Origin of the sequence: Pseudoduganella sp. RAF19, from assembly GCF_052114165.1 — a bacterium.
GTDB lineage: Bacteria > Pseudomonadota > Gammaproteobacteria > Burkholderiales > Burkholderiaceae_D > Rugamonas.
The window spans coordinates 396,813-486,309 of sequence record NZ_JBFREF010000006.1 but is presented as its reverse complement, the minus strand read 5'-3'; the positions used below and the strand labels follow the sequence as shown (position 1 = coordinate 486,309).

The 89,497-nt window shown below is 60.3% G+C and carries 98 protein-coding genes and 1 tRNA gene (1 of these 99 running past the window's edge); 33 read left to right on the top strand and 66 right to left on the bottom strand.

From position 1 onward, the window contains the following. Positions 1-264: 264 nt before the first annotated feature. A complete protein-coding gene (locus AB4Z19_RS19160; protein WP_442035791.1) occupies positions 265-1,041 on the bottom strand; it encodes an enoyl-CoA hydratase in 777 nt (258 codons plus the stop codon). Positions 1,042-1,118: 77 nt separating this feature from the next. Between AB4Z19_RS19160 and AB4Z19_RS19155 the strand changes: the two genes are divergently transcribed. Together AB4Z19_RS19155 and AB4Z19_RS19150 are read left to right on the top strand one after the other, a co-directional pair. Further along, entirely contained in the window at positions 1,119-2,393 is a 1,275-nt protein-coding gene (locus AB4Z19_RS19155) for an MFS transporter (protein WP_442026392.1), read from the top strand. 49 nt (positions 2,394-2,442) lie between these two features. Then, positions 2,443-2,880: a universal stress protein gene (locus AB4Z19_RS19150; protein WP_442026391.1), complete on the top strand. Its 438-nt coding sequence runs from the start codon at positions 2,443-2,445 to the stop codon at positions 2,878-2,880. Here AB4Z19_RS19150 and mltA read toward each other — a convergent pair. Next, entirely contained in the window at positions 2,877-4,112 is a 1,236-nt protein-coding gene (mltA, locus tag AB4Z19_RS19145) for a murein transglycosylase A (protein ID WP_442026390.1), read from the bottom strand. The genes AB4Z19_RS19150 and mltA overlap by 4 nt on opposite strands. Positions 4,113-4,218: 106 nt before the next feature. Beyond that, positions 4,219-4,593 (bottom strand): Co2+/Mg2+ efflux protein ApaG, encoded by a 375-nt coding sequence (gene apaG, locus AB4Z19_RS19140; RefSeq protein ID WP_442026389.1) that lies wholly within the window; start codon positions 4,591-4,593, stop codon positions 4,219-4,221. A 131-nt stretch (positions 4,594-4,724) separates the two neighbouring features. On the opposite strand from apaG, the gene rpe reads away from it, so the two are divergent. From rpe to trpC, 7 genes are all read left to right on the top strand, one after another. Beyond that, on the top strand, positions 4,725-5,393 hold the full coding sequence (gene rpe, locus AB4Z19_RS19135) for a ribulose-phosphate 3-epimerase (protein WP_442026388.1): 669 nt from the start codon (positions 4,725-4,727) through the stop codon (positions 5,391-5,393). 2 nt (positions 5,394-5,395) lie between these two features. Further along, entirely contained in the window at positions 5,396-6,091 is a 696-nt protein-coding gene (locus AB4Z19_RS19130; protein WP_442026387.1) for a phosphoglycolate phosphatase, read from the top strand. Between the two features lie 188 nt (positions 6,092-6,279). Then, complete coding sequence (trpE, locus tag AB4Z19_RS19125; RefSeq protein WP_442035790.1) at positions 6,280-7,776, top strand: anthranilate synthase component I; 1,497 nt, start codon at positions 6,280-6,282, stop codon at positions 7,774-7,776. A 2-nt stretch (positions 7,777-7,778) separates the two neighbouring features. Further along, positions 7,779-8,342 (top strand): anthranilate synthase component II, encoded by a 564-nt coding sequence (locus AB4Z19_RS19120; RefSeq protein WP_442035789.1) that lies wholly within the window; start codon positions 7,779-7,781, stop codon positions 8,340-8,342. 15 nt (positions 8,343-8,357) lie between these two features. Beyond that, the gene (gene trpD / locus AB4Z19_RS19115) at positions 8,358-9,389 is read left to right on the top strand and encodes an anthranilate phosphoribosyltransferase (protein ID WP_442035788.1); all 1,032 of its coding nucleotides are present in this window, start codon (positions 8,358-8,360) and stop codon (positions 9,387-9,389) included. 2 nt (positions 9,390-9,391) lie between these two features. Continuing rightward, on the top strand, positions 9,392-10,096 hold the full coding sequence (locus AB4Z19_RS19110; protein ID WP_442029294.1) for a LysE family translocator: 705 nt from the start codon (positions 9,392-9,394) through the stop codon (positions 10,094-10,096). Positions 10,097-10,104: 8 nt separating this feature from the next. Then, the gene (gene trpC / locus AB4Z19_RS19105) at positions 10,105-10,905 is read left to right on the top strand and encodes an indole-3-glycerol phosphate synthase TrpC (protein WP_442029295.1); all 801 of its coding nucleotides are present in this window, start codon (positions 10,105-10,107) and stop codon (positions 10,903-10,905) included. Positions 10,906-10,960: 55 nt separating this feature from the next. Here the strand turns inward: trpC and AB4Z19_RS19100 are convergent, their stop codons facing one another. The 8 genes from AB4Z19_RS19100 to dkgB form a co-directional block, all read right to left on the bottom strand. Further along, positions 10,961-12,118, bottom strand: coding sequence for a GGDEF domain-containing protein (locus AB4Z19_RS19100; RefSeq protein WP_442035787.1), 1,158 nt, complete (start codon positions 12,116-12,118; stop codon positions 10,961-10,963). A 9-nt stretch (positions 12,119-12,127) separates the two neighbouring features. Continuing rightward, on the bottom strand, positions 12,128-13,912 hold the full coding sequence (locus AB4Z19_RS19095; RefSeq protein WP_442025448.1) for a M61 family metallopeptidase: 1,785 nt from the start codon (positions 13,910-13,912) through the stop codon (positions 12,128-12,130). After that, positions 13,909-14,496: a nucleotidyltransferase family protein gene (locus AB4Z19_RS19090; RefSeq protein ID WP_442025449.1), complete on the bottom strand. Its 588-nt coding sequence runs from the start codon at positions 14,494-14,496 to the stop codon at positions 13,909-13,911. The genes AB4Z19_RS19095 and AB4Z19_RS19090 overlap by 4 nt, the downstream gene beginning before the upstream one ends. Positions 14,497-14,499: 3 nt before the next feature. Beyond that, positions 14,500-16,710: a molybdopterin cofactor-binding domain-containing protein gene (locus tag AB4Z19_RS19085; RefSeq protein ID WP_442025450.1), complete on the bottom strand. Its 2,211-nt coding sequence runs from the start codon at positions 16,708-16,710 to the stop codon at positions 14,500-14,502. An 11-nt stretch (positions 16,711-16,721) separates the two neighbouring features. Beyond that, positions 16,722-17,180 (bottom strand): (2Fe-2S)-binding protein, encoded by a 459-nt coding sequence (locus tag AB4Z19_RS19080; protein WP_442025451.1) that lies wholly within the window; start codon positions 17,178-17,180, stop codon positions 16,722-16,724. Between the two features lie 82 nt (positions 17,181-17,262). Beyond that, positions 17,263-17,988: a DsbC family protein gene (locus tag AB4Z19_RS19075; protein ID WP_442025452.1), complete on the bottom strand. Its 726-nt coding sequence runs from the start codon at positions 17,986-17,988 to the stop codon at positions 17,263-17,265. A 21-nt stretch (positions 17,989-18,009) separates the two neighbouring features. After that, positions 18,010-19,236 (bottom strand): UbiH/UbiF family hydroxylase, encoded by a 1,227-nt coding sequence (locus tag AB4Z19_RS19070; protein ID WP_442025453.1) that lies wholly within the window; start codon positions 19,234-19,236, stop codon positions 18,010-18,012. 45 nt (positions 19,237-19,281) lie between these two features. Next, positions 19,282-20,085 carry a 2,5-didehydrogluconate reductase DkgB gene (gene dkgB / locus AB4Z19_RS19065; protein ID WP_442025454.1) on the bottom strand — a complete coding sequence of 268 codons (804 nt, stop codon included), beginning with the start codon at positions 20,083-20,085 and terminating at the stop codon, positions 19,282-19,284. Positions 20,086-20,241: 156 nt separating this feature from the next. Here dkgB and AB4Z19_RS19060 point away from each other — a divergent pair. Continuing rightward, a tRNA-Phe gene (locus tag AB4Z19_RS19060) sits at positions 20,242-20,317 on the top strand. 121 nt (positions 20,318-20,438) lie between these two features. On the opposite strand, the gene AB4Z19_RS19055 is transcribed toward AB4Z19_RS19060, so the two are convergent. Continuing rightward, on the bottom strand, positions 20,439-20,936 hold the full coding sequence (locus AB4Z19_RS19055) for a hypothetical protein (RefSeq protein WP_442025455.1): 498 nt from the start codon (positions 20,934-20,936) through the stop codon (positions 20,439-20,441). A gap of 619 nt (positions 20,937-21,555) precedes the next feature. Between AB4Z19_RS19055 and AB4Z19_RS19050 the strand changes: the two genes are divergently transcribed. Further along, positions 21,556-21,978, top strand: coding sequence for a hypothetical protein (locus AB4Z19_RS19050; RefSeq protein WP_442035786.1), 423 nt, complete (start codon positions 21,556-21,558; stop codon positions 21,976-21,978). A gap of 149 nt (positions 21,979-22,127) precedes the next feature. Here the strand turns inward: AB4Z19_RS19050 and AB4Z19_RS19045 are convergent, their stop codons facing one another. The 39 genes from AB4Z19_RS19045 to AB4Z19_RS18855 all read right to left on the bottom strand — a co-directional run bounded on the left by AB4Z19_RS19045 (position 22,128) and on the right by AB4Z19_RS18855 (position 54,569). Then, entirely contained in the window at positions 22,128-22,280 is a 153-nt protein-coding gene (locus AB4Z19_RS19045; RefSeq protein ID WP_442023097.1) for a hypothetical protein, read from the bottom strand. Continuing rightward, positions 22,280-24,478 (bottom strand): hypothetical protein, encoded by a 2,199-nt coding sequence (locus AB4Z19_RS19040; protein WP_442035785.1) that lies wholly within the window; start codon positions 24,476-24,478, stop codon positions 22,280-22,282. Before AB4Z19_RS19040 ends, AB4Z19_RS19045 begins: the two co-directional genes overlap by 1 nt. Further along, positions 24,475-25,320 carry a hypothetical protein gene (locus AB4Z19_RS19035; RefSeq protein WP_442023095.1) on the bottom strand — a complete coding sequence of 282 codons (846 nt, stop codon included), beginning with the start codon at positions 25,318-25,320 and terminating at the stop codon, positions 24,475-24,477. Before AB4Z19_RS19035 ends, AB4Z19_RS19040 begins: the two co-directional genes overlap by 4 nt. Before the next feature lie 14 nt (positions 25,321-25,334). After that, the gene (locus tag AB4Z19_RS19030) at positions 25,335-26,864 is read right to left on the bottom strand and encodes a hypothetical protein (protein WP_442023094.1); all 1,530 of its coding nucleotides are present in this window, start codon (positions 26,862-26,864) and stop codon (positions 25,335-25,337) included. Next, complete coding sequence (locus AB4Z19_RS19025) at positions 26,865-32,012, bottom strand: phage tail length tape measure family protein (protein WP_442023093.1); 5,148 nt, start codon at positions 32,010-32,012, stop codon at positions 26,865-26,867. Between the two features lie 2 nt (positions 32,013-32,014). Next, positions 32,015-32,335: a DUF1799 domain-containing protein gene (locus AB4Z19_RS19020; protein ID WP_442023092.1), complete on the bottom strand. Its 321-nt coding sequence runs from the start codon at positions 32,333-32,335 to the stop codon at positions 32,015-32,017. A 35-nt stretch (positions 32,336-32,370) separates the two neighbouring features. Further along, positions 32,371-32,733, bottom strand: a complete 363-nt coding sequence (locus tag AB4Z19_RS19015) for a phage tail assembly chaperone (protein ID WP_442023091.1) — start codon at positions 32,731-32,733, stop codon at positions 32,371-32,373. A gap of 60 nt (positions 32,734-32,793) precedes the next feature. Further along, the gene (locus AB4Z19_RS19010) at positions 32,794-33,741 is read right to left on the bottom strand and encodes a phage tail tube protein (RefSeq protein ID WP_442023090.1); all 948 of its coding nucleotides are present in this window, start codon (positions 33,739-33,741) and stop codon (positions 32,794-32,796) included. 2 nt (positions 33,742-33,743) lie between these two features. Continuing rightward, a complete protein-coding gene (locus tag AB4Z19_RS19005; protein ID WP_442035784.1) occupies positions 33,744-33,926 on the bottom strand; it encodes a hypothetical protein in 183 nt (60 codons plus the stop codon). Beyond that, entirely contained in the window at positions 33,923-34,345 is a 423-nt protein-coding gene (locus AB4Z19_RS19000) for a phage tail terminator protein (protein WP_442023088.1), read from the bottom strand. Before AB4Z19_RS19000 ends, AB4Z19_RS19005 begins: the two co-directional genes overlap by 4 nt. Then, the gene (locus tag AB4Z19_RS18995; RefSeq protein ID WP_442023087.1) at positions 34,342-34,740 is read right to left on the bottom strand and encodes a gp436 family protein; all 399 of its coding nucleotides are present in this window, start codon (positions 34,738-34,740) and stop codon (positions 34,342-34,344) included. Before AB4Z19_RS18995 ends, AB4Z19_RS19000 begins: the two co-directional genes overlap by 4 nt. Beyond that, positions 34,737-35,093: an HI1506-related protein gene (locus tag AB4Z19_RS18990; RefSeq protein ID WP_442023086.1), complete on the bottom strand. Its 357-nt coding sequence runs from the start codon at positions 35,091-35,093 to the stop codon at positions 34,737-34,739. Before AB4Z19_RS18990 ends, AB4Z19_RS18995 begins: the two co-directional genes overlap by 4 nt. A gap of 219 nt (positions 35,094-35,312) precedes the next feature. After that, on the bottom strand, positions 35,313-36,239 hold the full coding sequence (locus tag AB4Z19_RS18985) for a Mu-like prophage major head subunit gpT family protein (RefSeq protein WP_442023085.1): 927 nt from the start codon (positions 36,237-36,239) through the stop codon (positions 35,313-35,315). Between the two features lie 47 nt (positions 36,240-36,286). After that, entirely contained in the window at positions 36,287-36,691 is a 405-nt protein-coding gene (locus AB4Z19_RS18980; RefSeq protein WP_442023084.1) for a hypothetical protein, read from the bottom strand. Positions 36,692-36,716: 25 nt separating this feature from the next. Then, entirely contained in the window at positions 36,717-37,877 is a 1,161-nt protein-coding gene (locus AB4Z19_RS18975) for a phage protease (protein ID WP_442023083.1), read from the bottom strand. Positions 37,878-38,141: 264 nt separating this feature from the next. Beyond that, positions 38,142-38,654, bottom strand: coding sequence for a phage virion morphogenesis protein (locus AB4Z19_RS18970; RefSeq protein ID WP_442025356.1), 513 nt, complete (start codon positions 38,652-38,654; stop codon positions 38,142-38,144). Between the two features lie 31 nt (positions 38,655-38,685). Beyond that, positions 38,686-39,930 (bottom strand): phage minor head protein, encoded by a 1,245-nt coding sequence (locus AB4Z19_RS18965; protein WP_442035783.1) that lies wholly within the window; start codon positions 39,928-39,930, stop codon positions 38,686-38,688. Position 39,931: 1 nt separating this feature from the next. Then, the gene (locus AB4Z19_RS18960) at positions 39,932-41,509 is read right to left on the bottom strand and encodes a DUF935 domain-containing protein (RefSeq protein ID WP_442025354.1); all 1,578 of its coding nucleotides are present in this window, start codon (positions 41,507-41,509) and stop codon (positions 39,932-39,934) included. Next, positions 41,506-43,014, bottom strand: a complete 1,509-nt coding sequence (locus AB4Z19_RS18955) for a hypothetical protein (RefSeq protein ID WP_442025353.1) — start codon at positions 43,012-43,014, stop codon at positions 41,506-41,508. The genes AB4Z19_RS18960 and AB4Z19_RS18955 overlap by 4 nt, the downstream gene beginning before the upstream one ends. Beyond that, entirely contained in the window at positions 43,011-43,550 is a 540-nt protein-coding gene (locus tag AB4Z19_RS18950; RefSeq protein WP_442025352.1) for a DUF3486 family protein, read from the bottom strand. The genes AB4Z19_RS18955 and AB4Z19_RS18950 overlap by 4 nt, the downstream gene beginning before the upstream one ends. 9 nt (positions 43,551-43,559) lie before the next feature. Further along, positions 43,560-43,862, bottom strand: a complete 303-nt coding sequence (locus AB4Z19_RS18945) for a hypothetical protein (protein WP_442025351.1) — start codon at positions 43,860-43,862, stop codon at positions 43,560-43,562. Continuing rightward, on the bottom strand, positions 43,855-44,232 hold the full coding sequence (locus AB4Z19_RS18940; RefSeq protein WP_442025350.1) for a hypothetical protein: 378 nt from the start codon (positions 44,230-44,232) through the stop codon (positions 43,855-43,857). The genes AB4Z19_RS18945 and AB4Z19_RS18940 overlap by 8 nt, the downstream gene beginning before the upstream one ends. Beyond that, entirely contained in the window at positions 44,229-44,474 is a 246-nt protein-coding gene (locus AB4Z19_RS18935) for a TraR/DksA C4-type zinc finger protein (protein WP_442025349.1), read from the bottom strand. The genes AB4Z19_RS18940 and AB4Z19_RS18935 overlap by 4 nt, the downstream gene beginning before the upstream one ends. Positions 44,475-44,483: 9 nt before the next feature. Continuing rightward, positions 44,484-44,972 (bottom strand): hypothetical protein, encoded by a 489-nt coding sequence (locus tag AB4Z19_RS18930; protein ID WP_442025348.1) that lies wholly within the window; start codon positions 44,970-44,972, stop codon positions 44,484-44,486. Beyond that, positions 44,969-45,568, bottom strand: a complete 600-nt coding sequence (locus AB4Z19_RS18925) for a transglycosylase SLT domain-containing protein (RefSeq protein WP_442035782.1) — start codon at positions 45,566-45,568, stop codon at positions 44,969-44,971. The genes AB4Z19_RS18930 and AB4Z19_RS18925 overlap by 4 nt, the downstream gene beginning before the upstream one ends. Beyond that, positions 45,568-45,840 carry a putative holin gene (locus AB4Z19_RS18920; protein ID WP_442025346.1) on the bottom strand — a complete coding sequence of 91 codons (273 nt, stop codon included), beginning with the start codon at positions 45,838-45,840 and terminating at the stop codon, positions 45,568-45,570. The genes AB4Z19_RS18925 and AB4Z19_RS18920 overlap by 1 nt, the downstream gene beginning before the upstream one ends. 134 nt (positions 45,841-45,974) lie before the next feature. Further along, positions 45,975-46,406 (bottom strand): Mor transcription activator family protein, encoded by a 432-nt coding sequence (locus tag AB4Z19_RS18915; RefSeq protein ID WP_442025345.1) that lies wholly within the window; start codon positions 46,404-46,406, stop codon positions 45,975-45,977. Positions 46,407-46,409: 3 nt separating this feature from the next. Beyond that, positions 46,410-46,850 carry a gp16 family protein gene (locus tag AB4Z19_RS18910; protein WP_442035781.1) on the bottom strand — a complete coding sequence of 147 codons (441 nt, stop codon included), beginning with the start codon at positions 46,848-46,850 and terminating at the stop codon, positions 46,410-46,412. Then, complete coding sequence (locus AB4Z19_RS18905; RefSeq protein ID WP_442035780.1) at positions 46,847-47,287, bottom strand: hypothetical protein; 441 nt, start codon at positions 47,285-47,287, stop codon at positions 46,847-46,849. Before AB4Z19_RS18905 ends, AB4Z19_RS18910 begins: the two co-directional genes overlap by 4 nt. Positions 47,288-47,324: 37 nt before the next feature. Then, positions 47,325-47,648, bottom strand: a complete 324-nt coding sequence (locus AB4Z19_RS18900; RefSeq protein WP_442025342.1) for a hypothetical protein — start codon at positions 47,646-47,648, stop codon at positions 47,325-47,327. 2 nt (positions 47,649-47,650) lie between these two features. Beyond that, positions 47,651-48,259: a DUF3164 family protein gene (locus tag AB4Z19_RS18895; RefSeq protein ID WP_442035779.1), complete on the bottom strand. Its 609-nt coding sequence runs from the start codon at positions 48,257-48,259 to the stop codon at positions 47,651-47,653. 16 nt (positions 48,260-48,275) lie between these two features. After that, on the bottom strand, positions 48,276-49,322 hold the full coding sequence (locus tag AB4Z19_RS18890) for a hypothetical protein (protein WP_442026465.1): 1,047 nt from the start codon (positions 49,320-49,322) through the stop codon (positions 48,276-48,278). Then, entirely contained in the window at positions 49,315-49,641 is a 327-nt protein-coding gene (locus AB4Z19_RS18885) for a hypothetical protein (protein ID WP_442026466.1), read from the bottom strand. Before AB4Z19_RS18885 ends, AB4Z19_RS18890 begins: the two co-directional genes overlap by 8 nt. After that, positions 49,638-50,141: a hypothetical protein gene (locus tag AB4Z19_RS18880; RefSeq protein ID WP_442026467.1), complete on the bottom strand. Its 504-nt coding sequence runs from the start codon at positions 50,139-50,141 to the stop codon at positions 49,638-49,640. Before AB4Z19_RS18880 ends, AB4Z19_RS18885 begins: the two co-directional genes overlap by 4 nt. Next, the gene (locus AB4Z19_RS18875) at positions 50,128-50,748 is read right to left on the bottom strand and encodes a hypothetical protein (protein WP_442026468.1); all 621 of its coding nucleotides are present in this window, start codon (positions 50,746-50,748) and stop codon (positions 50,128-50,130) included. Before AB4Z19_RS18875 ends, AB4Z19_RS18880 begins: the two co-directional genes overlap by 14 nt. Beyond that, a complete protein-coding gene (locus AB4Z19_RS18870; protein ID WP_442026469.1) occupies positions 50,745-51,479 on the bottom strand; it encodes an AAA family ATPase in 735 nt (244 codons plus the stop codon). The genes AB4Z19_RS18875 and AB4Z19_RS18870 overlap by 4 nt, the downstream gene beginning before the upstream one ends. 79 nt (positions 51,480-51,558) lie before the next feature. Beyond that, the gene (locus AB4Z19_RS18865; RefSeq protein WP_442035778.1) at positions 51,559-53,424 is read right to left on the bottom strand and encodes a Mu transposase C-terminal domain-containing protein; all 1,866 of its coding nucleotides are present in this window, start codon (positions 53,422-53,424) and stop codon (positions 51,559-51,561) included. 287 nt (positions 53,425-53,711) lie between these two features. Then, the gene (locus tag AB4Z19_RS18860; protein WP_442026471.1) at positions 53,712-54,191 is read right to left on the bottom strand and encodes a hypothetical protein; all 480 of its coding nucleotides are present in this window, start codon (positions 54,189-54,191) and stop codon (positions 53,712-53,714) included. 54 nt (positions 54,192-54,245) lie between these two features. Beyond that, complete coding sequence (locus AB4Z19_RS18855) at positions 54,246-54,569, bottom strand: helix-turn-helix domain-containing protein (RefSeq protein WP_442026472.1); 324 nt, start codon at positions 54,567-54,569, stop codon at positions 54,246-54,248. Positions 54,570-54,758: 189 nt separating this feature from the next. On the opposite strand from AB4Z19_RS18855, the gene AB4Z19_RS18850 reads away from it, so the two are divergent. Both AB4Z19_RS18850 and AB4Z19_RS18845 read left to right on the top strand, forming a co-directional pair. Beyond that, a complete protein-coding gene (locus tag AB4Z19_RS18850) occupies positions 54,759-55,205 on the top strand; it encodes a DNA-binding protein (protein WP_442026473.1) in 447 nt (148 codons plus the stop codon). 68 nt (positions 55,206-55,273) lie between these two features. Beyond that, positions 55,274-55,741, top strand: a complete 468-nt coding sequence (locus AB4Z19_RS18845) for a hypothetical protein (RefSeq protein ID WP_442035777.1) — start codon at positions 55,274-55,276, stop codon at positions 55,739-55,741. Here AB4Z19_RS18845 and AB4Z19_RS18840 read toward each other — a convergent pair. Then, entirely contained in the window at positions 55,627-57,018 is a 1,392-nt protein-coding gene (locus tag AB4Z19_RS18840; RefSeq protein WP_442025366.1) for an amino acid permease, read from the bottom strand. The genes AB4Z19_RS18845 and AB4Z19_RS18840 overlap by 115 nt on opposite strands. A 129-nt stretch (positions 57,019-57,147) precedes the next feature. Here AB4Z19_RS18840 and AB4Z19_RS18835 point away from each other — a divergent pair, with 129 nt between their 5' ends. Next, complete coding sequence (locus AB4Z19_RS18835; RefSeq protein ID WP_442025365.1) at positions 57,148-58,539, top strand: lactonase family protein; 1,392 nt, start codon at positions 57,148-57,150, stop codon at positions 58,537-58,539. Between the two features lie 167 nt (positions 58,540-58,706). On the opposite strand, the gene AB4Z19_RS18830 is transcribed toward AB4Z19_RS18835, so the two are convergent. Continuing rightward, the gene (locus tag AB4Z19_RS18830; RefSeq protein ID WP_442025364.1) at positions 58,707-59,912 is read right to left on the bottom strand and encodes an NAD(P)/FAD-dependent oxidoreductase; all 1,206 of its coding nucleotides are present in this window, start codon (positions 59,910-59,912) and stop codon (positions 58,707-58,709) included. Between the two features lie 151 nt (positions 59,913-60,063). On the opposite strand from AB4Z19_RS18830, the gene AB4Z19_RS18825 reads away from it, so the two are divergent. Together AB4Z19_RS18825 and AB4Z19_RS18820 are read left to right on the top strand one after the other, a co-directional pair. Further along, positions 60,064-60,834, top strand: coding sequence for a ParA family protein (locus AB4Z19_RS18825; protein ID WP_442025363.1), 771 nt, complete (start codon positions 60,064-60,066; stop codon positions 60,832-60,834). Positions 60,835-60,845: 11 nt separating this feature from the next. Further along, positions 60,846-61,913: a hypothetical protein gene (locus tag AB4Z19_RS18820; protein WP_442025362.1), complete on the top strand. Its 1,068-nt coding sequence runs from the start codon at positions 60,846-60,848 to the stop codon at positions 61,911-61,913. Here AB4Z19_RS18820 and AB4Z19_RS18815 read toward each other — a convergent pair. The 3 genes from AB4Z19_RS18815 to AB4Z19_RS18805 are packed head-to-tail and all read right to left on the bottom strand — an operon-like array spanning position 61,855 to position 64,626. Beyond that, positions 61,855-63,408 (bottom strand): sensor domain-containing diguanylate cyclase, encoded by a 1,554-nt coding sequence (locus AB4Z19_RS18815; protein ID WP_442025361.1) that lies wholly within the window; start codon positions 63,406-63,408, stop codon positions 61,855-61,857. The two genes, AB4Z19_RS18820 and AB4Z19_RS18815, sit on opposite strands and share 59 nt — an antisense overlap. 29 nt (positions 63,409-63,437) lie before the next feature. Further along, complete coding sequence (locus tag AB4Z19_RS18810; RefSeq protein WP_442025360.1) at positions 63,438-63,638, bottom strand: DUF2905 domain-containing protein; 201 nt, start codon at positions 63,636-63,638, stop codon at positions 63,438-63,440. A 40-nt stretch (positions 63,639-63,678) separates the two neighbouring features. Further along, positions 63,679-64,626, bottom strand: a complete 948-nt coding sequence (locus tag AB4Z19_RS18805) for a LysR family transcriptional regulator (protein WP_442025359.1) — start codon at positions 64,624-64,626, stop codon at positions 63,679-63,681. A gap of 99 nt (positions 64,627-64,725) precedes the next feature. Here AB4Z19_RS18805 and AB4Z19_RS18800 point away from each other — a divergent pair, with 99 nt between their 5' ends. Further along, entirely contained in the window at positions 64,726-65,907 is a 1,182-nt protein-coding gene (locus tag AB4Z19_RS18800) for an MFS transporter (protein ID WP_442035776.1), read from the top strand. On the opposite strand, the gene AB4Z19_RS18795 is transcribed toward AB4Z19_RS18800, so the two are convergent. The 3 genes from AB4Z19_RS18795 to AB4Z19_RS18785 form a co-directional block, all read right to left on the bottom strand. Next, a complete protein-coding gene (locus AB4Z19_RS18795; protein ID WP_442022165.1) occupies positions 65,904-66,137 on the bottom strand; it encodes a hypothetical protein in 234 nt (77 codons plus the stop codon). The genes AB4Z19_RS18800 and AB4Z19_RS18795 overlap by 4 nt on opposite strands. 9 nt (positions 66,138-66,146) lie before the next feature. After that, positions 66,147-66,410: a hypothetical protein gene (locus tag AB4Z19_RS18790; protein WP_442022163.1), complete on the bottom strand. Its 264-nt coding sequence runs from the start codon at positions 66,408-66,410 to the stop codon at positions 66,147-66,149. Between the two features lie 132 nt (positions 66,411-66,542). Then, complete coding sequence (locus AB4Z19_RS18785) at positions 66,543-67,613, bottom strand: tartrate dehydrogenase (RefSeq protein WP_442022161.1); 1,071 nt, start codon at positions 67,611-67,613, stop codon at positions 66,543-66,545. 85 nt (positions 67,614-67,698) lie between these two features. Here AB4Z19_RS18785 and AB4Z19_RS18780 point away from each other — a divergent pair, with 85 nt between their 5' ends. Then, positions 67,699-68,601, top strand: a complete 903-nt coding sequence (locus tag AB4Z19_RS18780; protein ID WP_442022159.1) for a LysR substrate-binding domain-containing protein — start codon at positions 67,699-67,701, stop codon at positions 68,599-68,601. On the opposite strand, the gene AB4Z19_RS18775 is transcribed toward AB4Z19_RS18780, so the two are convergent. Continuing rightward, on the bottom strand, positions 68,587-68,742 hold the full coding sequence (locus AB4Z19_RS18775; protein ID WP_442022157.1) for a hypothetical protein: 156 nt from the start codon (positions 68,740-68,742) through the stop codon (positions 68,587-68,589). The genes AB4Z19_RS18780 and AB4Z19_RS18775 overlap by 15 nt on opposite strands. 109 nt (positions 68,743-68,851) lie before the next feature. Further along, on the bottom strand, positions 68,852-69,268 hold the full coding sequence (locus tag AB4Z19_RS18770) for a winged helix-turn-helix transcriptional regulator (RefSeq protein WP_442022155.1): 417 nt from the start codon (positions 69,266-69,268) through the stop codon (positions 68,852-68,854). An 81-nt stretch (positions 69,269-69,349) separates the two neighbouring features. Between AB4Z19_RS18770 and AB4Z19_RS18765 the strand changes: the two genes are divergently transcribed. The 3 genes from AB4Z19_RS18765 to AB4Z19_RS18755 all read left to right on the top strand — a co-directional run bounded on the left by AB4Z19_RS18765 (position 69,350) and on the right by AB4Z19_RS18755 (position 72,247). Then, on the top strand, positions 69,350-69,904 hold the full coding sequence (locus AB4Z19_RS18765; RefSeq protein WP_442022153.1) for an FMN-dependent NADH-azoreductase: 555 nt from the start codon (positions 69,350-69,352) through the stop codon (positions 69,902-69,904). A gap of 67 nt (positions 69,905-69,971) precedes the next feature. Then, positions 69,972-70,976, top strand: a complete 1,005-nt coding sequence (locus tag AB4Z19_RS18760) for a cyanophycinase (protein ID WP_442022151.1) — start codon at positions 69,972-69,974, stop codon at positions 70,974-70,976. An 80-nt stretch (positions 70,977-71,056) separates the two neighbouring features. Then, positions 71,057-72,247: a TIGR04552 family protein gene (locus tag AB4Z19_RS18755; RefSeq protein WP_442022149.1), complete on the top strand. Its 1,191-nt coding sequence runs from the start codon at positions 71,057-71,059 to the stop codon at positions 72,245-72,247. Positions 72,248-72,355: 108 nt separating this feature from the next. Here AB4Z19_RS18755 and AB4Z19_RS18750 read toward each other — a convergent pair whose 3' ends face one another. Further along, entirely contained in the window at positions 72,356-72,604 is a 249-nt protein-coding gene (locus AB4Z19_RS18750) for a DUF1059 domain-containing protein (protein WP_442022147.1), read from the bottom strand. A 130-nt stretch (positions 72,605-72,734) separates the two neighbouring features. On the opposite strand from AB4Z19_RS18750, the gene AB4Z19_RS18745 reads away from it, so the two are divergent. Then, positions 72,735-74,042 (top strand): sodium/glutamate symporter, encoded by a 1,308-nt coding sequence (locus tag AB4Z19_RS18745; RefSeq protein ID WP_442035795.1) that lies wholly within the window; start codon positions 72,735-72,737, stop codon positions 74,040-74,042. A 1-nt stretch (position 74,043) separates the two neighbouring features. On the opposite strand, the gene AB4Z19_RS18740 is transcribed toward AB4Z19_RS18745, so the two are convergent. Further along, positions 74,044-74,925 carry a CsgG/HfaB family protein gene (locus tag AB4Z19_RS18740; RefSeq protein ID WP_442022145.1) on the bottom strand — a complete coding sequence of 294 codons (882 nt, stop codon included), beginning with the start codon at positions 74,923-74,925 and terminating at the stop codon, positions 74,044-74,046. A 136-nt stretch (positions 74,926-75,061) separates the two neighbouring features. On the opposite strand from AB4Z19_RS18740, the gene AB4Z19_RS18735 reads away from it, so the two are divergent. Next, a complete protein-coding gene (locus AB4Z19_RS18735; RefSeq protein ID WP_442022143.1) occupies positions 75,062-75,358 on the top strand; it encodes a PsiF family protein in 297 nt (98 codons plus the stop codon). Here AB4Z19_RS18735 and AB4Z19_RS18730 read toward each other — a convergent pair. Beyond that, positions 75,355-76,587, bottom strand: a complete 1,233-nt coding sequence (locus AB4Z19_RS18730) for a hypothetical protein (RefSeq protein WP_442035775.1) — start codon at positions 76,585-76,587, stop codon at positions 75,355-75,357. The two genes, AB4Z19_RS18735 and AB4Z19_RS18730, sit on opposite strands and share 4 nt — an antisense overlap. 47 nt (positions 76,588-76,634) lie before the next feature. Further along, positions 76,635-77,708 (bottom strand): mechanosensitive ion channel family protein, encoded by a 1,074-nt coding sequence (locus tag AB4Z19_RS18725; protein WP_442022139.1) that lies wholly within the window; start codon positions 77,706-77,708, stop codon positions 76,635-76,637. A gap of 118 nt (positions 77,709-77,826) precedes the next feature. Between AB4Z19_RS18725 and AB4Z19_RS18720 the strand changes: the two genes are divergently transcribed. From AB4Z19_RS18720 to AB4Z19_RS18680, 9 genes are all read left to right on the top strand, one after another. After that, entirely contained in the window at positions 77,827-80,058 is a 2,232-nt protein-coding gene (locus AB4Z19_RS18720; RefSeq protein ID WP_442022137.1) for a family 1 glycosylhydrolase, read from the top strand. 145 nt (positions 80,059-80,203) lie between these two features. Further along, positions 80,204-80,953 carry a GntR family transcriptional regulator gene (locus AB4Z19_RS18715; protein WP_442022135.1) on the top strand — a complete coding sequence of 250 codons (750 nt, stop codon included), beginning with the start codon at positions 80,204-80,206 and terminating at the stop codon, positions 80,951-80,953. Next, positions 80,950-82,689 (top strand): fumarate reductase/succinate dehydrogenase flavoprotein subunit, encoded by a 1,740-nt coding sequence (locus AB4Z19_RS18710; RefSeq protein ID WP_442022133.1) that lies wholly within the window; start codon positions 80,950-80,952, stop codon positions 82,687-82,689. The genes AB4Z19_RS18715 and AB4Z19_RS18710 overlap by 4 nt, the downstream gene beginning before the upstream one ends. Further along, positions 82,674-82,907, top strand: coding sequence for a 4Fe-4S dicluster domain-containing protein (locus AB4Z19_RS18705; protein WP_442022131.1), 234 nt, complete (start codon positions 82,674-82,676; stop codon positions 82,905-82,907). Before AB4Z19_RS18710 ends, AB4Z19_RS18705 begins: the two co-directional genes overlap by 16 nt. 17 nt (positions 82,908-82,924) lie before the next feature. Beyond that, positions 82,925-84,319 carry an ABC transporter substrate-binding protein gene (locus tag AB4Z19_RS18700; RefSeq protein ID WP_442035774.1) on the top strand — a complete coding sequence of 465 codons (1,395 nt, stop codon included), beginning with the start codon at positions 82,925-82,927 and terminating at the stop codon, positions 84,317-84,319. A 4-nt stretch (positions 84,320-84,323) separates the two neighbouring features. Continuing rightward, a complete protein-coding gene (locus tag AB4Z19_RS18695) occupies positions 84,324-85,115 on the top strand; it encodes an ABC transporter permease (RefSeq protein ID WP_442022127.1) in 792 nt (263 codons plus the stop codon). Next, positions 85,112-85,909, top strand: a complete 798-nt coding sequence (locus AB4Z19_RS18690; RefSeq protein WP_442022125.1) for an ABC transporter ATP-binding protein — start codon at positions 85,112-85,114, stop codon at positions 85,907-85,909. Before AB4Z19_RS18695 ends, AB4Z19_RS18690 begins: the two co-directional genes overlap by 4 nt. Next, positions 85,881-86,807, top strand: coding sequence for a HEAT repeat domain-containing protein (locus AB4Z19_RS18685; protein WP_442035773.1), 927 nt, complete (start codon positions 85,881-85,883; stop codon positions 86,805-86,807). The genes AB4Z19_RS18690 and AB4Z19_RS18685 overlap by 29 nt, the downstream gene beginning before the upstream one ends. Next, positions 86,804-87,082, top strand: a complete 279-nt coding sequence (locus AB4Z19_RS18680; RefSeq protein ID WP_442022121.1) for a gamma-butyrobetaine hydroxylase-like domain-containing protein — start codon at positions 86,804-86,806, stop codon at positions 87,080-87,082. The genes AB4Z19_RS18685 and AB4Z19_RS18680 overlap by 4 nt, the downstream gene beginning before the upstream one ends. Here the strand turns inward: AB4Z19_RS18680 and AB4Z19_RS18675 are convergent. After that, positions 87,079-88,989, bottom strand: a complete 1,911-nt coding sequence (locus tag AB4Z19_RS18675; RefSeq protein ID WP_442022119.1) for a PAS domain S-box protein — start codon at positions 88,987-88,989, stop codon at positions 87,079-87,081. The two genes, AB4Z19_RS18680 and AB4Z19_RS18675, sit on opposite strands and share 4 nt — an antisense overlap. A 48-nt stretch (positions 88,990-89,037) precedes the next feature. On the opposite strand from AB4Z19_RS18675, the gene AB4Z19_RS18670 reads away from it, so the two are divergent. Further along, positions 89,038-89,497, top strand: partial view of a hypothetical protein gene (locus tag AB4Z19_RS18670; protein ID WP_442035772.1) — the 5' end (the start) only. Its footprint extends 575 nt past the window's final position; the window shows 460 of its 1,035 coding nt (coding positions 1-460); its start codon is at positions 89,038-89,040; its stop codon lies off the right edge, out of view.

Sequence of the window (89,497 nt, the reverse complement as noted above, 5' to 3'; positions counted from 1 at the left end):
TCGCTGCGTTTAGCGACAAATCGTTGTGTTTGTCAGCAGCAGAGAAGCGAGATTATGCGGTACAGCGTGCAACTCGTCAACCCCTTCGTTTTCAGCGTCTTGCGCTTCAAACTTCTCACATCGTTTCGCGCTGTTTGCTGCGTTGCGCTGCGAGGGACAGAACTATAGCAAAGCTTCCAAGGCGCCGCAAGGGCTTTTAGAACCCAAGGCAAAAAACAAGTGGCAGCCACGATGTGGCTGCCACTAGGGTTACGCCGTTGGGTTTTACAGGCCTTCGAAATTCGGCGTGCGCTTTTCCAGGAAGGCGTGCATGCCTTCGCGTTGGGCCGGGGTGCCGAAGCCTGCGTGGAACAGGCGGCGCTCATAAGACACGCCCTCGGTCAGCGGCGATTCGAAGGCGCGGTTCACGCAATCCTTGATTTGCATGGCAACGGAAACCGGCATCGCGGCGATCTGCTTTGCGATAGCCAGCACTTCTTCAATCAGTTTGTCGGCCGGGACCACGCGCGACACCAGCCCGGTGCGCTCAGCTTCAGCAGCATCGATCATGCGGGTGGTCAGCAGCAGGTCCATCGCTTTGGACTTGCCGATCGCGCGCGGCAGACGCTGTGTACCGCCGGCGCCCGGCGTGACACCAACCTTGATTTCCGGCTGGCCGAACCTGGCGCTGTCCGCCGCGACCAGGAAGTCGCACATCATGGCCAGCTCGCAGCCGCCGCCCAGCGCGAAGCCCGACACGGCGCCGATCACTGGCTTGCGCACTTTCAGAATGTGCTCCCAATTACGGCCGATGTAATTGTCGCGATAGGTATCCTGGTAGGTATAGTCAGCCATGGCGGCGATATCGGCGCCCGCGGCGAAGGCTTTCTCACTGCCTGTCAGGATCATCACGTGAATAGCAGGGTCGGCATCGAACCTCGCGAAGCAGTCGCCCAGTTCATTCATCATGCGGTCGTTCAGCGCGTTCAGGGCTTTCGGACGATTCAGGCGGATCAGGGCCACTTTATCGTGGACTTCGACGATCAGGTCTTCATATTGCATTGTTAGCTCCTCCAGGAGTGAAAAGTTATCCGCCGATTGTAGCTGTTCAGCGACCGGCGCTGTTATGATTTGCGCCAATGCTTACCTCCCTGCGCCAGACCATCGCCGAAAGAATCGCCCGCGACACGCTGCTGGCACAAGCGGGATTCCGCCGCTACTGGTTAAGCAGCATCATGACCGGCTTCGGTACTTATATCGGTACGCTGGCGATGCCACTCTGCTCCATCATGCTGCTGCACGCGACGCCGGCACAAATGGGCTTGCTCACCGCCTGCCAGGCCATTCCCTTCGCGGTACTGGCCCTGCCCGCCGGCGTATTCCTGGACCGGCGACGCAAACTACCCATTCTTATCGCCAGCAAAACCATCCAGGGCCTGTCGCTGGCCAGCATTCCTTTCGCATGGTGGATGGGATGGCTGTCGATGCCGTGGATGTATGCGAACGCCATGGTCCAGGGGGCGTGCGCGCTGGTCGGTGGCAGCGCCGAGCAAATCTTCATCACCTTTCTGGTCGGCCGCGAACGCATCATCGAAGCACAGGCACGGCTGACGACGACCGATTCCATCGCCCGCCTGGTTGGTCCCGGCCTTGGCGGCTTGCTGGTGCAATGGCTCACCGCACCGTTTGCGCTGCTGGTGGATGCAGTCGGCCTATTTGCTGCCGTTCTGGCGCTGCGCAAGGTGGATTCCAGGGAGCCGGCGCCGGTACCGAGCGGACAGCATCCATTTCACGATATGCAGGAAGGTTTGCTATTCATCTGGCGCCAGCCTTTATTGCGCACACTGGCCGCCGGCGTCGGCTGCTGGCATTTGCTCTTTTATGGTTACGCGGCGCTACAGATTCTCTATGCGACGCGCGAACTGGGCATGTCCGCGGGCATGCTGGGTGCGATGCAGATTCTGGGCGGCTGCGGCGTGCTTCTGAGTTCCCTGATCGTCAAGCCTTTGAACCGGCGCTTCGGTCCAGGCAAGACAATGCTGATCGGCCTGGGCACGACCGCCACTGGACTGGTGCTGTTGCCCTGCGTGCCGCCCGTGCTGTTCGGAAGTCCGTATGGCAGCGCGGCGGCCGCCTGCTGCGTCACGTTTATCTTTGACTGCGGCGTGATGCTGTTCCTGCTGCCCTACCTCGGCATGCGGCAGAGAGTCACGCCGGACGAGTACCTGGGCCGCATGGTTTCCACGATGCGCTTCCTGACCGTCTCCATTGCGCCAATTGGCGCGCTGAGTGCCGGCTACCTGGCCGAGCATCTTTCGACACGCGCAGCGCTGGCCTGCATGGGCGCCGGCGGTGTGCTGCTGACAGCGGCGATGATATCCACTCGGCAGATTCGAAGCGTGCGCCCTGCCTAGCGCTCCAGTTCTACACTGGGCTTATTCTCACCTGCCCAGTGGAGTTGCCATGTTCAAGTCCATCTTGCTGCCCACCGATGGTTCGCAACTATCTGAACGGGCTACTGAAACTGCTGTGCGCTTCGCGCAGCTGAACGGGGCGAAGCTTGTCGCGGTGTCGGTCATCCAGCCCTTCCCTCTGGTGCCGATGAGCGAAGCGGTCGTGGTGCCGGATGCGGCAATCTTTGATCGTCACGCCGACGAATATGCGCGCAACTGCCTGGATCGGGTTGCGACAGCGGCACGCGCAGCCGGCGTGCCATTTGAGGGGGTGATGACGCAGTCCGCCACGCCTTACGAAGAAATCGTGAAGGCCGCCGAACAGCATGGCTGCGACATCATTCTGATGGCATCGCACGGGCGCAAGGGCCTGAACAAACTGTTCCTCGGCAGCGAAACCCAGAAGGTGCTCGCCCACACGACTCTGCCCGTGCTGGTTCTGCGCTAGTGTACCAACTTCGGCAGCAGCACCCAGATATTGCCGCGCTGTTTCATGCGGCCGGCGTTGTCGGCCGCTTCAGCGCCGAAGCCGAAGAAGACATCCATGCGAATCGGCCCTTTGATGGCGCCGCCCGTGTCCTGCGCCATCATTAGGCGCTGGAAGGGAATGTCGCTGCCGGCCTGCGTGGTATTCAGATAGACCGGCACGCCCAAAGGAATCTGGCTGCGGTCAATCGCCACGGAGCGCTGCGGCGTGAGCGGAACGTTCAGCGTGCCTTTCGGGCCGAGTTTCGGGTCCGGTAGCTTTTCTTCCCTGAAGAAGACGTAGCTCGGATTCACGTTGAACAATTCCTGCATCCGCGTTGGATGGCCCGCAATCCAGGTCTTGATGCCTTGCGCGGTGGCCTGCTCCAGCGTCAGCTCGCCCTGCTGCACCAGCCATTTGCCAATGGACTCGTAACCGCGGCCGTTCTGGTCTGCATATGCCACGCGCACGGTTTCATTGTCGCCCAGTTGCACGCGGCCGGAGCCCTGCACTTCCAGGAAGAAGGCTTCCACCGGATCGTCCACCCACAGCAGCTCGTTGCCGGCCAGGCCGTTCTTCGCGATTTCTTCGCGCGCCGGATACGGCGTTACGCGCTTGCCTTTCAGTTTGCCGCGTACACGCTTGCCCTGCAACTCAGGGTAGACGGAGCCCAGATCCACGATCACCAGATCGTCCGGCACCTTATATAGAGGAGCCGTGTAGACCCCGCCTTTTTTGCGCGAGCCGCGCAGCAGGGGTTCGTAGTAGCCAGTAATCAGGCCGCTGTCCGCGCCATCCGGCGCCACGACTTTTTGCGGCTGCAGGAAGGATTCGAAGAACAGGCGGATCGCGTCTTCGCTGCTCGCATCCACGTTCTTCGCGATGGTGCAGAGCTCCTTCCAGTCAGCCTGGGCGCCAAGGCGCGAACAGGACTGCATGAAGGCGGGCCATGCGGCGCGCAGATCGTCGCGGTCCCAGCCTGGCAGGTCGCTCCATGCGGCCGGAACGAAGGAAGCTTTGGCTGGCGGTGCAGGAGGGGTCACCGGCGCTGGCGCCGCCGGTTGGGCAGGCTGCACCGGCGGCTGCGGTGTGACGGGTTGCGGGACGGGCTGCTGCTGGACCGGCTGCGTGGTACAGGCGCTCAGGATCAAAGCGGCAACGGCGGCCGCGACGGGGCCGGCCGAAACGGTTAAACTACGGCGTGCAATTAACATAGGGATTGATTATGGTGTATCTGCTGCTAGAAGCGTTCGTGGCGCTGTTCCTGCTGGTCTTCATCGTCTGGTGGACGATGCCTTCGAAGAAAAAGAAGAAAAAGGATTAATGCAGAGTGCGCGGCAGCGACAGCACGAACTCCGGAATCTTCGCTTCAAACTGATGGCCATCCTCGGCCACGCAGAAATACTCACCGTACATTGAACCCTGCGGCGTGCGCAATTGCGTGCCGCTGGTGTACTCAAACTGTTCGCCGGGCTGCAGCAGCGGCTGATGGCCAACCACGCCAAGCCCCCTCACCTCTTCCATATGATTGTTGGCATCGGTGATAACCCAGTGGCGGGAAATCAGCTGGGCCGGGACGGTGCCGGTATTCTTGATCGTGATGGAGTACGTGAAGACGAAGTTGGTGCGGTCAGGGTCGGATTGTTCCGGCAGATACTGGGTTCTTACCCCGACAGTGAATTCATATTGGGCCATGCGTATTCCTTAGTAAATCGGCAAACATTCATTGAATGTAAGCATAATGATTTGATCATTCTAGTCCAAGCGCTCCGCAAACCGACGCACCACAGCGTAAAATAGCGCATCTTTTTTATGCACGCCCAACCATGACTACTTTCCGCATCGCTCCCAGCATCCTGTCCGCCGATTTCGCCCGCCTGGGTGAAGAAGTGCGCAACGTCGTCGCTTCCGGCGCCGATATCATCCACTTCGACGTGATGGACAATCACTACGTGCCGAACCTGACTATCGGCCCGCTGGTGTGCCAGGCCATCCGCCCGCACGTGCAAGTGCCGATCGATGTGCACCTGATGGTCAAGCCGGTGGACCGCATCATTCCGGACTTCGCCAAAGCTGGCGCGAACATCATCACCTTCCATCCGGAAGCCTCCGATCACATCGACCGTTCGCTGCAACTGATCCGCGATAACGGCTGCAAGGCCGGCCTGGTGTTCAACCCGGCTACTCCGCTGAGCTACCTGGATCACGTGATGGACAAGATTGACATGATCCTGATCATGTCCGTGAACCCAGGTTTCGGCGGCCAGTCCTTCATCCCGCAGGCACTGAAGAAGATCGCCGAAGCACGCCGCCGCATCGATGAATCGGGCCGCGACATCATGCTGGAAGTGGATGGCGGCATCAAGATCGACAACATCAAGGCTGCGGCAGAAGCCGGCGCCGACACCTTTGTGGCCGGTTCCGCGATCTTCGGCCAGCCTGACTACAAGGCCGTGATCGACGCAATGCGCGCCCAGCTGGCACAAGTAGGCTAAGCATGACGGCGGTCCTTCGCGGCGTGAAGGCCGCCATTATTGACCTCGACGGCACTATGCTCGATACCATGGGCGATTTCGAGGTTGCGATCAACCGCATGCGCGCGGAACTGGAACTCAGTCCGGTCACCGTGGCGCAGATTGAACTCATGGTGGGAAAAGGTTCCGAGAACCTGATCCGCCGCGTGTTGGCACTCGACTTCGACGAGACATGTGTTGAAGAACGCTTCGCGCAGGCCTTCGAGTCCTACCAGCGTCACTACATCGCCATCAACGGCCAGCACAGCGAAGTCTATGATGAAGTGGAAGCGGGCTTGCAGGCCATGAAGAACAACGGACTGCGTCTGGCCTGCGTCACCAACAAGCCGCTCGCCTTCGCGCTGCCACTGCTGAAGCTCAAAGGACTGGACGGCTATTTCGAAGTTCTTTACGGCGGCGACTCCTTCGAAAAAAAGAAGCCGCATCCCATGCCGCTGCTGGCCGCCTGCGAGTACTTTGGCTTCGAACCGGCACAAGTCGTAGCGATCGGCGACTCCTCCAACGACGCGCAAGCGGCGCGTGCAGCGGGCTGTCCGGTGTTGACGGTGCCATATGGTTATAACCACGGAGTATCTATACACGAAACGGATTCCGATGGTATAGTTGACACGTTACTGCACGCAGCAGACCTGATTAGTACGCAAAACCGCGCTATCTGAACCTAAAATGTTTCTCCGCAAACGACACAATGTAACCCACCGGGGCTCGATTGAGGCCTGGCTGTGGCGACGCTGGCAATCCTGACTTAGTCCTGATTGCTGTCGGCGCACGTTCGTCATTTGCTCCGACAGGTTTTTTGCAACCGAACCGCCACCACTACATCCAAGCTGGCGGAATGGAGAGGAACATGACCGAACTCGAATTCAAATCCCTGGCCACCGAGGGCTTCAACCGCATTCCATTGATCGCGGAAGCTTTCGCCGACCTCGAAACTCCCCTCACGCTTTACCTGAAACTGGCGCAGACCCAGAACTACGGCAAGAACACCTTCCTGCTGGAGTCGGTCGTGGGCGGCGAGCGCTTCGGCCGCTACTCCTTTATCGGTCTGCCCGCCAATACGCTTCTGCGTACCACGGGCAGCCTGACCGAAATCGTAAAAAATGGCCAGGTGATCGAAACGCACGAGGGCAATCCGCTCGAATTCATCGAGCAATACCAGGCCCGCTTCAAAGTCGCCGTGCGTCCCGGCATGCCGCGTTTCTGCGGCGGCCTGGCCGGCTACTTCGGCTACGACACCGTGCGCCATATTGAAAAGAAGCTGGCCAATTCGCAGCCGAAGGATGACCTGGGTCTGCCGGATATCCAGCTGATGGTGACCGAAGAACTGGCCGTCATCGACAATATCTCCGGCAAGCTGTATCTGATCGTATATGCCGATCCGTCGCAGCCGGAAGCCTTCAGCAAAGCGCGCCAGCGCCTGAAAGACCTGCGCGCCCTGCTGCGCCGCGGTGTCGATGCGCCGGTGACTTCGCCTTCGGTGCGCACCGAGATCGTCCGCGATTTCAAGAAGGAAGACTACCTGGCCGCGGTCGAGAAGGCCCACGAATACGTGATGGCCGGTGACCTGATGCAGGTGCAGATCGGCCAACGTATCCGCAAGCCTTATGTGGACGCACCTCTGAGCCTGTACCGCGCGCTGCGTTCGCTGAATCCTTCGCCGTATATGTACTTCTACAATTTCGGCGATATGCAGATCGTTGGCGCATCACCTGAAATCCTGGTGCGCAATGAGACGCTGGCGGACGGCGAGAAGAAAGTCACGCTGCGCCCGATCGCCGGTACCCGCCCACGCGGTTCGACGCCGGAGCGCGATGCACAGCTGGCGGAAGAACTGCTGAACGATCCGAAAGAGATTGCTGAACACGTGATGCTGATCGACCTGGCGCGCAATGACCTGGGCCGCATCTCCGAAATCGGCAGCGTGAAGGTGACCGACAAGATGGTCATCGAAAAATACTCGCATGTGCAGCACATCGTCTCGAACGTGGAGGGCAAGCTGAAGCCGAACATGTCCAATCTGGACGTGCTGCGCGCCACCTTCCCTGCTGGTACGCTGACCGGTGCGCCAAAAGTACGCGCGATGGAAATCATCGACGAGCTGGAAATCAGCAAGCGCGGCATCTATGGTGGCGCATGCGGCTACCTCTCTTTCGGTGGCGAGATGGACGTGGCGATCGCGATCCGCACCGGCGTGATCAAGGACGGCATGCTGTACGTACAGGCCGCCGCCGGCATCGTCGCCGATTCGATACCTGAAATGGAATGGCAGGAAACTGAAAATAAGGCGCGCGCCGTGTTGCGCGCTGCCGAGCAAGTGCAAGATGGCCTGGATGGGGAGTTCTGAAAATGCTGCTGATGATCGACAATTACGACTCCTTCACCTACAACATCGTGCAGTATTTCGGTGAACTCGGCGAAGACGTTCGCACTTTCCGCAACGACGAAATCACCATCGCCGACATCGAGGCGATGAACCCCGATCGCATCTGCATTTCGCCCGGCCCGAAAGCGCCGGCGCAGGCAGGCATTTCCGTCGAGGTGCTGAAGCACTTCGCGGGCAAGAAACCTATCCTGGGCGTTTGCCTGGGCCATCAAGCCATTGGCGAAGCCTTTGGCGGCAATATCATCCGCGCCAAGCAGGTCATGCATGGCAAAACTTCTCTCATAGCGCATACCGGCGTTGGCGTGTTCAAGGGCTTACCCAGCCCGTTCACCGTCATTCGCTACCACTCTTTGGCAATCGAGCGATCCTCTCTGCCTTCCTGCCTGGAAGTGACAGCATGGACCGACGACGGCGAAATCATGGGCGTGCGGCACAAGGAGTACGACATCGAGGGCGTGCAGTTCCACCCTGAGTCCATCCTGTCCGAACACGGCCACGCCTTGCTGAAGAATTTCCTCGAACGCTAAAGAGAAGGACGCATCATGACCATTACCCATCAAGAAGCTCTGGTGCGCTGCATCGAGCATCGCGAGATTTTCCACGACGAGATGCTGCATCTGTTCCGCCAGATCATGTCCGGCGAGATGTCGCCCGTCATGGTGGCGGCGCTGACCATGGGCCTGCGCGTGAAGAAGGAAACCATCGGCGAGATCACGGCAGCCGCGCAGGTGATGCGCGAGTTTTCGACCAAGGTGCCGATGGCCGACACACGCAACCTGGTCGATATCGTCGGCACGGGCGGCGACGGCGCACATACATTCAATATCTCTTCCGCTTCGATGTTTGTGGTTGCTGCCGCCGGTGGGCGCGTGGCCAAGCATGGCGGACGTTCAGTTTCTTCTTCGTCGGGCAGCGCGGACCTGATCGAGTCGCTAGGCGCCAATATCAACCTGACGCCGGAGCAGATCGCGCAGTCGATCGCGCAGACAGGCATCGGCTTCATGTTCGCGCCGAACCATCATGCGGCGATGAAGCATGTGGCCCCGGTGCGCCGTGAGCTGGGCGTGCGCTCGATCTTCAATATTCTGGGTCCGCTGACCAATCCGGCAGGTGCGCCGAATATCCTGATGGGCGTGTTCCACCCTGACCTCGTGGGCATCCAGGTTCGTGTGCTGCAGCGCCTGGGCGCGCAGCATGCGCTGGTGGTGTGGGGCCGCGACAATATGGACGAGGTGTCGCTGGGTGCGGGCACCATGATCGGTGAGCTGGTCAACGGCGAGATCCGCGAGTACGAGATTCATCCGGAAGATTTCGGCATGCAGATGATTGCGAGCCGAAACCTGAAGGTGGCCAATGCGGTGGAATCCAAGGCGCGCGTGATGGAAGCGCTGCGCGGCGAGCCGGGTCCGGCGACCGATATCGTGGCGCTGAATGCCGGCACGGCGCTGTATGCCTGCGGTGTGGCTTCGTCGATCGAGGAAGGCTTGGCCAAGGCGCGTCTGGCCATTTCGACCGGAGCGGCACTGGCGAAGCTGGAGCAGTTCGTCAAAGTCACGCAAGCGCTGGGAGGCTGATCATGTTCGGCATCCACGACCTGGCTTTGTTTGTGGTGTCCGGCATTCTGTTGAATATCATGCCGGGGCCGGATTCGCTGCTCATCATGTCGCGCAGCGCTACGCACGGCTGGCGCGCGGGCTGCTCGGCGGCTTTAGGGATCGGCGCCGGGACCATGGTGCACGTTTGCGCGGCGGCGCTGGGCTTGTCCGCGCTGCTGGCGACGTCGGCGACTGCGTTCACAGCGGTGAAGTGGGTGGGCGCGGCCTATATCGTGTGGTGCGGCGTCGGCATGCTGCGCGCGAAGCTGCGCAACGATAGCGATGTGGCGCAGCCCGATGCAAATTCTGCGGCCGGCGCTGCTGACGAGCGCGCGGGCGGGTCGGACCTTGTGACCAATGCCGCGAGTGCTCGCCTGCCCTATCGCCGCATTTTCGCGCAAGGCTTCCTGACCAATGTCCTGAATCCAAAGGTGGCGCTGTTCTTCCTGGCCTTTGTGCCGCAATTCATTTCGGCGGATTCGCCGAACAAGGCGCTGGCTTTCGTCATCCTGGGCTGCATCTTCAACTTCAACGGCATGTTGTGGTGTAACGGCCTGGCGATCTTTACCGCCTTCGCCAGCGCAAAGCTGAAACTGAAGCCGCTGGTGTCGCTGTGGCTGAACCGCGTGACGGGCGGCCTGTTCCTGGCACTGGGCGTGCGCCTCGCGCTGTCCGAACAAAACTGAGAAGCATCATGCCTGACATCCTGAACAAGATCCTGGCCGTGAAGGCCGATGAAGTGGCTGCGGCCAGAAAGTACCGCAGCCTGGAAAGCCTGCGCGCTGACGTTGAAGGCGACAAGGCATTGCGCGCCGGCTTGCGCGGCTTTGAAGCCAAGCTGCGCAGCCATATCGAGGCCGGCAAGTCTGGCGTGATTGCGGAAGTGAAGAAAGCGTCGCCGTCCAAGGGCGTGCTGCGCGCAGACTTCCGTCCTGCGGACATCGCGGCAAGCTACGCGCTAGGCGGCGCGGCCTGCCTTTCCGTGCTGACCGATCAGCAATTCTTCCAGGGCGATACCGAATATCTGAAGCAGGCACGCGCGGCGTGCGATTTGCCCGTACTGCGCAAGGACTTCATGGTCGATATGTACCAGATCTATGAAGCTCGCCATATGGGCGCGGACTGCATTTTGCTGATCGTTGCTGCGCTAGACCACGGCCTGATGGCGGAGATGGAAGCCTGCGCGCACGAACTGGGCATGGATGTGCTGATTGAGTCGCACGACGGCGATGAGCTCACAGCTGCGCTGAAGTTGAAGAGCCGTTTGATCGGCATTAATAACCGTAACCTGCGCACGTTTGAGACTTCGCTGGATACGACCATTAATCTGCTGCCGCGCATTCCGAAAGAGCGCATGGTCATCACGGAGTCGGGCATTATGGGTCCGGCTGATGTGGAGCGTATGCGCCAGAATGAGGTGAATGCCTTCCTGGTGGGCGAGGCGTTCATGCGCGCGGATGATCCGGGCGCGGAATTGCGGAAGCTGTTCGGCTGAGCATGCGCGGCGGATCGGATGATCCGCCCTACGGCGGCGCCGCCCATGAGAAGATTCAGGCCGCGATGGCCGCGTCCGCGACTTCTACGCGGTCGCGGCCATTTTCTTTTGCCCGGTACAGGGCTGCATCGGCACGGGCCAGGACTCTGTCCAATGGCTCATCGCCAGGTGCCTGGCTGGCGAGACCGATACTGACCGTGCAGCAGGGCTGGGCCGCTTCAGCCAGCAGTGCCTGGATGCGCACGGCGGCTTGCTCGGCGCGCGCAAGCGTGGTGTCGGGCAGCAGGACCACAAATTCTTCGCCGCCGAATCGCGCCACGCTGTCGCTTTCGCGCAGCGTGCGCTTGATGACATTCGCCACCTTGACCAGCACGCGGTCGCCCTCGGCGTGGCCATGCTGATCGTTCACTGCCTTGAAATGATCCAGGTCGATCGCCATCAGCGCCAGTGCGCCGGCGCCGCGACGCTGGCGCGCACGGGCGCGCGAGTACGCTTCGCCGAAGCCGCGGCGGTTCAGTACCTCGGTCAATGGATCATGGGTTGAGCGTTTTTCCAGCACCTTCTGCAAGCGGCGCGTGGCCAGCACCAGGAAACCCACCGTCAGCAGCAGCGCCATGAAGTTTGACACCGCCAGATAGACCGTCGCGAGGCCGCTGCCGCGCAAAAGGTTGACGGTTGCTGCGCCATTAAACAGAGCCGCAATGCCACGCGTCAGCACGACGATGGTCTGAATCGCCAGCAGCACGCCAAAGAACCAGCTGGCGAAGTGGCTGCGCTCACCGCGACGCAAGACAAGACTCAGCTGATCGAGATAGAACACGCTAACCAGGAAGGAAAACGCCGCAACGCGCATGGCAAAACTGGGCTGCACGAACATCCACCAGCACATTGCCAGCAAGTCCGCGAACCAGATCGCATGATACAGCTTCCATGCAGGCGGCCTGCCGTAGAAAGCACGCGTACCGATCATGCTCAGGCCAATGCCGCCGACCAGCATCAGGTTTGCCAGCGGCAGCACCAGCCAGGAGGGCAGGATCGCCAACAGGCCAAAGGCCACGCCGGAGCCGACCATCAGCGTCAGTCCGGCTGCCCAATGGCCAAGGCCCTGCACTTCGCGGCGGAAGCTGCGGTGCATGGCGTACATGACCACCGCCATGGCCGCGCACATCAGCGCGGTCATGAACAGGATGGTCTTTACGTCGAGCGCGTACACAGCGCGGACTCAGACGGAGCTGGGTCGACGCAGTTCGCCCTTCTGGCGCGGCTGGGGTGTGAGTGTGATGGCGGGGATGCGCTCGCCCTGCAGCTTGAGTTCGAAGGCCATCAACTCATCGCGGCGGAAAGCAAGCACCTGCACGGTTTCACCGACTTTGTAGCGCGACAGCAGTGCGTCGACATTCGAAGGATTGCCGGTCACGCGCAAGCCGTCGATGGCGATCAGGATATCGCCAGCCGACATGCCGGCACGCTGCGCTGCGCCACCCTCGTGCACCACAGAGAGCTTGGCGTCCGAGCCGTCGCGGCCAATATTGGCATCCAGGCTTGGCTTGGACGATTTGCGTTCATCCTTGTAGTCCACGCCGAACGATGGCAGCAGCTTATTCAGCGGCACATCTTCCGTGCCCTTGATGTACTTGTCGAAGAAGGACTTCAGCTTCATGCCGCTGATTTCATCGAACAGCGCTTCCACTTCCGCCGGCGTCACGCCGCGCGGCTTGCCGTTGTAGAAGTCGCGGCCATAGCGCTGCCACAGGGTACGCATGATGTCGTCCAGCGAGCGCTTGCCTTCGGTCCTGGTGCGGATGGTCAGATCGAGCGCGAGGCCGATCAGCGAGCCTTTGGCGTAATAGCTGACGATGGAGTTGGCCGCGTTCTCGTCCTGGCGGTAATACTTGCCCCAGGCGTCGAAGCTGGAATCGGCCACGCTTTGCTTGGTACGGCCCGCGCCGCGCAGCACGCCGCCGACGGCTTTGCCCAACAACTTGAAATAGTCTTTCTCGTCGATCATTCCGGCACGGACCAGGAACAGATCGTCGTAATAGCTGGTGAAGCCTTCGAAGAGCCACAGCAGCGGCGTGTAGTTCTCGACCTGCAGGTTATACGGCGCGAACACGGCAGGCTTGATGCGCTTCACGTTCCAGGTATGGAAGTATTCGTGGCTGCACAGGCCCAGGAATTTGACATAGCCTTCGCTGCGTTCCTTGTCTTTGGTCGAAGTCGATGGCAGATCAGCGCGCGAGCAGATCAGCGCAGTCGAAGCACGGTGTTCCAGGCCGCCGTAGCCGTCACCGACCGCCATGGTCATGAATACGTAGCGGTCCATCGGCGCTTTCTTGGTGCGCGGCTCGAAGAAGGCAATCTGCGCTTCGCAGATCTGTTTCAGGTCGCCGCACAGGCGCGGCATATCCAGGTTCGGCACGTGGCCCGTGATCACGATATCGTGCGATACGCCATGGGCTTTGAAGGTCGCCAGTGCAAAGTCGCCCATTTCGACCGGGCTGTCGATCAGCTCATCATAATCTTTGGCGACGTATGTGCCGAAGCCGTAGCGCCTGGCCTTCAGCTCCGGCAGCGCAGTCGCTACACGCCAGCCGCGCGCGGCTTCGTCGGCGGGACGCTGGATGTCGACCACATGCTGACCGTCCTCCTGGCCAAGCACGCGCAGGAACACGCTGGTGCCGTTGAAGAAACCATGGGTCTGATCGAGGTGGGCGGCGCGTACCGACAAGTCCCAGGCATAGATGTCATATTCGACAACCAGTTTGCCTTTGCCGGGCGCGGCCTGCCAGGAGTGCTTGTCGAGTTTCGTCAGCGGCACATTGGCGCTGATCTGAACGATATTGCGCGAAAATTCGCGGATCATGTAACTGCCTGGAATCCAGGCTGGCAGCGAGAGAATCTGGCCTTCCGGCGCTGGAGCATCCACGGTCAGGGTAACGTGGAACAGGTGGGCCGCCAGATCTTTGGCGGCAATGGTGTAGCTAATGCCTGGTTTGTTATTTTTCATTTTAGGTCGGACGGTATATCAATGTCCTGCAGGATGCCGGCATCGTCCACCGTCACTACATTGTTTGCATTATTCCGTACTATACCGCGTGCGCCCTGGTCGCCCTCCAGCGCCAGCAGCAGCGGCAAATGTTCCCGGCCGAATGCGACAGGGTTGCCGCGCCGCCCTTCGTACATGGGCACAGCAATGCCGGCTCCCTCCTCCACTTCGCGAGCCAGCGCGGATATTGTAGCGGGACGCACGTGGGGCATGTCGCCCAATGCGATCACCCAGCCCAGCGCTTCCTGAGCATGGTGGATGCCAGTGACCAGCGAGGCGGCCATGCCGTCCGCAGCGCGTTCGCTGACGACAATCTCGCAGCCAAGGCCGCGCAAGGCCGCCGCTGTTGCGTCATCACCGGGGCGCACCACGGCGACGACGCGCGGCAGCGCCGCCATCAGATTACGGGCGCTGATGGCGACAACCGTGCTATCGCCCAGCGGTTGCAGCAGCTTGTTGCGTGCGCCGCTGGGATCGAAGCGCGATCCCCGGCCGGCAGCCAGCAGAATGCCGGTGACGCCATGACGCGCTCCGTGGCCAGCCATGCGTCAGGCAGTGGCGCTGGCCAGGTCGAACGGCAGCTTGCGCAAGCGCTTGCCGGTCACCTTGAACACGGCGTTGGCGAAGGCCGGGGCCAGAGGCGGCAGACCCGGTTCACCCATGCCGGTTGGCGGTTCGGTCGAAGGCACGATGAAGACATCGACTTTCGGCATGTCCGGCATACGCGCCACGGTGTAATCGCTGAACTGGGTTTGCTCGACCACGCCATCCTTCAACGTGATCGCGGCGCCCGGCAGCGTGGTGCCGACTGCCATCAGAATGGCCCCCTGCACCTGGGCTTCGATGGTCATCGGATTCACCGGCTGATTGCAGTGGATGGCGGCAGTGACCGTATGCAGCTTGGGCACATTGTCCTTCACGGATGCTGAGACAATGTAAGCCGCCACCGTGTTGAAGGATTCGTGCACCGCCACACCCCAAGCCTGGCCTTTCGGCAGCTTCTTCTTGCCGTAGCCGGACTTGGCGACGGCCAGGTCCAGCGCAGCCAGATGGCGTGTGTGTTTCGGATCGATCAGCTTCTTGCGGTAGGCCACCGGGTCCATGCCCGCAACGTGGGCGGCTTCATCGATCAGGGTTTCCATCACGAAGGCCGTGTGGGTCGAGCCCACGGAACGCCACCACAGCACCGGCACGTTGGCCTTCACGCTATGCACGCTCAGATTCATCGGCACGGCATACGGTTCTCCCATGCCTTCAACCGTCGTGGCGTCAATGCCGTCTTTGACCATCATCGGCTCGAACGGCGTCCCGGCCAGGATGGACTGGCCGACGATCACGTGATCCCAGCCCACTACATTGCCCTTGGCATCCAGACCCAGCTTCGCGCTGTGCACATAGGCCGGGCGATAGTAACCACCTTTGATATCGTCTTCGCGGCTCCAGATCACTTTCACCGGGCCGGTCTTGCCGGTCGCGTGATAGGTCTTGGCTACATTGACCGCCTCCACCAGATAATCGGAAGTCGGCACGGCACGGCGGCCAAAACCGCCGCCGGCCATCATCGTGTTCAGCGTGACCTGCTCGGGCTTCAGACCGGCGGTGCGCGCAACAGCGACGGCATCGAGCGTCTGGAACTGGCTGCCCGCCCAAACGGTGCAAGCATCCTTCTTCAAATCGATCACGCAGTTCAACGGCTCCATCGGCGTGTGTGCCAGATAAGGGAACTCGTAGACGGCTTCGATCTTCTTGGCAGCGCCAGCCAGTGCGGATGTATCGGCTTTCTTCGCCGGCGTGCCCGGCTTGGCAGCCAGCGCTTTGTACTCGGCCAGCTGCTTGTCGCTGCTGACCTTCTCGACGGCGCTGGTGTCCCAATCGATCTGCAGCGCTTCGCGACCCTGCTTGGCCGGCCAGTAGCCGTTCGCGATCACCGCCACGCCGCTGCCGCCACGGTCAGTCGGCACCTCCAGCACATCCACCACGCCGGGTATGGCCTTGGCTTTGGCTGCATCGAACTTCGCAACCTTGGCGCCGAACACCGGCGGGTGCGCAATCACGGCAACCTTGGCGCCCTCCGGCTTGAAGTCCATCCCGAACTGCTGGCTGCCGTTCGACTTGGCCCGCGCGTCCAGGCGCGGCGTGCCTTTGCCGATAATCTTGAAGTCCTTGGCGTCCTTCAGCTTCACGGTGGCGGGCACCGGCTGCTTCATGGCCGCATCGGCCATCGAACCGTAAGTCGCTTTCTGGCCATTGGGGCCAATCAGCATGCCCTTCGAGGTCTTGATCTGCTCGGGTTTGACCTTCCACTGCTCGGCAGCGGCAGCGACCAGCATCAGTCGCGCTTTCGCGCCGACCTCACGGTATTGTTCCCAGGAGTGGGCCACGCTGCCGGAGCCGCCCGTCATCTGGATGCCGAACATCGGGTCCTTGTAGACATCGGCGGCAGGCGCCAACTGGCCGCGCATCTGCGACCAGTCCGCATCCAGATCTTCCGCGATCAGCATCGGCAGTGCGGTGTGCACGCCTTGCCCAAATTCCAGACGGTTCACCTGCACGGTCACCGTGTTATCCGGTGCGATGTGCAGGAAAGCGTTCGGCTGATAGACCGGCTTGGCCGGCGCTTCCGCCGCGCGGGCGAAGCGGTTGCCGCCAGTGACGATGAAGCCCAGCATCAGGCCACTGCCTGCAACGGCACTGGCCTTCAGGAAGCTGCGGCGCGACACGCCGTTCGCAGCCTGCGGTTGCATCCATTCCTTGTGCATGGCGATCTCCTTCAGGCGAGGGTCTTGGCCGCGTCCTTGATGGCGGCGCGAATACGTTGATAAGTGCCGCAGCGGCAGATGTTGCCGGACATGGCGTTATCGATGTCGGTGTCGCTTGGTGCCTTGTTGGTGCGCAGCAGGGCCGTGGCGCTCATCACCTGGCCGCTCTGGCAGTAGCCGCATTGCGGCACATCGTGTTTGACCCACGCATCCTGCACGGCCTTGCCGACCTTGTCGCCGGACATGGCTTCGATGGTGGTGATCTTCTGGCCGACGGCAGCCGAGATGGGGGTGATGCAGGAACGGATCGCCGCCCCTTCCAGGTGCACGGTGCAGGCGCCGCACAGGGCCGCGCCGCAGCCGAACTTTGTGCCCGTCATATTGAGGTTATCGCGCAGTGCCCACAGGATCGGGGTCGACGGATCTGCATCGACCTGGACATCACGACCGTTGATATTCAGAGTGACCATTGAATACTCCCTAGTTATGTGCGAAAACAGGCGGCACACATAGGCGCGCCGCCTTGCTGCGGATCGTGATGATGTCCGCTTGTTACTGCTTGATACTGGTCAGCTTTGCTTCCAGCGCGCGCGCGTCGATTGCGCCCGGCACGCGGCTGCCGTCGGCGAAGAAGATCGACGGCGTGCCATTGATATTCAGCTTGTGGCCCAGGGCCAGCACCTTGTCGCTTGGGGTGGAGCAATTGGCAGGAGCCGCCGGCGCCATTTTGCCATTGACCATCCAGTCATCCCAGGCCTTGCTGCGGTCAGCGGAGCACCAGATGTTGGCCGACTTGGTGATGGAGTCCGGCGACAGGATGTTGTACATAAAGGTGTACACGGTGACGTTATCCACCTGCTTCAGCGCCTGCTGGCGGAAGCGTTTGCAGTAGCCGCAGTTCGGATCTTCGAACACCGCGATCACGCGCTTGCCATTGCCTTTGACGGTTTTCACCGCCAGTTCCAGCGGCAGGTCATCGAACTTGATCTTGCTGAGATCATCGATGCGCACCTGGGTCAGATCTTCGGAGGACTTCAGATCAAACACGTGGCCCACGATCAGATAGCTGCCCGTTTCGTCGGTGTAGCGCACCTCGTTGCCAACGCGGATTTCATACAATCCCGCATACGGGGTCTTACGCACCGAGTCGATCTTCACGGACTCGCCCAGCTTGGGCTCGACCGCTTTACGGATCTTCGCTTCGATTGTGTTTTCCGCGCCTGCGCAGGACATCAGCATGACTGACGCCGCGATGAGGGCGAGCTTGATCTTTTTCATAAATTCTCCGCTACTGCTTATTTACTGCTTACCAAGGGCATGTGTGATCAGCCGGCGCTTTACGCCCGGCAATTTGTCCAGCAAGTTTAGCCCGAAATTGCGAACTGCGCGCACAGGTTCAAGATTTGCGCCAAAGAGACGTTCCAGGCCATCTGTTGCCACTTGCATAAGCAGCACTTCTTCCTTACGGGCGCGGGCATAGCGCGCCAGCACGCGCTCATCGCCGATGGAGCGGTGCTCCTCGCGGGCGGCGACGGCTTGCACCAGCTCCTCCACATCGCCAAAACCCAGGTTCATGCCGTGGCCAGCCAAAGGATGGACCACGTGGGCGGCGTCGCCGATCAGGGCTACGCGCGGGGCGATCATGGAATGGGGGCGCATCAGCTTGAGTGGGTAAGCGCGCACTACCTCCGGCTGCAGCGGCGTCAGGGCGCCCAGCTTTTCGGCGGCATAGGGCGCCAGGCGCTCGGCAATGCGGCTTGCGCCTTCGCTGCACAAGGTGTCGGACAGCGATTCCGGCGCCGACCACACCAGGGAAACCTGATTTCCCGGCAGCGGCAGCAGGGCAATGATGCCTTCATCGCAAGTGAACCACTGGTGGGCCACGCCGTGATGCGGCTTTTCACAGGCGAAGTTGCTGACCACGCCGCACTGATTATAAGGACGATAATCCAGGCCGATATCGCACTGGCCGCGTACCCAGGAGTTGGCGCCGTCGGCGCCGACCACCAGCGAGGAGCGCAGCGCGCTGCCGTCATCAAGGGTGATGGTGGCGCCGTCATCGTCGGCCTTCAGCGCGGTGGCACGGCCGTGGACGATGTGGACGTTCTGGGCGAAGCGCAGGGCGGCATCCAGCGCCTGGTTCAGGTTACGGTCTTCCACGATCCAGGCCAGCGTACCCGTATGGGCGCCGTAGGCATCGAAATTCAGCGCCCCGGCGTGGTTGCCATCGCCGTTGACGGCCATGGCGTCGACTGGAGCGATGCGGGACTGGTCCATTGCGCCCCAGACTTTCAGACGGTCGAGCAGTTTGTAGGCAGTGTGGTTCAACGCGAACACACGTACATCCCAGCTGGCCGGATCTGCCCGCTCTGGCGCGGCGGGCGGTCCCAGCAAAGTCACGCTTTGACCAGACTGAGCAAAGGCCAGCGCTGCCGTTTTGGCAATGGCCCCATTGCCGACGATGCAGACAGCCGTCTGCACGTGGTGCCGCCCGGAATGCGCGGCCGAATGCGAGGGATTGTTCATCCGGCCATTATAACTTTCCTACACCCTGGGGGCAGATCCCATGGTTTAGTCCCAGGCTGGGGCGATGCCGGCGGGATTGGCAATGCGGTCGTTGCGATCCAGGGTGGCGATGGCGGCCATGTCTTCGCCGCTCAGTTTGATGCGCTGGGCGGCCAGGTTGGCTTCGAGATTGGCGCGCTTGGTCGAGGACGGAATTACGGCATAGCCCAGCTGCAGCGACCAGGCCAGCGCAATCTGGGCCGGCGTGGCGCCGTGGCGCTCTGCAATGCGCACGATTACCGGGTCCTGCATCACCTTGCCGTAAGCCAGCGGCATGTAGGCAGTCAGATGAATGCCTTGCTTGCGCGCGAAGTCGACGACCTTGCGGTTTTGCAGGAAGGGATGAATTTCGACCTGGTTGGTCGCAATCTGCGCCGCACCGACCGCGGTAATGGCCTCTTCCATATGGCGTACCGTGAAATTGGAAACGCCGATCAGTTTGGTCAGTCCCTGCTCGCGCGCCAGCGCCAGCTCGCCCATGTATTCGGCAACCGGCACGGCATCGCCAGGCGATGGCCAGTGGATCAGCGCCAGGTCCAGCTGCTCCAGACGCAGCTTGCGCAGGCTTTCTTTCAGGCTGGGGATCAGCTTGCCCGCCGCCAGGTGCTCGGTCCAGACCTTGGTCGTCACGAACAGCTCGTCACGCGCGACACCGCTGTCGGCCAGCGCTTGCCCGACTTCGGCTTCATTGCCGTAAATTTGTGCAGTATCGATATGGCGATAGCCGGCATCCAGCCCATTACGGACGGAATCGATCACCACCTGCCCTTGCAGGCGGAAAGTACCCAGGCCAAAAGATGGAATGTTCATTGTGTTCTCCTTGAAAGCCAACACTATGCACCGGCGCTTTGTTGAGAAAAACCGCCCAAACCACAAAAGATATCTGCGGAGCAGTCAATAATCCTGAAATTAGCTCAGCAAAAGGCTATTGCAAACGGCTATCGGCCTGCTATAATGCTGCCTCTTGGCCTGGTAGCTCAGTTGGTAGAGCAGAGGATTGAAAATCCTTGTGTCGGTGGTTCGATTCCGCCCCGGGCCACCAAGAATAAAAAGAAAAAACGCCACCTTCGGGTGGCGTTTTTGTTTTCAGCACGCCTAATCTGTAGCGCGGCGCGCGGTTTGGCACCAATTTGCGCGCGGTTTGGCACGTGAGTCAGGCTCCGCTAACCAATCAAACTGGTCACCCCAGCCCCCACCACAGCGGTCACTAGTGGGTGAGCAAGAAACTTGGCCAATAGACCTTTAGCTTCGGCCTTCTGTTCAGTCGAAGCCTTTGCGTTCTCAATGCGCTGCAGTAAATTCTCAATGGCGATCTCGATGGATTGAGTGTTGTTGTCCCCGACCTGAATGCCATTTGATTGGTGAATGTTTACTGTCGTGTTTTTGGTCAGAGGCTGATCCCGAATCGCAGTTGTTTTACTCAGCTTCAGTTGCCAGTTAGGCGGGATTGCAGAGAGACCCTGGCTGAAATAAGCAGTCGTTATCAAATAACGCTCTTCACGCTGAGGCAGTACGCGGATAAGTATCTGCCCTTCTTGCACGTCTATATGCTCCTCAAAGAGGGTTGCTTGGGTAGGGCTAACCGATGCCCTAAAAGGTCCTATTCTGGACTGATCTTGTTGCTCGATGAATACCTCGTCCCTGGCCAGGCTTTGCAACATATGTCCCCCTATGTCAAAAATTTAACGGTGGTTCATATTGCCCTGAAGGTTTTCAAAACACAACAACTCAGCCTTCCCACTTTGTAACGTCGCTCGCTGTCTAGGCTCAAAATCCTTGGGGTTGTCCAGATAAATGATCTGCAAATTGCCAGGTGCCGCTAGACAGACTCCACTCTCCACATCTGGCGGAATTCAACGATCCTGCCATCCACAGTGTCTATTTCCCATCCAGACAGCACAATACCGCGTTCGTCCCAGCGTCGAATAACTGGTTGAAATAGAGGCTTGTGCAGGCTTGTGGGTATGCTGGAATTCCCCCCAAGTAGCTCTACGTGGTCCGGCCGCCAGTACGTTCCACCATCTGCCCTTCGGAACCATATACGCCCCTGCAGAGATGGAGCTAAGGCGCTTTCGTCCAGCCGCAGGCCGTTTTGACGCAAGAGCGTCACGCGCACCAACGCTCCCTCAATACTAGGGCGACTGGCCTCGGCAATAGCTACTGGTGGTTTGATACTGTACATGCATACAGTATATCAGCAACACCCCGCAATCCCGTTAAAAGATGCTGCGACTCATCCATTTCCTGTTAAATTGGCATCATTTACCATGAAAGGAAATAATGGATTCCGCAACGAAACAGGCCATCACTGATATTCTTGTCTGGCTCGGCTGGGCGCTAGGTTTCGCCAGTTCTGTGATCGCAATTTACCAGTGGGGGCAGCTAAATGAGCGCAAGCGCTCTTTGAGGAACTATCAATACCTGTTGGCTGCTATGAATGGCTCGGCCATTATGAAACAAATGCGGTGGGCGAATAACCGGTTGCTTCTTGTACAAGGAACTGACCCTGAAGTGCTCCGTGTTTATGAGACGGCCATATCAGATATGGCTGATTTAGCGCAGCAAGCGTACGCGCTCGAAAGGTCTATCGACTCAAATTCGTCCGCAATCAGGGACATGCAGCAGGAGGCAGTAGAGCAAATGGCCAGAACTAATGAGATGGCCGCAGCAAACCGACCGACTGCTGCTAATACAGCACAATAGCGGGAATGTGGGGCCAAGCCGAGTTACAGCGTTTGGCCCGCACACCCGTAGATTCGTTGCCATCGCAACATCCGCACTACGCGCGGAAGGTGTCGGCTAATTGCTGTCGCCGTATGAAAGCGGATTAAAGCAAGGGCCACCCAGATCTGTTATTCACCGCTAACAGCAGCCGCTTCCAATCGTTCCCAGTTCCCTATAACCGTAAACGGCAGCTCTGCCTCATCAACGCGCAGGCGGTCGTCCAACACTTCAACCGTGGCGTATGGGCCGAAGGTGCCCACATCGGTGTCTACAAAGATCATCACGCAACCTTCACTTTCTGGAGATATACAGCAGTTTCAGGTGCCTGGCTAAAGGCCACCCAGGCTTCGGAATCATCGGCGCCCTTGGCGCAGTAGGACATATTGTTTACGGCCTGGAATGGACGGTCCATGACGGTCAGGTAGGAGCCTGGTTGAATGCGCAGACTCTCTTTGCTGCCGTCGCCAAGGCCGATATAGCTGGAGCCAGCCAGCGCGTTGCGCGCCAGGTTGACCTTCGGATATAGCGGGTCTGCCGAGGGCATCGCCTGGGCGTTCGCCGCGATGGCACCGATGCGGTATTCAGAGTTCAGAATGAACGAGACAACGGAGCTAAACCGAAGTACCAGCGCTTCCTTGGCCGACGTGACCAGCCAGTAGGATAGTGTCGAAACGTCGCTCAAAGCCACGACAGTTTGAGCAGCTGCGAATGCGCGCAGGATGAACGAACCAGCAGATGTTGGTGTGCCAGCGTTGTCGTAGATGTGCGCAAACTCGGTGACAAACCGGCCGCTGCCGTCCAGTCCCGACGTGGCCACGGTAATAGCAGGCGTCCCTGGTCCCGAGTTGGTGACCATGCCGCCAACGTTAATGTTGGTGATGGTGGACATAGCGACCTGCGCAGTCCATGCGGCCACTGTGCCGGACACGGACACGATTGCCGCCTTGGCCGTGCCGTTGATAACTGCAGCCATCCAACGGCCCGTGCTGACCAGCCGCACCGCAAACGAGTCCAGCGTGGTGCAGGCGAGAGATGCTGTGGTGCCGAGCGACTGGGTAGTGCCCGATATCGTCACTGGGCGCGCAACGATGGCAGTTGTGCCTGAAGAAATCAGGGCAATGAATAGTGTCGCCGTCATCGGCAAAATGGCCATGACGCCAGTAGTAGTCGCGGCTATCTCGGCCCCTACCGTTGGAGTCGTTCCCGAAACCGTAATAACCAAAGTGCGTAAGGCCGTCGTGGATACTGCATAGGCGAGGACATAGGTACTGCCCACAGTCACAAAATCCACGATGCGAGTAAGCGTCGCGGCAAGAGTAGTGCTAACGACAGTGCCAGGCGTGATCGCGCTGCCGCTGATAGACAGGACCACCGTTTGCAGTGCGGTGGTTCCGTCCTGGGCCGACGTGACCAGCACTTGGTTTGTGCCAATCAGAAGACCCGCCACGGTGGCATCCACGCCGGTCGTAGAAAGTGTTGCGCGCAGCAGAACCGGCGTGCCAAACGTGCCAGTGGAAGCATCGAAGATAACGGCATGCAGCGAGACACCATAGATCAACAACAAAGCGCGCGTAACGTCCAATTGAACTACTTTGGTCCAAGTGCCCCCGGAGCCGTTCACCACTGAAGCCAGGCTCACCTTGCCGAGCGCTGGCGAGCCAATCGGCAGAAGCCCTGGAATGTGCCAAATTCCCGAAGCGCTGGTGTTATCAATCAACCCTAAGGTTACGCTGGCCGACGGGGATAGGAAGCCCAGGAGATTACCTGCCTTGTCTTTAATGGCTATATCGAATTCGTAATCTGATGCGTAGCCAGCCATGCTGCGCAGCTCAAACTGACCAGGACCAGGCGGCAGCGTCGTCGCATCCGGCAAAATGACGGAAACACCTGGACGAATAGCCGCAAGAGCTTGCAACCGAGGGCTGTTCGCAGCGAGGACAATATCTGCTGTAATCGAGTTGTTGTAGTACGCTCCGCCAACCGCGCCATTCTGATAGCTTGGCGAAGACAAGCTGACAGTCCACGCGGACGAATTGGCAACAGGGTTGACCGGGTCAGTTTGCGTGCGTGTAACGTTAATCGTCAATGCACCCGTTGCCGAGTTATAGGCCTGGACGTCACCGTGATTCCAGTTCGATGCCGCAGCGGTCACAGCCATTTTAACGCTCATGCCAGGCACAATCGCCTTGTTTGCCTGGATGACGATATTCACCACGCCAGTACCAATCGACGCAGCGGAAGCGCTGGTTGCAGACGTCCCTGGCGCGGACGCAGCAGTCGCTGCCGAACCAGCGGCAGCTGCTGCGCTGGCGGCGGCTGCCGTTACCGATGCAGCGGCAGCATCCTTCTTGCCGCCCACGTCGGTCATGGTGTCACTCAGCATCGGCAGCAGGCGGTCGCGATAACCGCCGCGCCCCATGCCAGTCAGCGGGTCATCGTCGTCCGTGTACGTGTTTCCATTCACCAGTAGGGTGGTCATAGCAGCTCCTTGATTTCGTAGGCTTTACGGTAGTTGTTAAAGTAAGGGTGGTCCAATGCACTCAACTGGCGGAATCGGCCGAGATACTGCCGACGAATCGAGTGGATCGTGTCCTCTGGGTCTTGAATCCAGAAGACCTCTCCGCTGATGCCTGCCAGGCGGTCCAGCTCAAAGGCATGAAACATGGCCTGATCTTCCGTCAGGTGCTCCAGGGAGAACTTCGTCACGCGATAAGGCTTACGCTCCTGGAAGTATTCGGCGCCGCCCAGCGCCTCCTGCACATCGGTTTTGGTCTCGAAAGTCAGAGAACTGCCCCGCGCGTAGTTGTAGGTTGGCTGCCAAACCGGGCCGATGAAGACACGGCCAAGCTGCACATATCCGTCTGTATTTGTGGGATCGCTCATCGTGATCCGCCAATAGCGGGCCAGACGCGACGAGGGCAAGATGTGGCGTGCAGCAGCGACATACCCCTTAATCTCAGCAAGCGTGTATTTCCGCGACCACCAGCGGTCGTCTTCCCACTCAAGGCTGCCGTATGGGTACATATCCGGCCAGGCATCAGTCCAACCACTGTCGTACAAGGTGGACGAGAACGATGCGTCATTGCTTCCCTCAATCCTCACCTTTGCGTAGATGCTCAGGTTGTGATTAATCAAAGCGACCAGCCGGACATCCTGAGCCGAGCCGAGATCGACAATGAAGCGGGTCGCATCGGTAGACAGGCCAACGCTTCGCGCCACGCGGCCAAGTGTGCGACCTAAGATGTTCGCTAAAGGCAGCGAGTTGATCCAGGAACCCGAGTTGACCGTGGCGCTCGTAAGCAGGTTTGGAAAACCGATCATGCAATTAGCCATCCTTACCCCCACACCGTTAAATAAATCGTCTTCTTGGATAGCTCCAGGCGCTTTCCGATGATTCGAAACAACTGGCCGGCCTGCAGGCCGAATCGACCAAGGAGCAGCATGACGGGGTCCATAAACTTGGGTTGGGCGGCGCTGACCAGTTCGACAGGCACAGGAACCTCAAAGACCGTGCGCTGCACCTTCTGCAGCTGCAGCTGGCGGGATGCTTCTGCCGCTGCTGGGGCGGCGCTGGTGAACAGACTCGATATCGCTATGTCGCTCGCCAGCAGGTATCGCTTCTGGACATTGCTATCAGAGGCCGATTCGGCACGAGTCTGCTGCGTCAGATAGTTGACCTGGTCTTGCGTAGCTGATCCGACGATGTCTTGTGGCTGCATGACGTTCCACAAGCGCGTATGCTGCACCGTCACGCGCCAGACCGGCACTGCGTTGTCGCGCGGCGGCCGGCGTTCGATGTTTTCGCCAGTATCGAAGTCTTGCAGCGTCATCACGGGCGTGCCGGCCGGCGCGCTCAGCACGCCCATGCGCAACGTGTCGTCGGTATCGAAGACGTACCAGGCGCCAATGGTTGCCGCCACCTGGTCCATTGCCTCGCGCACTGTCGTGCCCTCATCATCGATCCAGATTCCCACAGGCGATGCGTTAAATGCATCCAATGCAGCCACGTCGGCCGCTGCGACCGATGACGAAGCCAGGCCCGATGCAACAGCGATGGCCTTCAGCACCTGGCCAACAGTTCGCTCGCTTGCTGCGCCCTGGACCACATCCGCCGTAATGATCCCCGAAGGGGTTGCACCAAGCATGAATAGGCCTTCAGCCAGGCATGTGAAAACATTGCCCGCACCAGGAGTCGAAGCTGCCAGGCTCGCGCGATCTGGCAGGTTGGCGCCAATCGTCAAGGCGCCGCCTCGGTCGTAGACGGCCACGATGGACGAAACGGCGCCATCGTTAATCTGGTAGATCAACTTAGAGCTGTTGACCTGGACTGCAGGCACCTGGAACACCGTCCCAAATACGCGCGGCTTAACCTTGCCCTTGATGTCGTTGGCGGTGCCCTCAAAGCCATTAGGCGGCAGGTTATTGCCGGCGTAGCGCGTCTTGAGCAGTGGCACATCGAAAATGGCCTGCTTGTCGCGCAGCCGAATGGTCATCGTGTTCCAGCTGGCTTCTACCGTTTCCATTGTTCCGCGAAAGATGACCGGATACGCTGCTGGATAGCTTCCGCCAGTTCCGTAGCGAATGACTATCGGGCGACCGTCAAAGCCATAGTTAATCCAGCTATCGAATTGGCCATCAGCGTTCGCGATGACGATTTCGCCTGTCTCCAGGGATGCCGAGCCACCGCTCGTCTTATCGTCCGAATAGGCATGTACGCCAATCGAACCAGGATCAAGCAAGGCGGCAGCAAAGGCCGTGTGCGCAGGCGTATCGGTCGCGGAAGTGATGAAGGTGTCTTCGCTCAGATAGAACGTCTGCAGAGTGCCATCCGCATCGATAGCGGCCGTAACTTCAATCAGGATCATTTATGCCTTTCGTGCAATTTGTCGCTTGGTCGCCTGCAGGCCGTCGGCTACCTGGTCAAGTTTGTCCAGGGTTGCGCGGGCCACTTCCGCACGTTGCGGCTTATCGGCGCGGGCTTCTTCTAGCAGGCTGTTAAGCAGCCGGACGATCTGTGCTGACGCAGCGCGTTCGTTCGCTACCTGGGCGGCGGTCTGGACGCGCTCGCCCTGGTGCAGCTCGGCACGGTAGCCATCAAACGGGACATAATCCAGACCGTTCGCGTGCGAGCCGTGAAGGAATTTGTACTCATCGGAATTCTCAAAGCCGGCAATCAGGTCGTCATAGGACAGACCATGCGAAATCTTGTCCTTCCACCAGGCGAAGCCATCAGCGTCCGGGTCGCGTCCCAGCAAGTCCTGGTAGGTCTGCGTCAGAACTTTGTCGATGGCGCTGTTGCCTTGCGCGACGTCCGCTGGTTTGCTGCTCTTTAACAGCGCCTGGCCCAGCTCCAGGATGGCTTCGCGCACGCCCTTGGTGTTGTCCTCAATCTTGATGAGGTTGCCTACCTGGTCCTTCAGTTGGTCCAGCTGCTGCTGCGCGATGTTCGCCGCAGACTGAGCGGCATTGGCGGACTTCGCAAGCGAGGACTGCACCATCGCATAGTCCTTGGCGTAGTTGCTGGTGCTGCCGTAGTAGCTGCGCGATGCCTCCAGGAACGCCTGGGCCGCTGCAGCCTGGTCTTCCGGTTTAGCGTTTTCAAACTGGCGTTTGGCTTCCTGGTACTTCTGCTCCGGCGTCAGCGTGGACAGGTCGCCCAACTTGAGCGAATCGATCTGTTTTTGGATCGCAGCGGCCTCGTCCTGGCGCAGCTTAATCAGGTTGGCCAGGCGGTTCGATTCCTGGTCGTAGGCGCCGGCCAGCGCACTTTGCGCATCAGAGATGCTTTTCGATGCAGCCTCTTCTGCGTCCTTGGCAGCCTGAGTCGCTTTATCAATGGCTGCGGCCGTCGCATCAGCGGCGGTCAGGAACGCTGGCGCCAGGTCCATGAGCTGTGCATATTCCTTGGCGCCGGCTTCCGTAGTGAGGTCTAAGCCCTTCACCAGGTCTTTGAATTGGTCCTTGGTCGTGACGCTTTCCAGGCCCAGCGCGGACATCTGCTCTTTAACGCTCTTGATGAGTGGCGCATTCTTCTCATCGTCCGTCAGGAAGTTCTCCGCGAAGTACGCGGCGCCCTGGCTCAAATGATCCAAACCGCCTGCAGCAGAAATCAGCTGTTGGCGAGCCTTCTCAGATTCCAGGCCGATGGTGCCCCACACGTCCTGGACGGTCTTGCCCATGGACAGCGCAACCTGGTTGGTCGCGCTGAACTCATTGGCCACGCGTGTCAGGGCTACCGACGTGGCCTCGGTCGGCAGGCGCAGCGCCGCGATCTGCTCTAGGGAGACCTTGGCGCCGAATAGCGCCTCGCCCTGGTCGGTCAATGCCTGGCGATACTTCAGGATGGCGGCAGCTTCGGTGGCCAGCTCCTGGGTCGTCCCGCTAAATCCTTGGATGAGGCCAGATAGACCTGGCTGGATGCCCTCAAAGATATTATTGAGGCGTTCCTTAAACACGTCGTCCAGCTGGCCCTTGGAGTTCGGGTTGTCGCCTTCCGCTCCGGTGTGCGCGGTGTAGTCCTTGCCCGTGAGGTAGGATTTAACGGATGCCTGCTCTGTGCTGCTCAAAAAGCCGGCCAGCACATCATCCGTCTTGGATACGGTCTGGATGAACTGCTGCACAGCCGGCTGGGCACTGCTCATCCAGAAGCTGGACGCAACACCAAAGGTGCCGAAAGACGAGGTGCCGAAGTCGTCAATGTAGGATTGGTTTGTCTTACCCTCATTGCCGCGCTCGTTGATGCTGATATTGCCGGCCGTGTTGTTGCTGGCGAACTTCAGGTGAGTGTCATCCTCCTTGCCGTGACCGAAAATGCCGCTCATACCAATCAGCGCTGCGGCGCCCATTGCGGCCCAGCCCCAACCTGGGATTGCGGCAATGGCGGTAGAGATAGCGGAGCCTGCGCTCATGGCGCTGCCAACGCTAGTCAGGCCAGCTGCGTTATAGGCCGCGATGGCTTCGGTTGCACCACCGCCCAGCTGCAGGCCGCTGCCAAAGGCCGCAATAGTCGATGAGCCGGCGAAGTTGCCGGCCGCGAGGATCGCGCTGCCGGCATTGCCGGCCATGTTCACGAAGGAATTTCCGGTTTGCAGAGCATTGCCCACGGTGGAAACTGCGCCCTGCGCCTGTGGTGCCGTAGGGTTCAGGAACGAAGCGGCGCCGCTCGACACCATGTTGATGGGAACATTTAACACCTGGCTGACAATCGAGGCCTTCAGCTTCTTCCAGGCATTGCCGCCACCATTGGCGATAGCATCGGCCAAGGTGGTCGAAACAGTCTTGGCCGTGTCGTTCCAGTCCGTCGCTGCGCGCTTGGCAGCAGTTGCATTCGCTTCCAGGATGGCGCCAGAAGCCATGACGCCGGCCAGTTCTTTGCGCTTGGCGATTTCCTGTTCCAGGAACTGCAGGCGCATTTCGTACGCGGTGCGAGCTTCAGTGTTGAACTGCTCTTTAGCCAACGCATTGCGGATGAATTCCGCGTCACTTTCCAACTGCGCGGTCTGCAGATCGACCACAGCCTTGCGGGCCAGCTCGATCTGTTCCTTGGTCTTGCCAATCTCCGCGTTGTGTTCCTTCTGCTTGGCTATTGCGCCATCGAGCTGTTTGACCTCTTCGACGCCGTTCGCCTGGATCGCCTTGATGGTGTCGTCGTAGCGCTTTTTCGCATCGGCCGCCTCATTAACGGCGTCCTCGGTGCTCTGCGCCTTCATCTTGTCCAGGAACTGCAGATGCTGGCGCAGCAGTGCGTCGTATTTCTCTTTGTTGGCCGCGATTTCAGCCGGCGTGCTGGCCTTGGTGCCTGCGCTCTTGATTAAGTCCGCCTCGCGAGCGAAGGCGGCAGCCTCGGCTGCAATGTATTCATCGCGGGCCGACTTGCGGCCAGCGTAAAACTCCGCGTCCGAAGTGCCGAACTTCGTGTGATACAACGTGAGCATCTTGTCGCGGTCGTCATAGATGCTCTTCTCGCGGTCCAGTGCCGTCTGCTCTTGCAAGAGTGCGTCCTGCAGCAATTTGGCGCGGTCGTTGTTCCCCTTTTGGGATTCGGCATGAGCCTTCTTGATCGCGGCAATATGCGCCGCGACAGCGTCATCCGTGACCAACGAGCTGTTAGGATTGGCRGCACGAACCTTGGCCACGTCGTCCGCGTATTCGCGCAACGCAACCTCCAGCTCGCCCAGGCCTTTCTTCTGCAGGCGGGTGTCATCGTAGGTGATGCGAGATGCAGCATGCGCCCCCTCAGCCTGGATGGCTGCCTGGCGGCCCTGTTCGGCCGCCGTCTGGTTCACCTTGTTCAGGTCGTCTTGGGCCTTGGCCAGCGCCTTGACGTTGGATGCGCGAATTGCCGTCAACGTGGCCTGGTCGTATGCGTCACGGCTGCCGCCATGGGTGGCGGAATAGGTGCCGTTGTCAATCTGCGCGATTTCCTTCTGCAGGCGCGCTACTTCCATTGCCGGCGTGACCTTCTTGCCCCAGTCGCCCATGGCGTCAATGGCCAGACCAATGGCCTCTTTAACGCCATGCCAGCCCTTCGCGATGTAGCCCGTATTGCTGATAATCTGGTCGGCCCGGTCCTTGGTCACCTTGGCCAGCGTTTCCGTGGCCAGCGCGGACGCGCCTTTCGCATCGCCTTCCTTCTCCAAGGCGCGAATCTGCTCATAGACGGCCTCGGTCAGGAAGTGATACTGGTCATTGAGTTTGAGTGCTGCCTTGGAGATTGCCTCCGTCGAACGGGCGGAATTGCCGGACGATTCGACGGCCAGGGACTCAAACTGCTTGATGGTCTTCTGGATGGACTGGCCGGTTGCCAGTTCCATGGCCACGGCCGCCTGGCCGATCTGGCCGATTTGCTCACTGGTGAATTTGCCCGTACCGGCCAGCTCGATGACCGCCTTCTTTGCCTCGCCAATGCTGCCGCCCGTTTCCACGGCCTGGTGCGCCAGGTCGTTTAACGAATCGCTGGTGAGGCCCGCATAGTTGCCGCTCAAGATGAGCGCATTCTGCATTTCCTTTTGGTCGGATGCGCCCTTGACCATGGCGTAACCCACCACGCCAACGGCTGCCGCCAGGCCGAGCGCAGTCAGGCCCGCTGCGCTGAACAGCAAGCCGGCGGCGCCAGTTTGCTCACCCAGGACCATCATGGAACCGCCGAAGCGCTGGAACTGCCCCTGGCTCAGCTCGTGGGCGAGCACCAGAAGTTCTTTGCGTGCGCCGGCTGTTTTAAAGCTCAGACCTTCGGCGTGCGCGCCGGCAGCGTTGGCGCTGGCGCCGGCTTCGTTAAGACGGGAAATTAACGGTGCTGCGGCATCCGCGACACCCAACTGCGCGGCGCGGTGGGCGAGCAGCTGCGTACGGCTCATGCCCAGCGTATCGACTTGCTCTTTCAGCTTGGCGATAAAGGCGTCTGCGGCCTGGCTGCTCTTCTGCTCTGCGGCGATCTGCTCGCGCAGTGCCTGGGCATTGTCCACGGCCGCATAAGCCTGTGCCTGCAACGCGGCACTGCCGCCGCGTAGCTTGGTTTCCAGTTTGGCCTGCTCCGCAGCATTCAGGCCAACCATATCCGCCTGGCGGCGAAGTGCTGCCACATACTTCTCGGACTCTTCCGAGGATTGGGCCTGCACAGGAGGCAAGGCGGTGCTGCGGGCCATCTGCGCAGTCTGGCGAGCCAGAGTCGCGGCCAGGTCAGTATTTTCCGTATTGACACGACGGGTAGCCGTGGCGGCGTTGTCAGCTGCGGCAGCCGATTCGGCAAGGGCCGTAGTCTGCGCCACCGAAGCGGCCACCATGTTGCGGATGCGCTCGGTGGTCTGCGCCTCGGTCTCGCCGAAAGCATTAACGCTTTGCGCACTGGCGGCCACTGCGCCAGGCACAGCGGCCAGGCCGCTTGCCATGGCTTGGCCAGCCTGTGCAATGCGATTGGAGGTGTTCGTGACATCGTCGCCCAATCCCTCCAGTTCCGCTCTTGCCTGGCGACGGTCCACGTCGATGCGGATACCGAATTGAATTGGCTGGGTCACATTCACTCCTTTTTATTAAGTACAGTCTTGGCCGCACGCTCCATCACGCGCAGGCCATCGAACACTTGCGGCCACTCGTTCGCCGGCACAGCCATCAATTCCATGGTGGACTTGGCGTTTGTGTAGTCGATGCCCTGGTAATAGAGGCCGGCGAATCCCACTACCATGCGCCACTGCGTTTCCAGGGCGACGAAGACCCGGTAACAGGTCACATGCTCTGGCCACAACTCCACTACTGGGGCAGGCCTTCTGGCGTATTCCTCGGCCTCGGCGTACAGGCCGAAGAACTCCATGTCTTCGGCCAGTTCGTCCTGGCCTGGCATGGTGCTGCCACCCGCCCAGGCGATGGCAGCCTCGGTTAGTTTTTTGCGGCGGCGCCCTGGATCGATTCAAAGAACGAGCGCACGATGGCCGCGCGGGCACCGTGTTCGTTCAGAAGCAGGCCGAGATTGGTTGCATTGAACTCCAGCGATTCGCCGTCCTGGTTACCGACACCGTCCCAGCCGCACATCACTTCGTGCACCAGCTGAGCGTCAGCGGCGGTCGTGCGGACCACGTTCTTCTCGCCACCTGTAAAGCGGTTGTAGATTTCTTCCACCTGGTCCTGCGTCTGGCGGCGGAACTTGGCCATGAAGGTGATGGTTTCAACTTGGCCACCATCAATCGGGCGGGTAAAGGTGCAAGGGGCGGTATAGGATGGGTTCGATGCAATCTTAATCATTTGGATTCTCTATGCGTTAAAAGATGGGGTTTGAAAGCGCGGCCCGAAGGCCGCACGGGGTTACAGCAGGGTCAGTGCAATTTCGTCGTTGCCCAGGACTGGTGGACCTTCGAGGGTCAGCTTATAGGCCAGCATTCCCTCGACCTGGTCATAGTCGGCGCCAGTGATGCGTACCAGCAGGTCCATCTGCAGTTTCTTGCCGGCCGCGCTGCCGTGAGTTGTGGTCACCGGTACGGTTGCTCCCGAACGCGCCAGGGCGAACGGGTCGAAATCGGCCAGCGGTGGTGCCAGGACCGTAATGGAACCGGTCAGGCTGCGGTCGGTAATCTGCACCTCGACCTGCGGGCCTGGCAGGTCAACGCGGCCAATCTTGTTGCCCAGTGCCCATTCCAGGTTGGAGAACGCCAGGTCCACGCCGTTGATGGTCGCGGGGCCGGTGTTGGCGCTGTTGACACCTTCCTCGATGGTCCAGCCAGTACGGCTGATTACAGGCGGCAAGCCGGAAACAGGCTGCACATAGACGGAATCGAAGGAGAAGCTGAACATGGGCAGCCCTTTGGCTGGCATCTTCGCTTTCACCTCGCCGCGCATACCTGGCATCTTGTGCAGCGTGCCGTCCATGTTGATATAGCTGGTCAGACTGTCGAAATCGGCGCTGACCAGGTTGTAGGTCACCGACGTGGTCGGCGTGACCGTTTCAGCGAAGCCGCAGGCCTGCAGCAGCGGCGCCCATTTTGGCGCTACGCCTGCACTACCAGACGGCGCCATCGCGACGTCATAGGCCAGTTTGGCCCAGGCAGCCACGATGATGCTGCCGGAACTGCCCAGGGATGGGATGTCGATATTGCGATCTGCCTTTTCTACATCCATCGGTGTCAGGCTGACGTTACGTGCCTCGATCCAGTTAGCGGCGCCACTCGGGGTTACGTCGGTGCCGTAAGCGGTCTCCAGCTTGGCCAAGACCACTTTCTTTTTGAAGAGGCGCGGCGAAGATACGATGTTTGGCATGCTTATTTTTCCTTCGTTTTGATGGCAGCCTTCTCCGGCACGCCTTCTGCGCCAGGTTCGTTGCCGGTCGTCTTGGTACGCTGCCCACTGACCGGGTCAAAGGTGTAGCTGCCACCTTTGCCCCAGTGAGGGCAGTCCTTGAAGAACGGGCCAGCGCCCGCATCCTTGGTCACTTCTTTGCTCACTGCTTGCTCCTTTCGTAGTAGGAGGTTGAATAAATGTCTTGCCACCACACGCAGCCGTGCTGGAACGTCAGGAGGTTGCTATTGCCCCGCTCCAGCGGGTCTGCGCCTTCTTGCGGCACCCAGCCATAGATTTGGTCTGTGACCAGGTCGCGCAGCGCCTGCAGGTCTTGGGAGGCTGCGGCGCCCATCGGGTCGGCAGCGTTACGCACTGCGAAGATGACTCCCACACTAGCCTGCGTACGCTGCATGAGGATGTTTGCCTCCGCCACTGGACCGCGCCGCTCGCCCAGGTTCAGCACGAAACAGGCCGGTGTGGCTTTCGGCGCTGACTGCACTGCCAGCTGGAACTCCGCTACGCTGCCAACCAGCTTCAGGTCCGGCACATGCTCGGTGATGCGTTTAACGATCGCGTCAATCATGGGCGGGCATTGCGTCCGAACACAGATGGCGACGACGTGGCCATGACGACAGTGGCCGGCTCGTTGCCTGGGATAGGCACCACGTCCTGCAGCTTGACCTTCCCGGCCGACACGTCGCGCAGCCAGGCCATCGCATCGCGAAAGTCGTTGACGGCACGGTCAGTGGCCGAGTCGCCCAGGATCGAATACCGCGCCAGAGCGCTGGCCACCTGGACGAGATTGGCCGGCACGGTCACCAGCGGCAGGCTGTAGCGATTGCCCAGGTAGCCGTTAATAGTGGCGTCAGCGTCCTGCAGGGCGAGATCGACGGCGCCGGCCGGCAGCATTAGTTCACGTTGCGCCACCTCGTCGGCGCCGTAACGCTGCTCCAGGTCGCTGCGGACGGCGTAAGTCATACGTGGTGCTCGACCTTGTCAGCGGGCACTTGGCCAGCGCTGACGATCAGGTGCGGGTCGTTGCACAGCGCGGCCAGTTCTTCGTCCGTGAAATGCACCTGGGGGATAGCGCGTGGCTTGGTGCTCCAGGCGCGGCCGGCACGACGGAAACCGTCGGTCTTGGCAGCTACGATCACGCAGGCAACGGTGCCATCGTCTCGCGAGGCCACGGCAGTTTCAGCCTGGCCGGCCAAGTTCAACGCTTCTGGCTTTTCGGCGTCAGCATAATTGCCGGTGTTTTCTTCCAACTGGCCGGCGCCGTCATTGTTGCCGGAGCCCTGGCCCAGCTCGTCAACGCCAGAACCAGCATTCATCGAATCGCCCGGAGTCGATGGCTGACCTGGGGATACGGTGCTTTTCACTTCGTCTGGTTTGCTCGCATTTGCAGCGCTTCCAGTAACGGATGGTGCGCTTTGACCCTTTTTGCCCGGGGCCGAGGGCTTGGCGTTTTTTCCCATGATGGGATGCTCCTGGTGTGGGTGAATTCAGGTACAGCCCGGCACAAAACCGGGCTGCAGTCGGGTCAGGCCGGCTTAGACAGGGTCGGTGGTGCCGGTAGAACCGTAGGCCAGCTGCCAGAAGCCATAGCCGCCATTGCCGCGCGCTTCAGCACCGAACAGATACTCTCCACGCAGGAAGACCGCGTCGGAGTCCATGCCAGTTTGCTGAACCAGCTCAGGCTTCTTGCGCTGCTGGTAGATGATCGGTTTAACGGGCTTGGTGGCATCCATCAGTGCCCAGAAGTTGTCCGGCAGGCGACCGTCCGCCACTACTTCATACTTGCCCTTGTACGGGTTCGGCTTGCCGTCTTCCAGGCGATCCGTGGTCATCAGGGTCTGCGCCACGGTCATCTGGTTGGCACCTACCACCAGCACATTCGGGCGGACGTTGAGGGAGCGCTCTTCGTCATCCTTCATCTTAAACAGCGCGACTTCGGCCGCGCCCAGGCTGGACTGTGCAGCGGACAGCGTTGCCACCGACAGCTTGAGATTGGTCACGTTGCTGACCGATGTGATGCTGCCGTCCTTCTTCTTGACCGGGTGGTCCGAATCGAAGAAGTATTGGCCGTCATAGCACTTGTTGACGAAGCCATTGCCCAGGAGAGCGAACACGATCTCGTCGGGCAGCTGCGCGGCCGAGTTGCCGGCGCCTTCCGCTTGAATCTTGTAATTGCCCAGGTTGTCGTCTTCGATGTCGTTACGTTTAACGCGGATGGTCGATTCCCAGTCCTTGTTCTTGATGGTGTAGTCGAAGGCTTCCAGGCTCTTGATTACCTTGTCGCCAATCCACTCGCGCATGGCCGGGAAGTTCGACAGCCAGCTGTAGTCATTCAAGGCCGTGGTCGACGGGACCAGCATGGCGACTTTCTGCCATTGGGATGGCGCGGCGGTAAAGGCCTTGTTGAAAGTCGCCATCAGGCCCACGAACAAGGCTTGGATATTCTGCTTATTAACCAACATGAGATGGGTTCCTTAATATATGAGTGAGGTCACTGGTTGGCGCGGTCTTACTCGACCCAGACGCCAGCGCTTTCAACGCCAACCACCTTGCCGGCCGGCGAACGGGTATTGCCACCGTTGGAGTGCGCAACGGTCTGGTCGTCCACGATGTAGCAGGTCTTGCCCAGGTCAGCCTGGACGACGGGGTCAGCGCCGAGGTTGGAGTAGAAGAAGGCTTCGCCGCGCGCCACCTGGATGGTCTGGGCGCCATCGGCACCACCCGTGTTGTCCACGAATTCCTCAGCGCGGCCCAGGTAGGTCAGCGTGGCGGCCGTGGAGCCGGGAACAGCGAAGCCGGTAGCGCTGGCAGCGACGATGGCACCGGCATAAATCTTCGCGTTGGCGGCAACCAGGACAGGCAGGCGCTGCGTTTTCTTCGATGGAGTGTTGCGGTCAGCAGTCAGTGCGGTCATGTAATTCTCCAGGTTGGGTTATCAATTAGCCCTGGGACAGTGCGGCCGCAGCGGTGGCGTACTGTTCCTCAGACACGCCAAAGGCAGCGCACAGGGATTTCTGGTCAGCAGTCAGCGCGGCTACGCCTGGCTTGATGCTGTTCGGCGGCACATTGACCGTCTGCATGCCGTTCAATGCCGCAATCGTCGGCGTGGTGCCCAGGAATGCCGTCAAGGCGGCCATGTTGTTTGCACCCAGATTGCGCGCCCAGGCTTCCTGAGCTGGCAGCAGCTTGCCGCTGGCCAGCGCGGCGCGGACGGTCTCGTCAAGCGAAACGGTGTTCGCGTTGGCGGTCAGCGCAGCAATCTGCTGGTGCATCGCGTTCATGGTTTCGATAGGCACCCACTTGGCTGGGTCCGGGGTGGCACCCGACAGCGCGGCCACGTTGGCACGCATACCGTTAATAAGGCCAATCACATCGCCGGTCGCCGCAGCGGTGTTGGCGTCGCGGCCTTCCTTGAGCATATTGGCCAGCTTGGTCAGCTCGGCCTGCACGTCTTCGGCGGTGGCCGAGATGGGCAGGTTGAGCATCCAGCGGAGTTGTTCGAGCAGTGCGTCCAGGTCCAATTGAATCTCCTGTTGTTGAGGGACGGGGGTAGAGAGAGCAGCAAATTGCGCGGTGGCGGCGGCCAGCATGATTTCGTCCATGCCGAGAATTGCCGGGAAATTGGTGATGGCGGCCATGAGCAGGCCAACGACGGCGCCAGCGTTGTCATAGGCGAGTACGGGCGAAATAAACTTGTATTCCTCGTTCTCGATCATCTGCTTGGCTGGCGCCGTCCAGACCACGTCAGTAGCGAACAGCCCTTGGCCAGGACGCCATTCGACCGTGGAGAACCAGCCAGCTGCAGGCGCTGGCTGGCCGTTGTCTTTCGCCTTGAGCGTCTGGTGCTCGTAATCGATCACATACTGATTAGGGCGAGCATTGATAGCTGCCACCAGTGCGGCGGCCTTGTTGTCGTCAATGTGCCAGGCAGGGATACCAGTCGGTTTGCCATCCACGATGCCAGGGCGGCCATCAAACGCCTTAAACAGGCCGGCAGGCATGAGCTGAATTTCGCTGCTGGTGGTCAGCACCATTGAGCAGGCCGCGATAGCGATCAGCGGGCCGGCTGCTTGGTTGTTGGAGGTGGTCTTGTGTTTCATGGTGGACCGATGATGACGGCCGGACCATGCTGACGTAAGGCTGTCCGATGACAGCCGCTGGGCTATATTGGTTTTGAAGGAGTGTTCTTGCGCGCGCGAAGGCGCAGGAGGGGCGTTAATGACGCGTTAAAAGCTTGGAACGCATCGAAGCCGGGGATAGACGCAGGCTTATCCTAAAAAAACGCTCTAACCTGCTGCGAGTATTTTCCACGTTTTATGGCCACGGCGCCAGAAATTTCCCGGCGCCGCCGTTCGACACTATACCTATTGATCCGGCACCAGGTACTGCTGCAGCATCTCGATTATTTCGGTCTCTTCTTGCGGGTACAGCGTGCCATCCCCCTGGATCGGAAGCATAGGCCTGGCAGGAATATCCCCCCACAGGTGAGGAAACTGCAGCTTGGTCCCACCGAAGTGCTGCATAAATACATAAGGCACCACAGATGCAATGGTCAAGCTCTCGGCGTCGGCGTCGAAATGAAAGGAACTTATCAGGCGCCGGCTCGCACCGATCAGCGGCTTTTTCCCTGGTAGTGCTGCCTTGCCGCCCTTGCTCTTGCCCCCCATAGAGGCGATGTACCTGGCAATGGTTACCGGGCTGTTAGTCGCCCATGGCGTACCATCCGGGCCTGTGCTGGTCTCAAAACGCGTATGGATGCGGTCCAGCCAGGCTTCGCCAATGCGCCGAAAGAACGGCTCTACGTCGCCTGTTCGCTCCAGCAGCTGGGCCAGCGCGTGCTGTACCTGGTCGGCTTTGACTTCAATATACGTTGACATCGATTACCTCTGCACTTGATCCATCAGCCGCTCACTTCACTACTTGCAGCAGTCCGTCATAAATGGCTGCCGCGATCTTTTCATCCGATAGCTTAAACGCCGAGATGATCTTGTTTAACGCTCCAGCGCGCTTTGCGACCTTGTAATCCAGTTCGATGGCAAGTTTCTGTTGGCTATTTCCCGCCGTTCCTAAGATATACAGCAGCATGCCGCTATTCGTATCAAACAACACTTGGGCTGGGCTGGCCAAGCCTTCTAACAGGCCAGTCCAATCCTGAATAGCCAACGTCTCGCCGACAAACTCACTGCGCACGCCAGCTTGCTCAAGCAAAAGACCGTCCTTCAAGACGATCTCCGCGCTGGCCGGCACGATGTTCTTGTTAGCGGCTAGCCAGGCGAGAACGTCAGGCGATATGGCGCCTGCAATTGTGGTACGGCCGCGCACAACCGGGTCGGCAAAGACCGAATTTACAAAATCCTGGTGGGCGGCGTTTCGCTCTGCCTGAAGGGGCGTTTGCATCACTTCATAGAGCTGTGAACCTATCGGCGCATCGAGTTTCACCAATTTGTCATCTATTAGCTGCTGCAGTGGCTTGTCTGCGTTCGCGCCAGGTGCATATGCAAACCCTCTGTCAATGCCTAAGGGAGCACCAGTTTTCGGATCAATCTGATCCCAACCGGGCGGAGCCTCGGCGCGCCCCTCGGCCTTCGCCTTTTCATATTCGCGCTGGTCTACTGCGAACACCCTACATTGACAGCCCCATCCATTGGGCGGAAAGTGCGTTTGCCAGAATGGGTGATCATATGGCAGCACCAATCCATTCCAAGACTTGTGCAGTTCCCTAGGGTGTTCGACGGTATCCGAATGCACGTATTTCCAGTACGGCGCGACCATAAGCAGCTTGGCATTAGTCAACTGCTTCCAGCGACCAGCGGCGTAGCTGGTGGCAATGTTAGTTTGATAGATGATTCGCATGCGCCAGGCTTCCCCTGCTTCGCTGCCTTCTCCAGTCCAGCCGGTCCAACCATGCCGCTGGACGAGTTTCCTGAAATCCTTACGGAATTCGTCCAGCCCTGTGCCCTGTTCGATGGCCTTCTGGACTGCCTGCCGCAGATCGTTCAAGAGGTCTGCCTGCGCAGCGCCGGCCACGACAAAGGCGCGGTCGTGCGCGCCGTGCATGATGTCGTCCCAGCGATCTGTCGGCAGATTCAGCTTTGCCTTAAAGAAGTCCAGCTGCTCCTTAAATGGTTTGGATTTGGCAACGGTGACTGACACGCTATGCCCCCTCTTGCACGTCGCTCAAGCCTTTTAGTTCGGCTACGGCAAACGCTGTCTGCATGATTTTAACGAAGTTCTCTTCGGGAACTCCGCCGAAAGCTGCGACCAGGTCTCGCTGCAAGTTAGCCATGCTGGTGGCTGCGTTAACTTTTGCCAGGACATCCGCCATCACCGCCTCCCAAGCAGGTTGCGCTTCGCTGACCAGCTGCGCTGTCGCATCAGCTGTTGGATCGGGTAGCGGTGCTGCAGGCGCAGCGCCGATAGTCACCACACCTGTAAGGGCTGCCTGCGCTGGCTTATCGGCCGGAAGCACCTGCGGCGCAATGCGCAGCGTCTCCTGGCCGTCCGTGGGCTGAGGAATGTGCAGCCGTTCATGTGCCCAGTCCACGGGAACTTTGAAGCCCACGCCAACCAGCTTGGGCAGTGCGTCAGCATACGCCACCAGGTCTTCCGGCTCTTCTACATCGAGCACGAAGCGCGGGCAACGGCGTAACGCCGTCACACCAGGCCGGTTTAACACCACCATCGGGAATACCACGTCGCGGGTAATCGTTGCGGCCACCTGGCGCGCATCACTGCGCAAGATGTCGCGGCGCACTTCGGCATGGACCTTGCCCAGTGCGAAGCTGCCGCCACCCTTGGCGCCGGTATCGGCCGTTAAAGTTTGCCCCAGGATGACCTTGGATTCCGTCTTATCTGCCCAGGCCATCATCGCCAGGTGGCCGGACTCGCCACTGCCACTGGCAGCGGTCTGCAGCTCGATCTGCATGTCCGCCGGCATGATGGCGCGGGCATCATGGCCAAGAGCTGTCACGGCCCGCATCAGGGATGCCTTCTCGGCCGCCGTCGCGCTGTTGTTGTACTTACCCATGATAATGGGAAGGCCATAAGTCTCCAGGAACTCCGCGAAGTCACCCAGGGAATACGCCTTGTACAGGAACGGCCAGACCAGGGTTCGATAGAGGCCCATGCGGCCGGCGTAGCCAGTCTTTGCCTTGGTCGGGCTGTGCATGACCCAACCGAATGGCTGCAACGCGGCGCCATCTACGCTGCCATCCTGCAGCGTGATGGCGGTCCTGCCCATGTTCAGCTGGAACCATTCCTGGGGACGCGGATGGAAAGCAGGCAAGCGCTCGCCGTCTTCCTGGCGCCATTCAATTTCGATTGGCGCGAAGCCGTGGCCTACCGCATCCATGGACGACAGCAGCAGGTCTTCCATCGCGTCCGCGCAGTTCTTTAACGCTTCGCGTACCCAGTCGGTAGCGGCCTTTTCTTGCGCGGTGGCGTTTTCGGGCGGAATGACATCCCACGGCAGGCTGACGATGGCGCCCTTACGCTTGCTCATCTCGGCGCACAGGTGACCATCGCGCTCTTCCATGTCAGAGAACAGACGGTGCTGGTCGATCAGCGATCCCTGGTCAGCTGCCTGCAGGACCGCCTGCAGACGTGCCGGCGTCAGCCCGCTAAGCATCGGCGTTAAATACCGATTCTCCAGCGTCGTGATGCGCGCGGTCTGCGGCTCTCTCAGCTTGCCCTGGTCGATGGGCTGGCCGTAATGGTCAAGAATTTGGGTCACAACATGCTCCTAGAGCGTAAGTCGGCGTCTTCGCGGCCAGCCTGGCCACGGCGCCCGATTGATTGAAATCCCTCACAGATCGCCATGGGCGGCTCCATGCGGAATACGGCGTATGTGGCCAGAGCCAGTGCAATGGCGGTGTCGCCGTGACGTGCGCGGCCGTCGCTGCCTTTGGTGTGTGCGGTATCGGGCACCTTGGCCACGCCTTTCTCCAGGCGCACCAGGCGCAAGTCGGCCAGCACGTCGGCGTCCTTCGGGATGGTCAAGGTCTGGTCCTCAAATGCAGCCTTGAAGGCTGGCATGTTCTCCCTGTACCACTCGACGGACAACATGATGCAGGCGATGCGCTCTTGGCCATACTTCTGCGCCGTCACTTCCGCCAACCAGGAACCGTTGCCGCGCGCGTCCATGGCGCCGGCCCGGAAGCGCGGCAGACGATCCAGCATGTAGTGCAGGATTTGCTTCTGCTGTTCAAACGGCACATTGCGCAACTCCACCAGGAACGGCGTTACCAGTTTCAGCTCCTTGGTTTCGACCAAGGGCCAGAAACTGGTCAAGTCACCGCTGCGGGCGAAGTCTTCACCAAAGTAGTGGTCAAGGTTCGGGTCCAATTTGGCCAGAAGCGGCAGCAGAAACTCTTTGCACCAGTCCTCAGCTTCAGCTTGACGTATGCGCTCAGGCAGAAACGTAAACTCATCCGGCAGCGCCAGGCGCAGGACGGGGATGCCATCCTGCATGCAGTTCTCCACCAGCGTGCGCGACAGATAGGCACCGCTGCCAGAGCTGGGATTAACGTCCAGCTCTTCGCTGGCGTTATCACCATAGACGGCGTACATGGACGCAACCCACTCGGCCTCGGCTTTGGGGGACCAGACCTGATGGGTGGCCAAGCATATACGTTGAAATAGACCATCCTCGATAGCCGATTTGAATTCAATTCGGTGCACGCTATACGGCAGCTTGCTGGCGCGGCAGTCCTCGATCAACTCGTTAAACGGGTTCTGGTCGCCTTCATGCGTGGAGATAATCCGGACCTTGCCGCCCCACATGAGCAGTGCCATGGCGGCCTTAATGAGACCTGCCAAGTCATCGTGGAATGCCGCCTCATCGATCACCACGCGACCTTGCTTACCGCGAAGGTTGGATGGTCGGCTGGACAGCGCGGTGACGCGGAAGCCGGAAGCGAATCGAATGCCGAAGGTGACGATATCCTTGTCCTCGTCAACGAACACGGATTCTTCCATTTCAGACGCGGCCAGGCCGTAGTGTTTGGCCCAGAACGCAGCATCGCGGATAAACTCCTTCGCCATGTCCTGGTTGTAGCCGATGTACCAGGTATCGTCGCCGCCCGCGTCCGACGACGATGCGGCAGTCAGCGATGCATCTGCTGCCTCGGCCCAGGACAGACCAACGCGGCGCGATTTTTCGCAGACCTTGACCGGCGCCTTGTCAGCGATCCAGCGCTGCTGATACGGCAGCAGAACAAAAGGTGCCAGCTCGCTCATCCGGCAATGCCCAGAATCTGGCGCCGGATCAAGTCGGCGGTTTCCGGCGACAGGCCGGCTTGTTTAACGACTTTACCAACTTCGTCAGCGGCAGCAGCTGCGCGCGCTTTGACCTCAGAGGCAAAGCGCTTATTGCTGATCGATGCGCGGGACAAGTCAGCGATGGCACGCGTCATCTTGGCCAAGTCCAGGGACTTCGGATCAACCTGCATATCCAGGACGACGTTAAACAGCTTCTCCTGGGTCATGCGGATGAGTGCCTGGCTGACAGCGTCCTCATCGTCCTGGCTGCCCTCGATGACGGCCTTAGCCTGTTCGCTGACCAGCTTTAACGCCTTCAGACGATCACTGAAATCAGCACCATAGCGATGAATGCTGGACTTCCCAACGGTGAAGCCAGCGCCTGCAGCGGTGAGGCGGTCGTTAATTTCCGCCTCCAGCACGTCATAACCGGAGAACCCGTTTTCGACCAGGCGCGCATCGAGCCAGGCTTTCAGTTCGGCCGGCAGCTGCTCGACCTTTGAACGTGGCGGCATGCGCTCCCCTTACGATTTAACGGGACGTGCGATGCCAGGCTCGCAGTCGATGGTGTATTCGACCAGGTCAATGCCGTAGCGGATTAGCTTGGCGAACCAGCGGCCATCCGGCTCGCGGTGCACTTCCAGCAGGCAGCGCTCCTCCAGGTAGTCCAGCTGCTTGCGGATATCCATCTGAGTTGCGTCCTGGTACAACGCCTGCAGCGTCTGCAGCAGCAGTTCTTCGTAGCAGCCAACAGGCTGGGCGTTATACAGGGTCAGCAGCAGATACCAACGCATACCCTCACGGCGAATCTTGGCTTGGTCAATCATTGTGTTTGCCTTTCAGTTGCAGAATTTCCATCTTGGACGATATGGTGTCCAGCTTGCTTTCGATGATGGTCTGGTTGCGGATGTAGTCCTCGCGGCGGACATATTGGTTTGGCAGTTCCGCGCGCCAGGTCAGGAATTCACGCTCCAGCTGCTGCACCATGTCCAGCACTTTGCTTTCCTTGGCCAGGTGTTGCTGCATGGTCTGGCGCAGGTCGCTGTGCGAGGCGGCGGTGGCGGCCTCCTGGGCGTTGAACCGCTCGGACAGGCGTTTTTCAAACTGGGTGAAGAACATCTGGCCGACAGCCCAGCAGGCGCCAGCGCACGTAATGAGCAGACCAATCAAGTGCCACAGTTCCAGCTCCACCTTCATGGATAGCCCCGCGTGTGAACGCGCAGGGCATATTCCTGCTCTTCCTGGCATGCCAGGCACGTCTGCACACCTGGCATTGCGACGCGCCGCGCAGGGATGATGTGGTCGCCGCATGCTTCGCAGAACTCGGCAGAGTCTGCTACGGTCTTGTCGCGCAGGCCGGCGCGCTGTTGTTGGGCCTTCAGGGCGCGGTCCCGTGCCTCTTGTTCGGTTTGCACCGCGTTGTCTGCGATATCGGTCATTTCGTGTCCTTAATCCACTGCGCCAGGCCTCGCAGACGCTCCCGGCATTTGTGGTAAAGCTTCGCAACCTGAACATGGTTGCTCAGCAGGTTTGTCATCCGTCCGTCCTGCGGTGGCGGCAGGTCCGGGCAGTCGTCGGTCAGTTGGGCTGGCGGGTTCAGTGCCGGCGTCGTCATCGGCGTTGGCGGCAACCCATGTGCGCAGGCCGTCAGCATCGAGGCCGCAATCAGTAGCCCCAGCGTGTGTTTGTGCATAGTTCAATACCCTTTGCTCAAGTTTCTGGAAATTGGCTTCAGTCCGCGCAAGCTTCGCGCTGGTCTTGGTCTCGACGGCCAGGCCGGCGTTTGCTTTCTGGTCGTGCTTTTCGATGCCCACGACAAGTTGCGTGCTTTGTTCCGCGGCTGCTGCATTGGTCGTGTTCGTGACGGCAAAGCGGTAGGTCCACAAGAGCGTGCTGGCCCAGAGAATGGCCAGCAGCAATGCCAGGCGCGCAGTCATACGCAGCTCCCCGCGCCCCAGCCAGCAGCGATGAACAGCGGCTGCCAGCGGCCAATGATTGCCTTCGGATAGTTGCGGTTCTCGCGAAACATCGCTGGTGCGCGGCCAGCGTTAAACGGCTCGACGTCGTCATGCCGTGCGGGATTCCTGCCGGCTGCGGCTGCGGCCCTGCGGTCGCGCCTGGTCCAGCCGGCGCCGCCGTTGTAATCCCACAGTGCAAACCACATGCGGTCACACTCGGTTTCGCCGGCCTCCTGTGTCATCAGGCGATGCATGTACCGCGATTGCGCACGCAAGGCCCAGACAGGGTTGGTTGGCTGATTGTTCGCCAGTTCAGGAAACAGTCCGCTAATCCAGCTGGCTGTATCAGGCGTGAACTGTGCAAGGCCCGACGCATAGGCCGACTTTGCATCAGTCCTGCAGGCAGACTCCTGGGCGAGCTGGCCAGCGAGCGTGGCGACTGGGGCGTCCATGCCGAACACCTGGCGCGAATTGCGCACCAGGTCACGGCGATATTGCAAGCATTCGCGAGGAATAGTCGCAGCCTGGGCCAGGCTAGCGGACAGCAGATAGCAGAGAACCAGTAGGCGCAGCATTACGCCCCCAGCGCGCCTGCTACCATGGCGAAGCCGATCACGATCGCACGGCGGATGCTCGCAGCGGAGCGCTCCATGGGCGTCAGATCGGGGTTGTTCGGGCGGGTGGTCGGTGCCACGCCACGGTCAAACCAGTAGCCAACCCAACCGCTCAGGGTTACCTGCGCGGTCTTGAAGATGATAACGGGCAGCTGGACTGGCGACATCAACGCCACCAGGGCGATGAGGGCCACTGTTACCAGCAGCCATTCGACCATTCGGATTTTTTTCATTGCGCGTACCTTTTCCTGCAGTAGCAGGGGCGGATTAAAGAAAATCGCTCAAGAGAGAGCGAGAATCTGCAGAGTACGCGCGCGCGTAAGAGCCAGCGAGGCTGCCCGATGACAGCCGGTGGCGAGAGGGGAATTTACAGAAGGCTTAACTGACGGGAATCGACAACCGCAACCTTTGGTTGACGGGTCGTTTGCTTCAGGACGCGCCATACATGACGCTCGCTGAGGCAGAACTGCTCCACCAGGCAATGCACGCTGTCGCGGCCAGAGCGCTTTTCAATTTGCGTCAAGCGGTCATATTCGCGGTGGATTCTAGCATTGCGCACATCGTTCAGCGCATCGCGGCATTTCGGCACGGTGAAAGGATCGCTGCCGAAATGATTCAGCAGCTGACCTGCAGCAATCGCGCCAACAGCCTCGGTTAATCGCTCGATGCTTTCGCCGGTTTTGTATAGGCGCAAGGCCTTGCCACCATGCCGGTCCACCAGCAGCAAGGTGGCGGGCAGACCGATAATGCCTACCAGGCGCTGCGCGCTCGGTGGCAAGTGGGACAGATCGGTTTCCATAAACTACTCCGTTATAGCGCCGGCCGCCTTGGCGGCGCGGCGGGTTGCATCGATTGCCAAGGCCGCGATGACCTTGGCCAGCTGGACGCCATTGCAGAACTCAACGCGCTCAACCTTGTCTGTCGTGGCAAAGAGCTTCTTAACCAGCGCATCGGCGTAAGACCAGGGGCGGCCGGCATCAGCCAGCAGCGCCTCGATCTTGCGCACCTGTGCCTTGCGGTCACCGCCGACCCGTGGGCGCGGCCTGCCTGCGTTCGTGGCCTTCGCAGGTTTGAAGCCACAGCGCTGCAGGTGCGCCAGTACCCTGGCAGCGCCGTCATGCGTTAAATTCTTGGCCGAAGCCACGCCGCCATGGGCGGCCAGCATGGCGCGATAGGTGGCGTCATCCATGCCAAGCTGCTTTTTGGCGATGTGGATTTTTGCCAGGTCAGCGCTGCGGATCATGCAATCTCTCCGGCAGCCGGGTCGATAGCCGCGTCAGTTGCGACAATCGATTTCAACGCTTCATAACCCATGAACTCCACTTCAACGCTTTCGCATACCTGGCACAGGTGTGACAGTGCAGAACGTCCACTTGGCCAATCGGGCAAATAAAGTGTGTATGTCGAGTCGAAATAGCCCAGGCTGCGCGCCATACGTTTCCCGTAGTCCTTCTGAGCGCGCTCGCGCTCTTTTGCGGAATAGAGTTGCCGGACAGATTTGCGCAGATATTTGCTTTCCGGCGCCTTGGCATTCGGGTGACACCAAGCCTGGTTAAACTTGCCGTTCACATAGGTCATTACGCGGTACGCCATTGCCTTAAAGCGCTGAACTGTCAATGTGACTTCGTGGCCATCGCAACGCAGGATGACCACGCCCAATGGCTGCGACAGCTCGGTCAAAATTGACTCCTTAACTTCCTTATTTAACGTCGCCATATTAGGCCTCGCCTTCAAGTGGTTTCATCACGGCCGCAATCCCTTCGTCCTGACCAACGGCGTATTTCCCGTATCCTGCCGGCCTGCCGCAGAAGGGGCAGTAGGTGGCCACGCAAGGCATTTCCTTGCCCTTGGCACTGCTGAAACCTTTGGCAGTGCCACGGATACGAAAAGGGATATTGATAACAGCGACCATGTTCATGTCACGCGTCACCGCCAGCCCCGTGGCCTGGCATTCGGCGCGGATATCCTGGCCGGCCTGCTTTGTGATGAAAGGGGCGGACGCCAGCTTCGTTCCCACTTCTTTAACGCAGTTGCAGTTCATGCTTAGACCCCCGCGATGTCCAGCGGAATCAGCGAAAACTTCTCGCTGTCGCCCACGCGTTCCAGGATGCGAATGTAAGACTTACTGCCGTTGACCTGCACTGCGTCACTAATCGCCTGCATGGCGCGCATCCATTCCTCGTCAGTGATTTTGTAGCGACGCAGACCCAGCACGCGGCCGGTGTTGATGTTGCCCGCCTTGTCTACCTGGAATGCGTCATGCACCAGCACCTGCAGTTCTGGCTGGGCGCCCTCGCTCCATCGCTGCAGGCAGCTGTCGATAAGTGCCTTGGCGGCTACCAGGCGCTCGTCAAACGTCAGACTTTCCTGGATGGCGCGCTTGACCTGGTATTTGCCGTCATAGGACTGCAGTGTGACGTTGCCTTTGTCACCGCCCACCTTGACGGAATATTCGCCCGCGCTCAACTCGATGAACGCCTGCACGTCCGCGAACAGTTCGCCCTTGAGCTGCGCCAGCTGGTCGGACATCTTCTGCGCCTTGCTCACCATGTCCATCACCAGCTTGTCACGCATCAGGTCAATTTCCTTGATCTGTGACACGGGAACCAAATGCCCTTTGGGATTGGTCATGTATTCGGTTTGGTCGGTCATGCGTTGCTCCTTCGCGTTAATCATTGGTGGTTGCTGCCAGGTGCTTGGCGAACTCGCCGGCCACATGGAAGGCATGAGTGTTCTGAGCGTCATGCCCGCCCAAGGTGTGGAAGATGACGCTGCCCTTGAGGAAACCACGGAATTCGTCTGGCGACAGGCGCTCGCGCAGCAGCTCTATCAAACCACCTTGCGCGTTGTTGGTATCGCTGTGCTGGCTGGCTGCCAGGGCGATCTGGTTGGACTTCTCCAGCTCGTCTTCGCGATCCGCCAGGCAGTAGAAGCCACCGGCTTTTTTAACGGTGCCCGCCGACAAGGCTACGCGCAGAAGCGTGCTCACCTGGTAGCTGATGCCAAGGGCGTCCTTGAGAACGGCCGCTGACGTTGGGCCGCTCTTCTCCAGATAGGCAATTGCCTTATCCACTAGCGACTGTCGCGCCGTACCTTTATGCTGGTTATGCAGTTCCTTGCTGTAGCCTTCGCTCGGTACGAAGTTCGCACTAGTGGTAGCGCTGCTGGTCTCTTTGTCTTGCTTGTCTTCGCCCGTTTCGACGGTGTCTGGCTGAACAGAGGCCGAATCTGGTTTCGCCGCAACTTTCCAGTCCAGGAACGATGTCTCAATCCGATATACGGTGACCATTTGGCCATTTGCACCTAAGGTCAGATTTGCTGCTACTTGCTTTTCTTGTTCGGCGAGCTTCAGTTGCCCCTCGACTACTGGGACATCGATGTCCAGAAGATCACTAATCTGCACAGCGTTCAGTCCTGGACGCTGGCGCAGGAGGGTCAAAATGTCATTGCGGGTTGGGTTGCTCATGTTTTCGGTCCCTTTCTTGGTTGACGAAGTTTTGTTGGTTCTACGTTCTTGAGTGCACGCGCGGCACTGGCTATGCAGCATGTCTGGCAGCCCCCTGGATGCATGGAAGAATTCGGTATCAGCGGGCCAGTAGTCCCGGCACCTGCTGCAGCGCTTTTCCAGCTCGCCATCACTGTCATATCGATACATGCCGGTGGCCAATCGATCTGCCATCAGATGCGGCCCGAGAATCTTCTCCAGGCTATTCATGGGGCTGCCACTGGATCAGACAGTCATGCACGATCACACTGCACAGACTCCCGCCATCTGGCAGGCGCCTGGTGCTCTTGCCGTGAGCTGCGGCCGTCAACACCGGGCCAGCATTGGCATGCACTGCAATGGTCGGCCGCGTGCCGGTAACGTCTACGGACTGCACCGGTACATCTTGCTCACGCAACCAGCGCACAGCGCGATTGAGTACGCTCAATGCCTGGATAGCTTCAGCCGACCAGACCTTTGGCCCGTTCGCACCCTGGATGGCGACATGAGCCTGGCGCAAAGGGACAACGTTGTGTGTGGCGGTATTCATGGCGCAGTCTCCACTTGTGGGCCGCCGACTTCCGGCAGGGGCAGCGTTACTTTGTCGATAATCCCTGCCTGCTGGGGAGGCTCTGCAGGCGCGGCGTCTTTGATGCGTGCTTGCTGCTTAGCCGGTGCAGGCGCGGCGCCAGGTACGCGCTTCTCACAGTTCTGGCATGCGCGCCAGTGCGACATGGCACGCGGGCTATTCGTCGGTGGTGTTTCGCGCGACGAATGCTCGCGGCACTCCAAGCCAGTGATGCGGTGTTCGCGCTCCATCAGGACCGTTAAAAACGGGCACTCGATGCGGCCAATGGTGTTCAGAATGCGCGCCTCAATCTTCGCAGTGCCGGACTTGCCGTTGACGTATGGTGAGGATGCCGTCTGATTCAAGATCGCTGACAGCGCCCCTCGCGATACGCCAACTCGTTGGGCCGTCGCGGCAACGCTGCCGGTGGCCTGCACGTCCGCCTGCAGCAAGGCAAACCATTCCGTTTCACGCTGCGTCATACTGTTTCTCCTCGTTTGGGTCATAGACCGTTTTCTGTGCCGGCTGCGGGATGGGCGCGATTTCGCCCGTGTCGCGCACCAACAGGAATCGTTTAGCGCCGTTCGACGTGAGGGACTGCGGTGCCTCACGTCGCAATTCCGTGAGATAGCCGGCGCGCACCAGTGGCCGGATGTACTTGGCCAGGTTGTTTTCCGCACGGTCGATGTCCGCTTGGCTGCTGCCCGCATCCAAAAGCACGCTCACCAGTTCTGGAATACTGGCTTTGCGACGAATGCGCAGCAGACGCCATGCGCGGTCACGCAAGCTGTTGGTGCGAATCTTTGGGATACCTGTCGGTCCTTTAGGGCCGCTGGTTAGCCTGGCGCCTTCTTCCTGGGCCAACCGTCCCAGCGAGGTCAGGTGATAACAGCCTGGCTTGACCGTGTTATCGGCGTATTCTTCGCGCTTGAGGTAACCGTGCTCGACCAGCTTGGCGCACGCTGCTGCGACCTGGCGGCTCGTCAGCTTGGTGTGTCGCATGATCGCGGCGTGTTTAACGCATCCCCGAGGGCACGCCAGCACCTTGACCGCCTCCATCACGGTTTGGGACGTCCACACTGCGCTCATCGTGCGCCTCCCACCCGTGGACGACGCGCCTGCCACTCGATGCACAGTTCGACACCACGCATTGCCTCAAAGGTGGCACTGGTCAGGCCGTTCGTCTTGGCGACGCGCTCGATATTGGCAATGCCGTTCATAACCAGGCGCATCTTGCCCGCGCTCTGGCGATGGAGTTCTTGGACCAGCTCCGCATCCATAGGGAACTCCGATAGCTGCTTGCACGCCAGCTGCACATCCTGCACGGTCAGCGCCTCAAAGCGAGCCACAGCGGCAATGCGGCTGCTAATCTGCGGATGGCGAGCAATCATCGATTCCATGCTTTCCATGCCCACCAGCACAATCAGCGTTTCGGTCAAGTCGCTGATGTCCCGGATGCACTCCAGGATGCTGGCGGACCTGCTGACGGTATGTTCGGCTTCGTCAATGATGATTGGCGTCTGGCGCGCACCGATGGCGCCAATGATCTTGGCCTGCAGGGCGTGGTTGGTCGCGTTGGTCGGAATGCGCAGCAGCTCTGCCAGTTCCATCAGCAGCGCGCGTTTCGTCCAGGTCTCCTTGCCGCGCAGGTAGAGTGCGCTGGTATCGACCGCATAGCGGTCCACGGTGGCCGATTTGCCAAGCCCTGCTGGGCCGGTAACCAGCATCATCGATGCCTCGCGGGCGCCGCGCTGCTCGGTGGCTTTTACCGTCTGCACGAAGCGTGCGTAGTTGCTGTTCTGTACGAAGCCCTTTTTCACCTATACTCTCCTTGCTTTTCAAGTTCCTACGTTAAATCTCGCCGCCCGGTGCCCATCACCGGGCAGAGCTACTACTCAATTACCCAGCACGTACTGCATTGGTTGCACCAGGTTGCCAGCCCAGGCCCAGGCACTCAAAGCGCTCTTGTAGCGATTCGTAAATGTCGCTGGCGACGAACTGCTCCAGGAACTGGCGGTCATTCGCGTTCCACTCCCCCTGGTGCTGCATAAGCCACTCGTAGCGGTCGGACTCCAGCATGAAGATTGGACGGGTTGGCGCCTCAACCGGTACGGCCAGCAGCTCCACGTCCAGCATCTGCAGCGAGGAAACGCCGGTGATGTCTTGCAGGGTCGGGCTGGGCGCGTTTTCCAGAACTAGCGGCGCACCATGCAGCTCGTCGTGCACTTCCTGGCGCTTCACATCCAGGCGCTGCAGCCTTGCTGCCGCACGCTTACGTGCAGCCACTTCCATAGCTGACTCAGCGAAGTACGCGCGCTTGTTGGCCTCAAAGCCAGCGTTGCAGATGAAGCGATCTTTGTGGTCATAGACCCATACCTGGTCCGCGTTGTGTACGTCGTACCCCACGCGCACCACGTCGCCGTGATACTCCTGCAGCGCATGAGCGAAATAGAGATTCCCGAACAGGCGCACTTCACCGCGCAGCGTCTTGACTTCGCGTTGCGGTCGGAACAGGTCGCGCGATTCATCCTCGGTGATGGTCACCAGCTGCGCGCCGTCTTTAACGCCTTGGTCCCATGCCTCGTTTGGTGTCATGTGGCGCTTGCGGCCAAGCTCTGGATCAAAGACTTTAGGCAGTGCGCGATGAGGCCTATTGTTGTAGGCATCAACATGGTCATTGGCGAACTTCAGGAAGTCGTTAAAAGGCATCAGGTACTTGCTGCGGCCCGTGTGTGCGACTTCCTTGCGAGTCAACTTGTGCACCTTTTGCATCGCCTGCCGGTCCATGGTGGCGCCGATGTAGGTTGGCAGTTCTTTGGCTGCGCTCACCCACACGGTCTGGTGCGAACGCTCCATGATGCCGCGCGCTTTGGAGTTGTAGGCAATGCTGTGCGTTTTTTGGAAGCCCAGGCGCGATTCCATACCGACACCCGGCGCCGCCATCAGCGCGTTGTGATAGCCCGATCCATTGTCAACATAGAACAGCGCGGGGATGCCGCCCACTTCGCATGCGCGCCGCAGCGCATCCAGTACCGCCAGGCCGCTCTCCGCGAGGTCCACGCTCCAGCCGACATACTTACGAGTCGCGACGTCAACCACGCCGGTCATTTCAGGGCGGAATGGACGGCCATGGGCTGGGTGCGCCACCTCTGCGTCAAACGTGTGACCGTCAGCTGTGTACACATCGGACGGCCACAGCACGCTGCTATCGCGGCGGATGAACGGTTTGATGTTCGACAGGTCGCGGGAACCCATGCGGCCACGTTGCAGCTCTACGTTGCCCATCTTGCCGAGAAAACGGCGGGCGCGGTGATACAGCTGGGTCGGATCGATGCCGAATGCGGGCGCGATCTGCTCGACAGCGAAGGCCAGGCTGGGCTTTTGCGGCGTCTGGTATACCGCCAGCAGGTCTGCAGCCCATTCCGGCACATCAACCTTGCTGTGAGCATCCTTGGGAGCCAACGCGTTGACCTGTCGGCGACCGTCTGCGGTCTTGGCCTGGTTGGTGTCAGCGATCCAGCGGTGAATGGTGCGACGGCTCAGCGTGCGCTTGCCACTGCTGCCGGCTTTGGCGTTCGCTACTGGCACCAGGTTGGCCAGGTGATCGGGCAGCGAACCCTCTTGGGCCATGATGACCAGCTTCATAATGGCTTTTTCACGGCCGACCAGCTGGGCCACGCGGTCCACTTCCGCCAGGAGGGCGGCGCGCGCCTCGGCGGTGCGCTTCTGCCAGTCCTTTAACGCTCCCGAACTAGCGACCGGCACCAGCGCCTTTGGTACTGGCGCGGCTAGCGCCAACTGCGCAAGCTTTGCGGCCCCAGAATTGCCTGCTGTCTTTATCAGCTGATTTGCGACTTGGTCTTTAATCGCCTGCATTACCTGTGCTGGTGGTTGGTACTCGCGACGCGTGCCGCCAACGCCTGTAACCTCCGTGTACGGCCAGCCTTCCCGACTAGCCTTTGCAAGAACAGCCGCTTTGGTAACGGGCATGCCTGGAAGACTGAGGGTCAACAGCTCTGACGCCGTGTAGGAGGACTTGATCAGCGCCATGCTCATTCGGCCGCTCCAAAATCGAATTCGGGGGACTGGTTTTTGAGTACGTTGGTGCGCTGGTAAGCAAGGTGTGTAAGCGTGCTCGTCAAGGCCGCCACCGTTTCATCCAAAGCGGCGCCAGTTTTATAGAAGCGGGCCAGCAAACCAACCGCATCAGCAAACGACGCCTGAATCTCTGCGAGGTCGGTCACGTCAGCCTTTTTGCCAGACGGGATCGCCACGACCACTTTGTCACCTTGGGCGAGGCACAGGTACTCGCTGACGTAGGACACGCCGCAGAAATCTTCAAATTGGCGAACGCGATTTAACGGCATCGAAGTTTCCGCAAGCCAGCGATAAAGCGTTTTCACTTCAACGCCCATTAAATCGGCGAGGACTTTAACCGGGCGTCGCTTTTTCTCAGCTGCGAATTCGATGCAAAGTTCCATTGCCTCGCCTACGCTGGCGGGCCGCATCGATTTCCATTGTCTGTTTCGCATTGTCGTTTTCCTGTGTTCGAGAATCGTCTTGGTAGGCTAGAAGTGTGTTCTGCCTTACGCTTCTACACATGGAAGAGCGGAAAGAGCGGGCCGCGTGTTGCGGGCCAGAGTGGCTGGAAGCGTTAAAACTGGCGTAAAATTGCGAGCAGCGTAACGCTCTGGCCAAATTACTTCGGGCTTGAGTTCCAACGCAGCGGCGATAATTCCTTCTGCCTTGCGGTAAGGACGGTCCAGGGCGGCTTTCAGCGTTCCAGCGCTGAGGCCATGCTGGCGCGACAGTTCACGAAGGGACCACCCTTTTTTATGGAGGGCTGCTACAACATCCGCCCTATGCCAATCAGCTTGGGTGGATTTTTTTGGTTCATTGAATGCGCTCATCGGTTACACCTATCGGGGTTGTTCTAGGGCGCATGTTAAGCATTAAGAAGTGTTAAGTCAATGCGTTTTTGCACAAAACACTTAGCTTGTGGTTAGGTGTTCGACGCTTAGGCTATAAGTATTTGATTAATAAGAAATAATTTTAAGTGTTTTGTGAATACACTTTTTCAATGATTGGAAGACACTCTCATGCAACAAAGTGTTTTGAAAGGTCGCCTCTACTCAGCGTCTGAAATTGCCGCCTTGGCACTTCCTGGCTTACCAAAGAGCAAACCAGGCGTCATCGCACGCGCCTCTGCCGAAGGGTGGAAATTTGAAACCCAAAAGGGCATAGGCGGTACTAAGCGGCTCTACGAGGTGCCTGCCAAATACTTTGCTGGGACTGTGCATGCACGGTTTGAGGCCGCCAGGGAAACCGCTCATGTGGCTGGGACCGTTGCCGGCGGGACCAATAAAGTGGATACGGAAAAACTGGAACTGGCAATCAGGGCGCTGACCGAATGGGAGAAGGAGCGGAACATCCAGGTGAGCGCAGATCGGCGTCCAGCACTCATCGCACTCCTTTACGAGTACCTTCAAAATCACTTGGAAGAAGGCCCAGACGCGATGCAGCGTGTACTTCGTGCTCTTGGATAGAATTGGAGAGACTTTTCGGCACTCGATCAATCTAAACTTATTAATTTTAAGTAAGTTTAGTTATCAAAATGCAACGTAAAGAAAAGATTGTTGGTGCGCTAAAAGCGCTTCTAGATTCAGCTATCGCTGATAGCCAGCAGGCCGCCAAAGCCTGCTTCACCTGGATTCACAAGGAAGAGATGGAGGCGCCGGCCAATGATGCCTCCTTTGGTTGTTCGGAGCTTGCGCGCCGTCGCCGCTATCGTGCCAAAAGGCACGCAAATCTGGATAGGATTGCTGAGAAGTGGCGCAAATGGATGGCAGACGCTTCCCTCAATGAATTTTGCCGCTATGCCGCGCAGTTGCTGGGTTTCGGAGCGGGTAATCCCGTTTCCTCCCAGCTCTTCYCGCATGCCAAATCATTCACCCCCTCACATAATCCTCACTCCGGAATGGAGTCAGCCCGCTTCCGCAACACACCAAAAGCGGGCCGCGACCGCAGCGAAAAATACGAAGCGATGATCGTCAGGGTAATCACGCACATGAACGCGAACTGAAAGCGCGTATCGGAATTGAACGCCTGCGACAGCAGCACCGCCAGCAGCGTCAACAGCGCGATGCCATTGCCAACCGGGTAGAGCCACGTCTTGAAGGGCGCCTCCCCGGCCCCGGACCTGGGCTCCTTCTGACGCATCCTCGCGTGCGCCAGAATAATAAAGATCCACACCGTCATGATGAACGCGCCGCTGCTCTTGGCTAGTGTCAGGAACAGGTCGCCACCGCTGGCAAAGTGCACCGCCAGAATGCCCACGCACACCGAAAAACTGAGCGCCAGCGCGTTCATTGGCACCCCGCGCGCATTGGTGCGGCCAAACAGCTCCGGTGCGTAGCCGCGCTGGCTGAGGGAATACAGCATGCGTGAATTCGAGAACAGGAAGGAGTTCATCACGGACATGAAGGAGACGAACAGGACCACTTTCATCCCCGTCGCAGCCCAGGCATACCCCGCCAGGCTGAACAGCGAGACATAGGGCGACTTCAAATTGACGGCATCAGTCCAGGGCAGACACAGGATCACAATGGATACCGATCCCACATAAAACACCATCACCCGGAACAGCACGCTGCGGATGGCCCTGATCACATTCTCGCGCGGATTCTCCGATTCGCCGGCTGCCACGGCCGCAATCTCGCTGCCGCCAAGCGAAAAGATCACCACCGTCACGCCAGCCAGCACCGGCAAGATCCCATTGGGCATGAAGCCGCCATGCGCCTTCAGATTGCTCAAGCCCGGCGACGGAAAGCCGCTCTGCATATTCAATAAGATCGACACGCCCAATACCATGCAAATCAGGATCGAACTGATTTTCGCGAACGAGAGCCAGTACTCGGCTTCGCCGTAGGAGCGTACGGAATACAGATTGCTGGAGATGACAAACAGGAGCATGAGAAAGGCTCCCGCCCAGACGGGCAATCCGGGCAGAAAGTCGTGCAGGATCGCCCCCAGCAGAATCGCCTCGATGGTAATGGTGATCATCGACTTGAACCAGTACAGCCAGCCCACGGCGTAACCGGCCCATTCGCCGAGATACTGGCTGGCGAAGGTGGAAAACGAACCGCTGTCGATGTTTTTGGCCGCCATTTCGCCGAGCATGAACATCACCAGGATGACAACGAAGCCGCCGATCAGGTAGGACAGGATCGCCGCCGGCCCGGCAGTGGCAATCAGCGCCCCGGAGCCGACAAAAAGTCCGGCGCCAATCACGCCGCCCAGGGCGATCATCGTGACATGGCGTTGCTTCAGGCTGTGAACCAGGTCGTTCTTATGCGTCATGCAGGAGGCCTTCCGTCAGAGTGGAGCTGATGATAGCACTAGCTTCGGGTGCATTTTTTGCATTCCAGCGCTGGACAGAATGGCTGAGTGTTGTGATAAATTAAACAATTTCCGTCACCCAAACCGATCATGAAACCACGCTCGCTACTCGCCGGATACGCGCCTCTTGCCGTGATTTTGCTTGCTGCCGGATGTGGTGGCGGGGGCAGCGGTGGCAGCCCGGGCAGCGGAAACACGAGTAGTGGCGGCACCACTACGTCGGCCGAATTCAGCCTCGGCGGCACGGTCAGCGGATTGGGGAGTGGCGCAAAACTGACGCTGCAGGACAACAAAAATGGCGTGAGCGCGTCGATCGGCAGCAACGGTGCTTTTACTTTCGTCACCAGGATCGCGAATGCCAGCAGCTACGATGTCAGCGTCATCGGACAGCCGGTGGGCCAGCGCTGCCAGGTCAGCCAGGGCAGCGGCGCCGTCGCCGGTGCGAATATCGTCAATATCGCGGTGAGCTGCCAGACGGCCTACGCTTACGTGATCAACTCGCAGTACGTGCCGGCGCTCGCGGCCTATCAATACGCGGTGTCGCAATACACTTTCGATGCGAACGGCCAGATGCATGCTGCCGGCACGCCTGATGTGCCCATCGATGCCAACCGCGTCTACCTGACTGTGGACGCCAAATCGGCCAACGCCTTCTTTGCGGTGCCGGACAAGAACCAGGTACTCTCCTATGCCATCGGCGCCAATGGCCAACTCGCTGCACGCCCGACGGCCAGCGTGTCGAATGGCAGCGCACCACAGGGCATCACGCTCTCGCCCAACGGAAAATTCCTCTACGCATTCAATGCCGGTGATGGCGCCATCAATCGCTACGCGCTGGGCGCGGACGGCAGCCTGACTTCGCAAACGGCCGCCACCCCGGCCGCGAAGCTGCAGTCGGTCTACGGCATGGCTATCGACGCCAGCGGCAAACACGCCTACGCGAGCGACGGCAATGCCAACAAGATCTTCCAGTTCAATGTGGCCGATGATGGCAGCCTGGCGCCAATGGCCACGGCCAGCGTGGCCGCCGACCGCAAGCCGACGGACATCCTGCTGGAGCCGACCGGCAAGTTCGCCTACGCCCTGAATAATGCCGTCGGCAGTATCAGCCTGTATTCCATTGGCGCCGACGGCATGCTGGCGCCATCCAGTCCCGCCACCATGCCCACGGCCAGCCGAGGCACTTTCATCACGCTCAGCCCCAGCGGCGACTGGGTCTACACCAACGGCGACAACAACGCCGTTCTGGAGTTTGTGATCGGTGAAAAGGGCCAGCTGACGCCAATCAGCCCGGGCAGCGCATCCGCCACGCCAACTTCGGCCTCGATGGTGTTCGATGCCAGCGGCCTGTTCGCTTACGTCGCCACCGGTGCGGACAAGTCCATCACGCAGTACGAAGTGAGCGGCAACGGCCAGCTGACCAAACTTGGCAGCATCGCTACGCCGGGCCAGCCAACGCAGATCGTCCTGATCTATCGCTAATCAGTGGAAGAACAGATAGATCAGAACCAGGACGATTGCCGGCACGCCGAGTATCCATGCCAAAAAGTATTTGCCCATGACCGTGCTCCTGTCGAAGTTGTGAAGTTTGAGGCTTCACAATGCCCCGGCTGGAGCGAGCAGTCTGTTAGGTACTACACGGTTCCTGCTCAGGGGACGATCACGAAGTCCGGGTTGGCGATGGCGAATGCGCCGTCGCGATCTGCCGGCGGATAAATCCACTGCGTATTGATCTGCTGCTTGAGGCTCTTGGCTTCCGCGCCTTGCAGGCTCAGTTGACGGTTCCACCCTTCAGTGTAGATCGCGCCCCAGGCCCCCAGATCCAGGCACATCACATACTTCGGCTGGCTGTACGGATGCAGCGGCAGGCCCACCAGTTCGGCGGCGGCGTTATGGCCCGCCACACGGCCGAGGCTGAGCGCGTGCTGGCAGGACATGGCAGCGATATTGCCCGCGCCGTCGGTGGCGGAGCGGCCCACGTCACCGGCCACGAAGATGTCCTTGATGCCATCGGCGCGCAGCATGGCGTCGGTGCTCACGCGGCCGAAGTTGTCGGTCTCCAGGCCGAGGGTTGCGGCGAGCGGATTGGCGCGCACGCCAGCCGTCCAGATCACGGTGGACGATTCGATCTTCGCGCCATCGGACAGGGTCACGCCGTCAGCGCTGACTGCGGACACGCCGGTTTCCGTCAGCACTTCCACGCCGCAGAAGGCCAGCGCTTCCTGCACTTTCGCCAGCGATTCCGCGCTCATTTGCGGGCCAACGACTGCGCCGCGTTCGATCAGCACCACGCGCGTCACGGCATCGGCGCCCAGGATTTCGCGCAAGCGGGCCGGCATTTCTGTCGCTGTTTCGAGGCCGGTAAAGCCGCCACCGACCACCACCACCGTGTTGCGCGCCTTGCTCGAAGGCTGGGTCACAAGACGGTTCAGATGCGCATCCAGCACGTGGGCGCTGTTCAGCGAATCCACGTCGAAAGCGAAGCCCGCCAGGCCCGGCAGAGCCGGACGATAGACCTGGCTGCCGGTCGCCAGTACGAAGCGGTCGTAGTCCAGGGTGACACTCTTGCCATCGCGCTGCCTGACGCGCAGCTGGTGGCGCTCCTGGTCCATCTCGGTCACCCAGCCCGCGACGTGACGCACGCCGACCGCGTCGAACAGATCGCCCAGCTCAGGCGCCATGCCTTGCAGCGATGCTTCGTACAGGCGCGGACGCATGTGCAGCGCGGCTTCCGGCGAAACGACGGTGATGTCGACAGTATCCGATTTGCCGGCCAGGGAAACGGCGCGTGCTGCCGACAGAGCGGCCCACAGGCCGGCGAAGCCACTACCAGCGATAACGATGTGTTGTTTCATGATGCTCTCACTTAGGAGGTTGTTGGTGAGTGCATTCTTGCGTGAAACAGGCACAAAGTATTGATCCATATTTTGGAGATTGCATTGGGCCACTATGCTGCGTCGCACCATGCTAGAATCGTTGCATTCTTGGCCATATCGGAGACAGCGCATGAAACGGGTGATCTTCAACCAGAAGGGTGGCGTAGGTAAATCGACGATCGCGGTGAATCTGGCAGCCATTGCAGCGCATCAGGGAAAACGGACCCTGCTCATCGATATCGACCCGCAGTGCAATTCGAGCCGCTATGTGCTGGGTGCGGCCACGCAGGACACCGCGCCAACGCTGGGCGCTTACTTCGAGGAGCTGCTGAGCTTTTCGATGTTCATGAAGCCGGCCAGCCACTACATCCACCAGACGCCGTTCGAGAACCTGTCCATCATGGTGGCCCATCCCGAGCTGGGCGATCTGCAATCCAAGCTGGAATCGCGCCACAAAATCTACAAGCTGCGCGACACGCTGCGTGAGCTGAACCAGGAATACGACGAGATCTTCGTCGATATGCCACCTGCCTACAACTTCTTCACGCAATCGGCCCTGATCGCCGCCGACAGCTGCCTGATCCCCTTCGACTGCGACGACTTCTCGCGCCAGGCGCTCTATACGCTGATCAACAACGTGAAAGAGATCAAGGCCGATCACAATGCGAGCCTGGAAATCGAAGGCATCGTGGTCAATCAGTTCCAGCCGCGCGCCAATCTGCCGCAGCGCCTGGTCGATGAGCTGAAAGAGGAAGGCTTGCCGGTCATGGAAAACAAGCTGTCCAGCTCCATCCGCATCCGCGAATCGCATGAGCGCAATCTGCCCATGATTCATCTCGATCGCGGCCATAAACTGAGCCAGGAATTCCTGGCGCTGTACGGCGAACTGCAGGCCGCATAGGCCTTGCCGCCATGGGCGTGCTGACCGGCGTGCGCGCCAACCTGCGATCAGCGCGGCAGCTTTACCAGCGCCTGCATGAACGGCATGGCCGTGCGGCGCCTGTGTACTGGCACCTGCTGCAGGCGGTGTCGCTACGCGCTTATCGCAAGCTCGCTTATGCAGTCAACGATCTCGTGCTGCAGCGCTGGATTACGCCGCGGCGTTTCGCGCGCTTCCAGGACGGCCTCGCGAGCCAGCTGGGCGGACACTTTTACGTGATCGTGATGCCGCACACCTTGCACTTCCTGCTGCCCTGCCTTGCGCTAGTGGCGCACGACGTGCGCGTGGTCCTGCTGCTGAACGGCGCGGCGGACTGGGAGGCCGAACTGTTGCGCCAGCGCTGGCCCGAGATGCCGCAATTTCGTGTCGCCACCCTGCCCTGCTCCAGCGTCGGCCACGGCGCCATGATCAATCTTCTGCTGCGCCATAACGAGCGCGATTTCGGCCTGCTTGATCATGACCTTTACCTGTTCGACCGCAAAGTGCTGTCGCAACTGCGTTTCTCCGACGAGGAATTCCTGCTTTGCCTGCTGTCCGATGCCAGCGGCGGCTGGACCTATCCGCTGACGCACTTCCTCTACTTCCGCATCGGCGTCTTCGCCCGCCTGATGAAGGACTATCAGGCCGGCGCCCAGATCTACCGCAAGCTGCCACCGCTGGCGCGCGGCCAGCTGCTTAGCCTAGGCCTGCATGAAGGGCGGCCGATGAAGACCTATCACGATTTCTTCGACACACTGCATGTGTTGATCGCATTGGCCTACGCGGAGGGCATGAGGGTTAATCAGGTCGATGCGGATGTTTATCATCTGGGCGGCACCAGCATCGGCACCCAGCACACCAAGGACTTGATGCAGCTGTATATCCACCTGTGTTTCCTGGAGCTTGTCGCCGAGCCGCTGCTGCAGCAACGCTACGCGTCGTTTGCGGCGCCATTCAAAACGGCCGCCGAGCTGCGGCCGCGTTTGCAGGAAGACCCCGAGCTTATTCCGAGGCTTGAGATTCTTGATCGATTGCTTGGACGTTTGCGTTCGGCCGGATAGTCTTGCGCACCGTGCAGTTGCGTCCCGCGGCCTTGGCCTTGTAGAGCGCACTGTCGGCCAGCGAGTACAGGGTTTCCGACTCGATTTCGGCACCGGGCAAGACGCAGACCAGACCAAACGACATGGTCGCCACGCCGCCTTCGTTTTCCTCATGCGCCAGATCGAGCTGCTCGATGCGATGGCGCGTTACCTCCACAATCTGCCACGCTTCTTCCGCGCTCTGCACGGAATACAGCAGCGCAAACTCTTCGCCGCCAAGACGGAACGCGTAATCCGTCGCACGCTGAAGCGATTCGCGCAGGATTTGCGCGACCCGCTGCAAGGCCAGGTCGCCCTTCGGATGGCCGTAGCGGTCATTGAATTTCTTGAAGTGGTCCATATCCCCGATGCAGAAAGCCAGCAGGGTGCCGGTGCGGCGCGCGCGCATGATCTCGCGCTGAAACACACCGTTGAAGTAGCGCCGGTTGTGCAGGCCGGTCAGCGCATCCGCAATCGCCTGCTGTTCCAGTTCTTCATTCAGCTTGCGCAGCGTGTCGTTCTGATCCTGAAGCGTTGCCTGCGCCGCGATCAATTCGGTCAGTTGGCGCCACAGCAGGCCAATCAGCGCCAGCATCACCAGGATGGATGCCGCGCCCACGATGATCGTCTGCAGCCGGCGTTCGCGCCAGGGCAGCAGCACTTCATCTTCCAGCAGTCCCACCGTGACTACCAGCGGATAGTTAGGCACGTGGGCATAGGACGCAATACGCGCCGTACCGTCCACCAGGCTGGCGGAGGTGCGGAATGTGCCTTCGTTTGCATCTTTAAAGCGCGCGAAGTTCTGCCCCATCGACAGGTCGCGCCGCGCAAGGTCGATATTGCCCGGACTTCCAACCAGCACCGAGCCGGTGTCGCTGATCAGCATGACGCGCGCGCTCTTGCTTGCGCCCAGCGTGCGATAGAACTCGCCGAAATAATCGGCACGCATGCTGCACAGGACGATGGCTTTCAGCGAGCCGTCCGCATTCAGCAGGCTGCGCGTAATGGCAAACACCTGGCGGTCGTTCACGCGGCTTTTGTATGTGGCCGTCATGAAAAGCGAGCCGTCGTGGCGCGCTTCGTGGTATTTGTAGTAGCCGGTATCGGTGACGTCCACCGATTCGGGAATCTGTACGCCGCTCACCGCCAGCACCATGCCCTTGCCATCGATGACCGTCATTTTCGAGATCTGGGGCAGTTCCAGCATGTAGCGGTGCAGGATGCTTTCCAGCGCAACGCGGTTGTCCCAGTTGAGCGGAACGCCACTGCGATCCAGCTCGCCCATCGCAGCCTGCAGCACGCGGTCCGCTTCGCCGACCGCGCGGGCGGCATGTTCCTTCAGCGCCGCCGCCATCTTGCGGGTTTCCGACTCGGCGGCGGTCACAGTGATGCGATGGTCGCGATGCAGGGCCACGTATTGCACGTAGATGTACAGCAGCGGGAACACGACGGCCAGCACAATGAGGCCTTTACGCATCAGCCGTAGCCGGGAAGGATTCATGTTCGTCAGCGCCTGAATAGCCAGAGAATCAGCCACACGGCCAGCGACACCAGGGCACAACTGACGATGGGGATATGAAGACTGAAGCCGCCTTTGACGATATGGATATCGCCGGGCAGACGTCCAAATGGCAGCTTGCGCAGCCAGGGCCAGACAACACCAGCCAGCAGCAGCGCCAGGCCAAAAATGATCAGCAATCGCCGCATCTTGTTCTTGTTGGGTGACTCGAAAGCACTAGCATATCAGTTAGCGGACCTGAGCGGCGGGTAATAAGCCCGGCGGCAGCTCCGCTACGGCCTGTTCGAAACGCTCCGCCAGAAAGTCCAGCAACACGCGCACGCGGGGCGCCATGTAGCGGCTGCGATGGAACAGGGCGTGTACGCCGGTGGGGCGCGTTTGCCAGTCCGGCAGCAGAATTTGCAGCTGGCCCGCCTTCACCAGGTCCACCACGTCCCACAGCGATTTGTAAGCGATGCCGTGACCCGCCAGCGCCCAATCGAGCACCTTGGCGCCATCGTTGGCGTCCCAGGCTTCGTCCAGCGGCACGATATGCTGCTGGCGTTCGCTGCCGCGCACGAACTCGAAATCGTTCTGCGCTCCGGCCAGCGTGGCCCATAACACGAAGCGGTGCTTCGGCAGATCGGCCGGCGTCTGCGGCACGCCGTATTTCGCCAGATAGGCCGGTGTGGCGCACAGCACGCGGCGGTCGGGCGCCAGGCGGCGCGCGGCCAGGGAGCTGTCCTGCGGCAGGGAGAAGCGCACGGCCAGGTCGATTTCGTCCTGCAGCAGATTGGACATGGCGTCGCTCAGATGCAGCGAGAACGTCACCTCGGGATACAGGATGCGGAATTCCTCCAGCCAGCGGCTGAGCATATGGCGGCCGAAGTCCGAGGTGGCGGACAGGCGCACCTTGCCGCGCACCGTCTCGCGCCTTGCGTGCAGGGCCGCCTCGCCGTCTTCGATGGCTTGCAGGGCGATGCGGCAGTGTTCCAGATAGAGCTGTCCTTCCGGCGTGACGCGCAGCTGGCGCGTGGTGCGCTCGAACAGGCGGGTGGACAGCTCACGTTCCAGTTTCAGCAAACGCGCGCTGGCCGCCGCCGGTGATAATCCCAGCTTGCGGCCTGCTGCGGACAGGCTGCCCAGGTCTGCCGCATCCACGAATAAGCGCATGTCTCCCAGGCGATCCGAGGCCATATTCAAATCCAATTTGAAGATACTTCAAATTGTAGACCAATTATCAAACGGCAGCCTCATCCCCACAATCATGGCATTCAACCTTAATGGGGAGTTGCAATGCCTATCACACTACTGGCGTTGGCCATCAGCGCCTTCGCGATCGGAACAACCGAGTTTGTCATCATGGGCATCCTGCCCGACGTGGCGCGGGACCTGTCGGTGTCGCTGCCTGCCGCCGGCCTGCTCGTCAGCGGCTATGCCTTTGGCGTGGCGGTCGGCGCGCCGCTGCTGGCCGTACTGACCAATAAACTGCGCCGCAAGCTGGCGCTCCAGCTGCTGATGGGGATCTTCATCATCGGTAACGTGCTGTGCGCGATCGCGCCGGGCTACAACATGCTGATGGTGGCGCGCGTTGTCACATCGTTCACGCACGGTTCCTTCTTCGGCATCGGCTCCGTGGTCGCCGCCTCGCTGGTCGCGCCGGACAAACGCGCCAGCGCCATTGCCATGATGTTCACCGGCCTCACGCTGGCGAATGTGCTGGGCGTGCCTTTCGGTACTTTCATCGGACAGGAATTCGGCTGGCGTACCACTTTCTGGATCGTGGCTGCCATGGGCGTGCTGTCGCTGGCGGGCCTGAGCGCGCTGGTGCCTAATCGTCAGGACAGCGCCGGCGCCCGCCTGGGCCAGGAAGTCCGCGTGCTGGCTGAACCGGCAGCCTGGGTGGCGCTGATGATGACCGTAGTCGGATTCGGCAGCGTGTTCGTGGTGTTCACCTACATCGCGCCGATTCTGGTCGATGTAACGGGCTTCTCGCCGAGCGCTGTATCGCTGGTATTGGTGCTGTTCGGCTTTGGCCTCACCATCGGCAATACGATTGGCGGCAAGCTGGCCGACCGCGCGCTGATGCCGTCGCTGATGGGCATCCTGGCCCTGATGGCGGTGATCATGGTGGCGTTCGCGTTCACCAGCCATTACAAGCTGGCGGCCGTGGCCACGATCTTCGTCTGGGGTATCGCAGCGTTTGCGACCGTGCCGCCGTTGCAGATGCGCGTGGTGGAGAAGGCAAAGCATGCACCTAACCTGGCGTCGACCCTGAATATTGGCGCCTTCAATCTCGGTAATGCGCTGGGTGCCTGGCTGGGCGGCTCGGTGCTGTCCCACGGCTACGCGCTGGACACACTGCCTTACGTTGCCGCCGTTGTCGCGGTTGCCGCCCTGCTGCTGACAGCCTACGCATCGTGGATGGACCGCCGCGAATCTAACGGCGCAGCATCCTTCTCGGCCGAAGCCAGTTAAGCGAGCGGCTTGCCGTTGATGGCGACGATCTGGTCCAGCCGAAAGGTTGGACCATCGCGCAACTGCAGATACTCCGCCTTGTCACGCGTGTACACGTCTTCGATCACGCCACGGACGGTGGTGGTTTCACCGTCCTGCATCACAGTCAGCTCACACTCACGCCGCAAGCTGGCCAGCGCCAGATACTCGTCGTGAATTTCGCAGGCAATAGGTTCGTAGGGCTTATCCATGCCCCCATTCTACCGCTTCAGCTTCTCCAGCTCCCGCCGCAGCCGCCAATTGTCCGCCACGACGGACAGCAGCACCACGATCAGCAGCAGCGACGACGCATACTTTCCGGCGTAATGCCAGAACATCCATCCGACGGCCGCGCAAGCGAGCCCGATCAGCAATAACAGCAATCCATCTTTCATCACCGCCTCGCCTCGCCATTTGAGCACATCCGCAAGCAACGTTCCTTCGCTGACTGTTCGGCCCGCCGCCACCGCGATGCTGCCAATCACCGCTCCCACGTAAAATGACGCAGACAGAGCAGCCACCCCCCCCAGCTTTCTACCCGCGATCCTGTCCCATGCTCCCCTGTGTGAGGGAAGCATAGTGTCTGCATCAAATGTGCAATTTGATGCAGACCAAGATCATGCGCCGGTGATGGCGGTGGCGATGGATTGGCCGACTTTGGTGGTGGTGGCGGTGCCGCCCATGTCGGGGGTGCGGGGGCCTTCGATCAGGGCGAGTTCGATGGCGCGGACCATGGCGTCGTGGGCGTCTTTGTGGCCGAGGAAGTCGAGCATCATGGCGCCGGACCAGATCATGGCGATCGGGTTGGCGATGTTCTTGCCGTAGATGTCGGGCGCGGAGCCGTGCACCGGTTCAAATAGCGACGGGAAGCTGCGTTCCGGATTCAGGTTGGCCGATGGGGCGATGCCGATCGTGCCGGCGCAGGCGGGACCGAGGTCGGACAGGATGTCGCCGAACAGATTGGATGCGACCACCACATCAAACCGTTCAGGGCTCAGCACAAAGCGCGCGCACAGGATGTCGATGTGGTACTGGTCCCAGCGCACGTCCTGGTAGGAAGAAGACATCGCCTTCACGCGCTCGTCCCAATACGGCATGCTGATCGAAATGCCGTTCGATTTGGTCGCAGAAGTCAGATGCTTCTTGGGACGCGACTGTGCCAGTTCAAATGCATACTTCAGAATCCGGTCCACGCCCTTGCGCGTGAAGACCGACTCCTGCAGCACCACCTCGCGCTCGGTCCCGTCGAACATCTTGCCGCCCACGGAAGAATACTCGCCCTCGGTATTCTCGCGCACCACGTAGAAATCGATGTCGCCCGGCTTCTTGTTCGCCAAAGGACATGGCACGCCCGGCAGCAGCCGCACGGGGCGCAGATTCACATACTGGTCGAACTCGCGGCGGAATTTGAGCAGCGATCCCCACAGCGAAATGTGATCCGGCACCGTCTCCGGCCAGCCCACGGCGCCAAAAAAAATCGCATCAAAGCCCGACAGCTGCGCATGCCAGTCATCCGGCATCATCTTGCCGTGCTGGACGTAATAGTCGCAGCTGGCCCACTCGAACGATTCGAACTCCAGCGAAATGCCGAAGCGCTGCGCAGCAGCCTTCACGGCACGCAGGCCTTCAGGCATGACTTCCTTACCGATGCCGTCACCGGCGAGAACAGCGATTTTATGTGTCTTCATGGCTTTGCTCCTTTTGATGACTACAGCATACCGCCGCACGAAATGTTTATAATCTAGCGAAACGTGAATTAATAAAACACGAATCGTGAACAATTCTCTGGAAAACGAAGATCTGCGCGTGTTCGCCATGGCCGCGCGCAAGGCCAGCTTTGCCGCTGCAGCGGCGGAACTGGGCATGTCGCCCGCCTACGTCAGCAAGCGTATCGGCATCCTCGAGGATACGCTGGGCGTCAAGCTGTTCCATCGCACGACACGCCGGGTGACCATCACGGAAGATGGCGAACGCATTTACGCCCGCGCCCAGGCCATCCTCGACAATCTCGATCAACTGTTCGATGAAGTGGCCCAGCAGCGCAGCACGCCGCGAGGGCAGCTGCGCATCAGCAGCAGCTTCGGCTTCGGCCGCAATGTGGTGGCCCCAGCTATCGTCAAGCTCCAGCAGCACTACCCGGATTTACAGGTGCGCTTCGAAGTCTTCGACCGCCTGGTGGACATTGTCGCCGAAGGTTTTGATCTCGACATCCGCGTCGGCGACGACATCGCGCCTGACCTCATCGCCCGCAAGCTGATGGCCAACCACCGTGTGCTGTGTGCATCGCCGGATTACATCGCCCGCCGCGGCGCGCCGAAAAGCCTGCAGGATCTGGCCAGCCACAACTGCCTCGCCATCAAGGAACGTGATCTGCCCTTCGGCATATGGCGCCTGCGCGGACCGGCCGGGGATGAAACAGTGAAGGTGACGGGGACGCTCTCCACCAACCACGGCGAGATCGCCCTGCAATGGGCAATGGAAGGCGCAGGCATCGTGCTGCGCTCATTATGGGATGCGCAGCCGCATATCGACGCAGGCCGCCTGGTGCAGCTGCTGCCCGACTACCGGCAGGACGCCAATGTGTGGGCCGTTTATCCTCAACGCCTTGGCAGCTCGGCCAAGGTGCGCGTGTGTGTGGAATTCCTGGAACAGTACCTGGGCTCACCTGCCCTGTAACTCATTCAGCAAGCGGTGCAGCAGCGTCCTCAACGCTTCCAACCGCCATGAACCGACACCGGCCAGCATCAGCAGCAGGGCCAGGATAAAGCCAAACGCCGTCGCTAGCCACTCCGCCAATTTTCGCTTCTCGACATTCACTTTTCCCTCAACAGATCTACCTCGACCTGTTCGAGATTAGCGCCGCGCCCCCGTGAAAGTAACTGAATTTACGCGCTTTAACACCAGAAACAGAACGCGACAAAAGGCCTTATTTCGGTGCAAAAAATGCCGCGTGCGCCGCCGCGCGTTCGCTTGATTTGCTTTCGAATGCATTGCGTGCTGCGACGATTTCCGGACGGTGTTCCGTGGCCCAGTCGAACAGCACGCGCAAAGGGGCGATCAGGCTGTGTCCTAATTCGGTCAGCTCATAATCCACGCGCGGCGGGATGGTGGGGTACATGGTGCGGTTCACCAGTCCATCCTGCTCCAGGCCTTTGAGCGTGAGCGTCAGCATGCGCTGCGAGATGCCTTCCGCACGGCGCTGGATCTCGTTGTAGCGCAGCGGACCATCGCGCAGTGTTCCGACCACCAGCACCGTCCATTTATCGCCGATTCGGGCCAGGACATCGGTCACCGATGTGCAAGCCTCGTGGTCGGCGCGCACAAAAGTGTTCGTATCGCTCATAAAAGTGCCTCCTTGTCTGAATCTCTTCAAAGTCTAACATGGCGCCACGAACAAATTGTTCCTTACTTACAGGAGTAGCCCATGAAGATTCTGCATATTGATTCCAGCATCACCGGCCAGCATTCCGTCAGCCGCCGCCTCACCGCCGCCATCGTGCAACGCCTGACCGGCGCCAATCCGGGCGCCGCCCTCACCTATCGCGACCTAGCCGCCGATCCGGTGCCGCACCTGAACGCCGGACCCGCGGGCGCCAGCGCGATGCTGGATGAATTCCTGGCCGCCGACGTGGTCGTCATCGGCGCGCCCATGTACAACTTCGCCGTGCCAAGCCAGCTGAAAGCTTGGATCGACAGCCTGGCCGTCGCCGGCAAGACCTTCAGTTACGGCGCCAATGGTCCGCAAGGCCTGTGCGGCGACAAGCGCATCATCGTTGCGTCCACGCGTGGCGGCATCTACAGCGCGCCCTCGCCCATGGCGGCGCTGGATCATCAGGAAAGCTATCTGACCGGCTTCTTTGGCTTCCTCGGCGCGCAAGTGGAATTTGTGCGCGCTGAAGGCGTGGCCATGGGCGACGAGCAGCGCCAGCGCGCCATGGAAGCCGCACTGGCTGATGCGGCCGCACTACAGGCAGCATAAAGGCGGGCTGGATTGCATGAGCGAAGCGTAGAATGGCTCTACCGTTTCGCTCATCAAGGAGCCCGCCATGGCACGCCTGTCCCGGTTCGCTGCAATCGTCGTACTGCTTGCCGGCTGGCTCGCAGCGCCCCTCGCCTACGCGGGAAAGCCATATCAGTACGACGCTGTGGGCGATCCGACCGATGTTGTCTTACCCCATCCGAACAAACCAAGCCTGGTGCTGATGGGCGGCGGCCCCGATGTGGACGCGGCCTTTGCCTGGATGATCAAAAAGTCCGGCGGCGGCAATTTCGTGGTGATCCGCAGCCGCGGCACGGATGCGTACAACCCCTACATCTACGCCATGGGCGGCGTGCAGTCGGTGGAAACGCTGGTCATTCCGAGCCGCGACGCGGCCAATGATCCTTTCGTGATCGCCCGCATCAAAGGCGCCGAGGCACTGTTCATCGCCGGTGGCGACCAGTCGGACTACATCAACTTCTGGGAAGGCACGCCGGTGCAGGCGGCGATTCAGGAACTGGCCAGTCACAATATCCCGATTGGCGGCACCAGCGCGGGCCTGGCCCTGATGGGGCAGTTCGGCTACTCCGCCCTGAATGGCAGCATTACTTCGCCCGACGCATTGGCCAATCCTTTCGACAAACGCATCACCCTGGAACGCAATTTCCTCACCCTGCCCGGACTGGGTGGGCTGATTGCCGATCCCCATCTCGACGCGCGCGACCGCATGGGCCGTCTGATCACCTTCATGGCGCGCATCGTCAACGATGGCTGGGCGGGCATGGCGCGCGGTATCGGCGTGGATGTCGAAACGGCTCTGCTGGTCGACAACGGAACGGCCAGCCGCGTGGGCGTTGGCTCAGCCTATTTCATGCAGACGGTCGGTATTCCGCAGGTCTGCCAGCCGAAAATGCCGCTGACGTACAAGAATATCGATACCCAGCGTCTGTCCGGCGACGGCAACTTCGACCTGCGCAACTGGGCGGGTTATGGCGGTTCGACCACACGCTATTCGATCTCCGCCATCGGCGGCGTGCTGAGCTCAACCCAGCCCGGTGGCGCGATTTACTGACGCTTTTTCACCACAGGCTTGCGGCGTCGCAGGCAACAGTTGCATACTTGCTTAGGAGATTTAACGATTGCGCCCAAACTATGACAGAACATCGGGCCTCATTAAAGAGCAAAGGCAAGTTCTCACTTAACTGGACCTATCTCAATGCCATCGCTTCCGGCGTATCGGCGATTGATCTGGGCGAGCTCGCGCTGCGCAATGAGCACGACGCGCGCCAGTTCGTGCGTGAGTACGGCTTCGACATCGACAATCCACACGCCCGTGAGGTGATCGCCCGCGCCCATCGCGAGGCGGTGCACTTCATCACCGAGAATTTTCTGCAAGCGGGACAGGAAATGCTGATCCCCGAAGCGGTGCGCGCGCCGGAAGATCCGCTGATGCTGCTGGTGTATGCATCCCTGCGCGGACAGCAATGCGATGTGCGGCGCATGTGGTCATGCGCGGTGCTGAAGGTCATGCACGGCATTTTCTACATCGATAACAATCTCAAGCTACGCTACTTCAACACGATCCGTGAACAGGTGTTTGCCAGCCTGGACGAGGTGATTCACGAGGAAGACGGCCATCATTTCCTGACCGATGGCGAAGTCTGCCTGCCGCTGCTGCACTTCGACCGCAAAAACAATAAGGGACGTAACAGCATTCTTCTCAAGCTGCTACAGAAAGCGGAATATCTGGCGGCCGACATCTTCGACCATCTGGGCGTGCGCCTGGTTTTCAATACGCGCTTCGAGTGTCTGCTGGCTTTGCGGACCTTGCAGCGAGCTCACATTATTTCGGTCACCAATGTGCATGCTCAGCGCACGCGCAATACGCTGCTCGATCTGGAGGCAGCCAAAGAAATCTTCAGCAAGTACCGCTGCATGCTGGAGAGCAGTCCTGAGTATCCACAGGACCTCCTGCAGAAGATGGATGAGGAATTGCTGGAGATCGCGCATCCGCAGACGCGCAGCGATAATCCGCACAGTGGGGCGGGCTTCAGCAGCATTCAGGTCACCGTGCGCAAGATGATTCACGTGCCGCCGGATGATCCGGCGACTGCGGGGCCGGACTATGACGTGGGCTTTTTCTTCGAGTATGAGATTCAGCTGATGGACAAGGCAAGCCACGGCCGCAGCTTGAGCGGCCCTGCAAGCCATGACGCCTACAAGCGCCGCCAGGTGGAAACAGCGCGCCTGCGCGTGCTGGGGCGCGAGCTGATTCGCTGGCTGGACAAGCACGCCGAGGCTGCCGATGCAGGCGCAGGCCAGTTCGCAATGGCGGATCAATGATCCGCCCTACGTAACTACGTAACTCGTATTCCGCTTCAACAATGGCAGATCAATCATCCGCCCAACCTATTCCGCTGTAGGGCGGATCATTGATCCGCCGAATGCAGGCTAATGCCGTGTAGGCGACACAGGCCGCTCACTTACGGGCGCCGCTGCGGGGTGGACGTGCTCCGGCGGCATCCCATCATGGAATAGCTTGCGCAATCCCTCGCGCAGTTCAGGGCTGTCGGTATAGCCATGGCTGGCGATGGCGTGCTGCACGGCGATGGTCAGCAGCTCTTCTTCGCTGTCGGCGGAGATGGCGATGCTGCAATGCGACTCGCTGGGGAATTCGCGGCAGTCGATATATTTCCTCATTTCAGTTCTCCCATGCTGCGGTTAGCAGTCTGTCTCTTCATGATAGGCCGCGGTCCGCATGCTGCAATGCGGTTTGACAGCGTAGGGCAGCACGGCAATACTTGCCGCGTTCAAACTTATCTTGTCCGTCATGACGCTCTCCGCCTGGTATCTGCTTGCGCTTGCCGTTCCCGTGCTGTTATTGGGCGAAGCCGTCCTGCGCCGCGTGCAGGTGCTGGCGCGCTTCAATATTCCGGTGCCGGTGGTCGGTGGCTTGTTGTTTTCGCTGGTGTTGCTGGCCCTGCGCGTTGCAGGTATGCCGCTTACGTTCGCAGGCAAGGTCGATGCTGGATGGTGGACCTGGCTGGTAACTGTTGAGCCGGAATGGGCGACGCGTCCACTCAAGAATTTGAATCTGCCCTTGCTGATTGGATTCTTCACCTGCGTCGGCCTGGCGGCGCCGCTGCGTTTGCTGCGTACGGGCGGACGGATGCTGCTCGTGCTGCTGGTCGCGACGACGGTGTTGTCAGTTTTGCAGAATACGGTTGGTGTGGCGGTCGCTGTGGCGCTCGGCGCTCCGGCGTTGCTGGGTGTAGCGTGCGGCTCATTGACGCTGGTTGGCGGACACGGCACCGCCCTCGGTTTCGCCCCGCGCTTCGAGCAAGCGGGCCTGGCCGCAGCCGCCACCATCGGCGCCTCCGCCGCCACCTTTGGCCTGGTCGCCGGCGCCCTCCTCTCCGGCCCCCTCGGCGCCTGGCTCCTGCGCAAGCACACCTCCCTGCCCGCCTCTGCGGAGCGCGGCGCGCGTGCCAGCAGCGCAGAGGTGCAGGCTGACGCCATTGGCGCCACCCGCGCGCCGGTCGTGGTTGCGAGCTTCTTTGCTGACGTGGGGGCGGTGGCGGCGCTCGGCTGGTCCGCCCTCGGACATGCCCTGCTGATCGCCGTCTGCGTCAAAGCCGGCGCCTGGGCCAGCTACGGCCTGGACAAGCTGGGCGCCACGCTGCCCGCCTACATGGGCGCCTTGCTGGTCGGCTTCGCCATCCGTGCAATGCACGATGCCTGCGGCGCCACATGGCTAAAAAGCGAAGTGATCACTAAAATCGCCGCTGTGCTGCTGTCCCTTTTCCTGGCCGTCACCCTGGCCGCGCTGAACTTGCAGGAACTGGCGCAAGTTGCCGGGCCGATGCTCGCCATCCTCACCGTGAACACAATCGTCACCCTGGCCTTCGCAGCGGCCATCGTTTATCCGATCTTGGGACGCAACTATGAAGCCGCCGTCGCAACGGCGGGTCTGACCGGCTACGGTATCGGCTCCACCGCCACGGCCGTCGCGGCGATGGACGCAATCACCCGGCAGCGTGGCCCGGCGCCCCAGGCCACGACGATCGTCCCACCAACGGGCGGCTTCCTGATCGACCTGACCAATGCGCCAGTGATCGCCGCCTTCCTGCGGATCTAAGCTACTTTTTCTTACCCTTTTTATCGGTGGTTGCCGCCGGCTTATCCAGAGCCTGGGACGCCGGCGTCGTACCCCCCTGCACGCCAAGCGAACCGCCAGTGCCCATGCCGCCAGCCACCTCCTGCGCCTTGTAATTGCGCACCGCCCGCACCAGCTGGTTGTACGAATCCATGAAGGCCGCGATCAGAATCTTGCCTTCTGGCGTATTTGAATAACCGCCCGCGCCACCAAAGGCGCCGCCACCGAACAAGCCGCCAGCGACATTGAAGTCGAAGTTCTTGGCGCTACCCTCGGCCGCCGCCAGCTGCACACCGGAGCGGTTATCGATCATCAGCAGCGTGGTCGAGGCTTCATTGGACTTGAGGCCGCCAGCCACCGCACCGGCAATGCTGCCCAGCATGCCCGCACCGCCCAGCATGCCGCCCATACCGCCCGTACCTTTCTGGCTGAACGTGATGGTCGGGCTCATGGTGTAATCCGCCGCCACCATCTGACCCTTGCCCATATTGCTACCGGTTCGCATCTCTCCCGATTGCGACAGCTGGCGCTCCATCATCATCTTGTTCATGGCATTGCCACGTTCGACGATAACGAAGCAGTTCGACTGCTGGATCATCATGCGCAGCACCGGCACAGTCGATCCGAGCTTGTATTGCGACAGCTGGTGATACCACGGCGCAGCGGTATCTTCCACCACGCCGAGCGTTCCCAGCGTTTTGTCGCATTTTTCCAATTGTGGATTGGCGTTTGCAGCCTGGGCGCCACCCGCAGCGCCGGTCGCTACGGTGCCGCCACCGCCCAGTTTAGGTTCTGTTCCCGCGCATGCAGCCAATGCCATGGCGACGGCTGCACTGAGCGCCGTTGATACGATGAGTCTGTTCATGGTATTTCTCCCCTTTTTTTCACTCAACCGCACATTGAAGAATAGGCCACAACGACGAAAAATCCACTTCCGCCGCCGATTATTTGTCGTATATAGTTACCAAGCCGAAAGGCTAACTTCTATAAGGATCTGACCTATGAACAAACTGATCGCTGCCTCCATCGCCATGTTCTTTGCCGTGTCCGCTCATGCCGCGGAAGCGCCTGCCAAGAACTCCCAGCAATCGAAGATGGCGACCTGCAACGCTGACGCCAAAGACATGAAGGGCGACGAGCGCAAAGCCTTCATGAAGGAATGCCTGAGCGCGAAGCCCGCAAAGGCTCCGACTCAGCAAGAAAAGATGAAGACCTGCAACGCGGACGCGGCAGGCAAAAAAGGCGATGAGCGCAAGGCATTCATGAAGGAATGCCTGAGCGCGAAGAAGGCGGCTTAACGCAAACCGCTGGCCAGGCGTGGGGACGACAGCAACTGCTTGAAAGCGTCCCAGCGCTGTGCACGGGCGGCTGCCGGATCGGTGGCCGTCGCGTGACGCTCCACAAAGGCCTTGACCAGATCCTGGCCCAGGTTGTAGTTGATCACATAGCCACGGTTCGCGTCATAGAAGGACACGCGCTGCGCCGATTTCTCCGGCGGATACAGGCCCACATTCACCATCCACTCCTGCGCCTGCTCTTTCGTGAAGCGGCCTTCCAGATACTCGCGTGCATTGTCGTTATCCGCGTAGCTTAATTTCGCCATCAGCTTCAGGAACTGGGCATATTTTGGCGCCAGGGCGGGATCGAGTCCCGCTAGCGGATACAGAGTCTTCTGCTCGAAAGCCACGCGCTCATCATCCGGGAAAGCCATCTGAATGCCATAGTTCGCGCTGCCCTCGGCGATCAGCGACATCGGCGAATACAGCGGATACACGCTGAACTCCACCCAGTTGCGCTTCTTCACCAGTTCCTGCTCCAGCAGTGCGTTGTACACGTGGTGACCCGGATAGCCCTCGTGGCACCCCAGGTCCAGCGCGCGCTCGATGTAGATCGGGAATTCGGTATTGATCTGGATAAGGCTGTGCGCATTGCCCTTGTACCAGTTGTAGCCGGACCATGGCTTGTTGCTCACGAACTCCATCACGAAGCTTTCGTTCTTCGGCAGCTCCACATAGCGCATGGTGCGCTCGCGGCAGGCAGCGATGGACGCATCGAACACCTGCTTCAGGCGATCTTTCGGAATCACGAACTGGCCGCGGAAGGCTTTCAGGCGCTCAGGCAGCGGGCCGGTTCCCGGCACCAGCTTGTCCACTTCGGCCACGATCGCTTCGTAGTAGGCGCGGTCGTGATGCGGCGAGACAGCGTCGTACAGCACGGCCGTCTCTTCATCGAACGTGAACTTCTTCCCATCCAGCATATCGACCCGCGCTTCCACCGCGCGCAGCTGTTTGGACAGGAACTCGATACGCAGCGCCTCTTCCGCATTGTGCGGTTTCTGCTTTGCGATATCGCGGCGCGCAGCCTGCACCTCGCTGCGGATAGACGCCAGGCTCTGCTTCCTGCGCGCCACCTCTTCCTGCAGCGCCGCAGGACCATAGTAGGCATCCACATAATTCGCATCATACTGGCCGACCGCCAGCACCAGCTTGCGGTAACGCTCCGCCACGTCCTGCACAGATGCGGCCATTGCACTCCCCGCCATCAACATAGCAAGTCCTCCCAAGACCAGTTTTTTCATACACTCCTTCTTTGCGCGTTCGAAGGTGCAGAGTTTAACTGATCGGGAAGCACAATTCGCGTTGGCACCGCCAGCTCGATGCCGCGCGACTGAAGCTCGCGGACCACGGCCAGGAAAATGGCCTGCTGGGTATCCATGAACACGAAATAGTCGGGCGACTTGATCCAGTACACCGTCTCGAAATCGAAGGACCATTCGCCCAGGCCTGAGAAGTGCGAACGCTCGAAGTTGGCCGTCTTTTCCTGCGCCATCACCGCATTGCGCAGGATCTGCGGCACCACGCGCAAGTCGTCCGCGCTGGTGTTACGCCGCACGCGCAGGATGAAGGATGCGCGGCGGGTCTGCATGCGCGTCTGGTTCAGCACGCGCGCTTTCAGAATATCGCCGTTGGAAAAGATGATCTGGTCGCCGCCCAGGCCACGCAGGCGCGTGGTCTTCAGTCCGATGTACTCCACGCTACCCAGCTTATCGTCGACGATAATGAAGTCGCCCACCACAAAAGGCTTATCGAGCACAATGGACAGCGAGGCAAACAGATCGCCCAGAATATTCTGCACCGCCAGCGCCACCGCGATACCGCTGATGCCCAGGCTGGCCACCAGTGTCGTGATGTTGAAGCCCAGATTGTCCAGCACCATCAGGGTGAAGACGATCCAGACCACCAGCCGCAAAATGAAATCGATGATGGCAGCCGAGGTGGCCGACGCGCCAGTCTCGCTCTTGCGCCGGTAGTGGCCACGCCACGAGCGTATCAGGCTATCGCCCCAGATGCCGGCCTGGATCAGCAGCGTGGTGGCGGTCACGCGCCACATCCAGGTCAGCTGCTTGTGCGGCAAGTCCAGCATCTGGCTGCCGATCCAGGCCGCGCCGATGATAATTGTCAGCAGCCACGTGGCGCGCAGCATGCGCACCAGCCAGTCGTCGACCGGCGTGGTGGTGCGCTCTGCAATCACGGCGAGACGCCGTACGGCAAGGCACTTTACGAGGTACAGCACGACGGCCGCAGCCACCATCACGGTCAGCGCGGTCCCCCATTCCTGCAGTGTATTTCCGAGAAATGAAAATCGCATGGCCGCCAGTGTAGCGAAGTGAATTTCGCTGCCGCGCACGCATGACTGAAGGCAAGGTTGCGCCACCCCGACAAAAATTTGGCGATACTTTTTGCCTCCTCGACCAACAAAGAAGAACATGTCCACGATCAAGCCAACCACCATCGAACTGTGGGGCGGACTGGAAGGCACCGTCAACCGCGTCTCTGATCAATACTTCAGTCAAATTGAACAAAATGGGCATGACCGCCGCGAAGATGACCTCGACCGCTTCGCTGCGCTCGGCATTCGCGCATTGCGCTACCCCGTGCTGTGGGAGCGCGTGGCGCCGGATGGCCTGGATACTGCTGACTGGTCCCAGCCGGACCAGCGGCTGCCAGCTTTGCAGGCACTGGGCGTAACGCCCATCGTTGGGCTGGTCCATCACGGCAGCGGACCACGCCATACCAGTCTGGTCGATCCCGCCTTTCCTGAGCAGCTGGCTGAGTATGCAGGCGCCGTTGCACAGCGCTACCCATGGATTGAATACTACACACCGGTCAATGAACCGCTGACCACCGCGCGCTTTTGCGGCTTGTACGGCGTGTGGTATCCGCATGGCCGCGACGACAAAACCTTTCTGCGCGCGCTGCTTTATCAATGCAAGGCGACGGTGATGGCGATGCGCGCCATCCGCGCAGTCAATCCGCAAGCGAAGCTGGTACAGACGGATGATCTGGGCAAGACTTACAGCACACCCCCACTTGCGGGATGGGCTGCCTTCTACAATGAACGCCGCTGGCTGGCGTGGGACATGCTGTGCGGCCGTATCGATTCGCAGCATGCGCTGTGGGACTATTTGCGCGAACGCGGTGGCCTGAGCGAAGACGAACTGCTGTGGTTCCGCGATAATCCCTGTCCGCCGGACATCATCGGCCTGAATTACTACATCACCAGTGAGCGCTGGCTCGATCACCGCGCGGCGCGCTACCCGCAACGGTATGTCGGTGTCGACGGTTTCGCCGATATCGAAACCGCGCGTGCGCTGGCCACGCCGACACCAGGCATCGGCCCGTTGCTGGAAGAAGTGTGGGAGCGATATAAGCTGCCCATGGCGGTTACCGAGGCCCACATCGACGCCAACCGCGAAGACCAGCTGCGCTGGCTGCACGAAATCTGGAATGCCTCCCTCCATGTGCGCCAGCGCGGCGCCGATCTGCGCGCCGTCACGGTGTGGTCCCTGCTTGGCTCCTTCGACTGGAATTGTCTGGTCACCGAGCGCAAAGGCTATTACGAAACCGGGGCTTTCGATTTGCGCGCGCCGGTGCCGCGTCCCACCGCGCTGGCGGAGATGATGCGCGAACTGGCCACCGGACGCCAGCTCTCCAATCCCGTACTGCAAGGCGTCGGCTGGTGGCGCCGGCCGGGCCGTTTCCTGTGCCCTCCCGCCGCGACCAGCACCAGCCTGGCCGCGCTGCCGACCGACCGCCAATTTCCGCAGCGTCCCGTGCAGCCGATCCTGATCAGCGGCGCCACCGGCACGCTGGGTTCGGCCTTCGTGCGCATCTGCGAGCAACGCAATCTGGCTTACCGCGTGCTGACACGGCAGCAGATGGACATCACCGATCCCTCATCCGTCGACGCTGCAATCCGCCGCTACCAGCCCTGGGCCATTATCAACGCCAGTGGCTACGTCCGCGTGCACCAGGCCGAGAACGATGCAGCGCGCTGCCTGCGCGAGAACGCCGATGGCGCCACGGTGCTGGCCGTGGCGTGTGCTACCCATGCACTGCGCCTGCTCAGTTTTTCCAGTGACCTGGTATTCGATGGCAGCAAAGGCGCACCGTACGTCGAGAGCGATGCCGTAGCACCGCTCAACGTTTACGGCCGCAGCAAGGTTGAAGCGGAACGCCGCATGCTGAGCATTCACCCTCAGTCGCTGGTCGTCCGCACCAGCGCATTCTTCGGCCCGTGGGACTGCCACAACTTCCTCACGCTGGCGATGCAGACACTCGCCGCGGGCGGGCAATTTCCGGCAGCGGACGATCTGATCGTTTCACCGACCTACGTGCCTGACCTGGTGCAGACTTGCCTCGACCTGTTGATCGACAAGGAAAGCGGCATCTGGCACTTGTCGAATAACGAAGCACTGAGCTGGCATCAGTTTGCCCAGCGCGCGTGCCAGTTGGCCGGCGTGGATGCCAGCGGCTTGCTGGCACGCCCGGCAGCTTCGTTCGATAGCTGCGCAGCCCAGCCGCCCTTCTCCGCCCTGACCAGCGAACGCGGCATCCTGCTGCCGGCACTGGACGATGCCTTGGCCCGCTACTTCGATACCGCCACGGCACTGGCCGAGAGCGGTGCCGCGCAAGCCGCACATTACGGCAGCAACTGAGGTCCATTCTCGATTCGCGCATTTGCATATGCAGCACCAGTGCATATGCAAGCGCGAATTGATTCGTTTTCATGCCTGAAAGTGCTCGATAAGATCGTTTCATCCCAACGATCATGACCTGTCATAACAGGTTGCGAGCATTTTCATGAACCAGCCTGTTTCGCCACTACCGCTGTATGCCCAGGTCAAAGAGAACCTGCGCGAACGCATTCTCGACGGGACATATCCGCCGCATGCGCAATTGCCTGCGGAAAGCGAGATTGGCGCAGCGTTTGGCGTCAGCCGTATCACAGTGCGGCAGGCGCTGAACGATCTGCAGAAGGAAGGCTTGATCTTCAAGCTGCCCGGCAAAGGCACTTTCGTCTCCAAACCGAAGGCGTTCCAGGAACTGAGCCAGCTTGAGGGCTTCGCCGAAGCCATGTCGCGGCGCGGCTATGAGATCTATAACCGGCTGGCCGGCTTCCAGATCGTGGGCGCGGCGCCGAATGTAGCGCAGCAACTGCGGCTCGCGGCAGGCGATGCTGTGGCTGAAATCAAGCGCATACGCCTGCTGAACCGCGAGCCGGTATCGCTCGAAGTCACGTACGTCGCAGCGGAACTGGGCGAACGCTTGCGCCAGGAGGACCTGGCCACGCGCGATATCTTCCTGATCCTGGAAAACGATTACGGCATTGCACTCGGCACGGCCAGCCTGCAGATCGATGCCATCCTGGCCGACCATGCGCTGTCGGCGGCTTTGCAGATCGACGAGGGCATGCCGGTACTGCGCATCGAACGTCTGACGCATACGGCGGACGGGAAACCACTCGATTTCGAATACCTCTACTTCCGCGGCGACGCCTTTCAGTACCGCCTTCACATAGCGCGCCGCCCTTCAACCACGGAATCCCCATGAATACTCATATCCAGACTGTTGACGTGCTGGTGATCGGCGGCGGCACCGCCGGTCCGATGGCGGCGGTAAAAGCCAAGGAAGCCAATCCCGAGTTGCGTGTTCTGCTGCTTGAAAAGGCCAACGTGAAGCGCAGCGGCGCCATATCCATGGGCATGGACGGCCTGAATAACGCCGTCGTTCCCGGATTCGCTACGCCGGAGCAGTACGTGAAAGAGATCACCACGGCAAACGATGGCATCGTCAACCAGAAAACGGTGATGGCCTACGCGCGGAACAGCTATGACATGATCGAAGAGCTGGACCGCTGGGGCGTCAAATTCGAGAAGGACGAAACAGGCGACTTCGCCATGCGCAAAGTTCACCACATGGGCACGTATGTGCTGCCCATGCCGGAAGGGCACGACATCAAAAAGGTGCTGTACCGGCGGCTGAAACGTGCCCGCGTCGAGATTACCAATCGTCTGGTCGCCACGCGCCTGCTGACGGCGAAAGACGGCAGCATTGCGGGCGCCATGGCGTTCGACTGCCGCACGGCCGACTTCCACGTGATTCGCGCGAGGACTGTGGTGCTGGCCACCGGCGCTGCGGGCCGTCTTGGCCTGCCCGCATCCGGTTATCTGTTCGGCACTTACGAGAACCCGACCAATGCAGGCGATGGCTACAGCATGGCTTATCACGCGGGCGCCGAACTGTCGGGCATCGAGTGCTTCCAGATCAATCCTCTGATCAAGGACTACAACGGACCCGCCTGCGCTTACGTGACCGGCCCGTTTGGCGGCTACACGACCAACAATAAGGGCGAGCGCTTCATCGAATGCGATTACTGGAGCGGGCAGATGATGATGGAGTTCTACCGCGAACTGCAAGGCGGCGACGGGCCGGTATTCCTGAAGCTCGATCATCTGGCGGAAGAAACCATCAGCACCATCGAAACGATTCTGCACACGAATGAACGTCCGAGCCGCGGCCGCTTCCACGAAGGCCGCGGCACCAACTACCGCGAGCAGATGGTGGAAATGCACATTTCCGAAATCGGCTTGTGCAGTGGTCATTCCGCCTCGGGTGTCTGGGTCAACGAACATGCCGAAACCACGGTTCCAGGCCTGTACGCGGCGGGTGATCTGGCCTGCGTACCGCACAACTACATGCTGGGCGCCTTCGTCTACGGCAAACTGGCCGGTGAAAGCGCCGCACGCTATTGCGCGGAGCGCCCGCTGCCGGAATTCGACGAAGCGCAGGTCGAACGCGAACGCGAACGTGTCTGGGCGCCACTGTCGCGCGAGGATGGCCTGCCGCCCAGCCAGGTCGAATACAAGCTTCGCCGCATGGTGAACGACTATCTGCAGCCGCCCAAGGTCACACGCAAGATGGAAATTGGACTTCAGCGATTCGAAGCGATCCGCGCAGACCTGGACCGCCTTTCCGCGCGCAATCCGCATGAGCTGATGCGCGCCATGGAAGTGCACGCGATCCGCGATTGTGCCGAGATGGCGGCGCGCGCTTCGCTGTATCGCACCGAGAGCCGCTGGGGCCTCTACCACTACCGGGTTGATCATCCGGAACGCAACGATGCCGACTGGTTCGTGCACGTGCAGCTGCAAAAGCAGAACGGCGCCATGACCTGCTTCAAACGTCCGATCGAGCCTTACATCGTCAAGCTGGATGAACAGGAAAAGACCGCTTACCAGCGGCTGCGCATCAACAAGGAAGAGAGGGAACTATGCCAACAACTCTGAACATTGCCACAGTGCCGGTCAGTGTCGATGAAGACAAATGCATTGCGCACAAAGGCTGTACGGTCTGCGTCGACGTTTGCCCGCTCGACGTTCTGGCCATCGATTTCGTCAAGGGCAAGGCTTACATGAAGTTCGACGAGTGCTGGTATTGCATGCCTTGCGAGAAGGACTGCCCGACCGGCGCCATCCACGTCGACATCCCTTATTTGCTGCGTTAAAACTCCTGGAGAGATCAATGAAACGACCATTACTGGGCCTGGCCCTGGCGCTGCTGTTCGGTGCAGCCAATGCTGAAACCATTCGCGTCGCCATCGGCACGCAGGACACCACCATCAACTGCGCTACAGGAGGCATCCTGATCCGCGAGCTGAAGCTGCTGGAAAAGTATCTGCCGCATGACGGCAAGTACAAGGATGCGCAATACGATATCCAATGGAAGAACTTCACTTCCGGTGCGCCGCTGACCAACGAAATGGTGGCGGGCAAACTGGATATCGGATCAATGGCCGATTTCCCGGGTTCCTTCAACGGCGCGGCCTTCCAGAAGGCGGGACGGAAAAGCCTCTTCATCAGCGTTTTGTCGGGTAGTACCACAGGCAGCGGCAACGGCATCGTGGTGCCGAAAGCATCGCAGGTGCAGTCTCTGTCCGAGCTGAAAGGCAAAACCATCTCCGTTCCATTCGCCTCCACCGCACACGGCATGCTGCTACGTGCAGTCAAGGCGCAAGGCTGGGACCCGGAGAAAGACGTGAACATCACCACGCAAGCGCCGGAAATCGCCGGCTCTGCGCTGCAGACCAACAAGGTCGATGCGCATGCCGACTTCGTGCCTTTCGCTGAACTGTTCCCGCACCGTGGCTATGCGCGCAAGATCTATGATGGCTCACAGGCCAATGCCCCAACCCTGCACGGCAGCCTGGTGGATGCCGAGTATGCGCAGAAGTATCCCGAAGTCGTCATTGCCTTCCTGCGTGCAGCCATCGAAGCAGACCGCCTGTTCGCCGCCGAGCCGGAGAAATACAGTGAACTGGTGGCCAAAGTGACCGGCATCGACGCGGAAGTGAACTATCTCTTCCATGGTCCCCTGGGCCTGCAGACGCGTGACCTGAGCTGGAAGCCGGAATATCGCCAGGCGGTGAAAACCTCCATCGAAACCCTGCGCCTGCTGAAGCGCACCGACAGCGATCTGGATGTGAACAGCTTCATCGACGACCGCTATATCCGCGCCGCCTTCAAGCAGTCCGGCCTGGATTACGACGCGCAGCTGAAGAACTACGCCAAGCTGCCGCTGACCGGCAAGGATGCCAGCTCCGGCAAGCCGATTGCCGATGTGAAGCGGGTGGCGCAGATCTGGGTGGCCGGCGAACCACTGGTGCGAAATTACGCGACACCTGAATCGGCCTTCGCCGATCTTGCCAAACTGGAAAAGGCCGGCAAGAAAGTCCGTACGGTCTACGCCCAGGACCGCGAAACCGGCATCAAGCTTTTTGCCAGCGACGCCTGGTTCGTCAGCAGCGGCAAAAACGAGATCAACGCCTTCCTGCTGAAGGAGTCCGCCGAGGCATGGGCCAGGAAGAACAGCGGCAAAGTGCTGGACTTCAGCGGCGTCCGGGCAGCGATCGCGGGTTAAGTGCATGGCTGCCACCTATAAACCTGAACGTCTGCTGCTGCGCGCGCTGTCGATTGCTGCCTGCGTGCTGGCATGGCAGTGGGCGTCCACCAGCCACGTTAATCTTGGCCTGGTGACGTTCAACAATGTGCCGTCACCCAAAGAGGTGCTGGCGGCGGCAGGAGAATTGATCCAGTCGCCCAAGCTGCTCACGCACCTTGGCGCCAGCATTTATCGGGTGTTCGCGGGTTACGCGGCGGCGGCCGTGCTGGGCATTGTGCTGGGGCTGGCAATCGGGCGTTCGCGCTTTCTGGAGGATGCCCTGCTGCCGCCGCTGGAAGTGCTGCGCCCTATTCCGGCCGTGGCGTGGATTCCGCTGGCGATCCTGATGTTTCCATCGTCCGAGCTGTCGATGGTTTTCATCACCTTCATCGGCGCGTTGTTCCCGATCCTGCTCAACACGATTCACGGCGTGGAAGGCGTTGACCGCCGTCTGATCGCTTCGGCGCGCAGTCTGGGTAGCGGCGCCGCATCGGTATTCACGGAGGTAGTGCTGCCTGCCGCCGCACCCAGCATTGTGACGGGACTTTCCATCGGCATGGGCACGGCCTGGTTTTGCCTGGTGACGGCGGAAATGATTTCGGGCCAATTCGGCATCGGCTACTACACCTGGTCCTCGTACATCGTACAGAACTATCCGGAGATTATCGTCGGCATGCTGTTCATCGGCGTGTTCGGCATGGGCAGCAGTGTGCTGGTCCGCAAGGCAGGCAACGCGCTGATGCCGTGGTACTTCATGGGGAGGAAAACGTCATGACGCAAGGTTCCATCGATATCGCCAACTTGCAGGTAGACCTTGGCGGACGTGCAGCGCTGCACGAGGTTTCACTGTCGGCACGGCCGGGAGAATTCATCTGCGTGCTTGGCCCATCCGGCTGCGGCAAATCGACGCTACTTGGCGCACTGGCGGGCCATCTGGACCCAAGCCACGGCAGCATCCGCGTGGATGGCCAACCGGTGCAAGGCCCGCATCCCGAACGCGGCCTGGTGTTCCAGCAGCACACGCTCTTCCCGTGGAAGAAGGTGATCGACAACGTCGCTTTCGGCCTGAAAATGAAGGGCGTGCCGCGCGGCGAACGGCGCCAGCAGGCGCGCGCGCTGCTGAAACTGGTCGGGCTGGAGGGCTACGAGAACAGCTATCCATCGCAGCTATCCGGTGGTATGCAGCAGCGCGTGGAGATCGCCAGAGTGCTGATCAACCATCCGCGCATGCTGCTGATGGATGAGCCTTTCGGCGCACTCGATGCGCAAACGCGGCTGAACATGCAGGAGCTGCTGCTGGAAGTGTGGGGGCGTATCCGCACCACCGTCATCTTCATCACCCACGATATCGACGAAGCGCTGTTCCTCGCCGATCGCATTCTGGTCATGAGCCCGCGCCCCGGCCGCATTATCGACGAGATCCGGCTGGATTTCCCGCGTCCGCGCCACGCAGGCCTGGTCACGTCGCTCGAATTCGTGCGCCTGAAGCGCCATTGCCTCGACCTGCTGCATCCGCGCGCATTGCCCCATAAGGAGAATCATGGAATTACTATCCCGACTGCAGCATGAAGATGGCGAAGTGCGCCGTATCGCCATCCTGGATCTGAGCGATATCGCCGAAGACGAACACGCTCCGCTGTTCGTCGCCGCCCTGCGTGATCCCGCAGCCGCCGTGCGCGAAGAGGCAGCGCGGGCGCTGGAGGGTTTCGAAAACGACGAAGCCGTTTCCGGCCTCGCCGAACTGCTGACCGATGATGAAGCCGATGTGCGCGCAGCAGCAGCGCAGAGCCTGAGCGAGCTCAAACTCACGCAATCGGCTCGCCTGCTGGCGCCTTATGCCAGCCATCACCAGCCATTTGTGCGGCACGCCGTGTTGCGCGCCTTGCGCGAGTTGCGTGCGCCTGAAAGCATCGTGCCGGCCTTGTCGGCGCTGGGAGACACGGAAGGTTCCATACGCCGTGAAGCAGTCGCCGTGCTGGGCTATCTGAAATACACCCCGGCCCTGCCCGCGCTGGCGCGGCTCGCTACGGACGACGCGGATCAGGAAGTGCGCCGTGCGGCGGCAGGTGCGCTCGGATTGGCCAGTAACGCATCCGTGCTGCCGGCGCTACTGGCGGGGCTGAATGATCCGGCGTGGCAGGTACGCGAGGAGGCTGCGACCACATTGGGCAAGCTGAAGCTGGCCGACGCTTTGGGCGAGCTGGTCGCCGCGCTACAGGACAGCTACTGGCAAGTGCGCCTGCGCGCCGCCCGCAGCCTGGGCCGCCTGCGCGACGCGGCAGCGGTACCCGCCTTACTGCCACTCCTCAGCCACGACATCGCCAACCTGCGCCGCGAAACGGCGCTGGCACTGGGCGAAATCGGCAATCGCGCCGCCCTGCCTGCGTTGGAAGCCCTGCAGCAGGACGCCGATCCGGAAGTGCGCAAGGCAGTGCGGATCGCCATCGAGCAGATTGGCCGCCAATGACGCCGAGGTCGATCAGTCATCGCCGCGCGACAGGCGCGCTGGAACTGGAATGGCCGGATGGCACTCGCCAGGCGCTGCCAGAAACGCTGCTGCGCCAGAGCTGCCGCTGCGCCGGCTGCACCGCCGAGCGCCGGCGTACGCAGCGGGTACCAGTCGTGGCAGATGGTGTTCGTTTGACAGGTATCGAGCCGGTGGGCGCCTATGCCGTACAACTCATCTTCAGCGATGGCCACCAGCGCGGCATCTATCCCTGGCCCTATTTGAAAAGTCTTTAACTGCGCAGGTGGCGTGCCAGGTCCGCCAGGCGGTACGGCTTCGTCACGAAGTCGAACTCCGCCAAACCTTGCTGCTCGCTCTTCAGAGCCGGTACCGGATAGCCGGAAGCCAGAATGATCTTGGTGGCCGGGTAGCGTGTGCGCACCTCCCGCGCTAGATCCAGGCCCGTTACGCCGTTCGGCATCATCACGTCGCTGAATACCACGTCGATGTCCGGCTCGCGCTGCATGATGCGCAAGGCTTCAGTTCCATCACGTGCGCTCAGCACGGAATAGCCCATGGTCTGGAACAATTCAGCGGCGGCTGCCAGCACAAGCTGATCGTCTTCCACAATCAGCACGCGCTCTTCACGAGGCGCATCGGCCAAGCCGTCCGCAGGCTGCACGGCGGCGTCAACGGCGGGCAGGTAAAGCCGGATCGAAGTGCCGAATCCTTCTGCGGTATCGATGGCCACGTCGCCGCCCGATTGCGCGATGAAACCATAGACCTGGCTTAACCCGAGACCGGTGCCCTTGCCGACTTCCTTGGTGGTGTAGAACGGTTCCAGTGCCCGTGCGCGCACCGCGAGCGACATGCCTGTGCCGGTGTCCCGCACCGTCACCTTCACGTAGCGCCCCGTCGGCAGGGTGCCGACTTCATTGGCGACCAGTCCGACGTTGCGCGACTCGACGATGAGCGAGCCACCGTCCGGCATGGCGTCGCGCGCGTTCACCACCAGGTTGAGCAAGGCGGCTTCAAAGCGCGCTTCATCCACCGACACATTATCCAGCTGCGGCCCCAGATCGAGTTCGAAGCGCACCAGCGGCCCAGCCGCCCGGCGCAGCACCGCTTCGAAGCCAGCGATCAGTGTATTCGGATGATGCACCGCCGGCGCCAAGGGCTGCTGGCGCGCGAACGACAGCAGCTGCTGGGTCAGCAAGGCACCACGGTCCACCGCCCGGCGCATTCCATCCAGCACGCGGCCGGTGGGTCCCGCGTGGTTTTGTGTCTTCAGAATATCGATACCACTGGATATCACCGCCAGCAGATTGTTGAAGTCATGCGCCACACCGCCGGTGAGCTGGCCGATGGCTTCCATCTTCTGCGCCTGGAACAGGGCGGCGCGGGTCTGCTCCAGAGATTCCGCGACGCGGCGCTTCTCCGTATTGTCGCGCGTGATTTTCGCGAAGCCGATCAGTTTTCGATTGTCGTCATAAATCGCATCGATCACGGCATGCGCCCAGAAGTGCGTGCCGTCCTTGCGTACTCGCCAGCCTTCGCTTTCGTAGCGGCCTTCGCGCGCCGCGGTGGCCAGTGCGCGTTCAGGAACGCCCGCTGCCTGGTCTTCCGGCGTGAAGAAGCGGCGGTAGTGGGTACCCATCACCTCATCCTGGGCAAATCCTTTAATGCGCTGCGCCCCGACGTTCCAGTTAGTAATCAAGCCTTCCGGCGACAACATGTACAGCGCATAATCCGTGACACCCTGCACCAGCAAGCGGAAACGGCGCTCGCTCTCGCGCAGCGCTTCATGCACATTCTTGCGGTCCGTGATGTCGCGGGTGATCTTGGCAAAGCCCACATGTTCGCCACGCGGCGTGTAGATAGGATCGATCACCACGCTGGCCCAAAACCGCGTGCCATCCTTGCGAATGCGCCAGCCTTCGCTTTCAAAGCGGCCTTCGCTCAGCGCCGCTTCCAGCGCTCGCGCGGGCGCGCCAACGGCCCGGTCCTCAGGCGTGTGGAATTTGGAGAAGTGTTGCCCCAGCACTTCTTCCTCAAGATAGCCCATGAAGCGCTGCGCGCCCGCGTTCCAGCTGCTGACATGGCCGTTCGTATCGAGCATGTAGATCGCGTAGTCGCTGATGCTTTCCACCAGCAACTCATAGCGGGATGGCGATCCTTCGCTGGTTGGGGGTTCTTTAATCATCGGACGATTGTAACGCCTTCCGTTTTTAGATGTGACACAATCGGGGTCATGAGGATTTGCATAAGCCTGCTGACTGCCAGCCTTATGCTGGCATGGAACGCCGTCCCGGCCCAGGAGCCTGCGGCGCCAAGCGTGGTTGTGCGCAATACGCGCGATCCTGTCGACAAATCCTATCGCAAAATGCTTAAAGGCATCGCTCGTTTCGAGCATGCCCAGGCGTTGGCGCCGGGGGCAACGCTGAGGTTCCGCCTGCTGCCGCGCACACCTACTGTTGAGATGCAGGGCATTGAACTGAAAGTCGTCGGCGATTCGACCAGCATGCCAGTAAAGATCGCGCCGGACAACAGCTTTACCCTCACGTACAACGACACCTTGCAGCGCGAAGACGCTGCCCTGATCGCCAACCGTAAGACCAGTTCCATGACCTGGCGCGCCGAAGTGCGCAGCCCCGGCGTGCCGGAAGGCATGCGGCGTCTGGGGGACCTGCGGCTGGAATGCCTGGTCGGCA

Coding starts and splice junctions, on each gene's coding strand:
- AB4Z19_RS19070 (WP_442025453.1), bottom strand. CDS start 19,236: ATGAACAATCCCTCGCATTCGGCCGCGCATTCCGGGCGGCACCACGTG.
- AB4Z19_RS18940 (WP_442025350.1), bottom strand. CDS start 44,232: ATGAAGGTGGAGCTGGAACTGTGGCACTTGATTGGTCTGCTCATTACG.
- AB4Z19_RS18760 (WP_442022151.1), top strand. CDS start 69,972: ATGGCACGCCTGTCCCGGTTCGCTGCAATCGTCGTACTGCTTGCCGGC.
- AB4Z19_RS18890 (WP_442026465.1), bottom strand. CDS start 49,322: ATGAATAGCCTGGAGAAGATTCTCGGGCCGCATCTGATGGCAGATCGA.
- AB4Z19_RS19040 (WP_442035785.1), bottom strand. CDS start 24,478: ATGACCACCCTACTGGTGAATGGAAACACGTACACGGACGACGATGAC.
- AB4Z19_RS18765 (WP_442022153.1), top strand. CDS start 69,350: ATGAAGATTCTGCATATTGATTCCAGCATCACCGGCCAGCATTCCGTC.
- AB4Z19_RS19150 (WP_442026391.1), top strand. CDS start 2,443: ATGTTCAAGTCCATCTTGCTGCCCACCGATGGTTCGCAACTATCTGAA.
- AB4Z19_RS18910 (WP_442035781.1), bottom strand. CDS start 46,850: ATGATCCGCAGCGCTGACCTGGCAAAAATCCACATCGCCAAAAAGCAG.
- AB4Z19_RS19000 (WP_442023088.1), bottom strand. CDS start 34,345: ATGATTGACGCGATCGTTAAACGCATCACCGAGCATGTGCCGGACCTG.
- AB4Z19_RS18720 (WP_442022137.1), top strand. CDS start 77,827: ATGTCCACGATCAAGCCAACCACCATCGAACTGTGGGGCGGACTGGAA.
- AB4Z19_RS18930 (WP_442025348.1), bottom strand. CDS start 44,972: ATGACTGCGCGCCTGGCATTGCTGCTGGCCATTCTCTGGGCCAGCACG.
- AB4Z19_RS18820 (WP_442025362.1), top strand. CDS start 60,846: ATGGGCGTGCTGACCGGCGTGCGCGCCAACCTGCGATCAGCGCGGCAG.
- AB4Z19_RS18990 (WP_442023086.1), bottom strand. CDS start 35,093: ATGAATGCTGGTTCTGGCGTTGACGAGCTGGGCCAGGGCTCCGGCAAC.
- AB4Z19_RS18680 (WP_442022121.1), top strand. CDS start 86,804: ATGACGCCGAGGTCGATCAGTCATCGCCGCGCGACAGGCGCGCTGGAA.
- AB4Z19_RS19035 (WP_442023095.1), bottom strand. CDS start 25,320: ATGATCGGTTTTCCAAACCTGCTTACGAGCGCCACGGTCAACTCGGGT.
- trpD (WP_442035788.1), top strand. CDS start 8,358: ATGACCATTACCCATCAAGAAGCTCTGGTGCGCTGCATCGAGCATCGC.
- AB4Z19_RS19010 (WP_442023090.1), bottom strand. CDS start 33,741: ATGCCAAACATCGTATCTTCGCCGCGCCTCTTCAAAAAGAAAGTGGTC.
- AB4Z19_RS19095 (WP_442025448.1), bottom strand. CDS start 13,912: ATGAAAAATAACAAACCAGGCATTAGCTACACCATTGCCGCCAAAGAT.
- AB4Z19_RS19030 (WP_442023094.1), bottom strand. CDS start 26,864: ATGATCCTGATTGAAGTTACGGCCGCTATCGATGCGGATGGCACTCTG.
- AB4Z19_RS18995 (WP_442023087.1), bottom strand. CDS start 34,740: ATGACTTACGCCGTCCGCAGCGACCTGGAGCAGCGTTACGGCGCCGAC.
- AB4Z19_RS18855 (WP_442026472.1), bottom strand. CDS start 54,569: ATGAGCGCATTCAATGAACCAAAAAAATCCACCCAAGCTGATTGGCAT.
- AB4Z19_RS19085 (WP_442025450.1), bottom strand. CDS start 16,710: ATGCACAAGGAATGGATGCAACCGCAGGCTGCGAACGGCGTGTCGCGC.
- AB4Z19_RS18830 (WP_442025364.1), bottom strand. CDS start 59,912: ATGAAACAACACATCGTTATCGCTGGTAGTGGCTTCGCCGGCCTGTGG.
- AB4Z19_RS19090 (WP_442025449.1), bottom strand. CDS start 14,496: ATGGCTGGCCACGGAGCGCGTCATGGCGTCACCGGCATTCTGCTGGCT.
- trpE (WP_442035790.1), top strand. CDS start 6,280: ATGACCGAACTCGAATTCAAATCCCTGGCCACCGAGGGCTTCAACCGC.
- AB4Z19_RS18885 (WP_442026466.1), bottom strand. CDS start 49,641: ATGAATACCGCCACACACAACGTTGTCCCTTTGCGCCAGGCTCATGTC.
- AB4Z19_RS18900 (WP_442025342.1), bottom strand. CDS start 47,648: ATGAACTGCAACTGCGTTAAAGAAGTGGGAACGAAGCTGGCGTCCGCC.
- AB4Z19_RS18925 (WP_442035782.1), bottom strand. CDS start 45,568: ATGCTGCGCCTACTGGTTCTCTGCTATCTGCTGTCCGCTAGCCTGGCC.
- AB4Z19_RS19020 (WP_442023092.1), bottom strand. CDS start 32,335: ATGCCAGGCCAGGACGAACTGGCCGAAGACATGGAGTTCTTCGGCCTG.
- AB4Z19_RS18840 (WP_442025366.1), bottom strand. CDS start 57,018: ATGACGCATAAGAACGACCTGGTTCACAGCCTGAAGCAACGCCATGTC.
- AB4Z19_RS18950 (WP_442025352.1), bottom strand. CDS start 43,550: ATGCCGCCACGTTCAAAGGTCGAGCAGCTGCCGGCCGAACTGAAAGCC.
- rpe (WP_442026388.1), top strand. CDS start 4,725: ATGACTACTTTCCGCATCGCTCCCAGCATCCTGTCCGCCGATTTCGCC.
- mltA (WP_442026390.1), bottom strand. CDS start 4,112: ATGTTAATTGCACGCCGTAGTTTAACCGTTTCGGCCGGCCCCGTCGCG.
- AB4Z19_RS18785 (WP_442022161.1), bottom strand. CDS start 67,613: ATGAAGACACATAAAATCGCTGTTCTCGCCGGTGACGGCATCGGTAAG.
- apaG (WP_442026389.1), bottom strand. CDS start 4,593: ATGGCCCAATATGAATTCACTGTCGGGGTAAGAACCCAGTATCTGCCG.
- AB4Z19_RS18825 (WP_442025363.1), top strand. CDS start 60,064: ATGAAACGGGTGATCTTCAACCAGAAGGGTGGCGTAGGTAAATCGACG.
- AB4Z19_RS18835 (WP_442025365.1), top strand. CDS start 57,148: ATGAAACCACGCTCGCTACTCGCCGGATACGCGCCTCTTGCCGTGATT.
- AB4Z19_RS18915 (WP_442025345.1), bottom strand. CDS start 46,406: ATGGAAACCGATCTGTCCCACTTGCCACCGAGCGCGCAGCGCCTGGTA.
- AB4Z19_RS19055 (WP_442025455.1), bottom strand. CDS start 20,936: ATGTTGCAAAGCCTGGCCAGGGACGAGGTATTCATCGAGCAACAAGAT.
- AB4Z19_RS18975 (WP_442023083.1), bottom strand. CDS start 37,877: ATGAAACACAAGACCACCTCCAACAACCAAGCAGCCGGCCCGCTGATC.
- AB4Z19_RS19160 (WP_442035791.1), bottom strand. CDS start 1,041: ATGCAATATGAAGACCTGATCGTCGAAGTCCACGATAAAGTGGCCCTG.
- AB4Z19_RS18725 (WP_442022139.1), bottom strand. CDS start 77,708: ATGCGATTTTCATTTCTCGGAAATACACTGCAGGAATGGGGGACCGCG.
- AB4Z19_RS18895 (WP_442035779.1), bottom strand. CDS start 48,259: ATGACCGACCAAACCGAATACATGACCAATCCCAAAGGGCATTTGGTT.
- AB4Z19_RS19130 (WP_442026387.1), top strand. CDS start 5,396: ATGACGGCGGTCCTTCGCGGCGTGAAGGCCGCCATTATTGACCTCGAC.
- AB4Z19_RS18685 (WP_442035773.1), top strand. CDS start 85,881: ATGGAATTACTATCCCGACTGCAGCATGAAGATGGCGAAGTGCGCCGT.
- AB4Z19_RS18695 (WP_442022127.1), top strand. CDS start 84,324: ATGGCTGCCACCTATAAACCTGAACGTCTGCTGCTGCGCGCGCTGTCG.
- AB4Z19_RS18690 (WP_442022125.1), top strand. CDS start 85,112: ATGACGCAAGGTTCCATCGATATCGCCAACTTGCAGGTAGACCTTGGC.
- AB4Z19_RS18755 (WP_442022149.1), top strand. CDS start 71,057: ATGACAGAACATCGGGCCTCATTAAAGAGCAAAGGCAAGTTCTCACTT.
- AB4Z19_RS18705 (WP_442022131.1), top strand. CDS start 82,674: ATGCCAACAACTCTGAACATTGCCACAGTGCCGGTCAGTGTCGATGAA.
- AB4Z19_RS18935 (WP_442025349.1), bottom strand. CDS start 44,474: ATGACCGATATCGCAGACAACGCGGTGCAAACCGAACAAGAGGCACGG.
- AB4Z19_RS19075 (WP_442025452.1), bottom strand. CDS start 17,988: ATGAAAAAGATCAAGCTCGCCCTCATCGCGGCGTCAGTCATGCTGATG.
- AB4Z19_RS19080 (WP_442025451.1), bottom strand. CDS start 17,180: ATGGTCACTCTGAATATCAACGGTCGTGATGTCCAGGTCGATGCAGAT.
- AB4Z19_RS18745 (WP_442035795.1), top strand. CDS start 72,735: ATGACGCTCTCCGCCTGGTATCTGCTTGCGCTTGCCGTTCCCGTGCTG.
- AB4Z19_RS18805 (WP_442025359.1), bottom strand. CDS start 64,626: ATGGCCTCGGATCGCCTGGGAGACATGCGCTTATTCGTGGATGCGGCA.
- dkgB (WP_442025454.1), bottom strand. CDS start 20,085: ATGAACATTCCATCTTTTGGCCTGGGTACTTTCCGCCTGCAAGGGCAG.
- AB4Z19_RS19045 (WP_442023097.1), bottom strand. CDS start 22,280: ATGATCTTTGTAGACACCGATGTGGGCACCTTCGGCCCATACGCCACG.
- AB4Z19_RS18735 (WP_442022143.1), top strand. CDS start 75,062: ATGAACAAACTGATCGCTGCCTCCATCGCCATGTTCTTTGCCGTGTCC.
- AB4Z19_RS18795 (WP_442022165.1), bottom strand. CDS start 66,137: ATGGATAAGCCCTACGAACCTATTGCCTGCGAAATTCACGACGAGTAT.
- AB4Z19_RS18750 (WP_442022147.1), bottom strand. CDS start 72,604: ATGAGGAAATATATCGACTGCCGCGAATTCCCCAGCGAGTCGCATTGC.
- AB4Z19_RS18815 (WP_442025361.1), bottom strand. CDS start 63,408: ATGCGTAAAGGCCTCATTGTGCTGGCCGTCGTGTTCCCGCTGCTGTAC.
- AB4Z19_RS18875 (WP_442026468.1), bottom strand. CDS start 50,748: ATGAGCGCAGTGTGGACGTCCCAAACCGTGATGGAGGCGGTCAAGGTG.
- AB4Z19_RS18985 (WP_442023085.1), bottom strand. CDS start 36,239: ATGTTGGTTAATAAGCAGAATATCCAAGCCTTGTTCGTGGGCCTGATG.
- AB4Z19_RS18880 (WP_442026467.1), bottom strand. CDS start 50,141: ATGACGCAGCGTGAAACGGAATGGTTTGCCTTGCTGCAGGCGGACGTG.
- AB4Z19_RS19050 (WP_442035786.1), top strand. CDS start 21,556: ATGGATTCCGCAACGAAACAGGCCATCACTGATATTCTTGTCTGGCTC.
- AB4Z19_RS19110 (WP_442029294.1), top strand. CDS start 9,392: ATGTTCGGCATCCACGACCTGGCTTTGTTTGTGGTGTCCGGCATTCTG.
- AB4Z19_RS19015 (WP_442023091.1), bottom strand. CDS start 32,733: ATGATTAAGATTGCATCGAACCCATCCTATACCGCCCCTTGCACCTTT.
- AB4Z19_RS18675 (WP_442022119.1), bottom strand. CDS start 88,989: ATGATTAAAGAACCCCCAACCAGCGAAGGATCGCCATCCCGCTATGAG.
- AB4Z19_RS18955 (WP_442025353.1), bottom strand. CDS start 43,014: ATGAGCGAGCTGGCACCTTTTGTTCTGCTGCCGTATCAGCAGCGCTGG.
- AB4Z19_RS18740 (WP_442022145.1), bottom strand. CDS start 74,925: ATGAACAGACTCATCGTATCAACGGCGCTCAGTGCAGCCGTCGCCATG.
- AB4Z19_RS19155 (WP_442026392.1), top strand. CDS start 1,119: ATGCTTACCTCCCTGCGCCAGACCATCGCCGAAAGAATCGCCCGCGAC.
- AB4Z19_RS19120 (WP_442035789.1), top strand. CDS start 7,779: ATGCTGCTGATGATCGACAATTACGACTCCTTCACCTACAACATCGTG.
- AB4Z19_RS18810 (WP_442025360.1), bottom strand. CDS start 63,638: ATGCGGCGATTGCTGATCATTTTTGGCCTGGCGCTGCTGCTGGCTGGT.
- AB4Z19_RS18800 (WP_442035776.1), top strand. CDS start 64,726: ATGCCTATCACACTACTGGCGTTGGCCATCAGCGCCTTCGCGATCGGA.
- AB4Z19_RS18770 (WP_442022155.1), bottom strand. CDS start 69,268: ATGAGCGATACGAACACTTTTGTGCGCGCCGACCACGAGGCTTGCACA.
- AB4Z19_RS18710 (WP_442022133.1), top strand. CDS start 80,950: ATGAATACTCATATCCAGACTGTTGACGTGCTGGTGATCGGCGGCGGC.
- AB4Z19_RS18700 (WP_442035774.1), top strand. CDS start 82,925: ATGAAACGACCATTACTGGGCCTGGCCCTGGCGCTGCTGTTCGGTGCA.
- AB4Z19_RS18980 (WP_442023084.1), bottom strand. CDS start 36,691: ATGACCGCACTGACTGCTGACCGCAACACTCCATCGAAGAAAACGCAG.
- trpC (WP_442029295.1), top strand. CDS start 10,105: ATGCCTGACATCCTGAACAAGATCCTGGCCGTGAAGGCCGATGAAGTG.
- AB4Z19_RS18850 (WP_442026473.1), top strand. CDS start 54,759: ATGCAACAAAGTGTTTTGAAAGGTCGCCTCTACTCAGCGTCTGAAATT.
- AB4Z19_RS18970 (WP_442025356.1), bottom strand. CDS start 38,654: ATGTCAACGTATATTGAAGTCAAAGCCGACCAGGTACAGCACGCGCTG.
- AB4Z19_RS18730 (WP_442035775.1), bottom strand. CDS start 76,587: ATGGCCGCATCTGTGCAGGACGTGGCGGAGCGTTACCGCAAGCTGGTG.
- AB4Z19_RS18945 (WP_442025351.1), bottom strand. CDS start 43,862: ATGATTGACCAAGCCAAGATTCGCCGTGAGGGTATGCGTTGGTATCTG.
- AB4Z19_RS18715 (WP_442022135.1), top strand. CDS start 80,204: ATGAACCAGCCTGTTTCGCCACTACCGCTGTATGCCCAGGTCAAAGAG.
- AB4Z19_RS18860 (WP_442026471.1), bottom strand. CDS start 54,191: ATGCGAAACAGACAATGGAAATCGATGCGGCCCGCCAGCGTAGGCGAG.
- AB4Z19_RS18920 (WP_442025346.1), bottom strand. CDS start 45,840: ATGAAAAAAATCCGAATGGTCGAATGGCTGCTGGTAACAGTGGCCCTC.